The organism is Draconibacterium mangrovi (assembly GCF_010586825.1).
GTDB lineage: Bacteria > Bacteroidota > Bacteroidia > Bacteroidales > Prolixibacteraceae > Draconibacterium > Draconibacterium mangrovi.
This window is the reverse complement of sequence record NZ_JAAAGB010000012.1, coordinates 1-115,343: the sequence shown is the minus strand read 5'-3', so window position 1 is coordinate 115,343 and position 115,343 is coordinate 1. Positions and strand designations below refer to the sequence as shown.

90 protein-coding genes and 1 tRNA gene (1 of these 91 running past the window's edge) are annotated in these 115,343 nt (G+C 42.4%); 40 read left to right on the top strand and 51 right to left on the bottom strand.

All coding sequences use genetic code 11. The annotated features are described in order from the left end of the window. Positions 1–183, bottom strand: the 5' portion of a protein-coding gene (locus tag G4420_RS20990; RefSeq protein ID WP_163325910.1) for a dipeptidase. Its footprint begins 1,038 nt before the window's first position; the window shows 183 of its 1,221 coding nt (coding positions 1–183); its start codon is at positions 181–183; its stop codon lies beyond the left edge, outside the window. A 241-nt stretch (positions 184–424) separates the two neighbouring features. On the opposite strand from G4420_RS20990, the gene G4420_RS20985 reads away from it, so the two are divergent. Both G4420_RS20985 and G4420_RS20980 read left to right on the top strand, forming a co-directional pair. After that, positions 425–1,501, top strand: coding sequence for a DUF3810 domain-containing protein (locus G4420_RS20985; RefSeq protein WP_163325909.1), 1,077 nt, complete (start codon positions 425–427; stop codon positions 1,499–1,501). A 93-nt stretch (positions 1,502–1,594) separates the two neighbouring features. Further along, complete coding sequence (locus G4420_RS20980; RefSeq protein ID WP_163325908.1) at positions 1,595–2,431, top strand: MBL fold metallo-hydrolase; 837 nt, start codon at positions 1,595–1,597, stop codon at positions 2,429–2,431. Positions 2,432–2,493: 62 nt separating this feature from the next. On the opposite strand, the gene rlmN is transcribed toward G4420_RS20980, so the two are convergent. From rlmN to G4420_RS20940, 8 genes are all read right to left on the bottom strand, one after another. Continuing rightward, on the bottom strand, positions 2,494–3,516 hold the full coding sequence (rlmN, locus tag G4420_RS20975; RefSeq protein WP_163325907.1) for a 23S rRNA (adenine(2503)-C(2))-methyltransferase RlmN: 1,023 nt from the start codon (positions 3,514–3,516) through the stop codon (positions 2,494–2,496). Between the two features lie 295 nt (positions 3,517–3,811). Further along, a complete protein-coding gene (locus tag G4420_RS20970; RefSeq protein WP_163325906.1) occupies positions 3,812–5,416 on the bottom strand; it encodes an amidase in 1,605 nt (534 codons plus the stop codon). A 101-nt stretch (positions 5,417–5,517) separates the two neighbouring features. Then, on the bottom strand, positions 5,518–6,501 hold the full coding sequence (locus G4420_RS20965; protein ID WP_163325905.1) for a glycosyltransferase family 9 protein: 984 nt from the start codon (positions 6,499–6,501) through the stop codon (positions 5,518–5,520). Positions 6,502–6,613: 112 nt separating this feature from the next. Next, the gene (gene atpC / locus G4420_RS20960; protein ID WP_045025481.1) at positions 6,614–6,856 is read right to left on the bottom strand and encodes an ATP synthase F1 subunit epsilon; all 243 of its coding nucleotides are present in this window, start codon (positions 6,854–6,856) and stop codon (positions 6,614–6,616) included. Positions 6,857–6,873: 17 nt separating this feature from the next. Continuing rightward, the gene (atpD, locus tag G4420_RS20955; RefSeq protein ID WP_163325904.1) at positions 6,874–8,379 is read right to left on the bottom strand and encodes a F0F1 ATP synthase subunit beta; all 1,506 of its coding nucleotides are present in this window, start codon (positions 8,377–8,379) and stop codon (positions 6,874–6,876) included. Positions 8,380–8,513: 134 nt separating this feature from the next. Continuing rightward, entirely contained in the window at positions 8,514–9,497 is a 984-nt protein-coding gene (locus tag G4420_RS20950; RefSeq protein ID WP_163325903.1) for a polyprenyl synthetase family protein, read from the bottom strand. Beyond that, a complete protein-coding gene (locus tag G4420_RS20945; protein WP_163325902.1) occupies positions 9,497–11,899 on the bottom strand; it encodes an efflux RND transporter permease subunit in 2,403 nt (800 codons plus the stop codon). Before G4420_RS20945 ends, G4420_RS20950 begins: the two co-directional genes overlap by 1 nt. Positions 11,900–11,998: 99 nt before the next feature. Beyond that, positions 11,999–13,357 carry an outer membrane protein assembly factor BamB family protein gene (locus G4420_RS20940; protein WP_163325901.1) on the bottom strand — a complete coding sequence of 453 codons (1,359 nt, stop codon included), beginning with the start codon at positions 13,355–13,357 and terminating at the stop codon, positions 11,999–12,001. 274 nt (positions 13,358–13,631) lie between these two features. Between G4420_RS20940 and G4420_RS20935 the strand changes: the two genes are divergently transcribed. Further along, complete coding sequence (locus G4420_RS20935) at positions 13,632–14,813, top strand: hypothetical protein (protein WP_163325900.1); 1,182 nt, start codon at positions 13,632–13,634, stop codon at positions 14,811–14,813. Between the two features lie 316 nt (positions 14,814–15,129). Here the strand turns inward: G4420_RS20935 and G4420_RS20930 are convergent, their stop codons facing one another. Then, a complete protein-coding gene (locus G4420_RS20930) occupies positions 15,130–15,831 on the bottom strand; it encodes a protein-L-isoaspartate(D-aspartate) O-methyltransferase (RefSeq protein WP_163325899.1) in 702 nt (233 codons plus the stop codon). A gap of 231 nt (positions 15,832–16,062) precedes the next feature. Between G4420_RS20930 and G4420_RS20925 the strand changes: the two genes are divergently transcribed. The 4 genes from G4420_RS20925 to G4420_RS20910 all read left to right on the top strand — a co-directional run bounded on the left by G4420_RS20925 (position 16,063) and on the right by G4420_RS20910 (position 19,067). Further along, positions 16,063–16,659: a YceI family protein gene (locus G4420_RS20925; protein WP_163325898.1), complete on the top strand. Its 597-nt coding sequence runs from the start codon at positions 16,063–16,065 to the stop codon at positions 16,657–16,659. A 50-nt stretch (positions 16,660–16,709) separates the two neighbouring features. Then, complete coding sequence (locus G4420_RS20920; protein ID WP_163325897.1) at positions 16,710–17,873, top strand: porin family protein; 1,164 nt, start codon at positions 16,710–16,712, stop codon at positions 17,871–17,873. Between the two features lie 159 nt (positions 17,874–18,032). Continuing rightward, on the top strand, positions 18,033–18,626 hold the full coding sequence (locus G4420_RS20915; RefSeq protein WP_163325896.1) for a YceI family protein: 594 nt from the start codon (positions 18,033–18,035) through the stop codon (positions 18,624–18,626). Between the two features lie 12 nt (positions 18,627–18,638). Beyond that, positions 18,639–19,067: an RrF2 family transcriptional regulator gene (locus G4420_RS20910; RefSeq protein ID WP_163325895.1), complete on the top strand. Its 429-nt coding sequence runs from the start codon at positions 18,639–18,641 to the stop codon at positions 19,065–19,067. 17 nt (positions 19,068–19,084) lie between these two features. On the opposite strand, the gene G4420_RS20905 is transcribed toward G4420_RS20910, so the two are convergent. Beyond that, entirely contained in the window at positions 19,085–20,482 is a 1,398-nt protein-coding gene (locus G4420_RS20905; RefSeq protein WP_163325894.1) for a PQQ-dependent sugar dehydrogenase, read from the bottom strand. Positions 20,483–20,675: 193 nt separating this feature from the next. Here G4420_RS20905 and G4420_RS20900 point away from each other — a divergent pair, with 193 nt between their 5' ends. From G4420_RS20900 to G4420_RS20875, 6 genes are all read left to right on the top strand, one after another. Further along, positions 20,676–21,455: an SDR family NAD(P)-dependent oxidoreductase gene (locus tag G4420_RS20900; protein ID WP_163325893.1), complete on the top strand. Its 780-nt coding sequence runs from the start codon at positions 20,676–20,678 to the stop codon at positions 21,453–21,455. A gap of 3 nt (positions 21,456–21,458) precedes the next feature. Continuing rightward, the gene (locus tag G4420_RS20895; RefSeq protein ID WP_163325892.1) at positions 21,459–22,565 is read left to right on the top strand and encodes a metallophosphoesterase; all 1,107 of its coding nucleotides are present in this window, start codon (positions 21,459–21,461) and stop codon (positions 22,563–22,565) included. Position 22,566: 1 nt separating this feature from the next. Further along, positions 22,567–23,235 (top strand): NAD-dependent epimerase/dehydratase family protein, encoded by a 669-nt coding sequence (locus G4420_RS20890; RefSeq protein WP_163325891.1) that lies wholly within the window; start codon positions 22,567–22,569, stop codon positions 23,233–23,235. 142 nt (positions 23,236–23,377) lie between these two features. Further along, the gene (locus tag G4420_RS20885; RefSeq protein WP_163325890.1) at positions 23,378–24,658 is read left to right on the top strand and encodes a transglutaminase-like domain-containing protein; all 1,281 of its coding nucleotides are present in this window, start codon (positions 23,378–23,380) and stop codon (positions 24,656–24,658) included. A gap of 15 nt (positions 24,659–24,673) precedes the next feature. Then, positions 24,674–26,599 (top strand): peptide-N-glycosidase F-related protein, encoded by a 1,926-nt coding sequence (locus tag G4420_RS20880; RefSeq protein WP_163325889.1) that lies wholly within the window; start codon positions 24,674–24,676, stop codon positions 26,597–26,599. Positions 26,600–26,813: 214 nt separating this feature from the next. Continuing rightward, a complete protein-coding gene (locus tag G4420_RS20875) occupies positions 26,814–29,183 on the top strand; it encodes a GAF domain-containing protein (RefSeq protein ID WP_163325888.1) in 2,370 nt (789 codons plus the stop codon). 7 nt (positions 29,184–29,190) lie between these two features. On the opposite strand, the gene G4420_RS20870 is transcribed toward G4420_RS20875, so the two are convergent. Continuing rightward, entirely contained in the window at positions 29,191–30,690 is a 1,500-nt protein-coding gene (locus G4420_RS20870; RefSeq protein ID WP_163325887.1) for a DoxX family membrane protein, read from the bottom strand. 17 nt (positions 30,691–30,707) lie between these two features. After that, entirely contained in the window at positions 30,708–33,437 is a 2,730-nt protein-coding gene (locus tag G4420_RS20865; protein ID WP_163325886.1) for a family 78 glycoside hydrolase catalytic domain, read from the bottom strand. A gap of 132 nt (positions 33,438–33,569) precedes the next feature. On the opposite strand from G4420_RS20865, the gene G4420_RS20860 reads away from it, so the two are divergent. From G4420_RS20860 to G4420_RS20840, 5 genes are all read left to right on the top strand, one after another. Next, on the top strand, positions 33,570–34,865 hold the full coding sequence (locus G4420_RS20860; protein ID WP_204273773.1) for a cysteate synthase: 1,296 nt from the start codon (positions 33,570–33,572) through the stop codon (positions 34,863–34,865). 482 nt (positions 34,866–35,347) lie between these two features. Further along, positions 35,348–38,545 (top strand): glycoside hydrolase family 2 TIM barrel-domain containing protein, encoded by a 3,198-nt coding sequence (locus G4420_RS20855; RefSeq protein WP_163325885.1) that lies wholly within the window; start codon positions 35,348–35,350, stop codon positions 38,543–38,545. Between the two features lie 140 nt (positions 38,546–38,685). Next, the gene (locus tag G4420_RS20850) at positions 38,686–39,375 is read left to right on the top strand and encodes a lycopene cyclase domain-containing protein (RefSeq protein ID WP_163325884.1); all 690 of its coding nucleotides are present in this window, start codon (positions 38,686–38,688) and stop codon (positions 39,373–39,375) included. Positions 39,376–39,386: 11 nt separating this feature from the next. Then, positions 39,387–40,625, top strand: coding sequence for a 3-deoxy-D-manno-octulosonic acid transferase (locus G4420_RS20845; RefSeq protein ID WP_163325883.1), 1,239 nt, complete (start codon positions 39,387–39,389; stop codon positions 40,623–40,625). 317 nt (positions 40,626–40,942) lie between these two features. Beyond that, positions 40,943–43,495 carry an adenosylcobalamin-dependent ribonucleoside-diphosphate reductase gene (locus G4420_RS20840; protein ID WP_163325882.1) on the top strand — a complete coding sequence of 851 codons (2,553 nt, stop codon included), beginning with the start codon at positions 40,943–40,945 and terminating at the stop codon, positions 43,493–43,495. Positions 43,496–43,940: 445 nt separating this feature from the next. On the opposite strand, the gene gcvH is transcribed toward G4420_RS20840, so the two are convergent. After that, complete coding sequence (gene gcvH, locus G4420_RS20835; protein ID WP_163325881.1) at positions 43,941–44,321, bottom strand: glycine cleavage system protein GcvH; 381 nt, start codon at positions 44,319–44,321, stop codon at positions 43,941–43,943. Positions 44,322–44,553: 232 nt separating this feature from the next. On the opposite strand from gcvH, the gene tsaE reads away from it, so the two are divergent. The 4 genes from tsaE to G4420_RS20815 all read left to right on the top strand — a co-directional run bounded on the left by tsaE (position 44,554) and on the right by G4420_RS20815 (position 47,986). Continuing rightward, on the top strand, positions 44,554–44,976 hold the full coding sequence (gene tsaE / locus G4420_RS20830) for a tRNA (adenosine(37)-N6)-threonylcarbamoyltransferase complex ATPase subunit type 1 TsaE (RefSeq protein WP_163325880.1): 423 nt from the start codon (positions 44,554–44,556) through the stop codon (positions 44,974–44,976). A 107-nt stretch (positions 44,977–45,083) separates the two neighbouring features. Further along, positions 45,084–46,295, top strand: coding sequence for an alanine dehydrogenase (locus tag G4420_RS20825; protein ID WP_163325879.1), 1,212 nt, complete (start codon positions 45,084–45,086; stop codon positions 46,293–46,295). 16 nt (positions 46,296–46,311) lie between these two features. Next, positions 46,312–47,160 carry a LytR/AlgR family response regulator transcription factor gene (locus G4420_RS20820; RefSeq protein ID WP_163325878.1) on the top strand — a complete coding sequence of 283 codons (849 nt, stop codon included), beginning with the start codon at positions 46,312–46,314 and terminating at the stop codon, positions 47,158–47,160. Between the two features lie 313 nt (positions 47,161–47,473). Then, entirely contained in the window at positions 47,474–47,986 is a 513-nt protein-coding gene (locus G4420_RS20815; protein WP_163325877.1) for a hypothetical protein, read from the top strand. Here G4420_RS20815 and pulA read toward each other — a convergent pair. The 3 genes from pulA to G4420_RS20800 all read right to left on the bottom strand — a co-directional run bounded on the left by pulA (position 47,968) and on the right by G4420_RS20800 (position 51,946). Then, a complete protein-coding gene (pulA, locus tag G4420_RS20810; RefSeq protein ID WP_163325876.1) occupies positions 47,968–49,914 on the bottom strand; it encodes a type I pullulanase in 1,947 nt (648 codons plus the stop codon). The two genes, G4420_RS20815 and pulA, sit on opposite strands and share 19 nt — an antisense overlap. Further along, positions 49,914–50,462, bottom strand: a complete 549-nt coding sequence (locus G4420_RS20805; protein WP_163325875.1) for a hypothetical protein — start codon at positions 50,460–50,462, stop codon at positions 49,914–49,916. Before G4420_RS20805 ends, pulA begins: the two co-directional genes overlap by 1 nt. A 116-nt stretch (positions 50,463–50,578) precedes the next feature. Then, positions 50,579–51,946 carry an aminopeptidase P family protein gene (locus tag G4420_RS20800; protein ID WP_163325874.1) on the bottom strand — a complete coding sequence of 456 codons (1,368 nt, stop codon included), beginning with the start codon at positions 51,944–51,946 and terminating at the stop codon, positions 50,579–50,581. A gap of 210 nt (positions 51,947–52,156) precedes the next feature. On the opposite strand from G4420_RS20800, the gene G4420_RS20795 reads away from it, so the two are divergent. Next, positions 52,157–52,774 (top strand): hypothetical protein, encoded by a 618-nt coding sequence (locus G4420_RS20795; RefSeq protein ID WP_163325873.1) that lies wholly within the window; start codon positions 52,157–52,159, stop codon positions 52,772–52,774. A gap of 63 nt (positions 52,775–52,837) precedes the next feature. Here G4420_RS20795 and G4420_RS20790 read toward each other — a convergent pair whose 3' ends face one another. Next, positions 52,838–54,478 carry a M1 family metallopeptidase gene (locus G4420_RS20790; protein ID WP_163325872.1) on the bottom strand — a complete coding sequence of 547 codons (1,641 nt, stop codon included), beginning with the start codon at positions 54,476–54,478 and terminating at the stop codon, positions 52,838–52,840. A gap of 24 nt (positions 54,479–54,502) precedes the next feature. Further along, entirely contained in the window at positions 54,503–56,359 is a 1,857-nt protein-coding gene (locus tag G4420_RS20785; protein ID WP_163325871.1) for a Xaa-Pro dipeptidyl-peptidase, read from the bottom strand. Positions 56,360–56,633: 274 nt separating this feature from the next. Here G4420_RS20785 and G4420_RS20780 point away from each other — a divergent pair, with 274 nt between their 5' ends. The 3 genes from G4420_RS20780 to G4420_RS20770 all read left to right on the top strand — a co-directional run bounded on the left by G4420_RS20780 (position 56,634) and on the right by G4420_RS20770 (position 59,534). After that, positions 56,634–57,071: a DUF4395 domain-containing protein gene (locus tag G4420_RS20780; protein ID WP_163325870.1), complete on the top strand. Its 438-nt coding sequence runs from the start codon at positions 56,634–56,636 to the stop codon at positions 57,069–57,071. A gap of 197 nt (positions 57,072–57,268) precedes the next feature. Then, positions 57,269–58,573 (top strand): MFS transporter, encoded by a 1,305-nt coding sequence (locus G4420_RS20775; RefSeq protein ID WP_163325869.1) that lies wholly within the window; start codon positions 57,269–57,271, stop codon positions 58,571–58,573. Beyond that, entirely contained in the window at positions 58,566–59,534 is a 969-nt protein-coding gene (locus G4420_RS20770) for a glycoside hydrolase family 130 protein (protein ID WP_163325868.1), read from the top strand. The genes G4420_RS20775 and G4420_RS20770 overlap by 8 nt, the downstream gene beginning before the upstream one ends. Positions 59,535–59,627: 93 nt before the next feature. Here G4420_RS20770 and G4420_RS20765 read toward each other — a convergent pair whose 3' ends face one another. The 5 genes from G4420_RS20765 to G4420_RS20745 form a co-directional block, all read right to left on the bottom strand. After that, positions 59,628–60,005, bottom strand: coding sequence for a hypothetical protein (locus G4420_RS20765; RefSeq protein WP_163325867.1), 378 nt, complete (start codon positions 60,003–60,005; stop codon positions 59,628–59,630). Between the two features lie 132 nt (positions 60,006–60,137). After that, positions 60,138–60,653, bottom strand: coding sequence for an OmpH family outer membrane protein (locus G4420_RS20760; RefSeq protein WP_163325866.1), 516 nt, complete (start codon positions 60,651–60,653; stop codon positions 60,138–60,140). A 395-nt stretch (positions 60,654–61,048) separates the two neighbouring features. Next, positions 61,049–61,759: a LolA-like protein gene (locus tag G4420_RS20755; RefSeq protein ID WP_163325865.1), complete on the bottom strand. Its 711-nt coding sequence runs from the start codon at positions 61,757–61,759 to the stop codon at positions 61,049–61,051. Between the two features lie 82 nt (positions 61,760–61,841). After that, positions 61,842–62,510 carry a ferredoxin--NADP reductase gene (locus G4420_RS20750; RefSeq protein ID WP_163325864.1) on the bottom strand — a complete coding sequence of 223 codons (669 nt, stop codon included), beginning with the start codon at positions 62,508–62,510 and terminating at the stop codon, positions 61,842–61,844. A gap of 44 nt (positions 62,511–62,554) precedes the next feature. Then, entirely contained in the window at positions 62,555–63,655 is a 1,101-nt protein-coding gene (locus G4420_RS20745; protein ID WP_163325863.1) for an Sb-PDE family phosphodiesterase, read from the bottom strand. A 194-nt stretch (positions 63,656–63,849) separates the two neighbouring features. On the opposite strand from G4420_RS20745, the gene G4420_RS20740 reads away from it, so the two are divergent. The 3 genes from G4420_RS20740 to nagB are packed head-to-tail and all read left to right on the top strand — an operon-like array spanning position 63,850 to position 68,170. After that, positions 63,850–65,067, top strand: a complete 1,218-nt coding sequence (locus G4420_RS20740) for an ROK family transcriptional regulator (protein WP_163325862.1) — start codon at positions 63,850–63,852, stop codon at positions 65,065–65,067. A gap of 3 nt (positions 65,068–65,070) precedes the next feature. Beyond that, complete coding sequence (locus tag G4420_RS20735; protein WP_163325861.1) at positions 65,071–67,377, top strand: glucosamine-6-phosphate isomerase; 2,307 nt, start codon at positions 65,071–65,073, stop codon at positions 67,375–67,377. A gap of 13 nt (positions 67,378–67,390) precedes the next feature. After that, the gene (gene nagB, locus G4420_RS20730) at positions 67,391–68,170 is read left to right on the top strand and encodes a glucosamine-6-phosphate deaminase (RefSeq protein ID WP_163325860.1); all 780 of its coding nucleotides are present in this window, start codon (positions 67,391–67,393) and stop codon (positions 68,168–68,170) included. A gap of 281 nt (positions 68,171–68,451) precedes the next feature. On the opposite strand, the gene G4420_RS20725 is transcribed toward nagB, so the two are convergent. The 4 genes from G4420_RS20725 to yidD all read right to left on the bottom strand — a co-directional run bounded on the left by G4420_RS20725 (position 68,452) and on the right by yidD (position 71,235). After that, entirely contained in the window at positions 68,452–69,261 is an 810-nt protein-coding gene (locus G4420_RS20725) for a metal ABC transporter permease (protein WP_198152313.1), read from the bottom strand. Between the two features lies 1 nt (position 69,262). Continuing rightward, entirely contained in the window at positions 69,263–70,009 is a 747-nt protein-coding gene (locus G4420_RS20720) for a metal ABC transporter ATP-binding protein (protein ID WP_163325859.1), read from the bottom strand. Continuing rightward, entirely contained in the window at positions 70,009–70,884 is an 876-nt protein-coding gene (locus tag G4420_RS20715) for a metal ABC transporter solute-binding protein, Zn/Mn family (protein WP_163325858.1), read from the bottom strand. The genes G4420_RS20720 and G4420_RS20715 overlap by 1 nt, the downstream gene beginning before the upstream one ends. A gap of 99 nt (positions 70,885–70,983) precedes the next feature. Next, complete coding sequence (gene yidD, locus G4420_RS20710; protein ID WP_157493510.1) at positions 70,984–71,235, bottom strand: membrane protein insertion efficiency factor YidD; 252 nt, start codon at positions 71,233–71,235, stop codon at positions 70,984–70,986. Positions 71,236–71,444: 209 nt separating this feature from the next. Here yidD and G4420_RS20705 point away from each other — a divergent pair, with 209 nt between their 5' ends. Then, entirely contained in the window at positions 71,445–72,422 is a 978-nt protein-coding gene (locus G4420_RS20705; RefSeq protein WP_045025585.1) for an ROK family protein, read from the top strand. A gap of 88 nt (positions 72,423–72,510) precedes the next feature. Next, a complete protein-coding gene (locus tag G4420_RS20700) occupies positions 72,511–74,439 on the top strand; it encodes a M1 family aminopeptidase (RefSeq protein ID WP_163325857.1) in 1,929 nt (642 codons plus the stop codon). 2 nt (positions 74,440–74,441) lie between these two features. On the opposite strand, the gene G4420_RS20695 is transcribed toward G4420_RS20700, so the two are convergent. Then, positions 74,442–74,846 (bottom strand): OsmC family protein, encoded by a 405-nt coding sequence (locus G4420_RS20695; RefSeq protein WP_163325856.1) that lies wholly within the window; start codon positions 74,844–74,846, stop codon positions 74,442–74,444. Positions 74,847–74,962: 116 nt separating this feature from the next. Between G4420_RS20695 and nikR the strand changes: the two genes are divergently transcribed. Together nikR and G4420_RS20685 are read left to right on the top strand one after the other, a co-directional pair. Then, a complete protein-coding gene (gene nikR, locus G4420_RS20690; protein ID WP_163325855.1) occupies positions 74,963–75,364 on the top strand; it encodes a nickel-responsive transcriptional regulator NikR in 402 nt (133 codons plus the stop codon). Positions 75,365–75,423: 59 nt separating this feature from the next. After that, entirely contained in the window at positions 75,424–77,262 is a 1,839-nt protein-coding gene (locus tag G4420_RS20685) for a TonB-dependent receptor plug domain-containing protein (RefSeq protein ID WP_163325854.1), read from the top strand. Positions 77,263–77,295: 33 nt separating this feature from the next. Here the strand turns inward: G4420_RS20685 and porK (G4420_RS20680) are convergent, their stop codons facing one another. From porK (G4420_RS20680) to topA, 8 genes are all read right to left on the bottom strand, one after another. After that, positions 77,296–78,657 (bottom strand): T9SS ring complex lipoprotein PorK/GldK, encoded by a 1,362-nt coding sequence (porK, locus tag G4420_RS20680; RefSeq protein WP_163325853.1) that lies wholly within the window; start codon positions 78,655–78,657, stop codon positions 77,296–77,298. A gap of 105 nt (positions 78,658–78,762) precedes the next feature. After that, positions 78,763–79,614 (bottom strand): type IX secretion system ring subunit PorN/GldN, encoded by an 852-nt coding sequence (gene porN / locus G4420_RS20675; protein WP_163325852.1) that lies wholly within the window; start codon positions 79,612–79,614, stop codon positions 78,763–78,765. Between the two features lie 6 nt (positions 79,615–79,620). Further along, positions 79,621–81,228 (bottom strand): type IX secretion system motor protein PorM/GldM, encoded by a 1,608-nt coding sequence (gene porM, locus G4420_RS20670; protein ID WP_262888357.1) that lies wholly within the window; start codon positions 81,226–81,228, stop codon positions 79,621–79,623. A gap of 11 nt (positions 81,229–81,239) precedes the next feature. After that, complete coding sequence (gene porL, locus G4420_RS20665) at positions 81,240–82,148, bottom strand: type IX secretion system motor protein PorL/GldL (protein WP_163325850.1); 909 nt, start codon at positions 82,146–82,148, stop codon at positions 81,240–81,242. 30 nt (positions 82,149–82,178) lie between these two features. Beyond that, positions 82,179–83,525, bottom strand: coding sequence for a T9SS ring complex lipoprotein PorK/GldK (gene porK / locus G4420_RS20660; RefSeq protein ID WP_163325849.1), 1,347 nt, complete (start codon positions 83,523–83,525; stop codon positions 82,179–82,181). A gap of 111 nt (positions 83,526–83,636) precedes the next feature. Then, entirely contained in the window at positions 83,637–84,572 is a 936-nt protein-coding gene (locus tag G4420_RS20655; protein WP_262888356.1) for a PorP/SprF family type IX secretion system membrane protein, read from the bottom strand. Positions 84,573–84,689: 117 nt separating this feature from the next. Then, the gene (locus G4420_RS20650) at positions 84,690–85,841 is read right to left on the bottom strand and encodes an arginase family protein (protein WP_163325847.1); all 1,152 of its coding nucleotides are present in this window, start codon (positions 85,839–85,841) and stop codon (positions 84,690–84,692) included. A gap of 52 nt (positions 85,842–85,893) precedes the next feature. Further along, entirely contained in the window at positions 85,894–88,227 is a 2,334-nt protein-coding gene (topA, locus tag G4420_RS20645) for a type I DNA topoisomerase (protein ID WP_163325846.1), read from the bottom strand. Between the two features lie 214 nt (positions 88,228–88,441). Between topA and G4420_RS20640 the strand changes: the two genes are divergently transcribed. Further along, positions 88,442–90,820 (top strand): transglycosylase domain-containing protein, encoded by a 2,379-nt coding sequence (locus G4420_RS20640; protein WP_163325845.1) that lies wholly within the window; start codon positions 88,442–88,444, stop codon positions 90,818–90,820. Between the two features lie 67 nt (positions 90,821–90,887). Here G4420_RS20640 and G4420_RS20635 read toward each other — a convergent pair whose 3' ends face one another. The 4 genes from G4420_RS20635 to ispG form a co-directional block, all read right to left on the bottom strand. After that, a complete protein-coding gene (locus tag G4420_RS20635) occupies positions 90,888–91,397 on the bottom strand; it encodes a hypothetical protein (RefSeq protein ID WP_163325844.1) in 510 nt (169 codons plus the stop codon). Positions 91,398–91,600: 203 nt separating this feature from the next. Further along, positions 91,601–93,691 (bottom strand): M3 family metallopeptidase, encoded by a 2,091-nt coding sequence (locus G4420_RS20630; protein WP_246241720.1) that lies wholly within the window; start codon positions 93,689–93,691, stop codon positions 91,601–91,603. 274 nt (positions 93,692–93,965) lie between these two features. Beyond that, positions 93,966–94,553 (bottom strand): flavin reductase family protein, encoded by a 588-nt coding sequence (locus tag G4420_RS20625; RefSeq protein ID WP_045025603.1) that lies wholly within the window; start codon positions 94,551–94,553, stop codon positions 93,966–93,968. Positions 94,554–94,921: 368 nt separating this feature from the next. Beyond that, positions 94,922–96,781, bottom strand: coding sequence for a (E)-4-hydroxy-3-methylbut-2-enyl-diphosphate synthase (gene ispG / locus G4420_RS20620; protein WP_163325843.1), 1,860 nt, complete (start codon positions 96,779–96,781; stop codon positions 94,922–94,924). Between the two features lie 88 nt (positions 96,782–96,869). On the opposite strand from ispG, the gene gldA reads away from it, so the two are divergent. The 5 genes from gldA (at position 96,870) to G4420_RS20595 (ending at position 101,418) form a co-directional block, all read left to right on the top strand. Continuing rightward, the gene (gldA, locus tag G4420_RS20615; RefSeq protein ID WP_163325842.1) at positions 96,870–97,784 is read left to right on the top strand and encodes a gliding motility-associated ABC transporter ATP-binding subunit GldA; all 915 of its coding nucleotides are present in this window, start codon (positions 96,870–96,872) and stop codon (positions 97,782–97,784) included. Between the two features lie 11 nt (positions 97,785–97,795). Beyond that, positions 97,796–98,803: a glycosyltransferase family 2 protein gene (locus G4420_RS20610; RefSeq protein ID WP_163325841.1), complete on the top strand. Its 1,008-nt coding sequence runs from the start codon at positions 97,796–97,798 to the stop codon at positions 98,801–98,803. Positions 98,804–99,024: 221 nt separating this feature from the next. Then, a complete protein-coding gene (metK, locus tag G4420_RS20605; RefSeq protein WP_163325840.1) occupies positions 99,025–100,278 on the top strand; it encodes a methionine adenosyltransferase in 1,254 nt (417 codons plus the stop codon). Between the two features lie 151 nt (positions 100,279–100,429). Further along, a tRNA-Met gene (locus G4420_RS20600) sits at positions 100,430–100,502 on the top strand. A 118-nt stretch (positions 100,503–100,620) separates the two neighbouring features. After that, on the top strand, positions 100,621–101,418 hold the full coding sequence (locus G4420_RS20595; protein ID WP_163325839.1) for a cation transporter: 798 nt from the start codon (positions 100,621–100,623) through the stop codon (positions 101,416–101,418). 7 nt (positions 101,419–101,425) lie between these two features. Here G4420_RS20595 and G4420_RS20590 read toward each other — a convergent pair whose 3' ends face one another. Together G4420_RS20590 and G4420_RS20585 are read right to left on the bottom strand one after the other, a co-directional pair. Beyond that, complete coding sequence (locus G4420_RS20590) at positions 101,426–102,253, bottom strand: hypothetical protein (RefSeq protein WP_163325838.1); 828 nt, start codon at positions 102,251–102,253, stop codon at positions 101,426–101,428. A 16-nt stretch (positions 102,254–102,269) separates the two neighbouring features. Next, positions 102,270–104,543 (bottom strand): DUF5916 domain-containing protein, encoded by a 2,274-nt coding sequence (locus G4420_RS20585; RefSeq protein WP_163325837.1) that lies wholly within the window; start codon positions 104,541–104,543, stop codon positions 102,270–102,272. Between the two features lie 392 nt (positions 104,544–104,935). Between G4420_RS20585 and G4420_RS20580 the strand changes: the two genes are divergently transcribed. Then, on the top strand, positions 104,936–105,286 hold the full coding sequence (locus tag G4420_RS20580; protein ID WP_163325836.1) for a hypothetical protein: 351 nt from the start codon (positions 104,936–104,938) through the stop codon (positions 105,284–105,286). A gap of 215 nt (positions 105,287–105,501) precedes the next feature. On the opposite strand, the gene efp is transcribed toward G4420_RS20580, so the two are convergent. The 8 genes from efp to G4420_RS23310 form a co-directional block, all read right to left on the bottom strand. Continuing rightward, positions 105,502–106,071, bottom strand: coding sequence for an elongation factor P (efp, locus tag G4420_RS20575; protein WP_163325835.1), 570 nt, complete (start codon positions 106,069–106,071; stop codon positions 105,502–105,504). A gap of 93 nt (positions 106,072–106,164) precedes the next feature. Beyond that, positions 106,165–106,899 carry a DUF3108 domain-containing protein gene (locus tag G4420_RS20570; RefSeq protein ID WP_163325834.1) on the bottom strand — a complete coding sequence of 245 codons (735 nt, stop codon included), beginning with the start codon at positions 106,897–106,899 and terminating at the stop codon, positions 106,165–106,167. Next, the gene (gene tsaB / locus G4420_RS20565) at positions 106,896–107,609 is read right to left on the bottom strand and encodes a tRNA (adenosine(37)-N6)-threonylcarbamoyltransferase complex dimerization subunit type 1 TsaB (protein ID WP_163325833.1); all 714 of its coding nucleotides are present in this window, start codon (positions 107,607–107,609) and stop codon (positions 106,896–106,898) included. The genes G4420_RS20570 and tsaB overlap by 4 nt, the downstream gene beginning before the upstream one ends. Positions 107,610–107,642: 33 nt before the next feature. Continuing rightward, positions 107,643–109,292, bottom strand: coding sequence for a carbamoyltransferase C-terminal domain-containing protein (locus G4420_RS20560; protein ID WP_163325832.1), 1,650 nt, complete (start codon positions 109,290–109,292; stop codon positions 107,643–107,645). After that, positions 109,292–110,287 (bottom strand): DUF6427 family protein, encoded by a 996-nt coding sequence (locus G4420_RS20555; protein ID WP_163325831.1) that lies wholly within the window; start codon positions 110,285–110,287, stop codon positions 109,292–109,294. The genes G4420_RS20560 and G4420_RS20555 overlap by 1 nt, the downstream gene beginning before the upstream one ends. A 96-nt stretch (positions 110,288–110,383) precedes the next feature. Continuing rightward, complete coding sequence (gene purD, locus G4420_RS20550) at positions 110,384–111,652, bottom strand: phosphoribosylamine--glycine ligase (RefSeq protein ID WP_163325830.1); 1,269 nt, start codon at positions 111,650–111,652, stop codon at positions 110,384–110,386. Between the two features lie 156 nt (positions 111,653–111,808). Continuing rightward, positions 111,809–114,886, bottom strand: a complete 3,078-nt coding sequence (locus G4420_RS20545; protein WP_163325829.1) for a glycosyltransferase family 117 protein — start codon at positions 114,884–114,886, stop codon at positions 111,809–111,811. A 203-nt stretch (positions 114,887–115,089) separates the two neighbouring features. Next, the coding region (locus G4420_RS23310) for a hypothetical protein (protein WP_204273772.1) at positions 115,090–115,343 on the bottom strand (254 nt) is incomplete at its 5' end.

Sequence of the window (115,343 nt, the reverse complement as noted above, 5' to 3'; positions counted from 1 at the left end):
TTTGTTTGCTACCCCCACATCCAGACTGCCTTCCAACAGCGCCATTGGCGTATCACAATGTGTATCAATTGTTATTGCACGTTTATGTACTTCCATTGCTTTTCCATCTTTACCTTCACAAAATCCATTTAACCCCGCTAACAGTCCCCCAACCATTAGCAAAAAAGAATATGCCTTAATCATTATAAAATGTTTTTTGATTTTAAACTGAAAGCAATTATAACAAATGTATTTTATAATAGGCTGTATTCTGTCAAAAAGAATTTATATTATAATTAAAAATAAATTTTGGTCAATACTATTCTCTCCAAAGAATCAAAAACCCACCACCTATTTTGCATGTCTAACAGCCACGAGCAAAAGTGAAAGAGACGACTGTCCCGAATATCTTTAAATTTTGTCTTGTATATTTACCCGAAAAAAATTGAGAACAGACAGAAAACACAAATGGCTTATTCATCCGGCTTTGGCAGGAATTGTTTTTGCGCTTACACTTTTCCTGCGCCAGTACCCCAACTTTGTTGAAACCTGGTATGCGCAGCGAATCTATCCATTTATAGCTTCACTACTTTCAACCATTTCTTTTGTTTTTCCTTTTTCGCTTGATGATAGTTTTTACGCGATTTTGATCTTAATGCCTGTAGTTCTGATCGTTCAACTATTTACAAAACGTATAAAATGGAAAGCAGCCGGAAAATTTTTGCTGAATACTGTTGCCACAGTATATATCCTGTTTTATGTGCTTTGGGGATTCAACTATTTTCGCTTGCCATTAACCGAAAGACTCGGAATAAAAGACCGGGAACCCGATACGGAGGAATTTGTGCAATTTATGCAGCAGTACATTACTGAACTAAACCAATTACATTGCGATTTTGACACCGTTGACAAAACTGAAATAGATCGCTTAATTGAAGAATCGTACCATCAACTGGCGCCTGTTTTGAAATTCGGATATCCGATGGGCAAACGCCCCGACAAAACAATCACTTTCAGCGGATTTTATGCAAAATCAGGAATCACCGGTTATTTCGGACCATTTTTTAATGAAGTTCATGTAAACAAAAAGATTCTCCCCATCGAATACCCCTATGTTTTGGCACACGAGAAAGCGCACCAGCTGGGCATAACAAGCGAGGCAGAAGCCAATTTTTACGCGTGGCTGGTTTGTTTAAACAGCTCGTCGCAACAAATCAGGTATTCGGCGAAATTGTTTATTTCATTCCATTTTTTCAGGCAGGCCCGGGGTTTGGAAGATTATAAAGAACTTGTTGCTGAAATCTCGCCGGAAGTGCAGGCCGACATCAACAGAATAAGCGAACACTGGAACAAACTGCGTAATGCAACCATGGACAAAACGGCTTCGAAACTTAACGATGCGTATTTAAAACACAACAATATAAAATCGGGAATAAATGATTATACCGGCGTGGTTGACCATGTTATGAACTTTGCGTTAGATTCAGCTTTTCAACAACGTCATGGTCTTGCAACCCGTTAAATTCATTTACTTTTACAGCCAATAACAAAAGTTGGTAGATCCAATACCGGAAAAACTCCGGTCTTCTGACTTCCAGCTTCCAACTAGTATTTTATGAAGCTAATTCCGATTTCTGCCGGTCATTTTCATTGCGATGGAGGAGCCTTGTTTGGCGCCATACCGAAAGTATTGTGGAACAAAGTCTATCCGTGCAACGACGATAATTTCACCAAGCTAACTTTGCGTTGTCTGCTGGTTGAAACCGGTAAACGCAAAATACTTATCGAAACCGGAATTGGAAACCACTACCCCGAAAAACACCTCAGGAACAATGGCGTTACTTCGGTTGACGAACTGGAAAAATCGTTGGCCGAAAAGGGTTTTTCAGCTGCTGATATTACCGATGTATTTTTCACCCACCTGCATTGGGATCACTGCACCGGAGCCGTTAAAAAAGTTGACGGAAAACTGGAGCTGGTTTTTCAGAATGCCACTTTATGGAGCAGCAAGAAGCAGTGGGAACACGCCAAAATTTCGAACCCACGCGAGCAGGCAGCTTTCCATCGGCCGGTGCTGGATTTTATGATGGAATCGGAAAAATTACAACTGATTGAAGAAGAAGGTGATTTTCTGCCAGGATTTGAGATAAGGTTTTTCGATGGCCACACGCCGGGACAAATGCTGCCCATCCTTCACACCGGGAAACACTCTTTTGTTTATACCTCCGATTTGTTTCCTACTGCCGCCAACATTCCATTGCTGTGGGTTTCGGCATACGATCTCGATCCGGTAAAAGTGATGGAAGAGAAAGGAAAATTTCTGAAAGAAGCTGCCGAAAAAGACTATATCCTGTTTTTTGAACACGACTATTACACGGAATGTGCATCGGTGCAGGATACGGAAAAAGGCGTACAACTTAAGGAGAAATTCAGCTTATCAGAATTGGTTTAAAACAAATTTAGAACTAAGATAGCAGTTTTCTGCGATCATCTGTTAATCAGCGTCATCTGCGTTCAGTTTTTCACCAGTTCTTTGGTAGACAACAAACCGCAGGCAGCATAAATATCCTGCCCACGCGAAGCACGTATTGTGGTTAGAATTCCCTTGTTATTCAGTGCATTTTTAAAACGCTGAATAGTTTCTTCTCCCGGGCTTTTAAGCGGCGTTCCCGGAACGGGGTGAAAACGAATCAGGTTAATTCGGCACTTCAACCCACTGAGTAAGCGGGCCAGTTCATCCACATGTTTCTGTGAATCATTCAAGTCTTCAAACAAAATGTATTCGAACGACACACGGCGCTGACGGCCAAAGTCCCAGCTTTTTATTTCCTCAACCACCTCTTCAACCGGGTAAGCCACCTGAACCGGCATAATTTTCTGTCGCTCTTCGTGGAAAGGTGTGTGCAAACTTACTGCCAGGTGTGCCTCACTCTTTTCAAGGAAAGTCAACATTCCGGGAATGATTCCGATGGTTGAAACAGTTATCCGTCGCGGACTCATGGCAAATCCCCATTCCGATGTCAGGATTTCGAGGCTTTTCAAAACTTCTTCAAGATTATCAAAAGGTTCGCCCATTCCCATGTAAACGATGTTGCTCACCTCCTCTACTTCATCGATACTTTTTATCTGGTTAATAATCTCTCCGGCTGAAAGTTGCCCCTGAAAACCTTGTTTCGCCGTAAAACAAAACAGGCATCCCATTTTACATCCCACCTGCGAACTCACACAAACCGTTTTACGGTCACGCTCAGGAATCATTGCGGTTTCGATAAATTTATTCTGAATTGTCGGGAACAAATATTTCCGCGTACCATCGATACTGGCACTTACTTTAGTATAAGGTGTTAAACCAAATTCAAAGCGTTCGTTCAGCAATTCACGGGCTTTTTTCGAGAGGTTGGTCATCTCCTCAATCGAGCTGATCTGCTTTTTATACAACCAATCTGTGATTTGTTTAGCCGTAAATTTTGGCAGCCCCAGCTCTCCCACCAACTCCTGCAATTCCCCTAATGTTTTCCCGAATAATCGCTCCTTCATACGTGTAACTTTGCTGCAAAGATAACGCAAAAAATTTTGCGAGATTTCTTTCAATGAATTCAGAACCTGTTCAAAATATTTTTGCACCGTTCTTTAGAGCGGTGGTAAAAACAAAAAGAATACCTGAGATTTTTGAGGATTTTTGTAAAATAGAAAGTACAAAAATCCTCAAAAATCAAATTGGCTCAACTACATTGTAACACCGCCTTAAAAGACGGTGCAAAGAATACTAATCGCTAAAGATGATTGCTGATATCTTACGCAGGTTTTAAAACAACAAATGTGAAGAAGAGTTTTATCCCATCAACGATTTTTTGAAATCCGGAGCCTTCCGGTGTTTGGTAACTTGCTCGAAAGCATAGGCAATCTCAAGCAAAACAGGCTCGCTCCAGGCCCGGCCAAAGAATGATAGACCGATCGGCAAACCTTCAACAAATCCCATGGGCACCGAAATATTCGGATAGCCGGATATAGCAGCCGGCGAAGAACTACCACCGGTAAAACTGTCGCCATTTACCCAGTCGATACTCCAGGTTGGACCATTTGTTGGTGCGATTAACGCATCCAGATTATGGGCATCCATCAAGGCATCAATTCCTTCTTTCCCGGCAAAACGTTTCGAATCGGCCAGCGCTTGCAGGTATTCTTCCGAATTCAAATCGCCTTTTGCCTCTGCCTCTTCAAAAATCTCCTGCCCAAACCAGGGCATCTCTTTATCGGCATTGGCCTTGTTAAACTCTATCAGTTCCGCCAGCGATTTTCTTGGCGCAGAAGAATGTTCCTGCAGGTATTTATTCAGGTCCGCTTTAAATTCATAAAGCAGCACTTCGTAAGATGGGTTCCCCCATTTCCGGTTCGTTTCAAATTTCACATCTTCAACCAACTCTGCACCGCTTTTCTGCATCGCCTGAACGGCATTTTTCATTAATTCCTTCACCTTCTCATGCGACGGTACCATTTGGACTGCAATTCCAATTCGTTTTCCTTGTAATCCATTCAATTTCAGAAAAGGAGTATAATCATTGTAAATTTTACCTTGTTTCAAATGTGTTTCCGCGTCATCAGCATCAAACTCAGCCAAAGCCCCCAATAAAATAGCGGCATCAGTAACATTTCGGGCCATGGGTCCGGCTGTATCCTGGCTGTGCGCAATCGGGATAATTCCCTGGCGGCTCCACATACCCAGAGTAGGTTTAATGCCCACTATCCCGTTAATTCCCGACGGACAAACAATAGAGCCATTGGTTTCGGTACCAATACCAATAGTGCAGAGGTTACCCGAAACAGCTGCCCCGGTGCCCGAGCTGGAACCACACGGACTACGATCGAGACAAAACGGATTTCGCACTTGTCCACCACGTCCGCTCCAACCGCTCGATGAATTGTTGGACCGGAAATTTGCCCACTCGCTAAGGTTGGTTTTTCCCAGCAATACCGCTCCGGCTTCGCGCAATTTTTTTACGATAAATGCATCCTTTTCCACCACATTACCCTCCAATGCCAGCGATCCGGCGGTGGTTTGCATTTTATCGCCCGTGTCAATATTATCTTTAATCATCAACGGAATTCCGTGTAAAGGGCCACGAACGTCTCCGTTTTGTCGTTCCTCATCCAGCTTTCTGGCAATATCCAAAGCATCCGGGTTAAGCTCAATTACCGACTTTAAATGCGGATCGACCAACGCGATACGATCAAGGAATTTTTGACAGATACTCTCAGCCGTCAGCTCTCCGGATTCCATTTTTTGCTGAAGCTCCTTTGCCGATGTCTCATTTAAATCAAATGCTGCCAGATCAGCTTCTCCCTGCACAGCAGACTCTTGCACACAAGCAGTTACACCACCTAAAGCCACAACAGAACCACCCAGGGCTGTTGTTTTAAAAAAGGAACGACGTTTCATATATTACAGATTAAGAGATTTTCAGATATGAGTATTGAGACATGAGATTAAAAATACGAATTATATTTGATCGGAATAAAACGAAACAACCTTCCAGTAGTTCAGAAATTAGTGTTGATCCAGTCAACAGCCTTTTCAATATCAATGTCTTCCATACATTTAAAATGCTTTTTAGGGCATTTCTGGTGGCCAAGCTTGGAACAGGGACGGCACCTCAAGTCGTTTACCTGCATTATTTCCGATGACTCGCCGGGCTGGTAGGGTGTCATTCCAAACTCCGGAATGGTGTTTCCCCAAAACGAATAGATATTCTTTTTAAAAGCCGCTGCAATATGCATTAATCCCGTGTCGTTAGTCAACACGAGGCGCGAATCGCGTAATAATGAAGCCGATTGGTTAAGTGATATTTTTCCGGCAAAATTCAGCACATTGCCTTTCGACTGCGAAAGTACCTTTTCACCTTCATCGTATTCATTTTTACCGCCCAGCAAAATTACAGGATATGGAATCTTCTGACAGATCTCGCTGACTTTATGAACGGGTAGTTTTTTAGTAAAATAAGTGCCGGCGATTACAAACGCCACATAACCATTCTGAAAAGACTCGGGCAAATCATTCTGCTTAAACGAAGTTGTTTCATCGATAAAATAATCAAGCCCTTTGTTATCATTTTTTACATCAAAAACCGAAGCCGTTTCCAGGTACCGATCCACGATGTGCACATCGGGCAAGCGGTTCATCTTTAAACGAATCATCAGAAACTTCTCCCAATTGATTTTATTCACCGCAAACGACTGCATTTTTAGGCGGCGTTTTAATTTGTTGCTTCTGAAATTGTTATGAAGATCGATAATATAATCGTAGTTTTCTTTTGCCAATTCGTGAATCAGCATCCCCATATTATCCTCGAGAAAATGAACCTTATCGATATGCGGATTGGAATAAACCAGACAGGCAAACTTCTTTTTGGTAACAAAATGTACCTCTGCATTCTCCACTTGCTGCTTCAAACCACGTACAACCGGCGTTGTAAGAACAATATCGCCAATGGAGCTAAAACGTATTACGAGAAATTTGACCTTCATTTTTTACAAAGTATCTAAGATATCATAATTTTGGAGAACTCGAATTGGTGACACAAAAAATCCCCGCAGAAGATTTCTACGGGGACTCTTTAACTATCTTATCTTTATTGCACTAAGTTGATTCAACCAATACAATAATTTTATTTGCCTTATTTTCAATTACACCTCCGTCAACTTCAAAATGCTGCTCTTCGCCACTTTTTTCTATAATTTTCAGCACACCTTTTTCGAGTGTTGAAATAATTGGCGCATGGTTTTTAAGTATTTCAAAGCCACCTTTGCTTCCCGGAAGTTGAATGAGTTTTACTTCCCCTTCAAAAACTTTTTTATCCGGTGTAATTATTTCTAAATGCATGGTTTTCCTTTCTGATTTTAGTTATCAGCTAACAATTTTTCACCTTTTTCGATGGCCTCCTCAATAGTACCAACAAGGTTAAATGCAGCTTCAGGATATTTGTCTACCTCGCCGTTCATAATCATTCTGAAACCTTTTATGGTATCTTCAATCGAAACCAGTTTTCCTTCCAACCCGGTAAATGCCGAAGCAACAAAGAACGGCTGCGAAAGGAAACGCTGAACACGACGTGCACGGTGAACTACCAACTTGTCTTCTTCCGAAAGTTCGTCCATACCCAGAATGGCGATAATATCCTGCAATTCGGTGTAACGCTGTAGCAACATAATCACATCTTGTGCGCAGCTATAATGCTCATCGCCAACAATTTCAGGAGTAAGAATCCGTGAAGAAGAATCGAGCGGGTCAACCGCAGGATAAATACCCAACTCAGCAATTTTACGACTTAATACCGTTGTTGCATCCAGGTGAGCAAATGTTGTTGCCGGCGCAGGGTCGGTCAAGTCATCAGCAGGCACATAAACCGCCTGTACCGATGTAATCGAACCATTTTTTGTAGACGTAATCCGTTCCTGCATAACCCCCATTTCGGTAGCCAGCGTTGGCTGGTAACCTACTGCCGATGGCATACGACCCAGCAGTGCCGAAGTTTCAGCACCCGCTTGCGTAAAACGGAAAATATTGTCGACGAAGAAAAGAATATCACGACCACTTCCGGCAGAACCGTCGCCATCGCGCAAACTTTCAGCAATTGTTAATCCTGAAAGTGCTACACGGGCACGTGCACCCGGTGGCTCATTCATCTGACCAAATACCATGGCCAGCTTCGATTTTTTCAGTCGCTCCGGATCAACCTTCGAAAGGTCCCAGCTACCTTCTTCCATCGATTTCTTGAATTCTTCACCGTAATCCACGATGTTTGCTTCAATCATCTCGCGAAGCAGGTCGTTTCCTTCACGGGTACGTTCTCCAACACCGGCAAATACCGATAATCCCGAGTGTGCCAGTGCAATGTTGTTGATCAGCTCCTGGATCAATACGGTTTTTCCAACACCGGCACCACCAAACAAACCAATTTTACCACCTTTTGCATAAGGCTCAATCAGGTCGATTACCTTAATACCCGTGTATAAAACTTCGGTTTCAGTGGTTAAATCTTCGTATTTCGGTGGTTCGTTATGAATGTGCAAACCTTCTTTTGGTAATTGCTCCAATCCGTCAACCGAATCGCCTACTACATTCAACAAACGACCCAATGCAATCTCTCCTTTTGGCATGGTAATAGGCTTACCCAAAGCATGTACCGCGGTACCACGTTGCAAGCCATCGGTTGAATCCATTGCTACACAACGAATGGTGTTTTCACCAACGTGTTGCTGACACTCTATTATTAAACTTTCTTTGCCTTCGCGGGGAATTTCCAATGCATCGTAAATAGATGGAAGTTCACTGCCTTCACTATCGAAATTAACATCTACTACAGGTCCGATAACCTGTAATATTTTTCCTATGCTCTGAGCCATATTGGATTAGATTTAAGTCCGGTTTAACCCGTTTTTCGTTAAAATTTTATAGACCCAACAAATTTAGCATTGTTTTGTTTTTATGCAAGATTGGAATTCGCTTTTGTAATTATATTTAACCTGATGAGTGTCCTCTAATGCTTACGTGTAAGCATTTTGTGCGCAAGGTTTCGAAGTGGCTGTTTTACAACATCCTGCACATCCAAATCATCTAAAATACGGATAGCACTGTTAAAAAAGTCATTTACCTTTTCTTCGGCAATGTTTTTTACTCCAATGGATTGATACAATCCGGTAACAGCGGCTATTTTTTCTTTGGGATCAAAGTCCTCTTTTTCGATCCAGCCTATTAGCGCTGTTTTCTCATTTTCTGATGCTTTTGCCAGGGCGTTAATCAGCAGGAAAGTTTTTTTATTGGCCAGAATATCACCACCAATTTGTTTTCCAAAAACGGCCTGATCGCCAAAAGTATCCAACAAATCATCCTGCAACTGGAACGCCAATCCCAGGTTTATGCCAAAATCGTAAAGCTGGTTTGCAAGGTTTTCGGGAGCATTGGCTAAAAGTGCTCCCACCTTTAAACTGCATGCCAACAAAACAGCCGTTTTTAAGCGGATCATTTCCAGGTATTCCGCTTCGGAAACATTCATTCGCTGTTCAAAATCCATATCGAATTGCTGGCCTTCGCAAACTTCTATAGCGGTTTTACTGAATACTTCCAGTACTTCGGGCAGTGTTTCCGAGCGTTGTTCGAGGATATACCGATACGACTGAAAAGCCATTGCATCTCCGGATAAAATAGCTGCATTTTCATTGAACTGCTTATGAACGGTCGGGCGGCTTCTGCGCACATCCGCTTTGTCCATAATATCATCGTGAAGCAGCGTAAAATTGTGGAAGACTTCAATACCAACAGCTGCCGGAATTGCCTGCTCAACAGTTTCGGAAAACATATTGCAGGCCAGCAAAACCAACACCGGACGTAAACGTTTTCCGCCCATATCGAGCGAATATTTTATGGGCGCATACAATTCAACCGGTTGATTACTGAGCAGTTCTTTCGAGCGCTTTTCAATTTCGGCACTCATTCTGTTTTGAAGTTCTTCTACGGTGTACATCAGTTTCCCAGATTTAATTCGTCATCAGGAACAATTTCCAGATCATCGAGTTCAATATCTTCTTCTTCATCGTAAATATGAAGTAGTGGTTCCTTAAAGGCTTCAGTGGTTGTAATGCGCTCAAGTCCCGACAATAACGATGGCAACAATATCAGGTTTGATGTTACGGCAACCAACAATGTTAACGAAACCAGAATTCCCATGGCCTGCGTTCCTCCAAAATTTGAAATGGTAAAAATTCCGAATCCAAAGAACAGCACGACCGAAGTATACAACATACTAACTCCGGTTTCTTTTAATGCAATTACAACCGATTTCCGGATGTCCCAGTTGGTCATATTCAGCTCCTGTCGGTACTTGGCCAAAAAGTGAATCGTATTATCAACCGATATACCAAAGGCGATACTAAATACCAGAATGGTTGACGCCTTTATCGGAATTCCGGTAAATCCCATCACTGCCGCGGTGAAAATAAGCGGAATAATGTTTGGCGTAAGTGATAAAATCACCATTCTCCACGAAGAGAACATAATGGCCATAAATGTGGAAATCAACAAAATAGCCAGCCCCAAACTCGAAAAAAGGTTCTTTAATAAATACTGGTTTCCTTTAAAAGCTATAATACTTGATCCGCTAACGGTTACATCGTATTTATCGGACGTAAAAATCGAGTCGATATCGGCATTAAACTGCGTATACAATTCTTCCATTCGTTTTGTGCCCACGTCTTTAACACGGATGCTGATTCGGGTAATTTGTCGCGTGCTGTCCATAAACGAATGTAACAATCCGGCATTCTCCTCGCCCGTTGCTGCATATTGAAGGATAAAGTTCTTCTCGCGGTTATTGGGCAGACTGTAATAGCGCTCGTGGCCATTGTAAAACGCCTGTTTGGCAAACTTAAGCAGGTTAAGCAAGGAAATTGATGCCGACAGTTCTGGATATTCGGCCAGGCGTTCTTCCAACTGCTCTATTTTTTGGAAAGTGCTTAACTGCATAACACCCTGCGGCTTTTTGGTGTCGACCATAATTTCCAAAGGCATCAGTCCGTTAAAGTTGCTTTCAAAAAATTTCAGATCGACATAAACCGGATCATCTTCCGGGATATCATCGAGCATATAACCCGAACTTTTCATTAGGGTAATTCCGTAAATGCTTACCACAATTATACCGATAGTTGCAAAGTAAACCACCTGCCGGTAATTTTGGGTAATGTGCATTAGTTTACGGATTATCGAAGTCACAAGCTTACTATCGAGGTGGCCAACGTGGCGCGATGATGGCGCTCCGATAAAACTGAATATAATTGGAATAAGCAGCAGCGAAAGAATAAAAAGCCCCAGAATATTCAACGAGGCGATGATACCAAACTGCCGCAAAATATCACTCTTTACAATAATAAAAGTGGCAAATCCCGAAGCCGTGGTAAGGTTGGTTAAAAAGGTAGCGTTACCAATTTTAATGATCACACGTTGCAGCGCCTTTATTTTATTTCCGTGGCTAACGTATTCGTGATGGAATTTATTCAGCATGTAAATACTGTTCGGAATTCCAATAACGATTAACAAAGGCGGAATCATTCCGGATAACAGGGTGATTTTGTAGCCAAACAGCGACAACATTCCCATGGCCCAGATAACCCCAACAATTACAATAAGCACCGGAACAAAAACGGCTTTAAACGAACGGAAGAACAGGAACAGTACCACGATACAAATTAACAGCGCCAGCACACTGAACATGTACAGCTCGCGCTTAATTTTTACCGAGTTTACTACCCTGATGTAAGGCACCCCCGAGTAATGAAGCTTTACATCTTCTTTCTGCTCGAAATTATGGCAAACCTCCTGAATTCCGGCAACCAGGTCTTCGCGCTCCTTGCTTGCCATTTTATCCTTGTTTACCGTAATAGCCAGCAGGTAGGTGTCGGTTTCGTCGTTATAAACCAGTTTACGGTAAAAAGGCAGCCGTTTAAATTCGGCCACATAGGTATCCAATTCCTCCTGACTGGTAATCGTATCAGGAAAGGTATTTACAACTTCAAACCTTTTTTCGTCCTTGTTTTTTTCAAGGTTGTAGGTGTTTGATACTGAAAGCAGATTTTCAACGCCATCCACCGTTTTCAAATCATCACACAGCGATTTCCATGCATTAAAATGATCGAGGCGAAAAAAGTTCGTGTCCTGCACTCCAACAATGATCAGGTTCCCCTCCTGACCAAATATTTTCACAAAATTCTGATAATCTTTATAGGCTTGATCTTTCTTTGGCAACAATGAAGCATACTCATACGACATCTCCACTTTTCGGGCATGATAGCCCAGAAAAATGGTAATAACAGCCAAAACTGAAAGAAAGAGGATTCGATTCCTAAGGATTAGTCTGGATAGTTTAATCCACATGTCTAAATTTCTAAATAAGCGACGAAAGTATACAAATTCCTGAGTTTTGAAAAATGCTTCAATCCAAGGTTAAGCGAATTTAAAACTTTTTAAAATTCATCATTCCATTTCAGAAATGGCGATGAGATTTTTGGCCGTTCTGATCAAAAGGTAACCCTCGGTTATAGCCGGTGTCGACATAACCGTCTGTTCCAGTTTATTCGTTGCTAAAAGTTCATATTCCGGACCCGCTTTTACCGAATACACATTACCGTCGTTATCAACAATATACACTATTCCGTCGGCAGCCACCGGCGATGATGTATAACTGTTCCCTTCACCTACTTTTTCTGAGTACATCTCCTCTCCTGTTTCGGCATTGTAGCAGGTCAGCCGCCCGTTCCAACGTGCGTTGTACAGGTAACCACCATACAACAACATGGTTCCCATGTATGAGCCACCACGTAGTTTTGCCCATTTTACAAATTCATTCGAAGTTGCCCGTTCATCCAGTGTAATGTCGCCCACCGCATTTTTCTGAATGGCATAAACCGGCGAAACCTTGCCGTGGGCGCTGTTAAAATAAATATAATCGTTGCCAATAACCGGCGACGGTACCGGAATATCGCCTCCTCCTGACATTCGCCATATTTCTTCACCGGTTTTAAAATCGTAACCTCCCCGGTGTTTATATCCGTTCACCACCACGATGTCCTTTTCTCCATCCGAATAAATATTTGGAGTTGACCAGCCGGGATATTCGTCGCGATTCTGTTTCCAAAGCTCGTCACCGCTTTTAATATCGTAAGCTGCCACAAACGATTTCTCCTGCACATCGCACTGAATGAGCACAACATTTTTATAGATCAGTGGCGAACTTGAAAATTCCCATTCGGCTTCCTTCACCAAAAAGAAAGACGATTTTAGCACTCCAAAATCTTTCGACCACTGCAGTTTTCCATCCATATCGTAACAGTACAATCCTTCCGATCCGAAAAAAGCCACCACAAATTCTCCGTTTGTGGCCGGCGTACAATTGGCGTGTGACGACATGGGATGACGTTTTTGCTCCGGGATGCCAGTATACGAGGTTTTTTCCCACTCGATCTCTCCAGAATGTTTATTCACACAATACACCCGCCAATAATGAATCGAACTATCGGGCACTGAACCTATCGATCCGTAAATACCGGTTTTTACATCACCCTCATCTTGCTCACTAAGTGCTGTGGTTACAAAAACCTTATCGCCCCAAACAATCGGGCACGAATGCCCCAGGCCGGGAATAGCGGTTTGCCAGGCAATATTTTTATTGGTAGCGGAATCCCACGTTTCAGGCAGGTTGGCATTATCCAGATAGCCGGAAATAGATTTTCCACGATACATACTCCATTGCCTCGACGGATCGATTTGCTGCGCCAACGCCGACAAATAAAAAAATGCTGTAAATAAGGTGAGAAACGATTTGATTTTCAACATGTGAATAGATTTTACTTTTGCTAATTTAATGAAAGTTGACCGTTCTCAAAACACTGATTTCTAATTTTTCCGGCGTGCATTTTAATCTCTCCTAACCATAGAACAATTTATCATTCACAATCGAAAAGAAAATACGTAGTCACTTGTGCATAATCTGCTGAAACCCCTAATAAGCATTTTGGGTATAAAGACATGAAACCAAAATATTGGAAAACAAGTTACCCATTGCTTGCAATTGATGTATTCCATATAAAACCAATCGACAACTAATAACATGCAAAAAACATTGATTTACACCATCGTTTTTTACTTTGCCGGCCTGATATCAACGCTTGCGCAAATACCCGAACCTCAGTGGCAAAAACAATCGGGTGCCAGGGGCTGCGACTTTTATACTGATATTATAGAAGACGCCAACAAAGGTTACGCGGTTACCGGAGCGGTTAAAGTTGCCGGGCACTCCTTTGATTTTCAACTAATTCGTTTTGACGAAAATGGCGACACACTTTGGACGAAAATTATTGGTACCGAAAAAAACGAGATCCCGAAACGTCTTACACAGCTCACCGATAAAAGCTACGTTCTGTTGGGTACTTCATCAGAGGGAGAAACGAAAAGTTGCCATTTGGTGCGGCTGGATGAAAACGGAACAAAATTATGGGAAAAGACATTAGATGCTGAATACCTGTCGGTTGAAGACATTATTTCGCTGCCCGAAAACCGCTTTGCCATTGCCGGCTCGAAAAGCGAAAACCCTGACGATCCGAAAATTTTAATGGCCACACTGAATGAAAATGGCGAGATAACAATGGAACGATTATTTATGACCAACATGTCGGGGTGTGCGCGGGCAATAAAACGACTTCCCGACGGCGATTATGCCCTCGCGGCCCAGGTTAGCGAAATCGGCAAAAATAATTGCGACATTGTTGCCATACGTATTAGTTATCTGGGGAAAGCAAAATGGTATTCGTGGATTAAAACACCCGACCAAAAAGTGTGGCCCGAATGTATTTGCTGCTCTCCCGACAGTGCTTTTATGATTGTTGGCTGGAACGGAAAATGTTTAAGCGACATCAACTCCGCCGATCCCATTTTTGATTACGACCTGGTTTTGAACAAGATCGACGCAAGCGGCGAAATTTTGTGGACCAAAAGTGTCGACCGCGAAGGTTCGGAAGGCGGCAACGCCCTTACAATTCGCCCCGATGGCACTTTTATGGTAGCCGGAATAAAAGCCACATCGTTCCTCGGAAATGTTGGGCCCTGGTTATTAAATATCGATCCGGATGGTAACGAACTAAACGAGAAACTACTAAACCTGCATTTTAACAACGATAACGCATCGCGAATTATAAACAGTTCCGACGGTGGTTTTGTAGTAATCGGCCCGGGATTACAAGAAGAAACCAACACCCGAAGTGATGGCTGGATTATAAAATTTGGTGCTTTGTAGCAACCGGTACCAGAATGCTGGAATTGGGAATGATGAGTAGTTGAATGATGATTAACGAATTAAGATTGCAGAACCAGAAAAGTAAACAGTTTTCAGTCACAGTTTTCAGTTTTACAATTTGGCAATAGAACCATTTAAAAGTAGTATCGTGAATGAGTTATTTAGTGAATGAGGAAGAGAAGTTTGCGTCAAGGGGAGTAAAGTTCTCAGTTTTCAGTCGCAGTTTTCAGTTTTACAATTTATCAGTAGAACAATTTAACAGAAGACACAAAACCAAATGCTTTCTATGTGTCTATTGTGGTTCAGTTCTTCGTATTTAATATTTCTCACCCTGCTCATCAAGCATGGGCACAAAACGCACAGGCAGCACATCTTTCTTTCTCATCTTTCCATTCTTTTTTTGCAGAAGTACCAGCTTTTGGATGTTACCGGATCCAACCGGAATGATCATCCTCCCTCCTTCAGCCAACTGCGCTTGCAAAGGTTCGGGCACATGCGATGGCGAACAGGTAACTATTATAGCATCAAAAGGTGCCTTTTCGGGCCACCCCAAATAACCGTCGCCAACCTTGCTGAATATATTGGTGTATTCCAGCTTCCGAAAAATTTTTGTTGCCGATTTGTTTAACTCCTCAAAAAGTTCGATGGTATAAACCGAATCGCACAATTGGGCTAAAATAGCTGCCTGATAACCCGATCCGGTTCCAATTTCCAAAACACGGTCCGTTCTCTGAAGTTCCAAAACCTCGGTCATATAGGCAACTATGTAGGGTTGCGAAATGGTTTGCCCCTCGTTTATCGGCAAAGGACCATCGGCATAAGCCCATTTCATATACTCGGGTAAAACAAATTCGTGCCGCGGAACTTGTAAAAATGCATCCAAAACCAACTCGTTGCCAATTCCCCGGTTTTTTAACTGCGATTCCACCATTTTCCGGCGCTCATTTAAAAATGCATCGTTTTGCGAACTACATTCCACTGCTGCAATTAAACCAAAAATTAAAATCAAAACCCTCATCACATTATCTATTTACCACAGCTTCAATTTATTAACGAATGGGGTGAATTAAGGTTACTTCAGCACGGACAATCCTGCATGTTTTGAAATGTAAACTAAACATTAAGAAGAGGCTATTTTTTTAGCAAAAATTAACAAATCTGACTTTAGTCATGATTCACGAAATATTTCTTTATTTATATTTGCCCTACTTATTCGATAGGACATATAGTTTTAGTAGTTATGAAAAAAATGAAAACGTACAACAAATTGATTATAAGCCTATTTGCCTTTCTTCTGGCAAGTAACTTATCAGTAGCTCAAGTAAGCTACGAAGAAAATGAGAGCAACAGTAAACTAATGGTTACCGGAACTTCATCGATTCACGACTGGGAAATGGCCATTGAAGATTACGACTGTTTGGTGTCGGCTTCGGCAGATGAAAATCAGCAAATTTCAATCGAATCCATCAAATTTTCGTGTTTAGCTGAGAGCATTACAAGCGATAACAAAATTATGGATAACAAAGCGCACAAAGCGCTCGATTCTGATGACCATCCGAAGATTAGTTTTAGTGCCGACGCAACTGTATCGGCAACAACCAACTCGCTTACCAAAACCAAAGGGAAACTTCAGATTGCAGGTAAGGAAAAAGAAGTTGAGCTTGAGTTTACGGTAGCTGAAGCTAAAGACGATCAGTTTAAAGTTAGCGGAAAGATTTCGGTAAAAATGAGCGATTTTGGCATTGAACCGCCAACTGCAATGATGGGAACGCTAAAAACCGGCGACGAAGTGTTTATTCATTTCGACATTGTTCTCCAAAACATGCAAACCAGCAACGCAAATTAACACCACACCACATATTTTATTGATTTATAACCATTTAAAATTTAATTAGAATGAAAAAGTTAGCATTATTATTAACAGTCTTCATGATTGGATCTGTGGCTTACGGACAATTTGAAAAAGCCAAACTTGATCCTACGACTTTCGAAAATGTGAAAGTTAAAGTTGGAGGCGATTTTGCTATTCAGTTACAGTCACTCGATCATGAAGCTGATGTGGAATTGATCGACCTGAAACATAACTTCAATTTACCAACTGCGAACCTGAGCATTACAACTGATTTGGCTCCGGGTATTCAGCTGTTCATCAACAACTACATGTCGTCGCGTCACCATAACGAGGCCTGGGTTGAAGGTGGATACCTGATCATTGATTACATGCCTTTCCTGAAAGGTAGTGAGAAACTGATGCAATACCTGACTATTAAAGCAGGTGTTATGATGCCGGATTACGGTGATGCACACTATTTCCGCAGTAACAACGGTAATGTAATTAACAACCCGTTTGTGGGTAACTGGATTATGGATGCTTTCACAAGCAACCCTGGAATGGAATTCATGTTCAGAAAAGACGGTTTTATTGCAGTTGCCGGTGTAAACAACGGACGTATGAACTACGGACGTGGTAACGACATTGGCGAAGACCTTGCCTATAACTGGAAACTGGCGTACGACAAAAACATTAACGATGATTTACGCGTTCGTGCTTCATTTTCTGGGTTCCACGCTCCTGACGGACATAGCGGTGCTTACCTTTGGGATGGCGACCGTGCCGGTGCACGTTACTACAACGTAATGCAAACAGCTGCAGCCGAAGGCGACAATTTCCGTTCAGGACGATGGAGCCCTGGTAGTGGACAAACAAAACTGAACAGCTACATGGCTAACGTATTCCTGCAGTACAAAGGACTTGAAGTATTCGGAGTTTACGAAACAATGAATGGCATAAGAAAAGGTGCTGACCAGGATTTTACACAAACAGCAATTCAGGCATTATACCGCATCGGAAGTTTCTACGTTGGAACACGTTATAACCACGTTTCTGATGGTCTTGACTCAGAAGTTAACCGCACCAACATTGGCGGTGGCTGGTTTATGACCGAAAACGTAGTTGTTAAACTTGACTATGTGAATCAAAAATATGATGGACCTGCTCATGGAGATATTGATGGGGGAAAATTTAATGGCATGGTGTTAGAAGCAGCCATTTCATTTTAATTTGGACAGTTAGTACAGAAAAGATGGAATGCCCGGGTTATTGCGGGCATTCCTCAATTTCTTACATGAAACGAACAGATACGAAGGTTACACCCCAATAAATAACCAAAACAAATGAAGCACATACTATAAGCTCTGCAAACAAACCATTCGAATAGTATGAAAAAAACATTGCTGAAATATTACTTTTTATCGCTTTTCCTGACTTTCTCAATCGTTGGGGCTTCGGCCTCGGATAAGCCAAATGGCAAGACGCCTGAAAATTGCAGCAATTTTGTTCTTATCCAGGGCTCGTCAAACATCAACCGTTTCGAATTTATTCATGAAGCGCCCCGCCTGGTAGGCAACGAACAGCAATCCGACCGCCTGACCTGGCAACAGGAGGTTATTGTTCCGGTAAAAGAATTTACAGGCAGTAACCAACACATGCGCAAAGATTTTCTGGAATTGTTAAAAGCCACAGAATATCCTGTTATACAAATTGATATTGAACCCAAAAACGAAAAAGCAATTACCGGTCCTGTCGAAAAAAGGAATCTGAATGCAACAATAACACTTGCCGGGCACACACACGAGTATGTTGTGCCATGCAAAATAAGCGCGTGCGATTCTTCTGAGATACTGATAAAAGGATCGTTAAAAGTCAACTTAACTGATTTTAATATTGAGCCGCCTAAAAAAGTATTAGGAACCATCAAAGTGAATGATGAAGTTTTTATTACATTTGCTTTTAAACAAGAGTTCGAAGAATAAAAACCAAAAACCTTGAAATTTAGCACGAAAACGAGATATGGTGTGCGGGCTATTCTTGAAATAGCTCAGAGCGATCCTGAAATCGGAATCTATCAGAAAGATATTTCTGCTAACCAGAACATTTCGTACAAGTATCTCGACCACATTATAAATTCGCTAAAAGTTGCAGGCCTGGTAAGCAAAGCCGGCGGACGACGCAGTGGCTATATTTTAACCCGCAAACCCGAGGAAATTACCATTTACGATATTCATAATGCATTTGAGCCCGGTATTTGTGTTGTCGATTGTCTGTCGCATAACTACACCTGCAAACGACAGGGTATTTGCGCATCCCAGGGTTTTTGGGGCGAACTGAACAACCAGATCATTAAATACCTGAAAGCAACAACAATTGCCGACCTGATGAACAACCAGGAAAAACTCGATGATATTGTTAGTTAAAGCGAACTATTATCTTCTTACTGTGGAGTTAATTTAATCACAGTTCCCGGATTATTCAGCACCACGTAAATAGCACCCTCCGGCCCAGTTGACACATCGCGAACTCGTCCCTGATTTTTTACAATTACTTCCTCATGAATAACATTATCACCTTCTATTTGAAGTAAACGCACCTCTTCGTATTTTAAAGCGCCAACCAGCAACTTGTTTTTCCACTTACTAAAAAGATCTCCCCGATAAAAATCAAGTCCGCAAACTGCGATAGATGGTCGCCAATATAAATTGGGCTGTTCCATGTCAGGCCGGTGCGTTTCTTCGGTTATAATCGTTCCGTTGTAGTTTTTGCCATAGGTAATGGTTTCCCAACCGTAGTTTTTCCCCGACTCTATCCGGTTCAATTCGTCGCCGCCCAAGGGGCCATGTTCGGTTGTCCAAAGCTCTCCGGTTTCCGGATGTATGGCCATTCCCTGGATGTTTCGGTTTCCCAGCGAAAACAACGATTTCATTGCGCCTTCCTCGTTAACAAATGGATTATCTTCCGGTATACTTCCGTCTTTGTAAATACGATGTACTTTCCCGTTTGGCAGCGTAAAATCCTGCGCCTGGTAACCGGCACCGCGGTCGCCTATGGCAAAAAACAAATGGCCTTGCGGATCGAAAACAATACGACAACCATAGTGGTGGCGTGTGGTTCGGTAGGTATCATGCGGAGCTTCAAACAACACTTCCTCGCTGGTCCAGCTGTTATTTTCAATTTTTCCACGAACAATACGCGTCATTGCAGGTGGCCTGTTTCCATCGTAACCGCTTGTTAATACATGACTGTAGGCAAGATAAACCCAGCCATTTTCTTTAAAGTCGGAATCAACTGCAACATCCATCAAACCACCCTGCCCCTGGTTTAATACTTCTGGCGTATTTTTTACCGGCTCATCAAGCAATATTCCATTCTTCACTATTCGCAGCCTTCCCGGGCGTTCCGTAATTAAAGCTGTATTTCTATCCATAAAATCAATTGCCCACGGAACTTCCAGTCCTTCGGCAAAAATTTCTACATCCATTTTATAATCTATCGTTTCCATTTCTTTGGCAATCGGTGGTTTTTTGGCCCCGACCTTATTCTCCGACTCGCGGATATACGAAATGATGGCATTAATATCTCCATCACTGAGCGTTGCTTCGTATGAGGGCATTCCCAGATGCGGAATTCCAAATTTTATATTTCGGAAGACGTAACCATTCTCGGCACCAAACTGCCAGATTCCGTCAACCAAACTTGTCGCATTTCCGCCACCCAAATTGGCACCATGGCACGAAGCACAGTTTTGACCATACAGCAGTGCGCCATCCTGAGCGTTTACGGTAAGCGATAAAGAGAGAATTAAAATTGTACAAAGTGCGAATGTTGTTTTCATATTTGTCGATTTAGATCTTTTTAAAACCTTAATAAGTTAAGAAAAATCAACCTTTTTTGTTCATTCATATTCAGTAATTTAAATTAACATTTATTAAGACATATTCTTAATATGACCAGGATTTTTCAGACCTTTATCGTTGTTATACAGAAAACTTTAAACGTTCATTAAATAGATAAAAAATAAAAAGCAGATGAAGAATGTTGCATTAATAACCGGTGCCTCTACCGGAATTGGCCGGGAGCTGGCCCACATACATGCCGAAAAAGGCGGCGACCTGGTAATTGTTGCCCGAAGCAAAGACAAGCTGGAAGCACTAAAAAAGGAACTGGAAACTAAACACGGCATAAAGGTTTATGTGATTGCGAAAGATTTAGGTTTGCCCGAATCACCAAAAGAAGTGTACGATGAAATTAAAAAGGCAGGCATCGAAACAGAGATCCTGATTAATAACGCCGGTTTTGGAGGTGTTGGCGTTTTTCACGAACTCGATTACGAACGACACATGGCCATGATTAACCTGAATGTTACTTCGCTAACCGCCATGACCCGCTTATTCCTGCCCGATTTTGTAGCGCGCAACTCCGGGAAAATACTAAACACCTCATCAACGGCCAGTTTAATGCCCGGCCCCTTGCAAGCGGTTTATTTTGCTACAAAAGCTTATGTTACTTCTTTCAGTAATGCCCTTTCAGCAGAGCTTGCCGATACCAATGTTACCGTTACCAACCTGATGCCCGGTGCCACCGAAACCGAATTTGGCGCCTCATCGGGGATGGACAAAACAGCGATGTTCAAAAAAACAGCAAGCGCGCGTAAAGTTGCCGAAGCCGGCTATAACGCGATGCTAAAAGGAAAAATCGACGTAGTGTCGGGATTAACAACAGCACAAAAAATAATGATCTCGGGAATTCCGTTTATGCCGAAAAAGCTTCTTTTAAAAACCGTAAAAAGCATGCAACAACCCAAATAGGCTATGAAACAAATTATTCCCTGGTTAATATTTATTGTTTTTATCGCATTTCTGGTTGGAGCGAATATGTATCTGGCTAAACGATTTTCGTTCTATTTTGAATTGCCAACAACGCGTTACCTTTATATAACTTTTGGTGCCTTAACCGTATTTATGATTGCCGGTATTGCCACAACCACCAATACGCAGGCGGCTTTTGGTAATATAATCTACATTGCGGCATCGATAGTAATGGGCTTTTTACTTTATCTGTTACTTTCGGTTGCAGTTGTCGATCTGGTAAATATTTTTACAAAATCAGTTCCCCGTTTGCTGGGAATCTCCGCCCTTTCGCTGGCTGTTTTTGTTACTGCTGCCGGAATTGTTAACGCACAGTACCGAAGGATTAGCGAAGTAGAAATTCCGATGAAAGGGCTAACGGGCGAAATTAAGGTTGCTCATCTCTCCGATGTTCATATCGGGCATTTCTGGGGGCCAAAAACACTGCAAAAAATAGTAGACAAAACCAACGCCCAACACCCGGATGTGGTATTTATTACCGGCGACCTTTTTGATGGAAAAATCCGCTTAAACAGCAAAAGTCTGGAGCCGTTAAAACAAATGAATGCGCCGGTTTATTTTATCGAAGGAAACCACGATGGTTATTTGGGCGCCAAAGAAGTGAAAGATAATCTGCGTGAATTTGGCGTCACCGTTTTGGAAAACGAGGTGACCCATTTTAACCAGATTCAAATTATTGGTCTTGATCACATGCGGGCTGATAACAGCCAACAGGAAATTCCTGAAAGAAGGAAGCGGCCAAGCATCCGTTCCGTTTTGGACGAACTAAACCTTTTCCCCGGAAAACCAACTGTTTTGCTGCATCACAGCCCCGATGGAATTGAGTTTGCCAATCAACATGGTGTTGACCTATACCTGGCCGGGCACACACACAACGGTCAGTTATTCCCGTTTAATTTTGTTGTGAGCATGGTTTACAAATACAACAAAGGACTGGGCGATTATAAAGGAACCCGCATTTATACCTCGCAGGGAGTGGGCACTTTTGGCCCGCCAATGCGCGTAGGGACCAAAAGCGAAATCGTAATTTTGAAACTAAAACCCGAATAATATGAATGTCATTATTACCGGTGCCACCGGAATGGTAGGAAAAGGTGTTTTACTCGAATGTCTCGATCATGAAGCGGTTGAAAAGGTTTTGGTAATCGGAAGAAATCCGGTTGATATTTCACACCCGAAACTGGAAGAACTCATTCACAACGATTTTTCCAATTTTTCAACGGTAGAAGCCCAACTTGCCGGTTACGACGCCTGTTTCCTGTGTATGGGAATCAGTTCAATGGGAATGAAGGAAAACGATTTCAAAAAGATCACTTATGACTATACGCTTTCGCTGGCAAGGGAATTGTTCCCGCTCAACCCGGAAATGACAATCACTTATGTTTCGGGCGAAGGGACAGATTCCTCAGAAAAAGGCAGAGTAATGTGGGCGCGTGTAAAAGGCCGAACCGAAAACGATTTGATCAAACTGGGATTTAAACAAGCCTTTATGTTTCGCCCGGGATTTATCATTCCCTTGCGCGGAATACAATCAAGAACCAAGGCCTACCAGTTTGTCTACGATTATTTTATGTGGCTGGTACGTTTGTTCAAAGCCGTGGCACCAAACGCTGTGGTAGACACCACGCAGCTGGGAAAAGCAATGATCAACTGCACATTGTATGGCTACAACGCTGTAATTATTAAACCAAAAGACATTATTCAACTGGCTGAGAAATAAAAATCGGCTCATTTTCGCTTCATTTCTGTGATAATATCCTCTTTTTAAAGTAAAAGCAGGATTGGTTTATTTCATTCGTACTAGGTAAATAATTTTTTTTACTAGCTTTACTGCATTATTAAAATATTTTAATAATTATAAAATGAACAAACTTTATCTCATTGGCATTCTACTGCTGTTTACGTGGTCGTGCACAACCAACTACCCCAACGTTCCTCAACAGTATCATTCGCTTTTAGACTCAGCGCTGATTAAAGCCGGCGACAATGCTCCCGAAATGGAAAAAGCTTTGGCAGAATCGGCGAAAGAACAAAAAGAAGGTATGGCATTTCTGATCAGTTACATGCCGGAACGTGATCTTTCCACATTAACGGCCGACTTTCTGCTCGAAAATGTAGATTATACCTACAAAGCCCGCGAGAAATACCGCTGGTGTGCCAAACTCCCGGATTCTGTGTTTTTTAACGAGGTACTTCCATACGCCAACGTTTCGGAGGATCGCGATGTATGGCGAAAAGACTTTTACGAACGTTTTGCCAAGTACGCCGACAATTCAGACAACATGGTTGAGGCAATTATGTCGGTTGCCCGCAATATAAAAGACGAAGTGGATGTGGAATACAACACCAAACGTTCGCGGGTTGATATCAGCCCTTTGCAAGCCATGAAAGAACACATGGCCACATGCACAGGTTTGTCGATTTTGCTTACAGATGCCTACCGCGCTGTTGGAATTCCTTCGCGCCTTGCCGGTACCGCTATGTGGACCAATTATAAAGGAAACCACACCTGGAGCGAAGTCTGGATTGATGGCGAGTGGCAGTTTATTGAATATTATCCTGATACCCTGAATCAATCGTGGTTTGTTGCCGACGCGGGAAAAGCCGATCCCAACAACATGCTGCACTGGATTTACGCTGCGTCGTACAAACCAACCGGAATGCCTTACTATGCAGCAGTTGACGCCCCTTACATTATGCAGGTGGTTGATACGAATAAACTGCCCGAGCAAATGCGGCCACGATTCGAAGAAATGAAAAATGAGGCAACACCTGAACCTTACATTTGGGGTCATAACGTAACACAACGCTACATCGACATTTACCAGGAATCCATAAAAAACAGTAAACTGAATGACGACGAATTGATGGCCAATATCGTTGTTTTTGCTGATGAAGATACTTCTGTAAGTGAATCCCGATTGAGTTGCCGCGTTGACGTTTTTGAAGGCGATAAAAATATCAACTTTGGTTATTCGCCACGAAAAACCGACGATATGAACCAGTTCCTTCAGTTAAAATTGAAGAAGGAATCCAACTACCGGTTTGTGGTTTCCAATCCTGAGAAACAGATCAAACAAGAATTTACTTTAGCTACAGAAAGCGCATCTACACAAGATATTCAACTTATATTAACTAACTAGTTCAGCTAACAATCCATGAAGAAACTAATTGTATTTCTAACGCTACTAATTGCAGCTCAGCACTTGCTGGCACAAACCACAAACGTGGTTACCCACAACAAAGTCCTTATTAATACCGATCAGTCGCAAGGCGTTAAAAGTTTTGTAAAGTGGGGCGAGTTTCCTTCAGCTGACAAAGAAATCAGGAGAATCGTTTTGAACCTGACACTTGCCTATCCGGAAGATCGCGCCATTGCCCACTGGGATTATATGGACCGCGTGAAGATTTTGCGAAAAGGAGGCGTTAACGGCGAAATGATCGACTACGAAATTGGCCGTATGCTAACTCCGTACGGAAGTAATTTTAAAGAAGGCTGGAGTTACACCTGGAGTATTGATGTTAGCGACTTTCAGGCTTTTTTGCGCGACAGTGTAGAGATTGAATACATTCACTCGGGTTACGAATCTCCTGATTTGGGTTGGGATTTAACCCTTGATTTCGACATTACTTTTGGCCCGCAGGTAGCCGATTTTATTTCTGTTGAAAAAATGTGGGACGGCAATTTTCGATACGGCGACCCGGAAGATCCTATCGAAAAACAGCTTTCGCCCAAAACGGTTACTACCGCAGAAAATGCCGATTTTGCCCGTTTTCGTATTCAGCATACCGGACACGGAATGGACGAGCCTAGCGGTTGCAGCGAATTTTGCAGCCGTTGGCGCGAGTTAAAGTTCGACGGAGAAGTGGTGGATCACCGCAACATGTGGAAAGACTGTGGCAATAATCCGCTGTATCCGCAGGGCGGAACATGGATTTTCGACCGTGCTTACTGGTGCCCCGGCGATTTACAGGTACCCGATGTGGTTGATATTCCCCTGACAAAAGGAAGCCACGAACTCGACCTCGATATGGAACCGTTTACGGCCGTTAACAAAGATCAACCCCGAGAGCAAATCACTTCGTACCTGTTCCAATATGCCGCACCAAATAACGAAAACGATGTGGCCATTGAAGAGATTATTGCACCAAACCGGAAAGACAATTACAACCGTTTTAATCCTCGCGGTTTCAGTCCGCTCATAAAAATACGAAACCCGGGTAGCCGCGATTTAAAAAAGCTCAAGATCATTTATTCAACAAAAGGATTTGAAGAGAAAACCTATCAATGGAAGGGAAACCTTGGTTTTTATGAAGCTGCTATTATTTCACTTCCGGGAGAAATTGATATGAAGGAAGGTTTAAATACCTTTTCGGTAATTCTGGAAGAACCCAATGGCAAAGAAGACGAATGGGACGGCGATAACAATATGAATGTTGAATTTGAAAGCATTCCGACAATCCCGTCGAAATTTGTGGTAGAATTTATGACCAACAACAAACCCGAAGACAACTGGGTACATGTTGTTAACAGCAGCTACGACACTGTTTATTCCAAAACACCGGAAATGCTCGATTCGGCCACAACTTACATCGATACTCTTGAATTGGAAGAAGGCAACTATTTCCTGAATTTGGTTGATACTGCGGGCGAAGGACTGGAGTTTTGGTTTCTGGCCGATGCCGGTTACGGGCGTTTGCGCTTAAAAGACACCGAAGGAAACCTCATTCATTTATTTGAAAGCGACTGCGGAAACGGACAGTTTTATGCCTTTAAAACCGACAACGATTTTAAGGTAGACACCACAATTTCACACCTGTCGGTAAATATTTACCCACGCATGGTAAAAGATTACGCCACCATTTATACCACCACCAACAAACCATCAACACTAAAAGTGCGCATTACAAAAGATGGCGAATACGTTGAAACACATGAGTACACCAACATTAAAGATGCTCAAACCGGTGTTGACCTGCGGCATTTGCAGGATGGACGTTATGTGATGGAGATATATGTTGATGGTGAACACAAAATGAACAGGCGTTTTAACAAGGTTCCACAAAGCGGCTTCAGAAATTAACGATCTGAAAAATTTATTCGCGCAAAACTTGTCGCATTCAGCGCTGGGAAACAGGCAATTGGAGTATTATTCCGATTGCCTGTTTTTTTATTGCCGTATTTTTGCTCCGTAAACCAACATGAAATTGCAGGCAACAGAACCTTCACAAGTAGTAAAACGTTATTCTTCTCGAAAGCATTTAGAACAATATATTCATCCTACTCAAATCAACCCGATGAAAACAGAAAAACAGATTAATTGCCCATTCTCTCAACTCCCCTTTCGTTCAGTACTTAGTTTTGAACTACTTATAAAGGATATCGAGCGAATCGGATTGATGACCAATCACCCGATGAAAGATCTGGCAAAAAGCACGCTAAATGCTTTGAACAGGGTTCCTGAGCTAAAAAAGCCAATACGCAACACCACCCTGCTTGATGAAAACAAGGATCTGGTGAATCAATTGATGGCGTTTGTTATAAATCCGTTGCGCCACCAAAACAGTATGGAAGCCTGTACTGCACCGTTTGGGCAAGAACCATTTTTTGCCACCGAGTTAATGAATAACAGCCTTAGTTGTTCACATAAATTACTTGAAATTGCCAAAGGGGGCGAGCAGGATCTTTCACTGATTTCTAAATTGTATCAAGCTTATCTGTTGATACTCGAGAAATTTTACAACTATAAAATCGACGTCGATCTTCCTTTCACTTATCGGCTTACCGACACAAAAGAAGGCTACATTAAGTACATCCGAAAACAAGTAACAACCGATTATGTACAAGTACGTGAATTAAAAAAGCACATAAAACTTTCATTGGAAGACATTACCAAACTGCTGGATAACACCGAGGATCTGGAGTTGTGGAACGAGATAATTCCCTTGGAGAATTTTGAATTTTCGGGCTTGATTCATTTCAACCTGATTGATATTACGCAGGATTTTGTGATTTCGCAACTGAAAACCGATTTGCTTGACAAAAAAACCATTGAAACAAACGAAGGTTTTGAAGTGCTGCAAAAACGGATGCGTGCCTTGTTCGACAATCCAAAGTTAAAATTTGGAATGGCAGTGGCGCCCGATGAAGATGCAAACATGAATCTGAACCTCATTTGGGATACCATTATTCCCCGTTCGCAGCTAAAATGCGATCAGTATCTGGGCACAATCTATGAACAGGCGTTCAGAGAAAACCGCATCATCAACACACCCGATCTTACAAAATTACCACAGGATGTTGTTATTCAGAATTTGCTGGATGCGGGCATCAGAAGCCTGGCAATTGTTCCGCTGTTTATCGACAAAACTCCGGTTGGAATGCTGGAGTTTGCCTGTACAAAACCAAACAGCATAAGTATGATGCAAGTAAAGCGACTTTACGATGTATTCCCCACTTTTGCGCTGGCCCTGAAACGATCGAAAGAAGAATGGAACGACAAAATCAGAGCGGTTATACAGGATCAGTTCACGGCTATTCACCCCACTGTTGAGTGGCGTTTTCGCGAAGCGGTTGGTCACTTTCTTTCTGAAAATAAGAACGGTGGGAAAACGGCGGTTGAATCGATTGTTTTCAACGATGTGGTACCTATTTACGGCGCTTCCGATGTACGTGGTTCGTCACTCGAACGCAACCTGGCTATCCGGGCCGACCTCTCGGAGCAACTAAAACATGCACGTGAAATTCTGGACTATGCCCGCCAAATAAAGGAAATGCCATTGCTTGATGATCTCTGTTTTAACATCCAACAAAATATCGACACGGTGCAAAATGGACTAAAAGCTGGGGATGAAGTTGTTCTTATTGAATTTCTGACAAAAGAAGTTGATCCGTTTTTACGCTTGCTGAAAGAACGTTTTTCAGAACTTGAAGAACCGGTAACAGACTATTTTAATTCGCTTGACCCGCACCTGAATGTAGTGTACAAAAAGCGGAAAGAATTTGAGGAAAGCCTTACGCTGATTAACCAAGAGGTTAGTGAAATAATTGAAACCGAGCAGGTGAAAGCTCAGAAAGTTTTTCCGCATTATTTTGAAAAATACCGTACCGATGGCATTGAATACAACGCTTATATTGGTCAGTCGCTGGTAAAAGGATTAGCGTATAACGACATTTATTTGAAGAATATTCGCTTGTGGCAACTGCTTGTAAAAGTTAAAATTGCGCGTAGGATAACATTGCTGCAACCCCGGCTGGCAACAAAACTTGATGTTACACAACTTATCCTGGTTCATTCCAATCCGCTGAGTATTGCTTTCAGGCAGGACGAGAAAAAGTTTGACGTGGCAGGTGCCTACAACATACGTTACGAGATTACCAAAAAACGCATTGATAAAGCGCGGATTAAAGGCTCCAAAGAAAGGGTAACCCAACCGGGAAAAATTGCTGTTATTTACTCGCATGCCGATGAAATAAGAGATTACAAAAAGTACATCGACTACATGATCGCAAAGGGCTTACTAACCAACAACATTGAAGATGTGGAACTGGAAGACTTGGCAGGAGCATCGGGATTACGGGCACTGCGCGTTGAAGTTAATCTCAGCGACTTAACACCAAACCAAATAGAAAACTCAGAAATTGCCCAAGTTGTAAGCGGAAATTAAAAAAAGTTTAGCCATACCATTTTCGGGTGCGCCCTTGCAGATTATTCAACGTATCGATGGTGATGTTTACATCGTTTACCACCTGAAAATCGAACATGCCCACACAAATAAAATCGGCACCGTTTTTAAAAGCCCAGTTAAATCCATCCTCAGGCTGAATGGCACCGGCGGCCAATACTTTAAAGCCCATTACCGGAACTGTGGCGCTGCTAACAAAGTCAACCGTTTTATCAGGATACAAACAAAACAGGTTATCGTGAAACCGGTTGTGATCGGTATATTTCTTACCATCCACTTCAAACGGAAAACGGTTCTCGCGCGGGTGTGCCGACCAGTAATTGTCGTGGTGCATGGTTTTCATGTAATAATCCGGGATAATCCCCTGCTCCTCACAGGCAATCAGTGAATCAACCGTATGTGAAGCCAACCCGGCAGTATAGCCCTGCTCACGGATATGATTTAGCATCAGATCGATTTTATCCAGTTTGTTGTCGCGCACCAGCCAGTCGCACCAGTTCCCCTGAACCTGAATAATATCCACACCAAAATCGATGGCTTTATTAATATTTACCACGTAGTCGTTGTTATCAGCATCGGGGTGCACCTGCGTAATCACCTTAATTTTGCTTCCTGTCAACTTCTTATACTTCTGCATAGTGGCATTTGTAGGAAACCCGATATTAATGGTATTAATTCCGGCTTCCTCGGCCAACATCAGTGTTTCAAAGATCTTCTTTTCGGTATTGTAAGCTCGGAAAAGCGAAGGCACATAATGCAAATCACGCGAATGTGCCCAACCGCCAATCAGATTTCCACCGGCTACCAAACGGCTTATTTCGTGCGGCCCGATTTTGCCTTTCGGCAATTCCCCTTTTAATTCTTTTATATCAGCACCGCCAACTTTTATTGTAGCCCCCGAAAGTGTGTCGACACCAAATTTTTGTGTTTCGTTAAAAGCTCCAAATCCCAAAACACCCAGAGCAGGAATCGTTGCCAGGTTTTTTAAAGCTTCTCTTCGGGATTTTACTCCGGTCGGTTCTTCACCCCCTTCTCTTTTCTTCGGGAAAATCAGCAATGCATACAAGCCCCAGCCTTTTTCTTTCAGAACCAACAAAACAAGCAAAGCCAGTGCTTCAATCACATTCTTGTTTACGATGTACAGACTTCCTTCGGTATTGGCCAGCAACGAACCACCAAATGGCGGATGCGCAAAGTAATACAGCAACAGTAAAACAATGCCCGAAGCCGCAGAAACACGAATGGCCAAACCAAGCGTGAGCCCCAGTCCGATAAGAATTAAAGCAGCAATATTGAGCGGATCTGCCACACTCATAATAGCATCAGAACCTCCCATCCATTGATAAAAACCCGACAATGGCCCTGTTGAGCTGGATAAATATCCGGCAGCACTCCAGTTTCCATCAGCGAGTTTTGCTACTCCTTCGTACAAAAAGTGCCAGCCAATGGCAATTCTAAAAATTGTAATGATGAGTTTTTTCCAGTTCATAAGGCGATTTTATTTTACTAATTGCTAAAATTATAAGTACCCGACCCAACTTCCAGTACCAGTTCGTTTTGGGCTTGCGATATCACCTTCACATCAGCATTAGTGCCTAGCGTTTCTCCGTCGGCAACAAAATCCGCCGCCGGCAAAATCACTGTCGCGGTGCATCCAACCGGAACCGTAATATCAACATTCAATTTCCCCTCCTTCTGCTCCCATTTTATTCCGGCCATTCCGTAAGGTGTTTTGTTGTAATATTTGGCAAAATCCATTTCATCAACCGGCTGCGGATGAAAAATAATATGTCGATAACCAGGATCTTTTTCATCGGCCTGCATACCTGCCAACTGACGATACAACCAAACCAAACCACCGCCAAACATCGGGTGATTGTGTGAACCACCGGTATCCCAATGCTCCCAACTGGTAGTAGCTCCAAGTGTTAACCAACGCCCGTACCCGGGCTCCTCTTTTTTATTCATAGCTTCGTAAGCCAGGTCATGCATACCATTTTCTGTTAGCACTTCAAAGAAAAACTGCGTACCAAATATTCCGGTATCCAAATGCCCCTTGTTCTTTTTTATGTTTTTCTTCAGCGCCTTTATCACACGTTCATATTCACCTTCGGGAACACCCATTTTCAACGCAAAAATATTGGCTCCCGAGTTTCCGTATGTTCCTTTTTCCTCATCGTAAAACCTCTGGTGAAATGCTTTTTTTGTGGCTTCTGCCAGCTTATTATACTTTTTTGCTTCTTTTCTCTTTCCCAATACTTCAGCAGTTTTTGCTGTAATATCAGCACAGCGCCAGAAATAAAAAGTATGCACCAGGCTATCAGCAGGAAGGTCGCCCGGAGTAACCCATTCGCCCAGATTAAACCACTTCAAAACATCGCCGTTAAGGCCAACTCGTTGCGAGTTCATTATTCCTTCATCATCCACCCAGGTTTGCATGTAGCGCACATATTCTTTCATTGGCTCATAAGCTTCTTCCAGCATATCCACCGCGCCGTAATGCACATAAAACTCCCAAGGCATAATATTTACTGCTGCTCCCCAGGCCACACCGCCGCCACAACCGGGTTGCCACGGCGCGCCATTCGGCACGTATCCGGTTTCAACATTTTGAGCGCCGATAATATCCTGGATCCATTTGTAGTAAAAGTTTTGTGCATCGAAATTATGCATCACGGTAACACACGCCACCTGGCCATCGCCTGTGTATGGCGAGCGTTCGCGGTGCGGGCAGTCGCTGGCGATTCCTCCGTGCATATTATCGGTCTGGCTGCGTTTCCAAATCTCATTCACTTCATTAAAAAGCGGATTTGATGTTTCGAAATCGGCCGATTCTTCGATGTAGGTATTTATCGCCTCAGCACATATATTTTCGGGTTCCAGCACACCCGGCCAGTTTACAATTTCCACTTCGCGGAAAACAAACCAGTTAAAACGGGCTGCATAATTTTCTTTGCCAACGCCTTTAAAAATGTACGAATTATCGCCCGAGAAGGTATTCGACAAGTATTTGATCTCCACTTTATACCCCTCAGGGCCTTCCACATTTTTCAGCCGCACCCAGCCCGAAATTTCAACACCAAAATCAACTTTATAATTCCCGTTGTACATCTTCTCTATCCTTATGGGCTGAAGCGTTTCATAAACTTTGTCAGGGTGAGCGGTATGTGCCGTCAACTTGCCTTCAGGAGCTTTTCTTAAAACAGCACTTTCCCATGCCGAGTCGTTAAAACCCGGCGAGCACCAACCGTTTTGTTCCAAACGCGCATCGTAATGTTCGCCGTAATAAACCATATCCATTAATATCGGGCTTTTGGCTACCTTCCAGCTTTCATCACTTATAATAACCTCCTCGGTACCGTCGGCGTAAGTAACATGAACCTGCAACAACAAACGCGGCGAACCATACCCCAATGCCCAATGTTTGGCCGGATTATAAAACCCGTTTCCAAGAATCGCCCCAAAAGCGTTTGCGCCGGAAACCAGTTGATCCGAAATATCATAAGCCAGGTACATCACTTTGTATTCCCTGAAACTATCGTCAAGCGGAATATACTGTTGAGTTAGTCCTGGGCGCTTTCCGTAGTTAGTTTGATTGGGAACCAGCACATCGTCTCCAACTTTCTCACCATTCAGATAAAGTTCGAAATAACCCAGTCCGGTAACGTAAGCCACAGCTTTCTTCACCTGTTTTGTGGCCTTAAATTCTTTGCGAAACAGTGGCGCCGGCGGAGGTAACTGTTCCGGCAAATCTACAGCCGGTGAGTTCGGTTTTGGCAGAGCTTCTTCGCCTTGCCAGGGTACGCCTATCCATTTTGCCTGCCAGTCATTTTCTTCCAACAAACCCATGTGCCAGCTTGCAGGCTCGCTCCATTCCGAAACCTCATCGTTTTTATCCCACACGCGCACCTGCCACCAGCAATTCTGGCGGGAAACCAGTTTCTGACCATCGTATTTAACGCGCGTAGATGCTTCACTTTTCACCTTGCCGCTATCCCACAAGTCGGCATTTCCAAGCTTCTCGTTTGAAGTGGCCACCCGAATCTGAAAGGCCGTTTGAACCTGTCCTCTTTCGCTTTCATCGGCTACATTTATCCATGCCAAACGCGGCTGAGGCACATCTACAACTGCAGGGTTATTAAGGTATTCGCAAGTAAGTTGTGTTGGATAAATCTTTGCTTCAGATACAAAAGTGAAACAGCAAAGAAGATTCAGAAACAGGAATAGTTTTTTCACAGTATTAGGTTTTGTTGAATTGCTTAAAGTTACCAATAAGTTTATTATTCAGACTTTAAGAATTAACATTTTTCGCTTGTTTTATGTCTGCATTTTCTACATTTGTCCTTCTTAAAATAAAACAGACGTAGAATGAGCAAAGATTTTTCGCCCACAAAATACATCCTGAAATCGTTTAAAACAGGCAAGGAGTTTAAAGATGAAGGCTGGATGCTGGATGCTCCGGGTGAGGCCGAACCAACGTTAATTCGTGCAATTTACGATAAAAAACAGATTGACGTAAAAGACGATTCGTGGGGCTTGTACAAATTTGCCGACTGGTTACCAATTGGCAGAATGCTGGAAGGTTCGTCGGCTCCGGTGACTTACAAAAGCGAGGGTTTGGCAAAAGAACTGGGGCTCGAAAATCTTTGGATCACCTTTAGCGGCTACTGGCCCGAAAAAGGCACAAACATGAAAACGGCTTCGTTTAAAGAAACCGAAGCTTACTCGGTTTGCGGCCGAATGACCGAAGATATGAAACAAACCCTGGTGGTGGCTTCGGCTGGAAATACTTCGCGTGCGTTTGCAAGAGTTTGTTCTGAAAACAATATTCCACTGCTAATCTGTGTTCCCGAAGATAATATCGGTGCACTTTGGTTCGACGCCCCGATTAACGATTGCGTAAAACTGATTTGCAGCAAATCGGGCAGTGATTATTTCGATGCCATTCACCTGTCGAACATCGTTGCAGGGATGGAAGGTTTTGTTGCTGAAGGAGGTGCAAAAAACGTTGCCCGCCGCGACGGAATGGCAACTACAATGCTTTCGGCAACTACAACCATTGGAGAAATTCCTGATTACTATTTTCAGGCCATTGGTAGCGGAACCGGAGCAATTGCAGCCTGGGAAGCTAACCTGCGTTTGATAGAAGACGGACGATTCGGCAGCAAAAAAATGAAACTGATGGTTTCGCAAAACACGCCGTTTACACCTATTCACGATGCCTGGAAAGCGGACTCACGTGCCATGCTATCGTTGGATGATAACCTGGCCCGCGAGCAGGTGGAAGCAATTGTTGCCAAAGTTTTATCGAACCGTAAACCTCCATACCCAATTGCCGGAGGATTATTTGACGCGATGAAAGATGCTGGCGGCGAAGTATTGCTGGCATCGAACGAACAAGCTGCCCATGCGGGCGAATTATTCCTGAAAACCGAAGGTAATGATATTCATCCGGCATCGGCTATTGCAACTGCTACTTTAATTGAAGCAGCTAAAGACGGTACGGTAAAAAAGGACGACCTGATAATGCTTAATATTACAGGTGGCGGCGAAGAAAAATTCAAAGCCGAAAATGAGCTGTTCTATTTAAAACCTAAAATCGTTTTCGACATCAATCCGAACGAAGAAGAGGTAAAACAAAAAGTGGAAAAGCTTTTTTCGTAACTGAGCACAAAATATCGATTGACAATATAAAAACAAACCCGTATATGATCAGTATACGGGTTTTTCTATTGTTGTATGGAAATGGGATATATCAAAATATTCCCAAGAAATAGACTTTTAACTACTTAGCAGATTCTGAAAATTGCAGCAGAGATCGCTTTCGTTTGAAAAATAGCAAACTAAAAAATATTCTTTTTTGTTATCGGCCGGATACAAGTCAGATTTAATATTAGCCCATCAGTCTTAACAAACAACTGGTTTGAATCAAATCAAGAAAGGGTGAAGAGGTTTGATAACCAATAATCCAAACAATAAAATACATACAAATAATCCCCGACGAGATATCTGCACTCTTCAATTAGTGCTTAATTCTGAGTTTTCCCGTTTTGTTATATTTTTTTGCCTGTTTTGTTATAGCGAGAAATAGGTGCAAATATTAAATTTGTCGTCACTTTAAGTAGAAAACATTTAATTCCACGACTATGATAAGAAGATCTTTTTTGACTTTTACTTTCTTTTCAATCGCACTAATTGCGTTGGTTTCGTGTACCAATTACACCGACTACTCCAATGTACCGTACGATGAACCCAATCCAAAACCCTGGGAAGATCCGGGTATCTACCAGGTAAACAAAGCTGAGCCACATGCCCACTTTATTCCTTTTACTTCTGTTGAACAAGCCCGTACCGAAGATAAATGGCAATCGCCACTACTAAAATCATTGAACGGAACATGGCAGTTTCACCTGGCACAAAATCCGTCGGAACGCCCGTTCTGGTTTTTCAAAAATGATTTTGACACCCGCGAATGGAACGAAATTCAGGTGCCTGCCAACTGGGAAGTTGTTGGTTTTGATTACCCGATTTACACCAACGTAAAATACCCGCACGCTCAAACTCCTCCGCTAATTCAGGAGCATTACAATCCGGTAGGATCGTACAAACGTACTTTCGAAGTTCCTGCCGAATGGGATGGCAGCGAAATCATTGCACATTTTGGTGCAGTTTCGTCGAATATGAATCTCTGGGTTAACGAACAATACGTAGGTTACAGCGAAGACAGCAAAACACCTGCAGAGTTCAACATTACCAAATATTTGGTTCCGGGCGAAAACACCATGGCTGTTGAGGTTTTCCGCTGGAGCGATGCTTCGTATCTGGAAGATCAGGATTTCTGGCGTTTAAGCGGAATCACCCGCGACGCGTACCTTATTGCTCGTGGCCAACAGGCTTTAAAAGATTTCCGTGTTGGCTCATCGCTTGATGACACCTATACAAACGGATTGTTCTCACTGGATGTGGAACTGGCCAACAGCGGAAATTTAACCGTTGAAGCTGTTCTTTCTGAAAACGGAAATGTTGTAAAAGAATTCTCGGAAACTACCGACGGAACCTCGGTGAATTTTGAAGCTGAAATTCCAAATGTAAAACAGTGGTCGGCTGAAATTCCAAATCTCTACGAACTCGTAATTACCCTGAAAAACGGAGAAGACGTTGTTGAAGTCATTCGTCAGGATGTTGGATTCCGCCGTATTGAGATTATCGATGCAACCCTTCGTGTGAACGGAAAATACGTTTACATTAAAGGAGCGAACCTGCACGAACATAACGACAAAACCGGTCACGTTCAGGATAAAGAAACCATGTTGCTGGATATTAAAACCATGAAGGAGAATAACCTGAATGCCGTTCGCACATCGCACTACCCGCAACCGGAATTGTGGTACGAGCTGTGTAATAAATACGGTTTGTACATTGTTGACGAAGCCAATATCGAATCGCACGGAATGGGTTACGGCGCCGAATCGCTGGCCAAAAACGAAGCCTGGAAAGCAGCTCATTTGTACCGTACAAAAAATATGTTTGAACGCGATAAAAACCAACCTTGTGTGGTAATCTGGAGTTTGGGTAACGAAGCCGGAAACGGCGTAAACTTTATGGCTACATACGATTTCCTGAAATCAGTTGACAACACGCGTCCTGTACAATACGAGCAGGCACACGGCGGAGCAAATACCGATATCAACTGCCCAATGTACATGCGCATGGACGGCATGGAACGTTTTGCCAAGGAAAAAGCCGACAAACCACTTATCCAGTGCGAATACGCGCACGCTATGGGTAACAGCGTTGGTAACCTGCAAGATTACTGGGATTTGATTGAAAAATACGATGTGCTGCAAGGTGGATTCATCTGGGACTGGGTTGACCAGGGCTTGTGGACTACCAATGAAGCCGGCGAAGGATTCTGGGCTTACGGTGGCGACTTTGGTCCCGATACAGTTCCTTCTGATGGCAACTTCTGTAACAACGGGTTGGTTGATCCTGACCGTGCAGTAAAACCACATCTTTTAGAAGTGAAGAAAGTGTACCAGCATATTGGTTTCGATGCGGTTGATTTGAAAAAAGGAATTATCTCGATCGAGAACAAATATGTATTTATGAATCTGTCGGCTTTCGACTTTGTTTGGGAAGTTACCGCCGACGGAAAATTAGTTGACAGCGGCGACCTCGGAAGCATTGATTTAGCTCCGGGGGAAAGCAAAAAGGTTACTATCGGTTTTGATGTAAAACCTGAGGCCGGTGTTGAATATTTCCTGAATGTTCATGCAAAACTGAAAGAAGACTGGAGCCTTGTAAAAGCCGGTTGGATTTTAGCCGAAGAGCAATTTGAAATTCCGTTCGTTGTGCCAATAACACTAGAATACAAAATTCCTCAAATGCCGGATGTAAACGTGGAAGAAACAGTCGACGCAGCAACCGTGTCGGGCGAAGGCTTCTCGGTAACTTTCGATAAAAAAGCCGGTATTATTTCAAGCCTCAAAAAGGGTGAGACTGAAACGTTGATTAGCGGCCCGATTCCAAATTTCTGGCGTGCTCCAATCGACAACGACTTTGGTAACAACCTGTACAACCGAAGCCGCGTTTGGCGTAAAGCCGGTGAAAACCGCGAGGTGGCTGATGTGGCAGTAAAAGCGTTAAGCAAGAACACTGTGGAGGTGGTTTTCAACTTTGATCTTGTAAACGAGGACAAAGAAAAAATTGCTTCGTACAAATCGATTTACACGGTTTATGGCACAGGAGATATCGTTGTTGAAAACAACTTTAAAATGACAAAAGACGAATTGCCGGAAATCGTACGTATGGGTATGAACCTGGTAATGCCACGCAAATTCGATCAGATGAGCTGGTTTGGCCGTGGTCCGCAGGAATCGTACTGGGACAGAAAAACAGGTGCTTTTGTTGGTTTGTACAGCGGTAGCGTTGCCGATCAGTATTGGGCATATCTTCGTCCACAGGAAAACGGCAACAAAACCGATGTTCGCTGGGTAACTATTACCGACGAAGCCGGAAACGGTCTGTTATTCGCGGGAATGCCGCTATTGGAAGTTAGTGCACACCACAACATTATGGAAGATTTTGAAAGTGTTGAGCGTACCGATGGCCGACAGGTTCCGGGCGTTGAAGTGATCAACCGCCACATTAACGATGTAAAACCACGCGACCTGACTTCGGTTAATATCGATTACAAACAAATGGGTGTTGGTGGCGACGACAGCTGGGGTGCCTGGACACACGACGAGTACCGTCTTACCGACAAAGAATACAGCTATGCGTTTAAAATAAGCTTTATTTCGCTCGAAGAAGACCCTGCTAAAAAAGCAAAAGCAAAATACTAGACAAGGACTTTAAGTTCTGATAAAAGGCGCTGCGAACTAATCGTTGCGCCTTTCTTTTTTAAACTCCGGATGCTATAAAAAATCATTTCCAAAATCCCTTTTTTAAACAAATCCAATACCTTTGCTCAAAATTCAGAAAAATGGAAATTCAAAAACTATCGTATCTGCTGTTACTGCTGATCTTCCTGGTAATTCCGGTGGCTCTCAGCTTTCAGAAAAAGGTGCGGTTTGTTTTCAGGCTAAAGTATATTTTGCCTGCCGCAATTTTTGCCGGAGCCATTTTTGTAATGTGGGATCTCCGGTTTATGCAAATGAGAATCTGGACGTTTAATCCCGATTACCTTTCCGGAATCGAGTTGCTTCGATTGCCGGTTGAGGAGTGGCTGGCATTTTTAATCATTCCCCTATCATCCATTTATATTTACGAGTGGCTGAAAGTCCGTTTCGAGGATTTCGAAAAGCCCAATGATTTTGTGATAATCAGCCTTGTGCTTTTGCTCGCAACAGGAGTTTTGGCCTACATTTTCCGTACCCGGATGTTTAGCTTCTTTACATTCTTCCTTTCGGCAATTTACCTGGGTTACACCGTTTTTCGTAACCGTTTCAGAAAATATTACACCAAATTCTACCTTGCACTGGCCATCTCATTAATACCCTTTTTAATTGTCTCGGCAATTTTAAATTCGCTTCCGGCAATCGTGTACGATTCGGCCCACACCATGGGATTAGCTATTTTTGGCGTACCGGTTGAAAAGATTGGTTACCTGTTTTTACTATTACTCATCAACGTAACGATCTACGAATATTTAAGCAACCGGAAACACTATTAATTCAGAAAACGATGAGCTTATTTTACAACCTTGGAATTTTATTTTACGGACTTTTCATCCGTGTTGCGGCTTTATTTAACGAGAAGGCAAAACTGTTTGTTGCCGGGCGTAAAAACTGGACAAAGAAGCTCGGTTCGGCTATCAACAAAGATGCCTCATACATATGGTTTCATTGCGCATCGCTGGGCGAGTTTGAGCAAGGCCGGCCGGTATTGGAAGAAATAAAAAAGCAATACCCGCAATACAAGATCGTACTCACTTTCTTTTCGCCTTCGGGTTACGAAATCCGAAAGAATTATGAAGGTGCCGATATCGTTGCCTATTTACCCATGGATACCAAAAAGAATGCACAGGAGTTTATCAGCATGGTCCGCCCTGAAAAAGTATTTTTTGTGAAATACGAATTCTGGTACAATTACATTGCCGAACTCAAAAACCAGCAAATTCCGCTTTATATTATCTCAGCCATTTTCAGAGAAAACCAGCAGTTTTTTAAATCAACACCCTGGGGAAAGTGGTACCGGAAAATGCTGCACAGCTTCGAACATATCTTTATACAGAACGACACTTCGGCACAATTGCTTGAACAGGCCGGCATCAAACATTATACTGTTTCAGGTGATACCCGTTTCGATCGGGTGGCCGAAATTGCCCGCGGTGCAAAAAAGTTCGAAATTGTGGAAAAATTCAAAGGCAAAAATGTAACCCTGATTGCCGGAAGCACCTGGAAGCCCGATGAAGAGCTGCTTGCAGCGTTTATTAACAACAGCAGCGATGTGAAGTTTATAATCGCTCCACACGAGGTTGCACCCGCAAATATCAACAGAATTCAGGAATTGTTAAAAAAACCGGCCATTTGCTTCAGCAAAGCCGATATTTCCGATATCAACAGCTACGATGTGTTAATAATTGATTCCATCGGCATTTTATCGTCGTTGTATCAGTACGGAAACATAGCGTACATAGGCGGTGGCTTTGGCGTGGGCATTCATAATATTCTGGAAGCAGCTACTTTTAAATTGCCAATTTTATTCGGACCGAACTATTTAAAGTTTAAAGAAGCTGTTGACCTGGTTAACGAAAAAGGAGCCTTCCCTATCCAAAATTTTACTGAATTGGAAGCCACGCTGAGTAAGCTTTTGAATGACAACAACAACCTGAAAAATGCCTCTGAAATCTGCAAAAAATATGTAGAAAAAAATGTGGGCTCAACAACACTTATCATAAATAAAGTTTTTAACAAAAAGTGAAAAACTGCACGCTTTTTGTTAGCAAATTATTCTTCGAAAAATTGAATTTTTACAAGTAATATTCTGTTAACAAAAATCTTCATCAGCTAATAATAATTTTCAGTTTTGGTAAACTTTTCTTAACTATCAAATATATAACATACTGTATTACTGAATCATAACAAATTGAAGTTGATAACTTTTAATTAATTAGGGCTCAGAAAAATTCCAAATATTTGTTTTCTGTTCTATATTGCATTACACAATTTTGTTGTGATTGACATCTAAAGAAATCGAATATACATTCTTATAACTTTTAATACACTTACAGAAAAAAAATGGCAGTAAACGAAGTATCTGTAAAAGCCCCGGCGGGCAAAAAAATTTACTCTCAGGAAGAAGCAGTAAAAGCCTCGCTAGAGTACTTCAGAGGAGACGATTTGGCAGCAAGAGTTTGGGTGAATAAGTACGCCCTTAAAGATTCGTTCGGAAATATTTTTGAGCTAACACCGGACGATATGCACAAACGACTTGCAAAAGAAATCGCACGCATTGAAGAACGTTACCCTAACCCATTAACCGAAGATGAAATCTACAGCGTCCTTAAAGATTTCAAATACATTGTTCCGCAGGGAGGACCAATGACGGGTATTGGAAACGACTACCAAATTGCATCACTATCCAACTGTTTTGTGGTTGGCAACGACGGTAACTCGGATTCGTATGGTGGAATTATGAAAATTGACCAGGAACAGGTGCAATTGATGAAACGCCGCGGAGGTGTAGGACACGACCTGTCGCACATTCGCCCAAAAGGTTCTCCGGTAAAGAACTCGGCATTAACTTCAACCGGTATTGTTCCGTTTATGGAACGCTACTCCAACTCAACACGCGAAGTAGCCCAGGACGGACGCCGTGGTGCGCTTATGCTTTCGGTATCGATTAAACATCCCGACTCGGAAAGTTTTATCGACGCCAAAATGGAACAGGGCAAAGTAACCGGCGCCAACGTATCGGTAAAAATCCAGGATGATTTTATGCAGGCTGTTGAATCGGGAACTCCTTACACTCAGCAATACCCGATCAACGGAAAAGCGCAGTACACCAAAAACACCGATGCCGGTAAAATCTGGAAAAAGATTGTAAAAAATGCCTGGAAATCAGCCGAACCGGGAATTCTTTTCTGGGATACCATTATTAAAGAATCGGTGCCTGATTGTTACGCCGACCTGGGCTACCGCACGGTTTCTACCAACCCTTGTGGAGAAATTCCGTTATGCCCATACGATAGCTGCCGCCTGTTAGCCATCAACTTGTATTCATACGTTGAAAATCCATTTACCAAAGAAGCGAAGTTCAATTTCGAATTGTTTAAAGAACACATCCATTACGCACAGCGCATTATGGACGACATTATCGATCTTGAGCTGGAAAAAATTGATGCCATTTTAGAAAAAGTTGAGGAAGATCCGGAAGCTGAAGAAATTAAATTTACAGAAAGAAACCTTTGGGAAAGTATTCGTCGGAAAGCAAAAGAAGGCCGCCGTACAGGTATTGGGATTACTGCTGAAGGCGACATGCTGGCTGCATTAGGATTACGTTATGGAAGCGATAATGCAACTGATTTCTCGGAAGAAATTCATAAAACAATTGCCATTGAAGCTTATCGTTCGTCGGTATACCTGGCAAAAGACCGTGGAGCGTTTACCATATACGATGCCGAGCGCGAAAAGAACAATCCGCTTATCAACCGTCTTAAAGATGCGGACGCAGCGCTTTACGAAAAAATGGTAAAATACGGCCGTAGAAACATTGCGCTGTTAACCATTGCTCCAACCGGAACAACCAGCCTGATGACACAAACAACATCAGGTATCGAACCGGTTTTTCTTCCGGTATACAAACGCCGTCGCAAAGTAAATCCAAACGACAAAAATGTTCGTGTTGATTTTATTGACGAAGTTGGCGACTCATGGGAAGAGTACACCGTTTTCCACCACCACTTTAAAACATGGATGAAAGCGAATGGTTACGATACCTCTGTTGAATATCCACAGGAAGAGCTGGATAAAATGGTAGTAGAATCGCCTTATTACAAAGCTACATCGAATGATGTTGACTGGCTGAATAAAGTGCGTATGCAGGGAAGAATCCAGAAATGGGTTGACCACTCGATTTCGGTTACCATCAACCTGCCTGCCGATGTAAAAGAAGAACTGGTTGGCGACTTGTATTTCGAAGCATGGAAAAGCGGTTGTAAAGGTGTTACCGTTTATCGCGACGGCTCACGCTCGGGTGTGCTTATTTCGAACGACGACAACAAGAAAAAAACAGAAGACGGCTCATTCCCACTGAAACGTCCTGAAAAACTGGAAGCCGACGTTGTACGTTTCCAAAACAACAAAGAGAAGTGGATTGCTTTTATCGGTTTAACGGATGGCAAACCATACGAGATTTTCACCGGTTTGCACGACGACGAAGACGGAATTCTGCTGCCTCGCTCGGTAACAAAAGGTTACATTATTAAAAGCTGGGAAGGCGAAGATTCGCGTTACGATTTCCAATACGCGAACAAACGTGGCTACAAAACCACTATTGAAGGATTGTCGCACAAATTCAACCCGGTATACTGGAACTACGCCAAGTTAATTTCAGGAACCTTGCGCCACGGAATGCCAATTCATAAAATTGTTGAACTGGTAACCAGTCTGCAACTGGACAACGAAACCATTAACTCGTGGAAAGCAGGTGTGGCACGTGCACTAAAGAAATACATTCCGGACGGAACAATTGCCGATGATGCAAAATGCGGCGAATGTGGATCTGACGATGTAGTGTACCAGGAAGGCTGTTTAACCTGCCTCTCTTGCGGATGCTCGAAATGCGGATAATACCAATTGTTTTCAGCATGAGCCTTAAGCGAAAGGCTGAAATTACAATGGCTAATGCCGATTGAAAAGTTTAATTTGAATTCACATCGGTATAATTAATTCGATAAACAATATAAAGAGCCGGGATCATTTTGATTCCGGCTTTTTTGTGCATTTCAACAAGCTAACATCGGTTGATGAAATGAAGAAATATACTATTTACAGTCTTTCATCCTATAATGAAAGTGTATAACTAAATTCTTACCAGCTTTCATCGGTTGATGAAAGGCTAAACAAAACCCAAAAGAAGCTTTCATCGAATTATGGCGGACAGAATTAAATCTTAGGAATGGTTCCATATTTCAATGACAAGCTGCCTGAATGTGACAGATGGGTTTCATCAAACAATGGCACAAAAAAATGCCCCACCGAAAACGATGAGGCATTTACGTATGCTGTAAATCTCTTAAGCTTCAATCATTGCTTTGTAAGCGTCAGCATCCATCAGGTCATCCAACTCCGATGCATCAGCAATATTCACTTTAATCATCCATCCTTTTCCGTAAGGATCTTTGTTTACCAATTCAGGGTCATCGGCCAGGTCTTCGTTAAACTCGGCAACTTCACCTCCAACCGGCATAAACAGGTCAGAAACGGTTTTCACTGCCTCAACTGTACCAAAAGTTTCACCTTTATCCAGTGTTTCACCTTCAGTTTCAATTTCAACAAACACAACATCACCCAGTTCTCCCTGAGCAAAATCGGTAACACCTACAACAGCTACATCTCCCTCAACGCGTACCCATTCGTGGTCTTGCGTATATTTCAAATCAGCTGGAATATTCATATTTTTAGTTTTAAATTATTTAAATCGAACCGGTTGAAAGCCGCCCTTTAAATCTATCGCTTTGCAAATTTGCCGGGTGCATTTCACTTCAACATATTTGCCAAAATTAAAACATTTTAATTAAAAACAACCCCCTTATACCCATGCATTTCCCTGATTTTTATCGCATTTTATTTCATGGGCTGCAAAATATGTGGTGCTTTTTGTATAATTGCAAAAATTGTTGGAAGAAATGTATTCAAAAAAGATCAATTCGCTCGACGAGCTTGAAGTAGCTGCAAAGGAGTTAATTACAGCATTTAGTACCGACCGCGTTTTTGCATTTTACGGCAAAATGGGTGCGGGCAAAACAACTTTCATTCAGTCGGTTTGCCGTGCATTGGGATCGGACGACAACGTTACCAGTCCTACTTTTGCGCTGATAAACGAATACAGCACTGCCGACTTTGATTCAATTTACCATTTCGATTTTTACCGGATAAAAGATATCGAGGAAGCTTACGACCTGGGTTACGAAGATTACATTTACAGCGGAAACTACTGCCTGATTGAATGGCCGGAGATGATCGAACCGCTTCTGCCCGAAAAAATGGTGGAGGTAAAAATTGAAGTCCAGGACGACAATACCCGCCTGATTACCGCGCAGGAAATATAGCCTGCCAACACTGCTTTCTACTTCCCGGTTAATTTTCTTTGAAAACTCCCCTTTTGCTTGTAAATTGGTGCTGTTGATTTCGTCAGATAAATTCATTAAGTTCAATTATGGAAAAAGCAAGAGAAAAGGTATCGATACCAAAAACCATGCTTCTGCCCAAAGAAGAGATGTTGGAGGTAAAAAAGAAGGGCCAGAAAATAAAGATTGGCGTTCCTTCCGATCTGTCGAAAGTTGAATACCGGGTACCTTTATCGCCGCAAGCCGTTGATTTACTGGTTTCGTACGGGCACGAAATTCTTATTGAACGCAACGCCGGAAAAGCGGCCAGCTACAGCAACGAGGATTATCAAAAAGCCGGTGCTACCATTGTTGATACCAAAGAAGAAACCTTTCAGTGCGACATAATTTTACGCATTGCACCTTTTGATTGCGACGAGATCGATGCATTGCGCGGCAACCAGTTTATCATTTCAAACATGCAGATTCAGGCTCATTGCAATGAATCCATCCAGAAATTGATGCAAAAAAAGGTAACCACCATTGCTTTTGAATACCTTGAAAACGAAGAGGGCTTTCTTCCTTTCGTTCATCAAATGAGCCAGATTGCAGGAGTTACTTCCATTACCATAGCCAGCGAATACCTGAGTAATTCGCGCAACGGGAAAGGCGTTTTGTTTGGCGAAGTTACCGGCGTTACACCCGCCGAACTGGTGATTATAGGTACTAGCACAGCTGCCGAATATGCAGCGCGTGCAGCACTCGGACTGGGTATTTTTGTGAAGGTTTTTGATACTTCGGTTTACGAACTCAGTAAACTGGAAGAGAAACTTGGACGACGTATTTTTACTTCGGTATTTTATCCCAAAGTGTTACGCAAAGCCCTTATTTCGGCCGATGCCGTTATTGGAGCAACAGCTTTTAATACTCCACCTAAATTTAAAGTTTCGGAGAGCCTTGTAAAACAAATGAAAGAAGGATCGGTAATTATCGATTTGAACGTAAGCCAGGGGGGCTGTTTCGAAACTTCGAAGTGCACCGATTTTAACAACCCAACATACACCAAACACGGAGTTGTGCACTACTGTGTTCCCAACACTCCGGCCATGGTAGCCCGAACGGCTTCCATTTCGCTGAGTAATATTCTAATTCCGATTTTACTGGCCATTGGAGATAACGGCGGAGTTGAAAACTACATAAAAGTATCGAAGGGATTCCGGAAAGGCGTGTACATCTACCACGGCATTCTCACCAATCACGATGTGGGCCGCATGTTCAATATCCCCGCAAAAGACATTGATTTATTACTGGCAGTTTTTTAATCAAGAATAAGTTCCAATGCTGAACTCACTTAACAAAAAGTATCCGTTTAACGACAACCTAAAGGTAAATGCACGCTCCATATCGTCCGTGAGCCTGGGTATTTTTTTATTTCTGCTGTTCTTTCAGCCCTTCGAAATTCAAAACCCCGATTTTAATAACCGCCTCATTATCCTTGCAACATTTGGCGCAATAACGCTGGTTTTACTCAGCATTTTTCGGGTGGTTATTCCTTCCATCTTCATCACGGCATTTTCCGAGGAGCGCTGGACCATTTTAAAAGAGATCATCATCGATCTTCTTTTTGTGATTTGCAACTCCGTTGCCTTTGCATTTTTTGCTCGCTACGTAGGCCAAATCCCTATGACCTTTCCAATTGTCATCAATATCGTCATCATTTCAATAACAGCGGCGGTGGTTGTGGTGCTTACCAACCAGTTTTATCTGCTGAAAAAGAAAGTGCAGAAGCTGGAACCTAGCCCGGAGCAAAACGGCAAAAAGGAATCGAAAGAACCGCCGAAAGAAATTGAGTTTGAATCGGAAAACAAAACAGAATATTTTACGCTTTTTCTCGAGCAGTTGATACTGATAAAATCAGCGAACAATTACATTGAAGTGATTTATAAACAAAACGACGAGATCAAGAAAAAGCTGATTCGGAACACCATGAAAACCACGGAAAATCTACTTAAAAATTATCCGGAGATCATTCGTTGTCATCGCTCGTGTATGGTAAATAAAAACTACATTAAAAAAGTATCGCGTGGCTCCGATGGTTTGGAACTTAATCTCTTCGATTACCCACAGGTAATTCACGTTTCCAGACAATATGTGCTTCAATTAAAAGAAGCGCTAAAAACATCCTGATCCAATTTTTTCTGCCCCTGCTTTCCTTAAAGGAGTCGAAATCTCTTCTAAATCACTTTCCAACACTGAAAAGTGGGATTAACGTCTCTTATCCCGGATAAATGACAAAAATCCCAAATTCATGCAAATCATCACTTTTATAGGCTATAAATCCCAAAAACTTTTTTTTCGAACAAATTGGCCGTTAATTTGAAAAATGAAAACAATGTAAAATTTATTGTCATGAAACGAGCGTGATTAATCACATCCCCTAAAGATGATGATTAAGAGGCGAGTTACATATGATACCTTTTAAATAAACGATTTTAATCATATGAAAATATTACTGATTTATCCGGAAAAAGAGAACAATTCAAAGGGATTCGAGGCCTTCTTTCAGAAGCTTTTTAGCAAGACAACAGAAGATCCGCTGGAGCTGATTGAAATTTCTATTCAATTGCCAATTACCTGGGAAAGGAAATTGCGCGATCTGAACCAGCAGAAGTTAAACACCAAGGATTTGGCGTGGGCCGATTATGTCATTATAAAAGCCGACCCAAGACAACGAACTTCAACGATAAAACTGATTGAAAAATGCAAAAGTGCCGGAAAGAAGATCATAGCAGAAGGAGCATTATTCGATTCTCAGCCTGCCGATTTTGACAATGTAGATCACTTGATTTTGAACCAGGCAACATTTGATCCTTTTGTGCGCGATATGGAAGCCAATACTACCCAACGGATTTACAGTACTGAATTCAGAAAAGAAAAATTACGCAAAACAGCGTATTCATTACTTGGTTTTTCGGATTACCTCTCGCGAAACATTCACCCGTTTTCGGCGTGAACAAGTATTTTTAGCGAAACAGGTTCTACCACAACAGTGTCATCAACAAGTTCTATCCCCTCCTCGTTTATGCTGTTGGCATCGGCTACAACTTTGTACCGGCCTTCGGGTAAGGGGAATTCAACTTCGTCCTCGTTACCGTTAAAAATGAGGAATATTTTTGACCAGTTGTCGCCGGCCTGTTTTCCATCCAGGCAATAGGAAACAACCCCGATTTTATACTCGGCGCAAAAATTCAGATCTTTTCTGATTGCTTCGGCAGAGGACATCCGAAATGCCGGATGATCCTTCCGTAGCTGAATCAGTTTCCGGAAATATTCAAAAACATCGATGTACTCATTTTTACGGCTCCAGTCGATCTGGTTCACCGAATCGGACGATTTATAGGAGTTTCCGTTACCACCTTTTGTACGGCAAAAATCAACACCGGCATGCAAAAGCGGCACACCTTGCGAGGTTAACACCAGCGCTCCGGCAAGTTTTACCCGTTTGCGTAATTCCTCATCACTTGCTTTTGGTAAGCACTGTTTCAGCTTGTCCCAAAGCGTGTAATTATCGTGGCACGACACGTAGTTGATACACTGATCGGGTTCGGCAGCCCACGCAGTCTCTACCGTGTCGATGTATCCGTAATTTACCTGCGGATGATAAACTGCCGCAGTAATTCCAAACTTAATAGCCTCCTCGCGCAGGTTAAGCCCGCTAACAAATCCTTTCGACTTTTTATCGCCGTGGTTTCCTTTTAGGGCATCACGAAAATCGTCGTTAAAGCTGGCAATTCTTCTCATTGCCGAAGTGTTCTTCTTCACTGCCCGTTTCGATTCGGGCATAGGACTTTGATCGGCCGCCCAGCCTTCGCCATAAAGAAACAAGCCGCGGTCAATCTTATCCAGCGACTTTCGGATTTCCTGCATGGTTTTCAAATCGTGAATTCCCATCAAATCGAAACGAAAACCATCAACATGAAATTCCTCTACCCAATATTTGAGCGAATCAATAATGTATTTACGCACCATTTCGCGCTCCGAAGCCAGCTCATTGCCACACCCCGACGCATTTGAGAACGAACCATCCTCTTTCTGGCGGTAAAAATACCCCGGAACAATTTGGTTAAAAACCGACTCTTTAGCGTAGTAAGTATGGTTAAAAACCACATCCAGAATCACGCCAATTCCATTGGCATGCAGGGCTTTTACCAACTCTTTAAATTCTACAATACGTTTGCGCCCATCGTAAGGATCAGTTGCATACGAACCTTCCAGCGCATTATAGTGCATGGGATCGTAACCCCAGTTATATTTTTCAAGTGGTTTTTCTTCGTCAACCGTTACATAATCGTTCACCGGTAACAAATGCACATGCGTAACTCCCAGCTCCTTTAAATGATCGATACCGGTTTTTACACCTTCCGGCGAACGTGTTCCTTCTTCAGTAAATCCCAGAAATTTCCCTTTGTTTTCAATGCCTGAATTTTCGGCAATGGAGAAATCCCGCACATGCGTTTCGTAAATCACGGCATCGGTAAAACTGCTGTAGCGCGGTCCATTATCATAAACCCACTCTTCAGGATTTGTGGTGTTCGGATTATAAATCATTCCGCGCAAGCCGTTGGCCCCAACACAACGGGCATAAATTCCGGCAACCTCATCCAGCCATTCGCCATCGTTTACTCTGAAAGTATAGAATTTACCTTCATAATCGCCGGTAAGAATTGTTCCCCAGGTGCCGTTCTCTTTCTTCTGCAGGTTAGTTTTATAGTAGGCTTCACCGCGCACGCCATCTTTGTAGAGGCGCAATTCCACCATTTGAGCTGTTGGTGCCCAGATTTTTATCGTCGTCTTTTCGGGCGACCAAAACACTCCCAGATCCTTACCCGAATAACCGGGGTAAGTTGAAAAATCGATATGGTTAAATTTCCAGTTTCGCATTAAAATTTAACTAATGTTTTTCGTAAAAAAACCGCTTTGCTCCCCAACCTCTTTCCTTTCACATCTTTCAGATAGATCTTAGTCTTTGGATATTTCTTTAATGATTTATCGTGCGAGTAAAACCGATTCAAATCAATAGTTAACTGATGCGATTTTCCGCCCTCAAGATAAAGTGGATAAAAGCTGTAATTATCCATTCCTTTGAGTTTAAACTTTCGTTTGATCCAAAAGTTATCGAACACCAAAAGCGGCTTATCCAAATCGATAGCTGTTGAGCCGGTGTTCTTTACGGTAAGAATTAAATTATCGGGATAGAAATTTGCATCCTTCTCCAGTTTGATACTTAGCTGCTTAAGTTGCAAAAATGGCCTGCGCTCCTTTTTCGATTTCTTGCCAAAAGAACGGCTACTCACAATAAAAGCTACGGTAATAGCAGCCAGAAAAAGAAATACCCATAGCAGTTTATGCCCTTCGGGGCCTACCTCGTTTTGGGCAAAAAGCCACAACGAATTCAATAATAAAACCGCAAGAATACTTCCCTTCTTCATTGTTGCTAATTTGAGGCAAAAGTAAAGTTTTTATTGATTTAAGATCGCTGATGCTTACAGGTTTCAATACAATACGTTCTATACTTAACATGAAACCCATAAGCATCAGTATTTTATCATCGAAGTGCTTCTACCTCTTCAAGCGTTTTTGGCTTTGGTTTGCCGAGTAGCTGTACACCGCTTTCGGTCATTACAAAGTCCTCTTCATTACGTATTCCTCCAAAATTTCGGTAGCTGTCAACTTTTTCCCAGTTGATAAAATCGTTGAATTTGCACTGCCCGCGCCACAGATCGATTAACTCCGGAATAAAGTAAATTCCGGGTTCGATGGTAAACACATGTCCGGCTTTCAGCGGTTTTGCCAAGCGAAGCGATTTCAACCCAAACTGTGTACTTTTTGGCTGGCCGTCGTAACCTACCCAAACTTCACCAAGATCTTCCATATCATGTACATCCATTCCCATCATGTGCCCGGTTCCGCAGGGGAAAAACAAAGCGTGTGCACCGGCCTCAAAAGCATCCATGACATTTCCTTTTGTAAAGCCCATTGATTTTAGCCCGTCGAAGATGGTTGTAGCGGCTGCAATATGCGCTTTTTTATAGGGTTTGTTCAACTCAAGTGCGCTGATGGCAGCTTCGTGTCCGGCCAGTGAAATTTCGTAGATATCTTTTTGCTCGGGTGTAAATTTTTTGCTCACCGGAAAAGTACTTGACAAATCGCCCGAATAGCACAATTCGTTTTCGTAACCGGCATCAACTAAAAACAAGTCACCTTCATTTATGGTGTTACCATGAAAATGATTGTGCAAGGTTTGCCCTTTTTTAGTGGCAATTATCGGGAACGCAATGTTTCCACCGGCTGCCAGTGCAACTTTATGGATTTCGGCAGCTACCTGTGCTTCCGTCATTCCCGGACGAGCAAACTTCATGGCTGCAATGTGCATATCAACCGATACGTTAACCGCCTGATGCAGCTGTTCGATCTCTTCTTGTGATTTTATCTCACGCTGGCTAACAACGGCTTTTACCAACTCCAACGAGTACGTGTTGGCTACATCTTTTGGCGCCACATCAATCAGCTCGAGCAACTTTATTTTATTCTCGGGGCGGTAAAGCGGCAGAAAATGAATCTTCTTGCTTTTCTCCACCACCGATGCCAATTCTTTCATGGGAAAAACCGTTGACACACCACATTGGGCGACACGATCAGCAATGGAAGGCTGTGGCCCCATCCAAACAATATCATCAATGGTGTAATCATTTCCGAAAATAATCTCCCTGTCGTTATCGATATCGATTACCGCAGCCAAACCCGGATGCTGAATTCCAAAATAATACAAAAAGGTGCTGTCTTGCCTGAAATGATAGGTATTATCAGCATAATTCATCGATGATTCGTCGTTTCCAAACAACAAAATCAATCCTTCCCCAACTTTCTCCTTTAGAACTTTTCTTCGTTCGATGTAAATCTCTTTCTGAAACATTTAAGCAATTTTTTTATGAGCATGTGAATGTAATAAATTCTCAAATTCACACTATGACAAATGTTCGCATTGCTTTCACAATGAGTAGAGGAAAAGTATTTTGTGCGATACTTATGGTATTTTTTGAATGAGACAGGTGTTGCAACAATAAAATTAATAAACCACGCAACCTTTGGTTAGCATTGCCCATCTGATTACTAAACAAAGAGAATGAGAGCTAACTACTTTTTCCTGTTATGTTTGTTAATGGTGGCTTTTGTTTCGTGTAGTAACGGTTCAGATGATGAACTGGAAATGCCGGAACGCAGTTATACCAAGTTAATTGAACGAAATTCGGATAACACTTTTGAAGCCGAGCTGATCACAAAAGCTGAATCGTACTATCCTCCGCGCGAAAATGTTGTTGCTGCCACCGAATGGTCGGGAATGGAAGTGCCGGAGACAGATTATTGGTATTACAACCATTTTGATGGTGTGTTGATTCCTTATTGCATAACCACAGAAGCCATTGATTATTACACGACATTAATTGACGATTTCAACGCTAACAAAGAGGATGTTTTCTTTATTACAGCCGAGTTGACCTATTCAGCCAATGTTAGCTTTCACGATGCATACACATCTCCGGATAAAAATTCAATGGGAGAAACGTTAGATCCTCAAAGTTTTGAATCCGTTTATGTGGTAAAACTTGATTTATACTGGATGGATTATTGCGGACCACTATGCGCGATGTGGATTGAAAAACAACGAATTGCTGTTTTTAATGAATCGGGCGATTTACTGGAAATTTTTATGGACGGAACAATATCAGTTCCAGTCTCCTAACCAATTCGAATATAAAAAGAGCCTTACTTGTCTGAAAAGATCAATGTAAGGCTCTTTTGCTTTTTATAGATTTACCACCTGAAAACCGGCTACATAAAAATCTTTATCTATTTCTACTTTTTTTACTTTCTCATCAGAGTCGAAATATTGCCAGCGCCTGGAAGGATTTAACCAATGAGGCTCTCCGTTAATGTATACTTTCAGTGGCAATTTAAAATTGTCGACACAATTTGTCCACCTATACTGTAATTCACCATCAATCATCGCGTATTCAAAAGTTGGGATTCGGGTATCGCGCAAATACTGGTTAAAAAAGCCTTGCAATTCCAACCCGGTGTGCTGCATTAAATAGCCTTCAATTTGCTCTGCTTTTACCGTTTGATGATAGAACTCTTCATTTAAACCGCGTAGTATACTGCGCCATTTTTCATCGTCGTTCACAACTTGTCGCAGCGTATGCAACATATTGGCTCCTTTGGGGTACATATCGCCCGATCCCGGGTAATTTACGCCATAAACCCCAACAATGGGTCGGTCGTTTAGAATTCCCAGTCGGCTACCCCGGATATATTCCGAGCCGGCATTTTTGCCCCAGTGGTATTCCACAAACAGATTTTCTGAGTAATTGGTAAAACTTTCGTGTATCCACATATCAGCCTCATCCCAGTTGGTAATGTTATTGGCAAACCACTCGTGTCCCGACTCGTGAATAATAATAAAATCGAATTTAAAACCCCAGCCCGAATAACTGATATCGCGGTTGCCAAAGCCATTACGATAACCATTTCCGTAAGTCACCGAACTTTGGTGCTCCATACCCGGATATGGCACTTCCACCAATTTATAACCATCTTCATAAAACGGATACGGCCCAAACCAGTGCTCAAAGGCTTCCAGCATCATTGGCGCCTGTTTAAAATGCTCTTTTGCCTGTTCCAGGTTTTGTTTCAACACCCAGTAATCGCAATCCAAATCGCCCTTTTCGCCTTTAAAAACTTCGTGCCAATGGGCATAATTTCCAATGTTAATGTTTACACCGTAGTTGTTTATCGGGTTGTTTACAAACCAGTGAGCCGTTTTTGTGCCGTCGGCGTTTTGTTCCACACCGCGTAAACGGCCGTTCGATACATCCATTAAATGATCGGGAAACGTGACGCTTATCAGCATACTGTCAGGTTCATCGTAAGGATGATCTTTACATGGCCACCACAAACTTCCACCATCGCCCTGGTTCGTATTTACAATAAAATCGTTGCCATTTTCATCTTTCTTCCAGCTAATTCCGCCATCCCACGGAGGTCTTTTACTTATCTTAGGCTTCCCGGAATATTCAACCAGCAGCTCGTTAACTTCATTCGGATTTTGTTGTTTTTCCAATCTTACAAACCAGGCATTTCCATCTCGTGTATAATCGAGCGCCCTGCCATTTTGTGTAATTCGCGAGATCTTCATTGGTGGCTGCAGATCGATCTGCATCACCTGATTCGATTCTAAAACCTTGTATTGAATCAGGTTGCTGCCGGAAATTGTACTGTCAGTAGGATCGACCTTCACATCCAGATGATAATAAGTAAGATCCCACCAAACTCTTTCGGGTGTTATGCTGCCACGTAACGAATCCTGGCGTGTAAAATTTGTTTTTTGTGCAGCTACATTCAATACAAAAACAAGCATCACCACTGCTATAAATAATCGCTGTTTCATTCAACTAATATTTTGAAACTCGTTTTATTGAATGGCTTTATTGTAAGCTTCTGTTCCTCCAACTACCGGAATTTCAATGCTTGTTCCGTTCAAATCAACCGTTAATTCTGTTCCGGGTTTTGGCCGAAGTGTAAAATCGCGGTCGCTAGAAAAGATCATTAGCCCGATTTGTTGTCCAGCTTTAATCACCTGGTCATCGGGCTGGAGCTCGAAAGTCATTTCGTAAAACCTACCCGGTTTTAGCGGTTCACTTTCGCGTAATGATTTATAATTCTGAAGATCGGCCCAGCCGCGGGTAATAAGATTATCGGTAATTTTTGGTTTGCGCCACTGTGAATTATTCCAGGGCAACGAAACCAGGTAAACCGAAAGGTTAACTGCCGGTTTGCTACTGGCCGCTTTTATCGTAATTTTTGGTTTCCCCGAGATATGAATGTCTTCTTTCAATACCGGACTAACATATATTAATCGGTGCTCGGTAATTTCGGCCTGTGCCAACGCTTCGCTCGAAAATGAATAGTTGTCGACCAATGTTTCTTCTGCGTGTTTCGTTGGTTTATCTATAACAAGGGCACCTTTCTCCGGTGCTCCCGACGTTAGGAAGAAAGTTACCGTTTTTGCATCCGGATTTGGATAATCGGCGTAAGAAGTTGGATGATCGTGATCAGCGTCTTCGCGCACAATCCAGGCTTTTGGATCATTATCCACACCATTTTCAATTCCAAATAAAAAGCGTGTAAACCAGCGGTTCATCATACTAAGAGGTGGCGGTCCACCGTGACCATCCTGGTGGTAATAAATCTGGCAGGGAATCCCTTTTGCTTTGGAAGCTTCGTAAATGCGCAAACTATGCTCAGGCACCACATTCCAATCGTTAAAACCGTGCGACATCAGCATTGCTGCATGCATCGGCCCCATATCATTCAGGTAATCGCGGCCAGCCCAAAAATCATTGTAGTCGCCGGTAATCCTATCCTGACCATTTTTCATTTCAGTATCGCGAACGTGTTCACGTGCATAGGCTCTTTTATCGAGGTCGCCGCTGTGGATAAAATCAAAAAGCACATCCACGTCCTCGCCAAGATAACCACCGGGAGAGCGAACCAAACCATTTGAGCGGTAATAATGATAATACGAAGTATTTGGTGCAATCGGAATAATAGCTTCCAGTCCTTCAACACCGGTTGTTGCAGCCGCTAAAGGCAAAGTCCCTTCGTACGAAGTTCCTGTCATTCCCACTTTGCCGGTGCACCAGTAAGCCTCAACTTCTTCATTTCCACGACGAGTTTTGTAACCTTTTGCCCGTCTGCAAAGCCAATCGATTACCGCTTTTGGAGCCAGCGATTCATTGTCGCCACCAACCGTTGGAGAACCGTCAGACAATCCGGTTCCCGGAGACGATGAATGCACAACAACAAAACCACGGGGAACCCAGGTATTTATCTCAGCTTTTGAAATAATCGGTCGTTCTCCACGACGCTGAATTTCGGGCGGGTGTACATGTTGTTTGGGTTGCTCGCCAAGCTCCTGATGAACATCCCAGAAAAATTCGGGATTATTACCAGCCGTACCTGCGAAATACGGGCTCGAGTTATAAACTACCGGTAGTTTTAATCCTTCGCTTTCGGTTTGCCGTGGACGTGTAACATCAACGTGCATGCGGTCTAAAAGGCCATCGCCATCCGAATCAAATTCGGTTTCCACCCACAGATCTTCGCGAATCCAGTAGGCCGGATCTTCAAACGCTTTTACAATTTGTGCCTCCCCATCTTTAAAAACAGGTTTTGCCGGCTCGTTTTGTTGTGCACTACTATTAAGAGCACACAACTGAATAAGCATCAAACAGACAACACTTAAACTCAGGTTTTTTCTAATCTTCATTCGTTCAAAAAATTTTTACGCAGTCGGTCAATGGCAATACAAAAATCAGCCCCGGACTGCTTTTGTTACAGTTTTTTATGATCTATATCCCCAAAAAACAGGGGTGACAAGCTTATTTTTTTTGAAAAGCTAAATATAGCCACACTCAACTTTTATATGATGACGAATGACAGACTTTGTTAATTATTTGTAAGGAATTAAAGCGTAAATCATCCTTTTTGCAATTAAAAGAGCTTTTTGTATTTTATTTGTATCAATTATTAACACGACAGCTATGAGACAATTGGTTTGCCCCATATCGAAAGATGTGGTGGATGAAAAAATTACCCGCATAAACGCACTGATTGGTATTTTACTGATAGTAACAGCTTTTGTAATGGATTCGTCAATCTTTTTGATTGTGCTGATGGCCGACTTTTTTATGCGTGCTTTTACGCAGGTAAAGCTCAGCCCGATTAGCTATGTTAGCTATTGTTTGTCGAATGCATTGAATTTAAAAGAGAAGCCAATAGCAAAAGCACCAAAGATTTTTGCTGCCCGATTGGGTTTTGTAATGTCGCTAATAATTGTCGGTTTGTTCTTGGCGCAACTAAACACGGCCGCCATTGTTATAGCCGGCATGCTGGTATTTTTTGCATCGCTTGAGTTTGCCATTGGCATTTGTTTAGGCTGCATTTTATACACCTATCTCGTACTACCATTTTATAAATAATTCTACTTAATACAATTTTTCAGTTTTTAGGCTTCTGTTCGTTGACGGAGGCCTTTTTTATTATAAGTCGCGCCAAAGCTGCCCATCAATACTTGAATTAGAATTGTTCGCGCGAACTTTTAAACTGTGTTTAACAAGTTTGCAAAAAATAAAAACACTATTTTTCCGGCTTTAATCTTTAACGACTAAAACCATCAATGATAAAAGCAACAAACAAAGTTGCCAGTCCGGCAATGTGGGTTCCAACGGCATATTTTGCTATGGGGTTACCCTTTATGGTGCTAGCGCAGTCAACGGCTATCATGTATAAAAATATGGGGATCTCGGATTCCAAGATCGCCTTCTGGACCTCGCTGATTATGCTTCCGTGGACCTTAAAACCACTATGGAGCCCGGTTTTGGAAATGTTTAAATCGAAGAAGTTTTTTGTTGTTACCAGTCAGTTTATTACTGCAATAACTTTTGCTCTGATTGCCTTTGCACTTCCGCTACCCAACTTTTTTGCCTATACCATTGCACTGCTTGGCGTTATTGGTTTTAGCGGCGCCACCAACGATATTGCCACCGACGGTGTTTACCTCAGTGTACTTTCATCAAAAGATCAGGCACGATACATTGGCTGGCAGGGAGCGTCGTACAATGTGGGGAAGTTTTTGGCCTATGGAGGGTTTGTCACCATTGCCGGAATTCTTGAAAAACAAATGGGTGTGGTAAATGCCTGGGTAGCCGTGATGCTTGGAATTGGAGGTGTAATGGCATTGGTAGGTCTTTATCACTCGCGCATGTTGCCGGGAGGAGAAGCATCAACATCAGAAGTACAAAGCCTGAAAGAAGGATTTGACACACTTTTGGATGTACTCAGAACATTTTTTCAGAAAAAACATATTTACTGGTACATTGCTTTTATAGTGTTGTACCGTTTTGCCGAAGGGTTTGCCATAAAAATTGCGCCACTGTTTTTTAAAGCTGCCGTTGCCGATGGCGGATTGGGATTATCTACTACCGAAATTGGCGTTGTATACGGCACTTTTGGAACCGGAGCATTTGTTGCCGGATCGTTACTGGCCGGTTATTTTATTGCACGCCGCGGCCTGAAAAGGGCTTTGCTTATATTGGTCAGCACTTTTAATATTCCCTTTTTGGTGTATGCTTTGCTGGCCCATTACCAGCCATCGAGCCTTTACCTGGTAGGTGCTGCAGTGGTTTTTGAGTATTTTGGCTATGGTTTTGGTTTTGTGGGACTGATGCTTTTTATGATGCAACAGGTAGCCCCCGGAAAATACAAAATGGCACATTACGCTTTTGCCACCGGAATTATGAATCTTGGTTTTATGGTGCCATCGATGTTGAGTGGTTATTTTAGCGACTGGCTGGGCTACAAATTATTTTTTGCCTGGGTTTTGGTGGCTACAATCCCCATATTTATTGCTGCACGATTCGTTCCTTTCGGACACCCCGATAATGTTGATGAAGAAACAATAGAAACAGATAAAAATGACTAAAAAAGTAAACATCCCTTTTGAAGAACGCCCGCAAGGTTGCACCGACGTAATGTGGCGTTATTCGCAAAATCCGGTAATTGGCCGGTATGCAATTCCAACATCAAACAGTATTTTCAACAGTGCTGTTGTTCCTTTTGAAGATGGTTTTGCCGGCGTTTTTCGCTGCGACAACAAAGCTGTTCAGATGAACATTTTTGCCGGTTTTAGTAAGGACGGAATCAATTGGGACATCAATCATGAACCCATTGAAATGGTTGCCGGAAACACGGATATGATCGAATCGGATTACAAGTACGATCCACGTGTTACCTGGATTGAAGACCGCTACTGGGTAACCTGGTGCAACGGCTACCACGGACCAACAATCGGAATTGCCTATACTTTTGATTTCAAAACCTTTCACCAGTGCGAAAACGCCTTTTTACCTTTTAACCGGAATGGTGTGCTTTTCCCTGAAAAAATTAATGGAAAGTATGCCATGTTAAGTCGCCCAAGCGATAATGGTCATACACCTTTTGGTGATATCTACATTAGCTATAGCCCGGATATGAAATACTGGGGCGAACACCGATGTGTAATGAAAGTTACTCCGTTTGAGCTGAGTGCCTGGCAGTGTACAAAAATTGGCGCCGGATCGGTTCCGATTAAAACGGAAGAAGGCTGGCTGGAATTCTACCATGGTGTAATCAACACCTGTAACGGATTTCGTTACTCAATGGGAGCTGCCATTCTCGATCTGGAAGATCCATCAAAAGTGCTGTACCGCACACAGCCTTATTTGCTGGCTCCTGCAGCGCCTTACGAACTGGCCGGCGATGTTCCGAATGTTGTGTTCCCTTGCGCCGCACTTAGCGACGGTGAAAAAATTGCCGTTTATTACGGTGCTGCCGATACAGTTGTAGGAATGGCTTTTGCTTACCAGCAAGAACTCATTGATTTTATTAAGGAGAATTCCATCTAAAACGAAGTTCACGCAAAGACGCGAAGGTTTCGCAAAGCACATTGAGAAAAATAATGAAACATGATGATGCTCTCACTAAGAGTGAGGGCATCACTATTTTCGGGGATCACCTTCAATACGTTTTTCTTGTATAAAATATACCTTGCTGGAATCAGGCACCGCAACCGGCATATTCCAGTAATTTCCCGAAGGTTTTACAACCGGCATATTATCACCCAAAGCCATAAATAGGTCTGTTTTTGATTTCAAATAGGAATTATCGATCGGGTTTTCTGTGTTATCATCAAACAACGATTGAGGTAATTTGTCCTCCAATTTTAATTGGGGTGAAATTGTTAAATAATCAGGTTGCTGCTGTTTCTGAAAATCATCAAATTCAATACGCGGAAGCGGTTTTATGGCGTACTCATTTTGACTGAATGAAGAAAAACCCAAACAACAAAAGAACATCAAAATAACGATTGTCTTCATAACTTTAATTTTGTTATAGCAAGTTAATAAAGAGCATTTTATTTCGCTAAGCAATTGAGGTTTTTAACATTTGCAGCACTTCATCCTTCACACATACTTTCCAAAAGTATTTTTGTGCAAAAATCTGATACTTTACTCTCCTCTTATCGCCTTCAAAACCAAAGGTGTTAAATCCTCGCTTTCGGGCGAGATATAAGCCACGTTTCCGGCACTAACATCGAGTACATAGGTAAAGTTTTGTGCCCCGGCAATGTTGCTGATTTCCTGGTTAATTTGTTTGTAAATAGGCTGAATAAGCTCCATGTTGCGGTTTTGCAACTGTTGCTGTGCGGTTTGGTTGTAGGTCTGTATTTTTTGCGATTGCTCCAAAATTTCGTTTTGCCGCGTTTGTTTTACAAAATCAGAATAGGTAGCGCTTTCGGCTTCAAACTTTTCTATTGCAGCCTCATGCTCTGCAATCATTTCCTCGTAAATCTCCTGCATGTCTTTTGATTCCTTTTCTATAACCGTTTGAAGACTATCAAGCATTGGGTGTTTTTGCACCAGCTCCTGGATATTTACATGACCGATTTTCAGAGGATTTTGTGCGTTTGTAAGCGTGGCAACACAAAGAATTACCACAGCAGTTAAGAGAAACTTTATTTTCATAGTTTATAATTTAAGATTTTGAGCAAAGATGATTGAATTATTGCCCTAATACAGCTAAAAGAAGTTAAACCTGTTTGCCCCAATAGTTAACAAACCAAAAGAGTTGAAGCCGATTCTTAAATTATGTTTCTAATCTTAAAAATTGTGTAATAAAGAAAGTTCTTGAAGTTGACTATCCCTGTACCAGAGCCAGGTGGCATCACGCCAACATCATTTCAGCAAAATGGCTGCAACCAAATTTTCTTTATTTCACCCCTCTGTCATCCGTCAGCTGAAGAATGACATCTCCCCTCAATGAGGGAGAAAAAGCGAAACCCCATGGCAAAGCCAGGGGGAATTATTAGACATAAAAAAGGGCGGAAAACCGCCCTTCAATATTTTATTTGTGGAAAATCTTAATTTGCAGGTTTTTCGAATAGAGCATCGTCAATAGGCTCATCCAATTTTATTTCTTCCATTACAACCGACTGTTTACCCATTGGCATTTCAATCTCAATTTTGTTGGCCATTTTAATACCATTCAAATCTTTATATTCTACCATTCTGGTTACAATATCCATGGTTTGACCCATAGCTTCTGCTCTCGATTCCACTTTCGAAACCAAATAATCGTTGGCATTGATATAATAGGTTTGAACAACTCCATCCTTATCGGTAAGTTTCAGTTTGTATGCTTCAGCGCCATCAACATCAACTTTGCCCAGCATTTCAATGTCGCTCCCTTTTGCTTTGTAGTTGTACAGTGCACCTTCCATATCGGCCTGGCTCATTGCTTGTTTTAACTGGTCGCCTTCCAGATCCTGAGCACCGGCGCCCATCATCGGGTTAATCATCCATCCATGTTCACCATCGTAAGCGCTGGTGGTTTTTTGTCCCATCATTTCCATATCGACACGGAACTTATTGGGTTTTTTTACTTTTATTTCCATGGGCATTTCCATACCCATTACGTTAACTTTTGCTTTTACATTGAATGTTTTTACATCGGCCATTTTCTCCAAACCATTGGCTTTGTAGTAACTATCCAATACCTCGTCGAGTGATTGTGCTTGTGTGCTTATTAATGCAAAAAGCATTAAGGCGGCTAATAAAAAGGTACGTTTCATTTTGATTATGTTTTATAAAATTAAGTGCTAACAATTAATACCACTAAAGTACAAATTATTACAATCGGATTCAAAAGGGGTATTAAAAATAAATTTCGGCAATTATATTGGCATAATCCACACCTCTTTCAATCAACATATCGCGCACTTCCACAACCATTAACGCCTTTCCGCAGAGGTAAAATTTTACATCGGGTAAATCGGTCAGTCCCTCCAGATAATTGGTAACTCTTCCGGGAAAAACATCGCACGATTGTTCCTGCGAGCAGCAACGAACATAGTTTTTTCCTAACGACCATTCCAGCTCATCTTCGAAATAAAACTGGTTTAAATGCCTCACTCCGTGAATAAGTGTTTTATTCTCAGAAATTCCCGAGCGGTACATGGCATAAAAAGGAGCAATTCCGGTTCCGGTGGCAATCCACCAGGCCGGCTCGCCGGTTCCCAAAAAACTACCATAGGGTTCCGACACATACAAAATATCTCCCGGAATCATGGCTGCCATCTTGGGGGTTAAAAAACCATCGTCTTTAATGTTGAACAGGATTCGGATCTCATCCTCCTGGTTGCCGCTGCAAATGCTGTAAATACGCGGTGCGTGATCGGTGTCGACTCCGATTTTTACCACTTGCCCGGGCAAAAAATCCGAATTCCGTTTAAAAGATATCACATGCACTCCGGGCGATATCTCTTCGTTATTGGTTATTACCTGCTTTACTAATGGTGCTTCTTTTTTTGCTCTTGCTGACATTATATTCAAATAGAAAAACTAAAGCATCGTAACAAAGCATTTGGCTAATTGTTTCGGAAAGTGAATGTTACCACAAGCGGATCATCAACTCCGGTAAGCATATTATTTACCCGGTAATAAACATCCAGGTTGTTGGCATTTGCCACTTCATCCGAATTGCCGCTTAAACTCAGTGCCGAAACATGATGCGCTTTCAATGTAATCGTTTCCGGAGCATCGAAACCCACACCGGGCTGAACCAGCTCCAGTTCGTAATCTAAATCCGAATTATTGGAGATTTTTACCACTCTCGATTCTTTGTTTCTAAGTTTTATCGGCTTGGTATCGTATTGTAACGACCCGAAAAAAAGCGGCTCCAGGTATTCAGAACGGCCGACAATTGTATTGTCAAAATAAACAGCAGTTCGTCCGTCGAACAAAGCTTCTTTAATTCCACCAATAGTACGGCTTTTTGCAAAAACAAGGGTAAGCGGGCGGTGTCCGTCGTTAACATCCATTGGCCCGTGCACATCGGAATTTCCCAGCATGGTTAGTTTTTTTTCGTTCGCCCATGCCAGAGCTTCCGGGCAAAACTCCCAGTTATAAACTTCAATTCCGTGCAACATATCATTCTCAAAAAAATAGGAATGTTCGTCCCACCACAATACCGAATCGGGTTGCTGTGCATCCCAGCACGGGTGATTCCACATAAGAAATGCACCCTGGTCGCGTGCCTCTTTTACAGCATCCTGCACATCATCCAGTTCCAGTAAATTGGCATTTTTTATAAACAATGCATTTAAGTGTCCCGGCGGCATACTGCGCGTAATCTCTGCTCCTTTAATCAGTAAAATTTCTGACTGATCGGCCAATGGTTTTGCCAAATCGTACGAACGGTTGTGATCGGCCACCACATCAATCGAATGCGGTCGATATTCGATGTGATCGGTAATTGAAATGGCATCCAGCCCCTCGTTCCAAGCTTCTTCAATACGAACGGTTGGCCATACAGTACCATCAGAAAATACGGTGTGCATGTGCAAATCGCACTTTAGTGTTTGATAACCACTAATATTCGGAATGTTAATTATTCGTCGTGCCTGTGCAAAAAGTACCCCGCTGCCAACAACTAGCAATACAATTATAAACCCAAATTTTTTCATCATGCCGGAAGATTTTATGTAAATGTATCCGATTATAAATATCATCGAAAGTAATTAACATTAAAATATTATCATATTAATTTTTTATGAATTGTAAATGAATGGTTAAATTTAGGAGAATTAACACATTCTTTTTAATTTTTTTAAAAAGAAGCTTGTTTCATATTTAAAATATTCTGATTTTTGCACCAACAGTTATGGAAAAACTATTTAAAACCACAGGAAATCAAAGTCAGGCAGTTGAACAAAAAAAGATTGCCCAGAAAAAACAGATTCTTCGTTCAATCTATTTCAACGGGCCACTTTCAAATTCCGACCTTGCCCGCCAAATAAAATTAAGTACACCAAAAATAAACAGCTTATTACTCGAGCTTATTGAAGACCAACTGGTAACCGAATTAGGACGTGGCGACTCAAGTGGAGGACGGCGCCCCAATATATACGGGCTTGTTGAAAACGGTTTTTATGTAGTTGGAATAACCATAAATGTGGCCCGTACAATTATTTCCATTTTCAACAGCTGTAACCAGGAGGTTAGCGGCCCGCATTATTTCCCCATAAAAATGTCGTCGGACATTAACATTTTTAACCAGGTAAATGCCGAGCTGGAAAAGGTTATTCAGGACAGTAACATTGACCGTGAAAAAATTCTGGTGGCCGGACTTGAATTACCGGGTTTGATCAACCAAAAAGAAGGCATTAACCAAACCTATTTCCCGGAAGAAAAAGACCTTTTTTCGAAACTGCAGAATATATTCGGAATACCGGTTTTTATTAGCCACGATGCCAAATTACGCACCTTTGCCGAACAGTATTTTGGACTGGCAAAAGGCAAGAAGAACGTGTTGATGCTGCAAGCCGACTGGGGATTGGGACTGGGTATAATTATTAATGGAAAATTGTACACCGGAAAATCAGGTTACTCGGGCGAATTTGGTCACCTGCCACTGGCCGATAACGGTGTACTTTGTGTGTGCGGAAAGCAGGGCTGTTTGGAAACCATTGTTTCGGCCAACGCCATTGCACGCCAGGCCCGCGAAGGAATTGAGCAAGGCCATTCGTCGCTGATAAAAGAATTGGTAAAAGACGATTTAAACAAAATAGATATCTCAACAGTTATTCAGGCTGCCAACTCCGGCGACCAGTTTGCCATTTCGCTTTTCTCGGAAGTAGGAAAATGGCTGGGACGAGGAATGGCTTACCTGATTCAGATTTTTAATCCTGAGTTGATCATTATTGGTGGACAAGTTGCCGTGGCAAGTCAGTTTATTCTGGCCCCCATACAACAGGCCATTCATACATTTAGTAACCGCGACATAAGCAACGAAACCCAAATTCAGTTTTCGGAACTGGGAACCAAAGCCGGAACGATGGGAGCAGCAGCTTATGCGCTGGAAAGAATATCAAAAAAATAAAATATGACAGTCAATTTTACAAAGGTTGAAGAAGCATTTTTCGAAGAAACAAAGTCAAAGAAAATTTCGACCAGAATTCCGTATATCACCACTGAAAGTTTCCCAAAGCTGGGGCTGCTTTCGGCATTAAGCTTTTTAGAGTGGGCAAGTAAAAACCCTAAGGGTGTAGCCTGTTTACCAACCGGGAAAACGGCGCAGTATTTTCTGGATTTCACCCATCTTTTGCTTGATAACTGGAATAACAAGAAAGGAAAAGACTTTTTGGAGAAATATGGTTTGGCCGATGTAAAAAAGCCTGATCTGAGCGAACTCTCTTTTGTACAAATGGGCGAGTTTTTCCCCATTAACCCGGAGCAACACAACAGCCTTTACAACTACGCACAAAAACAATACATTGAAGGTTTAGGCTTTAAAAAAGTAAATGCCCTGCTCATTAATTCCGAAGACATTAAACTGGCAGAAGGCAAACATTATTCCGAGATTTTCCCGGATTATAAAATCGATCTGTCGTTGCGTTACCGCGAAGCAAAAACACACCAGGAGCAATTGCAACAGGAATCGATTTTTAATATCGATAACTGGTGTACAGCTTACGAAAATAAGATTCGAGAAAAAGGTGGAATTGGTTTCTTCCTCAGTGGTATTGGCCCCGATGGATTGATCGCATTCAATACACGCGGATCTGATCATTTTTCATCAACACGTTTAACCGAAACAAACTTTGAAACGCAAGCCATAACGGCTGCCGATTTGGGTGGAATTGAAGTATCGAAAAACCGCCTGGTTATTACCATCGGTTTGGGTACACTTACTTTTAATCCGGATAACAAAGCAATTGTTTACGCCGCCGGTGAAGCCATTGCCGACACCATCAAAGCGTCGTTGGAAAAAGAACCTTCAGTAACGTATCCGGCAACAGCACTGCAAAAACTAAAAAATGCCCGTTTTTACCTTACTGATGGCGCAGCGGTGACGCTGGAAGATAGTATCGAGTATTTCTATACTGGTACACTGTGGAACCACCAAAAAACTGAACGCGCAGTTATTGAACTCTGTAAAAAGATAAACAAGTTCGGCTCGAAATTGGATTTGGAAGACCTGAAAGCCGACAAATACTGTAGTATGATTCCTGGTCTGAATGAAAACACGGTTCAGTCGGTTATCGATTCAATTTTGGAGAAACTGCAAAAAGGAATGCAAAAAGAGGTGAACCAGGTGTATTATCACACCGGCCCGCACCACGACGATATTATGCTTGGCATTATGCCATCAACCAACCGCCAGTCACGCGATGCAAGCAATGAGCTCCATTTTTCGGTAGCAACTTCGGGATTTACAGCGGTAACAAATACCTTTTTGTACAATGTGCTGGTTGATACCAAAGACCTGATCAACCAGGGCAAAATTGAAATGATCAATTTCCCCGACTTTTTTAAAGACGGGCACAAATACAAGTGGGACAAAGACATTTACCACTACCTCGACAACATTGCAGCGCAGGATGAAGAAGAAAAACGCCGTGGAGTTTGCCACCGTGTAGTACGTGCGCTGGTTTTAATCTGGGGAATTAAAAACGAAGAAGAACTTCGTGAAACGATATTCGAGGTACTCTCCAGTCTGAGAAATACTTACGATGGCGGAAAAAATCCTCCTAAAATTCAGAAGCTGAAAGGAATGATCCGCGAGTTTGAAGAGGAACTGGTTTGGGCACACTACGGCATTATGGTGAAAAATGTTCACCACCTGCGTTTGGGCTTTTACTCGGGCGAATCGAACTACGATAAAGACATTCTTCCGATTCTGGAGGACTTCCGCAAATACAAGCCAACAGTTATTAGTTTGGCAATGGATCCACAGGGAAGCGGCCCCGATACGCACTACAAAGTACTGATGGCTATTGCAAAAGCTGTTGAAGACTGGAGCAAGGAAGAAGACCTGAGCAAGCTGAGAATTGTTGGTTACCGTAATGTGTGGTTTAAATACAACCCGTGGGATGTTGAAGTGATCGTTCCGGTTTCGTTGAACTCGCTGGCAACACTGGATAAATCATTCTCGGAATGTTACATTACGCAGGTAAATGCATCGTTCCCGAGTTACCAGCTGGATGGAAAATTCAGCGACCTGACACAACGTGTTTGGTTCGATCAGCACAAACAAATACAACTGCTGTTGGGTAAAAACTTCTTTTACCAAAACGAATCGCCGCTGTTACGCGCTACTCACGGAGTAATTTACCACCGCGAATTAACAGTTGAGCAATTCCTTGAAGAAGCCCAGAAACTGGGAAAAGCAACGGAAAATATACTTTAAAAACCAGAATATAATGAAGTTAGTAATTCATAATAACTACGATGGATTAAGCATTTGGGCTGCCAACCATATTGCCGAAAGAATTTGTGATTTTGAGCCATCGGCAGAAAAACCATTTGTACTGGGTTTACCAACCGGATCAACACCGCTGGGAACCTACAAAGCACTGATCGACTTGTACAAACAAGGAAAAGTAACGTTTAAAAACGTGGTTACTTTTAACATGGACGAATACGTGGGCATTGCCGAAGATCATCCGGAAAGCTACCACAGTTTTATGTTCGAAAACTTTTTCAATCACATCGATATTCCAAAAGAAAACATCAATATTCTTGACGGAAACGCCAAGGACTTAGATGCTGAATGCGAACGTTACGAAGCCAAAATAGAATCGTACGGAGGTATTGAATTGTTTATGGGCGGAATGGGCGCCGATGGTCACCTAGCATTTAATATTCCGGGGTCGTCGATTCAGTCGCGCACGCGTTTGGTTGATTTGAACTACGACACGATTGTGGCCAACTCGCGTTTCTTCGATAACGATTTAAAACAGGTCCCAAAACAAGCCTTAACAGTTGGTGTGCAAACAGTACTCGACTCGAAAGAAGTATTGGTTTTGGTGAACGGCTACAAAAAAGCCCGCGCACTGCAAAATGTAGTGGAAAACGGAATTAACCACATGTGGACATTGTCGGCGTTGCAAATGCACCCGAATGGCATTATTGTTTGCGACGAAGATGCCACAATGGAACTAAAAGTAGGTACGGTAAAGTATTTTAAAGAATCAGTTTAATACCAACCGGATCCCGACAAAATAAAACTGCCCGCCTGATGATTCAGAGCGGGCAGTTGCTTTATATTTTTTCTGTGGATAGTTTCCAAAATTCAATTACTCACTTGCAGATCTTTTTCTGACGGGCTTAATAACCACCTCCTGTTCGCACTGCGGGCAAATATAAATTTCGCATCCGATGCAGGCAAAACAATTACTGCACGAGCGCGGAACATCAAGATTCGAGAACTGAAAATTACAGTTTGAACAGGTGTATATTTTCTCCTTTTTCGGCGCAAACATTACACAAACGTTTTAACCAAACGAAGTATTCCGAAAATAATAACCAGCGTAAAAATGATAGCGGCTCCCGAAGGAATATTCAGAAAATAGGAAATAAACAAACCGGCGATTGTACCCACAAAAGCAAATAACGACGAATACACCAGCAGGCGTTTAAAATCGTTGGTGAATAAATTGGCTGTTGCCTGCGGTATGGTCAGCAACGACAAAATAAGAATGATACCCACTACCCTGATATTCAACACAACGGTTAGTGCAATGAGCACCATAATGAGGTAATTAAACAAAGCCACCGGTAAACCTGCTGTGCGTGCAAACTCTTCGTCGAAAGCGATGTAAAGGATTTTACGCAGAAATACGGCAAAGAATAGTACAATTACCGAGTTCAGCATAAACATCCACCAAAGCTCGGAAGTAGTTACCGTAAGAATATTCCCGAACAGGTAGCTCATCAGGTTTGGTGTATATCCGGGTGTAAGGAAAACAAAAATAATTCCCAGCGCCATTCCCAGCGACCACCAAATGGCAATGGAAGAATCTTCCCTTATTTCGGCTACTTTGGTAAAAAACTGAATGCCCAAAGCCGATAAAACAGCAAAAAGCACGGCACCCAGCAAGGGATTAAAGCCGAGGAAAAATGCCAAGCCGATTCCGCCAAACGAAGCGTGTGTTATTCCGCCACTTATAAACACAATGCGCCGCGAAACGATGTAAGCCCCAATAATTCCGCACGAGATACTGGCAAACACAGCAGCCAAAAAGGCTTTCTGAAAAAAATCGTATGAAAATAATTCTATTATCGCGTTCATATTAATGATGATGGTGCTTTAAAACGGTATGCGGAATTTCGCCATGCGAGATGATTTGAATCGGGCAATTATAATTGGCCAGCTGCTCTTGCGAAATTACGTTACTCGGATGATAATGCAGGTACTTATTTACACAGGCAATAGATTTTACGCAGCTCGTTATGGTACCCACATCGTGCGAAACCAAAAGTATGGCAAGCTCTTCATTTAACTTCTCCAACTTTTCGTAAAGTTCGCCTTCAAAACGGTTATCCACAAAAGTATCCGGCTCGTCAAGGATGAGCAATTTAGGATCGCTTAACAAAGCACGGCATAAAAACACACGTTGCATTTGCCCGCCCGACAATTCGCCAATGGCTTTGTTCCGAATACCGGCAACACCCATTTCTTCCAGCAATGCTTCCGCTTTATCTTTTGCAATACTCTTGGCATTTTGGCGATTTTGCATAATACCACCCGAAAGTACCACATCAAAAACAGTGATCGGGAATTTCCGGTCGATATCTCGTACCTGTGGCAAGTAGCCAATTGGTTTTTTCCGGCCGCTCATTTCTTTCGAGAAATGAATTTTCCCCGATTCCGGTCTCTTTAACCCCAAAATGGCTTTTAACAAGGTAGTTTTGCCTCCACCGTTAGGGCCGATTACACCCAGAAAATCGTTCTCCCGAATTTCGAGATCGACATTTTCCAGCACCGGCACCTTATCGTAGGCCACCGTCAGATTTTCTATTTTAATTAACGGATCCATTAAAAATTATCGATCAGAATTTGAGTCATAGTTCTCAGGTTTTCTTCCCACTCAGGTTTAAGCGGTGCTACCTGAATGATTTTACCTCCAATTTCATCGGCAAAAACGCGGGCATGTTCCCGGTCAAACTCACTTTGAATATAAATAACTTTTATGCCTTCTGACTTGGCAATGTCAACAACTTCGCGCAAGTGTTGAGGCGTTGGCTCTTTTCCGCCGGTTTCAAGCGAGTACTGCTCTAATCCATATTCGCGGGCATAGTACGAAAGGCTCGGGTGAAAAACGATAAATTTTCGTCCGGCGTAATCTTTCAACTGATTTTTAAGATCGATATGAAGCTGATCACATTCTTTCACAAAACGCATGTAGTTGGCATTGTAATCACCTGCCTTTTCGGGTTTTAACGCCGAAAGTTCATCGAGAATAACTTTTGCCATTTGTTTTACCATAACCGGCGACAGCCACACGTGCGGATCAACACCATCAATATGCACATGGTCGCCGTGTTGCTCCATTTTGTCGGCAATCAAATCCAGTCCTTCCGAAATATTTACCACCTTCATTTTGGTATTGGCCTGCTTAATTTTATCGGCCCACGAATGTTCGAAACCAATGTAACCAATCCGAAACCAAACAGCCGAACGCGAAATATCTTTCAACTGAGAAGGCAAAAGTGTATAGGCTGCCGGGCTCGATCCGGGCGGTATAAGCAGGTTTATTTCAAAATCATCGCCCGCAATTTTCTCTACAAACGTTTTTTGTGGTAAAATACTCACAGTAACAACGTCGGCCGCGGTACTTTTATCTGATTTCTTTTGGTTCCCGCACGATGCAAACAAAGTAGCCACAACCAATAAAAGGATTATTCTCTTCATCAATGTATTTTTTAGTGTCTCATTTTAACAATGTTCCACAAATTTAGTTTTATGTTATGGAATAAATAAATTGAACTCAGCTAAATGCTTTTTAACCCGCTATTCTTTTGGCGGAACGGGATCGTAACCATGCGTTCCCCATGGGTGGCATTTTGAAAGTCGCCTGACAGTAAGCACAAATCCTTTAAACGGACCATGGATTTTTATGGCTTTTACTGCATACTCCGAACATGTGGGAACGTGCCGGCACGATGCCGGAGTAAGTGGCGATATTCCGTATTTGTAAATATAAATCGGAATTAAAAGTATCCACCCCAAAAACTTCAGAATTGCTTTACCAATTGTTTTCATAATTATTAAGAAACAAAGGTAAGATTAAAATTCATCGTTGATTGGCGTTCTGAAATTCAGATTCATCTTAAAAAACGTTAAAGCTTAATTGAATTCAAAATAAATAGCCATAAACCGATGTCCGGCTCCCTTCCAATTGCATAATATTTTTAATTTTGCTAACACACAGAAAATGCAGATAAAATCTAAATTAATAAGCTTAATAAAAAATGAAAAAAGTAGCAATTGGAGTTGATATTGGCGGAACAAATACTGCCATTGGCGTAGTTGACGCGGAAGGACACGTGATGGTTAAAGACAATATTTCTACACCATCGCATGGCGATATCGACCAATACATCTCAGATTTGGCAGCAGCCATTAAAGAACTGATCAAATCAGTAAAGTTATTGAATGAGAATTTAGAAGTAGTTGGAATAGGAATTGGCGCTCCAAATGGTAATTACTACAGCGGAACAATTGAATATGCTCCAAACTTATCGTTTAAAGGAGTGGTTCGTTTAGTTGAATTACTTCGTGCACACTTCCCTGAAATGGAAGCACTTGCACTTACAAACGATGCAAATGCAGCAGCCATTGGCGAAATGATTTACGGTGGTGCCAAAGACATGAAAAACTTTGTAATGTTCACCCTTGGTACCGGTGTTGGTAGTGGTATTGTTGTAAATGGCGACCTGGTATACGGAAATGATGGTTTTGCCGGAGAATGTGGTCACACCACACTTATTCCTGGCGGACGTTTGTGCGGATGTACAGCGCTGGGCCACTTAGAGGCTTATTGCTCGGCTCCAGGGATGAAACGTACTGCTTTTGAATTGATGGTTCAGTACAACGCAACCGACAGTATTCTGGCCGATAAATCGTTTAACGAGCTGGACTCGAAAATGATTTACGACGCTGCTGAAAAAGGCGACAAAATTGCTTTGGAAGTATTTGAAAAAACAGGTGCATGGTTAGGACAAGGTTTGGCTGACACCGTTCACCACCTAAGCCCTGAAGCAGTATTCCTGTTTGGCGGACCAACTGCTGCCGGTGATTACATTTTTAAACCAACTAAAAAGCACATGGAAAAACACTTGCTTCCTATCTTTAAAGATAAAATCAAGATTCTTCCATCGGAATTGAAGCCTGGTGATGCAGCTATTGTTGGAGCCAGCGCCCTGGCCTGGAAAGAGCTTGAAAAATAAAAAGTATATCCTTATAAAATCAAAAGCGGACCATTATGGTTCGCTTTTTTTTGCTTTAAATCTTCATTCGGAATTGTATCTTTAAGCAATGATACGATTCGTCCACATCCTTCTCTTTCTTTACATTTCCGTCAATGTTATGGCCCAGGAAAATGAACTGTTCATCTCAGACAAATTAGCATTGGAAGAAAGCCGGAATTTTGTGCTAAAATCGAATTTTATCGAGAGCCAGAATAACAGCCTTACCGACTTTATCTATCAGCGGATGGAATGGCAGGTCGATCCGGCGGTTCGTTACATTTCCGGGGAAGTTACCACCCACTTTAAGAGCCAAACGGGCTTACTGAACACGATTGAATTTGATCTTTCAGATTCCTTAACTGTCGATTCGGTTCTAATCAGAAATAAAACCGTCACGTTCACCCATCAGAATAATAAACTTGAAGTTGATCTGCCTGAATCTCTTTTGCCCGATCAGCTTGATTCTGTTTCGGTTTTTTACCAAGGAGTTCCCACAACATCAGGCTTCGGTTCTTTTGAAACCAGTTTTCACGGCAGTGAATTTACACCGGTTTTATGGACTCTTTCGGAACCTTACGGTGCTTTGGAATGGTGGCCTTGCAAGCAGTCGCTGGCCGATAAAATCGACTCGATTGATGTGATTGTTACCACACCAGTAAAGTATAAAACAGCAAGTAACGGCATATTGGTTTCCGAGCAATTGAGCGACACCACCAGAACCATGCACTGGGAACATCGTTTTCCGATTGCAACATATTTGGTTGCGATTGCCGTAACTGATTATGAACGCTATTCAGATTACCTGGAAACGGAAAATGGCGACTCCATTGAAATACTGAATTATGTTTACCCTGAGGATCTTGAAGATGCCAAAAGTAAAACTCCGGTAACTGCCGAAATTATGCAATTGTACCAAAACCTTGTTGGAGATTATCCTTTTGCGGCCGAAAAATATGGCCACGCACAGTTTGGCTGGGGCGGCGGAATGGAGCATCAAACCATGAGTTTTATGGGGAATTTTGGCTTCGGATTAATTGCACACGAGCTGGCCCATCAGTGGTTTGGCGATTACATAACGCCGGGCTCGTGGCAGGATATATGGCTAAACGAAGGATTTGCTACCTACTTAACCGGACTTTCGTACGAAAATATTGAAACCGATTGGTGGCCGGTGTGGAAACAAGTGTATTCCGACCAGGTAAAACAGCAGCCCGATGGCTCAGTTTATGTTGCCGATACCACATCAGTGGCACGCATTTTTAGCAGTCGCTTATCGTATGCAAAAGGAGGTTATTTACTACACATGCTGCGTTGGGTAATTGGTGATGATACCTTTTTTCAGGGTCTGAAAAACTATTTCAACGATCCGGCAGTTGCCAATGGTTTTGCGCATTCAGAGGACGTAATACAACACTTTGAACAAGTTGCCGATACCAGCCTGACTGAGTTTTTTAACGACTGGCACTATGGCGAAGGTTATCCGGTTTATTCCGCCAGTTTTAAACCGGGTGACGGAGGAAAAACCTTGATAACGCTGAGTCAAACTACAACGCATCAATCGGTAGATTTTTTCGAAATGCCGGTACCGGTGCGTTTATACACTGCCGGTCGCACCGATTCGCTCGATGTAAGACTGAATCACACCAGCAACCAACAACAATTTATCGTCGACACCGAGTTCCATGTTGCTGAAATGGTGATTGATCCTGATCTCTGGCTAATATCGGAAACTCAGGAGATTGTTGGTATTCCGGCAGAAACCAATACCCAAACCATAGAAATCTTCCCCAATCCGGCTACCACTGAAATCAGCTTACGATTTTCTTCGTCGATGGAAATCACTGGCATCCGTATTTTTGATATGAATGGTGCGGAAGTAAAACATTTCACCATAAATCCGAATAAAATAAATATCACCGTCCTCGTTCCCGGAATATATCTGCTAAAAGCCGAACTGGCTGACAGAACTTTTCAAGGCCGTTTTATCAAACACTGAAGCTACCAGTTGAACTTGATGGTTTGAACCAGATCAGGATGCAAACTTAAGGGAACCGGACTAACGCCGGCGACACTTTCAACCAGCTGCTTTTCTTCGTCGGTATAGTTTTTTGCCGGAAAAGTAAACTCCACAACCACCTCGGCTACACGTCGCGGATCGGAAGCCATTATTTTCGTTACATCAACCTGAGTTCCCTCAATATAAATTCCGTTATCGCGGGCTTTTATTCCCATAATGGTCATTATACAACTTCCCAAAGCCGTTGCCAGCAGGTCGGTTGGCGAGAAATATTCTCCTTTTCCACGATTATCAGTCGGCGCATCAGTTATCACTTTGTTACCCGATTGCAGGTGCTCATTTTCGGTGCGTAATTCGCCCAGGTAAATGGTTTTTATCGTTGTCATACCCTATCAATTTATTTGGTTTAAAGATAAAGCATTTTGAACAATCCGGATTTTACTACCGCAGATTCATTCTATTTTCATACATTCGTGTTACGAATATTGAAATTAGTATTACCATGGCCGTTTCCAGGTTTGGCGTTTCGTTGGATGAAGAACTCCTTGAAGCTCTCGACAAGTATGTTGAGGACAATGCTTTTGCCAACCGTTCGCGCGCTATCCGTCACCTAATCGAAAAGAATTTAGTGGAGGAAAAGTGGAAATGTGATAACATTGTGGCCGGTGCAGTTATCATTGTTTTCAATCACGAGAAAAAGGATATACTAAAGAAATCGGCCGAGATTCAATACGAACACAAGGAGTTTATTCTTTCGTCGCAGGGCTTTTATTTAAACGAGATGAATTACATGGAAATTATTGCTGTTAAAGGCCCTTCGCGAAAACTAACAGAAATTTCAGAGCAACTCATCAGCCTGAAAGGGATACAGCACGGAAAATTGGTAATGAGTAAAGCCGAATAATTTTTTTTGGCCAAATAGTAACACGATTAAATTAATACGTAACACAATAAACTTAAATAATGCGAATATTTATCTTCAGTTTTTTCATCATTCTCTTCGTTCAAGGAATTGCCAGTGCACAAATGCGCTTTGAAACCAACGACACCATAACAATTAACGAAGTGGTGGTTACCGGAACGCAGGTACAGGTAAACCGCAACAATGTTCCAATGGCGGTTTCAGTTGTTAACCGCACGCAAATTGAGGAAAGTGATGAGTCGGCACTACTGCCTATTTTAAATGGCCGGGTGCCGGGTTTGTTTGTTACCGAGCGTGGAGTTACCGGTTTTGGTGTTGCAGCCGGATCAGCAGGGCAGATTTCAATTCGCGGAATTGGCGGCAGTCCAACCACCGGCGTTTTAATGCTCATCGACGGGCACCCGCAGTTTATGGGGATTATGGGGCATCCTCTTCCCGATTCATACGTAGCCTCGGATGTTGAACGCGTGGAGGTAATTCGTGGACCTGCGTCGATTCTGTACGGATCGAATGCTATGGGAGGTGTAATCAACATTATCACAAAAAAACAGGATACCGAAGGTGTTAATGGCAATGCCCGCATTTCGTACGGATCGTACAACACGCAGAAATACATGGGATCAGTGGGTTTCAAAAAGGATAAGTTTAGCGTATTTATTTCAGGAAATCATGACCAGACTGATGGCCACCGCCCCAATTCTGATTTCAAAATAACCAACGGATACCTGAAGCTGGGTTACCAGATCAGCGAGCATTTTGATGCTGCTGCGGATTTTAGTGTGGCAGCTTTTGATGCATCTGATCCCGGTCCTGACACCCTGAATGCTTCGGCGGGAGAAACAATAGATATTTTGCGTGGTTACGGATCGTTTTCGTTGCGAAATAACTTTGAAAAAGCATCAGGAGCACTGAAGCTTTTCTACAATTTTGGGGAACACGAAGTCACTGATGGTTTTCATTCCAACGACCATAACTACGGATTAAATCTGTACGAAACCTTTCAGTTTTTTGAGGGAAACAAGCTTACCGCCGGAATTGACTTGATGAATTATGGGGGGGATGCTGGAAATACTTTTGCGATGGGTGGAAAGGGTCTGACCTTTGCTGACACTACCATTACCGAACTTGGTGCCTACCTGTTTTCACAACAAAACATTGGCGAAAAACTGATCATCAACGCTGGTCTTCGTTACCATAACCACAGCGAATATGGTTCGGTATGGATTCCATCGCTTGGGTTTGCCCATTCATTCTCGCCTTCTACCACATGGAAAGGAACCATTTCAAAAGGCTTTAGAAGCCCTACAATGCGCGAACTGTTTATGTGGGGCCCCAATCCCAATCTCGACCCGGAATCGATCTGGAATTACGAAACAAGCGTAATGCAAACCTTTTTCAATGGTACGATGCGAACTGAACTTACCGCCTTTTTGATTAAAGGCGATAACCTGATTGTTAATACAGGTCAGCCAAACGGTTATCAGAATACCGGAGAGGTTTCGAATAAAGGAATCGAATTCTCGCTGGATGCAACACCAACAAAAGCACTGACATTGAATGCAACATACAGTTATACCAACATGAAAAATCCGGTTTATGCTACGCCGGAACATCACCTGTTCCTAAATGCATCATACCGCATAAAGAAACTGCTGCTGGTAGCCAATATACAACATGTGTCGGGTTTGGATAACGACCCAACGCCGGTTACCAACCAGGAAAGCTACACATTGGTGAATGTAAAGGCAAGCTACAACCTTACAAAAAATGTAAAACTATATGTTAGCGGAGAAAATCTGTTGAGTACGGATTATGCGGTAAACCGCAATTATACCATGCCTGAAATTACCGTATTCGGCGGATTGAGTTTGATGTTCTGAAAAGAGAATTAGAGAAATACCTGAGAAGTAAGTTTATTCCTGGATACTGCGACGGCCGCCCAAATCATCGCGGAAAGAGGTTCTTACGCATCGGAATCCGACATATGATTTTGCGGTGTCCTGATACTCAAAAGTACGCGTACCCGACTGTATGAAATAGGCAATGTCTTTCCACGATCCTCCCCGAACAACCTTTCGTTTCATTACGGCCGGGTCATCGGGACGTGCATTGTACTGAATTTCCGGATTATAATCATCGATAGCATCGTAGCCGGCTTCAAAAAAAGCGGTAGAGGTCCACTCGGCAACATTACCGGCCATATCGTAAACGCCGTAAGGATTAGGATCGAATAAACCCACTTTCATGGCTGTTGTGGTAGTTGGACTATCGGCAACATAATTTCCGCGCAAGGGCTTAAAATTGGCTACAAAACACCCACTAACACTTCGTGTATAATAACTCCCCCACGGGTACATGGTGTTGTGCATACCACCACGCGCTGCAATCTCCCACTCACTTTCTGTTGGCAGGCGGTATTCGTGTGCCGGCGCTTCATCAGAACGGGTAAAGGCAAAATCCTGCAATTTATTACGCCAGTTACAGAAAGCCCGCGCCTGATCCCATGTTACTCCAACAACCGGATAATCATCAAATCCAATGTGTGAAAAATATTTGATTGTAAAAGGCTCATTGTAAGTGTAAGCAAAATCTCTGATCCAACACAGCGTGTCGGGATAAACCGGCACGGATTCGTGCATCAAAAATGAACTACGGTTTTGAATGGGAACTACCTCGCCATCTGAATTTACAACAGAACCTTCATAACGTTGCGTTTCGTAATTATAGGCATTGCTACGTTTTGCGGCTTGTTTATAGTCAATCCAATAATATTCGTATACCAGTTTACGGGTATCAATTTCCTTCTTGTAATTAAAACGTTCGTATTCCGGGAGATACAATTCATCCATGGCCATTTGATACTCCGGATCGTCCCATTCAATTCGCTCTTCCCAGTTTATTTCCGGCTCTTCCAGCGGGGCACCGTATTTATCTTCTGTTATCAGGAAATCGGTATAGGTTTGTCCAAGAAGTTCGCGTGCTTTTTTATCGCGTACCCAATATACAAACTGCCGGTATTCATCATTTGTAATTTCGGTATCGTCGATCCAAAAAGCTTCTGTTGATACCGTTCGGCTTTGTGTTACGGCATATAGCTGATCATCGTTTGGCCCAAGGTTGTAGGCACCTCTTGGCACATAAACCATTCCGTGAGGTGTTGGCTCAAACCATTTTTCACTTGTTCCTTTACCTAATTTAAGGTATTTGTTGCTTTCGTTCCTGCACGAGGCAAGAAAAAGCGCCAGTATGAACAAGTATGTTATGGTTTTTCTCATCAATCGATATTCGATGCTACATTTCTAAACGCCTTATTGATTTTAAAATTGTTTCAAAAAAAAGCCTTATGACAACATAAGGCTTTTTTTATGCTGGTTAGCGCATTAATATTCCCAAAGATCTTGTTCGTAATTAAAAATCTCGTCTTCAATTCGTTTTGATTCCAACATCGCATCTTTTCCTACCAGGTAGGAACTGATTTCGCGGTTGTTGTAAATATTCGACTCCTGCACGATATAACTGTTAAACATACGTTTTACGAACAGGTCGTCGAAAGATTGCTGACGTGCTTCGTTGTATGGATTTTGAACCACGTTGGTAGCCAGCAATGGGCGCGCTTCAGGATAATAAATCCAGAATATTTTTTGCCGCTGTGGCTGTCCTGAAGTATCGCCTTCGCGCATATATTCGCGAATTGGGCAAATACCAAGAATACGTACGTTTAAGGTAGATGTTTGTTTATCAAAATACCACTGTTCTTTAACCATGTACTGCTTGATCTCGGTTGGGCGAATTTCGCCCTGAACCTGAACTTGTGTCCGTTCACCTGTATCAAAGTCAATTTTCTCCTCGGTTCTAGCTTCCGCACCAAATCTTGCTTTAACCTGTGCAAAGCTCATCGGAATTTTAAAATCATCATCGGCCTGCGCGTCATACGGAGTAATCTGACCACTTTCGATACCCTTAAGCAATAACGAGATCAGGTTTGTACGATCGGCAATGGGTATTGTTGGATAATACAGCGGAATATTCATTTTTTCACGCAAATCGATAACACGCCAAAGTGTCTTCTGCCAGAAAACATCTGCCTCGCGAACCGGAACCAACGGCATTGGTTTTTTCTCGTAAATATCGTTTTGCTTATAGGCTCCGTTTACAATTTGGGCATCAGCACCTTTATGCATAATGCCTAGCGCAAAAACAACTATTCCTATATAAACAACTATCTTCTTCATAACTACCTATTTTATTTTGAATGATATTGGGTCGAGATCCCTTGTAGTTCCATCATCTCCTAAAGCCTTAATATCTCCTATATAAACTATACTATTTACATTTACATTCTTCAGCGCATTTTTTTGTTCTGCTGTAAAACGATTCGAATTGGCAGGATAACGATTGGTGTACCCACCGCTTGTGGTTTCCATTGTAAACTGAGTAACTTTGTAACCAAATTCAAAATCGAAATCTTCAAGCACCGCCAAAACGCCATCCTGAATCTGTAAAACTTCTTTACGAATATCGCCACCCGACTGTCCATTAATTTGTGCTACGGGATCGGGAACACGTTTCACGCGCCAATCGGTAGTACCTATCAAACGTCGGCTTCCGTTAATTGTTGCGTAAACACTTACTTTAGTATTACGCCCCATTTCATCAAGGTCAGTTGGTACTACTATATATGTATCACCTCGTTTGGTAACCTTTCCGTTGGTCATTTGAACTTCAAGATCTTCATTCGGGATGGCTCCTCCACCCACATCAAACGGGTTATCCAGACCTTTGTAAAACACGTTCATTTTGGTGGCCGACATTGTTACTGTTGGCTCTGACACCTGATATTCCTGCTCAAAAGGATAATTTTTATAATTTCCTCCCGGCATTTTGTATCTAATTAAACCGTCCCAGGTAAATTTACCTGCCTGGCTGGTATTCCCGATATAGGTTGCCTTGCCATCTTTAACTTCAACCTCTTTACCATTTATCATGATAATTGGTTGCTGTGTAGTATCTTCTGCGGCAAGGAAAACTTCAGCTTTATATTCGTCGCCCATCAGAACTACATTCGAATTGGCAATAACGCGGGCTTTCAAACGGTTAAACTTAAATGAGCCTTCATCAATTTCAGCATACAAATATTTTGCTACCGATGCTTCAGAGTTTTTCGCGTCGATCTGAATTTTAGACAGCAAGGTCATTACCGCAATTAAAGGCTTATCTTCAAAGTGCTCCGATTCCCATGTTTTGTAGTTGCCTTCTCCTTTCGAACCTTTCTCGGGGTCTGAAGTTTTAAGCTCGCTCATAATCAACTCGCGAAGTTCGCTGTCATCCTCGTTCACCAATGAAGAAAGAAACTCACGATATTCGATAATGGCGTTTTTAAGATCGTTTGCTCTTTTCTGGGTGATCAGTAATTCCGACGGGCCATTCATGTCATCTTTCTTGGCAACTTCAACAACCGATCCGTCTACTTTTGTATGATAATAACCTTCTTCATACATCGGGTTATCTTCATTTACCGGCTTCTCGCCGGAGTAAGCAACAACTTCGTCTTTTAATGCCGCAACGTAGTTTATCATTTCTTCCGATCTACTTTTTAGCTGATCAGCTTTATCTTTCCATTCCTGAACTTTGGTTGGATTTTCGATATAAGCTTGATCAAACGAAGAATAGATCTGCGCATTCTGCATGTCCACTGCCTCGAGCGTTTGCAGTAAACTACTGTCTACCACACGAAACGCTTCAAGTACCTCAGCCGCAACGTTAAGAGCTAACATTGCGGTAAGTACAATGTACATCAGATTTATCATTTTTTGCCTCGGTGTTTCCGGACAATACTTTGCACCCATACGCTAGGACTTTATTTTTTATAGCTCATTGCACCCAACATGTTGCCGTAAATGGTATTTAAGGCTTCAAGATTTTTGTTGAGTGATTCAGCATTTTCTTTATACTTTTTCAATTCATCAACCGAAGAGGTCAGGATGCTGTTCATTTCAGCTAGATCCTGGTTAAACCTCTGATTGGCTTTGAATTGATCCTGAGTATCTTTAAGTTGGTTTTCGAAATTGCTGTTCAGGCTATCTAAATTTTTATTCAGTCTTTCCAAGTTCCCTGAATATTGTTTTGAACTACTTCCAATATTCTCCAATTCACCCGATATAATCTCTGATGATTTTTGATAAACGGCAGAAAGATTTTTTCCGGTTTGAGTAAGCTGACTTGCTGCAACAGAATAGGAATCAACTAAGGTACTCACTGAACTGTTAATCGATTCGTTTGCCTTGTTGTTAATTTGGGCAAAAGAGTTCATCGATTCTGAAGCCGATCCCAGGTTTTTAACATACATATCGGTGGCAAGTGTAGCCGAAGATATGTCGCTTATTCCCTTGGCAGTATTACTTAATTCTGCTAATCCTTTTCCAACACGGTCCATCAGTTCCGGTGTAAGCTCCGAGCTGCCAAAAAGTGTTTCCAAACCATTACTTTTGTTGCTGGTTCTCAACTCTTTTACTTCCTCAAGCTCGTAGTCTTCATTTAATTCCGGATATACCTTATCCCATTCAGGAATACTGATTGGAGGCTCAAATGCTGAGAGGAAAAATATAAATGCCTCTGTAAGCAAACCTACGGTTAATAACTCGCTGGAGCCTTTCCAGTGTTCAAGTTTGAACAAGGCACCAACCATAACGACTGCTGCCCCCCATCCATAAACATACCCCATGAATGTTTTCCAGCGCTTAGTTTTAAATAGTTCTCCCAGATTCATATCGTTTGGTATAAAGTTTTGTTTTAAATACTAAAATTCTTCGCCAAAAGTAGAGCGAACGCATCGGAAACCTACGTATGATTTAGTCGTATCCTGATATTCGTAATTACGTGCAGAAACCTGCACAAACTGCGAGATATCTTTCCACGAACCACCTCTTATCACTTTACGCTTCATCACAGCCGGATCATCCTTGCGGGCATTGTATGTAAAGGTAGGGTTTAAATCACTAAAGTAATTGTAACCGGCTTCGTCATACGCAGTGCTTGTCCACTCTGCAACGTTACCGGCCATATCGTATAATCCGTACTCATTCGGATCGTAACTTCCTACTTTTATTGTTGCAATTGAGCCATCTTCAACATAATTTCCGCGAAGTGGCTTAAAGTTGGCCAGGAATACCCCTTTTTCGTCGCGGGTATAATAACCTCCCCAAGGATACATCGAGAAGTCTTTACCACCACGGGCAGCATATTCCCACTCTACTTCGGTTGGTAAACGGTAAGCCATCAATGTTGGTTCCCCTTTTTCCGACAAGTAATCCGTCTGAATTTTAGTACGCCAGTTACAGAATGCATTTACCTGCTTCCAGGTAACACCTACAACAGGATATTCATCAAATCCCGGATGCCAGAAATAGCGTGTTGCCAACGGCTCGTTGTACGAATAGGTAAAGTCTCTGATCCAGCAAAGTGTATCAGGATAAACATGCACCTGATCCTGCATCATAAACGAAGAACGGTTCTCGATTGGAACAAGATCGCCTTCCTCGTTGTAAACATTACCTTCGTAACGTTGTGTTTCGTAGTTATAACTGTTACTTCTTTTGGCTGCCTGATCCAGGTCAACCCACCAATATTCGTAAATCAGTTTACGGGTATCTATTTCCTTTTTGCCAAAGAAACGCTCGTTTTCAGGCAAGTAAAGATCTTCCATTGCCATTTGCATATCAGGGTCTTCCCAGTCAATCTTTTCATTCCAGTTGATCTGTGGAGGATCGATAATATTCCCTTTTCTGTCTTCGGTAATCATAAATTCAGGATACTGGTCGCCTAACATTCGACGAGCCATCGATTCCTTTACCCATTCTACAAACTGACGATATTCGTTATTGGTTATTTCGGTGTCGTCCATCCAAAATGGTTCTTGCGATACCGTCTTTGTTGGTACACCTGCCCTACTTGCGTCCTCATCGCTAGGCCCGATATTGAAACTTCCTCTGCGAACGTATACCATTCCCAGGGGTTGGGTTTCTTTAAATCGCTGCCTTCTTTCTACTCCTGTCAGCTCTCCGTTTCCTCTCCCGCCACCACCAAAGCAGCCGGCAAAACTAAGTGCAATCAAGAATAAGGTTGCAATAGAAAGTAGTTTTTTCATAATGTGTCTTTTATACTTTACGAGCTCTGATTAGTCGTTAAAAATAAGTAGAAACAATGAAATAATAAAATATTAAATACCGTTCCTTTTCTTATTTACACTAAACATATTTTACAAAAATCTAATACTCTTATACTTTTGGTTACGATTTCTCTCTAAATCAAGAGAATAACTTACAAATACTTCGTGCGAACCAAAACCACTACGACTCATTGCCGATGTGGTAAAATCAAACGAATACCCGATTCGCATTCCATTAAACAGTTCCATCCCAAGAAGCAGGGCCACCGCATCCTGGTGACGATATGAAAGACCGCCCCAAAATTTGTCGTTATAAACTATATTCGCATTTATATCAAACTCCACAGATGCTAAATCTGTCTTCACTAAAAACGACGGCCACAATTCAAACAACGGATCTGCAAGTTTAATATTGTACCCGCCCATTAAATAATAATGTCTCACTAAAAAATCAACGGCAACTTCATCATATTTTACAGCGCCCTGATTAAGGTGCGTTGCTGAAAAACCTGCATAATAATTGCTGGTATAAAGAAAAGCTCCAAATCCAACATCAAAAGCTATTTGACTCGCTTCGCCCTGCGGAATCGAAGGATCTGTTTCGGCCGGCGTATAAACATCACCTTCGGGAATTACCCATTCACCGTTTACACTATAATTAAAAAGTCCCGGCGACAAGCCCAACCCCAGGATTCCGATAGATGTAGTCACTCTATGCGCCAAACTCAATGTCACCCAAGTATTATCATAAAATCCTAACTTGTCACTTAAAACGCTAATTCCAATTCCTTCTGTCCTATCAAACGCATTTACTGCAGCATCGGCACTAAAAACAAGCACCTTACTACTCCCCGACCACTGATATCTATTAATCATTAAACCGGTTATAGCATCCCCGGTCCCGGCAAATCCGGGATTTACACCTAACTTATAATACATATTATTGGTGTATTGTGGATCTAATTGACCGTAAGTAACTAGTGTAACCGACATTATGATGAATAAAAAAGATACAGCCTTTCTCATACTTCTCTTTTCATAGGGCAATTTAGCCTTTTCTCTGCTGTAGCAAAGAAACAATTTTTAGTTGTTTGTAACAATCAACTGTTAACAAGGTATGCAAAGAACGTTTATTAGAAGCTATTATTTTACTATTTCGTCGGTTTTTTGAACATATTTCAACCAAAGCTCAGGTATTTCGTTACTACTGGCCACCTCGTAATCTTTTTCTGAACAGGCAAAATATCTGGTTTCATTGTTTATTGCCTGCACCTGCACCCACCATTGCCCGGTATTGTCGTTTTTGTAAAATACAAGCGGCGCTGAAAGTTCGGGTATTTCCACACTAAACGTGGAAAACCCATCGCCTTGTTCCGGTTTCCGTTTATCTCTGATAAGGTAGCCCTGTACAAAATACCAAACCAGTTGTGCCGCCAGGTTTAACGACAATTCTCCCGGCTCCTCGCCAATATTCAACCCGAACAAGCCAAATACTTTTAAACGGTTACTTGCTCCGGCATACTTCATTAACTGGCAAGCCTCGTCGGCATACAAACCATTCGGAAGATTCAGACTGTTGGGTGCTTCCGACGACTTTAACGCCGCCATATCGAAAGTCAAAAAGTCGCTGTTTCGAAGAACAGGCTCAGCGTCACTAATATTATCACGAAGTTTCCCTAAACGTAAATGTGCTCCAATACCTTTAGTTTTCTCGAAATAAATATCAGGTACATAATGACTTTGATAAGCCAGCAAATTAAACTGAAAAATATCGGGAAGGGCTTTAAAAACCTGCGACAAGTAGTTTGTAGAACTTAGTGATTCTACACCTTTTTTCACATCCAAAAAGGCATCGATGGCACTAAACGAGAAAAAGGGATTCGACCGGAAAGCCTGGCAAACACCGTAACTGTAATCCTGGCTGCCGCCAAATACAATGGTTACAATATCCAGTTCACTCAAATAATCCACCACATCGCGCAGTGCCAGGTAATTCCCTTTGTGGCTGGTTGAAGCTTTAAGGTTGCCCAGATCGATAATGTTGAGTTTCCCAACTCCGGCCAAGCCGTAAAATGCTTTACGCAATTTATCGGGTGTTGCTGTTCGTTTAAAATCATCGTGCTCGCTGTTAAACGGAACGCCAACAATGGCCAACTCAATGTTTGTCAAACGGCCTTCCTGCAATTTAACTGTATTCTTTTCAATGGTAGCACCCATAGAATATTTCCAGGCGAAAGGCACATCATCGACATACTGCGAAAAATCAACCGCATCGAAATAGGGAGACAAATTCATTTTTTTGCTTTTAAAAATAAAGGCAAATGATCAAATCACCTGCCTTTATTCTTTATTTTTTTCTACCGCGTCGGCTTTTAGGTTCCGGAGCCGCCTCGATGATCTTCATACAATCCTCGAAAGTTAACTCCTCGGCCTTAGTCGTTTTTGGTATTTTGTAATTTTTCTTGCCATGTTTAATATATGGGCCCCATCTGCCGTTAAGCACCTGAAGTTCTGCATCTTCATCAAATATCTTAACAACAGCATTACGGTCTTTTTCACGCTTGGCTTCAATCAGTTCAATCGCTCTGTCTAGTTGAACAGAATACGGATCGTCTTCTTTTCCGAGCGAAACAAATTTATTGTCGTGACGCACATACGGACCAAAACGACCGATGGCAACAGTTACCTTTTTGCTTTCGTACTCGCCCAATTCGCGTGGAAGTTTAAACAGCTCGAGTGCTTCTTCGAGGGTAATTGTTTCGATATGCTGCCCGGTTCGTAAGCTCGAAAACTGTGGTTTTTCAGCTCCTTCTTCCTGCGATACTTCACCCAACTGTGCCAACGGCCCAAAACGGCCAATCTTAACCGACACCTCTTTACCTGTTTTCGGGTCGATACCCAAAATACGTTCTCCTTTCGAGCGCTCCGCATTTTCAAGGGCGTGTTCCACTTTGCCATGAAACGGCTGATAAAACTTATCAATCATTTCATTCCAAACCATCTTCCCGTCGGCAATATCATCAAATTCCTTTTCAACATTTGCGGTGAAGTTGTAGTCCATGATCTCATCGAAATTGTCCATCAGAAAATCATTAACAACAATACCTATATCGGTTGGGAACAGTTTATTTTTTTCAGCTCCGGTGATTTCGGTCTTCTCTTCCTGCTTGATTTTTCCGTCTTCAAGGGTAAGAACAGTAAAGTTCCGTTCCACACCCGGACGCTCTTCTTTTACAACATAATTTCTGTTTTGAACCGTTGTAATGGTTGGCGCATAAGTTGACGGACGACCAATTCCCAGCTCTTCCAAACGTTTAACCAGCGACGCTTCCGTATATCGTGGAGGACGTTGTGAAAACCGTTGTGTTGAAACCACAGAAGTCATCTCAAGCGACTCGTTAACATGCACCGGTGGAATTAAAGTCTGGCCATTTGCGTTGGCATTTTCATCGTCGGTCGATTCAATATATACTTTCAGGAAACCATCAAAAACAATTACCTCGCCGGTTGCCTGGAATTTCTCCGTTGCGTTCGACACATCGATGGTTACATTGGTTCGTTCCAAAATAGCATCGGCCATTTGCGAAGCGATAGTACGTTTCCAGATCAATTCATACAAACGCTGCTCCTGCGACGATCCTGCTACCGTTTGGTTTTCCATGTAGGTAGGACGAATGGCCTCGTGAGCCTCCTGTGCTCCTTTCGATTTCGTCTTGAATTTCCTGATCTTCACATAATTTTCGCCATGAAGTTCAGTGATCTTTTGTTTCGAAGTATTTAATGCCAGGCCCGACAGGTTCACCGAGTCGGTACGCATGTAGGTAATCTTACCACTTTCGTACAAACGCTGTGCAACTGCCATGGTTTGCGATACGGAAAATCCCAGTTTTCTACTGGCTTCCTGCTGTAATGTTGAGGTAGTAAATGGTTGTGCCGGCGATCTTTTCCCCGGTTTTTTCACCACATCGCTAACTTTAAACTCTGCTGATTTGCACTTTTCGAGGAAAGCGTTAGCCTCATCGCGGGTTGTAAAACGTTTTGAAAGTTCTGCTTTTAATTCGGTGGTATTTCCACTTTCATCGGGCACCAGAAAGTATCCGTTTACACGAAACCATGTTTCTGTTTTAAAATCGCGAATCTCGCGTTCGCGTTCAACAATTAAACGAACTGCTACCGACTGCACACGACCGGCACTTAACGATGGTTTTACTTTTTTCCACAAAACCGGCGATACCTCGAAACCCACAATACGGTCTAACACACGACGGGCTTGCTGTGCATTTACCAAATGCTCGTCGATATCACGTGGATTTTTAACGGCACGAGTAATGGCATCTTTGGTAATTTCGTGAAAAACAATTCGTTTTATTTTATCATCTTTCAGCTTCAGCACCTCTTTCAGGTGCCAGGCAATAGCCTCTCCCTCTCGGTCTTCATCGGAAGCGAGCCAAACCGTTTCGGCCTCCTTCGCTAACTTTTTCAGTTCTGTTACTATCTTCTTCTTATCCGAAGAAACTTTGTATCTGGGCTGATAATTATTCTCAATATCAATCCCGAAGTCCTTCTTTTCCAAGTCTCTAACGTGCCCCATACTTGAGGTTACCACGTAGTCTTTTCCAAGAAATCCTTCAATTGTTTTCGCCTTTGCAGGGGACTCGACTATAACCAGGTTTTTGTGCATATACTTTCTAATCCGTTCTAAAAATTCTGCAAATTAAAGAAAATGATGGGCTAAGTTCAAAATTTAATGAGCTATTTTTTTATTTTCTATTTAATTGAAAATGACGATTTTATTTTTTAAAAAATAAAATATTCTCCAATTTCAAGGCGTTATTTAGGTGGTTCCCATAACAGAATCGTATATATTTGTTGCCACATTAAAATGAGCGAAATTCATGAGCGAAACAAAAAAAAGCTTTAAAAAATACATCCTGATTTTCTGGTCGATCGTTGCACTGGGGATCGTTTCCGTTTTTCTTCTTTTCTTTCTGATAGCCAAGGGAAAGCTGGGTTTTATGCCCAGTTTTGAGGAGCTGGAAAACCCACAAAATATCCTGGCATCGGAAATCTATTTTGCAGACGGCCCGACCATTGATAAATATTTCAACCAGGAGAACCGTACTTACGTAAATTTCGAAAATTTACCACCACACTTAATAAATGCCTTGGTTGCCACAGAAGATGTTCGTTTTTACGATCATTCGGGAATTGATTTTCGTGGACTAATTCGCGTATTTAAAGGAATTGTTACCGGCGACACCAGTTCAGGAGGTGGAAGTACCTTAAGTCAGCAGTTGGCAAAAATGCTTTTCCCGCGCGATGGTTTTTCCAGTAGCACCGAACTGGTTATGCGAAAGTTTAAAGAATGGGTAATTGCCGTAAAACTGGAGCGCAGTTATACTAAAGAAGAGATTATTTTAATGTACCTGAACAAGTACGACTACCTGAATAACGCGGTGGGTATTCGTTCGGCAGCCGATGTTTATTTTAATACACAGCCCGATTCGCTTAAACTACACCAGGCAGCCATGCTGGTTGGTATGGCCAAAAACTCATCGCTTTTTAATCCGGTTCGCCGCCCCGAAATCGTGCTGCAACGCCGGAATGTTGTATTGAGCCAGATGGAAAAATATGGTTACATCACTCCCGAACTTGCCGATTCGGCCAAAAAACTGCCGCTTGATCTGGAATATAAAAAAGTGGATTACAAACTTGGGCCAGCACCGTATTTCCGCGAATACCTTCGCCTTACACTTACCGCTAAAAAACCGGAGCGCGAAAACTATGCTTCGTGGCAGGAACAAAAATATATTGAAGACCTGGATGAGTGGGAAAACAATCCGCTGTTTGGCTGGTGTAATAAAAATACCAAACCCAATGGCGAACCTTACGATATTTATGCCGACGGTTTAAAAATATACACCACGCTCGACTCGCGCATGCAAAAATATGCGGTTGAAGCCGTTGAACGACATTTGCGTTACGATCTGCAACCCCTATTCGATGAAAGTTTGTCGGATTTAAGCAATCCGCCCTTTGCCAATAACATGAGCAGAACTGAGGTGGACGACCTGCTAAACCGTGAAATCAGAAAAAGCGAACGCTACCGTTTAATGAATCAGGCAGGAAAAAGCTTTAATGAAATAAAGAAGGAATTTAACAAGCCCGTTGAAATGAACGTTTTTAAGTGGGGTGGTGCAGTGGATACTTTGATGACTCCGATGGATTCAATTAAATATTACCTGAAATTTTTCCGCTCGTCGTTTATGGCCATGGATACCGAATCGGGGAAAGTAAAAGCCTACGTTGGAGGCCCCAACTACCAGCATTTTATGTACGACATGGTAAAAGGCGGAAAACGCCAGATCGGATCTACTGTTAAGCCATTTTTGTATACACTGGCCATGCAAAACGGGCTTACACCATGTACAAAAGTTCCATATGTTAGTCAACAGTTTATTCAGTGGGACGGCAGTATTTATGAGCCTAAAGATTCGGATGTTGACGAAGAAATGGATGGCAAAATGGTATCCTTAAAATGGGGACTGGCCAACTCGAAAAACCGTATTTCAGCATGGGTACTAAAACAATACAATCCGCAGGCAGTGGTCGATGTAATGAAACACATGGGTATTTACAGCCCCATTGATCCGGTAAACTCAATGTTCCTTGGTGTTTCGGATGTTACACTTTACGAAATGGTTGGTGCTTTCAACACCTTCACGAACCTGGGCGTGTTTATCAAGCCTTATTTTGTTACTAAGATTGAAGACCGCCATGGCAACGTTATCGCACGTTTCGTTCCCGAGCGCCACGAGGCCATCGACGAACAAACTGCATACCTGATGCTAAACTTATTGCAAGGAGTAATCGACGAAGGAACCGGAATTCGTTTACGCTTTTCAAACCTGTTTCGCGACAGGGTAACCACCGACTATGGAAGTTTTAGTATGCCAATTGCCGGGAAAACTGGAACAACACAGAACCACTCCGATGGTTGGTTTATTGGCACAACACCAAAACTTACCGCAGGTGTTTGGACCGGTGCCGATTTAAGAAGTATACACTTTAGGACGATCGCATCTGGTCAGGGTGCAAATATGGCGCTGCCAATTTGGGGTTACTTTTACAAGAAAGTTTTGGCCGACGAATCGATCGGTTACAAAGAAGAGGAGATGGAATTTAAACGACCAGCCGGTTTTAACATTAACCTCGATTGCGATGATTTGGAGAAAAAGAACACGAATCCGGAAGAATTCGACGACTTCTTCTAGAAAGATATCTAGTCATGCTCTCACTCATAGTGAGGGTATGACTATACACTAACTAACTTTTTACATTTCAGTTACCTTTTTCAATACTTAACAGGTATTCACTTTTCGGAGCATAATTAAAAATCAATTGATCTCCCTCGGCACAACGCTCGAACAGCTCTTTATCAACGTTGAAATTAATACCATCAACAACGAACTCAAACTTTTCAGTATAAGCCTTAGACATATTGCTGCCCAGTGCAGAGGCATGATAAATAGTTGACTTTGATTTGTTCATCAAGGTTTTTATCACCTGAACTTTTTCATTAAATTGCAAATCACGATAGTATTTATTACATATCAGAAAGTTAAGGAGCACTGAAGAACTCAACGTTCCTATTGTAATTAAACCTGCCATTTTAAGATTCAATTCATCAGGATTCGTATCAAAGAATAACTCGTATATCGTTACTCCAATAATTGTTGCAAGAACAAATACCAGTAATGATAAAATCAATCCCATTTTACATTGATCTCTCAAACTCTTTCTGTCGGTTTTTGTAAGGCCCCGGTGCATTTGTTTGTTTTTGGCTTTCATTGTTTGTACTGGTTAATGATATGCGTAAATATATAAATTTCAAATCTTTATCATAACTATAATTTTCTGCTACTGAGCACAACTACCACTAATAGCCGTTCAGGAATGTTTCCATAAAAAAAATGGCACCTCAGAACGAGATGCCATTTTCAATATTGTTTCGTGATAGCCTCACTCCGAGTGAGACCATAACGTTTAAAAGCTTACAATAATCCGCTGCGTTTTAGCAGTGCATCAACCTTTGGCTCCTGACCGCGGAAACGTTTGTAGAGCGTCATAGGATGCTCAGTTCCACCTTTTTCCAAAATATTTTCGCGGAACGAAGCAGCCACATCTTTGTTAAAGAGGCCTTTTTCTTTGAATACGCTAAATGCATCGGCATCCAGCACTTCGGCCCATTTGTAACCGTAATATCCGGCGGCATAACCTCCGGCAAACAAGTGCCCGAATTGTGTACTCATACAAACACCGTCGATTGAAGGGAAGATCTGCACTTTCTTCCACGCACTTTCTTCAAAATCCTTCACATCGCCTTCAAAAGGTTTTTCCAGCGTATGCCAGGCCATATCCAAATAACCAAAACTCAACTGGCGAACTGACAGGTAACCTGCAAGGTAATTTTGCGAATCAACAATTTTTTGTACCAGCTCAGCCGGGATAGGTTCACCGGTTTCGTAATGTTTTGCAAAACGATCCAAGAAGTCTTTTTCAACTGCCCAGTTTTCCATTATTTGCGATGGAAGCTCAACAAAGTCGCGGTAAACATTGGTTCCCGATAGGCTTGAATAGGTTGATTTTGCCAGCATTCCGTGCAGCGCGTGGCCAAATTCGTGCATAAATGTTTCCACCTCGTTAAAGGTTAACAAAGCCGGCTTGCTTGAAGTTGGGCGGGTAAAGTTCATTACAATGGTTACGTGCGGGCGCGAATCAACACCATTCTCCATCCACTGACCTTTAAAGTCGTTCATCCAGGCACCACCACGTTTTCCGGGGCGCGGGTGAAAATCGGTATAAAATACGGAAAGGAAAGTGCCATCGGCATCAAATACTTCGTAGGCTGTAACCTCTGCGTTGTATACCGGAATATCTTTATTCTCTTTAAACGTTACGCCAAAAAGTTCGGTTGCCAGGCCAAAAACGCCGTCAACAACGCTACTTAACTCAAAGTATGGTTTCAGCATTTCGTCGTTCAGATCGAATTTTTCCACCTTCAGTTTTTCGCTGTAGTAGCTCCAGTCCCAGGGCATTAAATCGCCTTCAAAACCATTCTTGCGGGCATACGCTTCAATCTCAGCTTTTTCCTCTTTTGCCACTTTGTACGATGCCTCATACAAATCGTTAAGCAAACCGTAAACGCCATCGGCATTCATTGCCATTCGGCGCTCTAAAACGTAATCGGCATAGTTTTTATACCCCAGTAGCTTAGCCATTTCCAGGCGTAACTCCACAATACGTTTTACATTTTCCTGGTTATCCAGCTCATCTCCTTTAAACGATTTCGAGCCGTACGCCATATACAATTCTTTGCGCAAATCGCGGTTATCGGCATATTGCAGAACGGGCAGGTAACTTGGCATCGAAATATCGAAAGTCCAACCTTCCTGATCTTTTGCTTTAGCCTTTCCGGCAGCTGCTTCCAAAGCGCCTTCCGGTAACCCAGCCAGCTTGCTTTTGTCGGTAATGTTTAACTCGTACTTATTGGTTTCTTTTAGTACGTTCTCGCCAAAATCGAGGCTTAACTTCGACAACTCGGTGCTGTACTCGCGAAACTTTTCTTTATCGGTGTCCGACAAATTGGCTCCGCTACGCACAAAACCAATGTAGTTATTCTCCAGAAGCGTTTGTTGCTCGGTGGTTAAATCCAGCTCGTCTTTTTTGTTATACACGGCTTTAACGCGCTCAAAAAGTACCGGATCTAACGAAATATCGTTCTGAAAAGCTGTAAGCATTGGCGAAACCTCTTGCGCAATGCTCTGCAATTCGTCGTTGGTTTCCGAACTCAGCAGGTTAAAAAATACACCCGATGTACGTGTTAACAAACGACCTACTTCGTCTAATGCAACGATGGTGTTTTCGAATGTTGGTGCCTCCGGATTATTTTTTATTTTCTCTACGTCGGCCTTGCCTTGTTTTATTCCTTCCTCGAAAGCCGGCATAAAATGCTCGTTTTTGATTTTATCGAAAGGTGCCGCATTGTGCGGTGTATTAAAATCTTCGAGTAATGGATTTGTTTGTGCTGTTACCATTCCTAAATTCATTAAAAAGATTGATGCTAATAAATAGATACTCTTCATTTTTCTCACAATTAAATATTATTCTGACTAGTCTTCAGAAAGTTTAAAGGATTACAAAAAAAGAGCGGAAATTGTTTAAAAAGAATGATTTATTTCATTTAGAGAGCGTACGACAAGCTTCCGTTTTTTATCAAAATCCTGCTTATACTTCACCCGTATTACTATCGGAAAACCTTATTTCTTTAACAACAGTTTTCTCATTCAATAAGGTTAATAAGGTTTTGTTCCTGACACATTCGTTACTACTAAGGTTTTTCTCAGAATAAGGTTTATTTTACTTATTTCGTTTCTTTTTCGTTTTTTTCTTCTCAACCGACCAGCCAAACTTGCCAATACGTTTTCCCATGCCGAAATAGTGGCCATGACTGTAAACCAAAGGATTTGCCTTGGAGAAACTGAAAGCCTGTTCTTCATTCATATAAGTATCGTCGACTGAAACGCTTACCACCTCGGAAATAAACATGTGGTGCGAACCCAGCTCAACAATATCTTTTACGCGGCACTCGATGTTTACCGGCGACTCCTCGATAATGGGTGCTTTAACCATTTTTGCAGGCGCTGGAGTCAGGTTCATTTCTTTCCATTTGTTGTACTTACGGCCCGATCGGCAACCACACCAGTCGGTTGCTTTTGCCAGCTTTTCGGTGGTAAGGTTGATAACAAATTCGCCGGTGCGTTTGATAATATCGTACGAATGGCGCCCCGGACGAACCGAAATATAACACATTGGCGGATCGCTGTTAATGGTGCCAGTCCAGGCAATGGTTATAATGTTGTATTCTTCAGGATTTTCGCCACAACTTACCATTACTGCAGGCAGGGGATAAACAATTGTTCCGGGTTTCCAGTACGTTCGTGCCATATTCTTTGTTTTTCTAGTTCTATTCAAAGATAGGAAATACAGGGCTTTTGCAATACTCTCCCCTCATTTTCATTGATCGTACTGAGTACGATGCTCCACCCACAGGGTTTTCTTCAATCGTACTGAGTACGATGCTTCACCAACAGGATTTTCTCAATTCGTATTGAGTACGATACTCCACCAATAGAGTTTTCTCCATTTGTACTGAGTACGATGCTTCACCAACGGAGTTTTCTCCATTCGTACTGAGTACGATGCTTCACCAACAGAGTTTTCTTCAATCGTACTTAGTACGATACCAATGGAAACAAAAAAGGATCCGACCTCTAAAAAGATCGGATCCTTCTCCGTACTATGCTGTGTAATTGTTAATCTTCAGGATCTTTCCAGTCGCCGTTTTCACGAATCAGCTGCTCAAGTTCTTCCACCGCATTTTCGTATGGAATGTGGCGTTTTATAGGCTTCAAACCCTTATACAGGTTTACCTTGTTATTACCGGCTCCAACAAAACCGTAATCCACATCGCCCATCTCGCCGGGACCGTTTACCACGCAGCCCATAATACCAATTTTCAAATGGTCGAGATGTTTAAAATGTGCTTTTACGGCACGGGTTGTTTCCTGCAGGTTAAACAGGGTTCGTCCGCAACCGGGGCACGATACAAATTCGGTTTTGGTAACACGCATACGGCTGGCCTGCAGTATTCCAAAACTCAAGTCTTTCAACTCGGTGAAAGTAATATTTTCGTTATCGTTCGACAGGCAAATTCCATCGCCATAACCATCAATCAGCAAACCCCCAAGGTCGGCCGCAGCTGTTATCTGAAGATCATCCAAACGACTTTCGTTGTATCGGCGGTAAAGTACAACCGGCACTTTCCAAATGTGGGTTTCAAGCGACATAAAGAACGCTCTCAATTCGGCCATCGGGTTGGCGTTGTAGCTTTCAAGAATCAATACTGTTTTCCGGGTCTGCTTCAATTTCATGATGATCTCCGGATGCATATCCATAAAACGGTCGAATTCCGCTTTGTTGGTGCGAATAAATTTCATTCGGCCCCAGCGTGTACTTTCAAACAAGTACTCCTCAAGCGTAATTACCGGATATTCTTCGCCTTGTATGTCGAGTATTTTGTTTCCCGAAAGAAAATAATCAGGAACCAGTTTCCCGCGGATCGGAATCATTTCGCGCAAACTTCTGTCGCCCAAATCGGCAATCACCACCGGAAGTTCTTTTCCTCCCATATTCAGTACCGGGCGGGTATCGCGACGCTCGTATTCAAACGGGTTGGTTTGTGCGATCATTGGTGCCGAAATCGGCTCGTGATTCTGGTAACGTTTAAAATGATTTACCAGTTTCAGGGCCACCGGAATTTCGTTTCTCGGCGCTTCGGTTAACGAAATGCGCACGGTGTCGCCAATTCCATCGCTCAACAAAGCTCCCACTCCAACGGCCGATTTTATACGTCCGTCTTCGCCTTCGCCGGCCTCGGTAACGCCCAAATGAATTGGGAATTTCATATTCTCGAGGCGCATTTTAAAGTTCAGCAAACGAACGGTGTAAACCATTACGCGTGTATTGCTCGATTTTATCGACACCACTACGTTGTTAAAATCTTCCTTCTTACAAATGCGTAGAAATTCCATCACCGATTCGGCAATTCCGGCCGGAGTATCGCCATAGCGGCTCATTACCCTGTCGGAAAGCGATCCGTGATTGGCACCAATTCGTAATGCTGTTTTTGTATCTTTCAGCATCTGAATAAAAGGCACAAACTGCTTTTCAATTATATCAAGCTCTTTTTTGTACTCTTCGTCGGTGTAAATTTTATTTTTGAATTGCGCTCGTTTGTCGTAGAAATTTCCCGGATTGATACGCACTTTCGATACGTACTGAGCAGCAACTTCTGCCAGTTTCGGATTGAAATGTATATCAGCAATTAAAGGTGTGTTGTATCCTCTGTCGACCAATTCCTTCTTGATAACCTTAAGGCTTTCCGCATCCGACATGCCTTTTACGGTTACCCGAACATAGTCGGCTCCGGCCTTTACCACACGAATTACCTGTTCAACGGTAGCTTCGGTATCCGTAGTATTGGTATCGGTCATTGTTTGAATCCGGATAGGCTGACTACTACCAACGGGAACTCCTCCAATGTTCACTTCTATTGTTTCTTGACGTTGATAGCGGGTTAAATCTTTAATATAGTTGAAATTACGATCCTTCATCAATTAATCTGTTAAGCTGAACTGCAAATTTAAAGTAATGCTTCTAAAATAAAAAGAATCCTCTATTTTTGTTTTGCATTCTTTAATTATGATTGTTGAAACAAGGAATATCACAAAATTGTTTGGGAAACAGAAAGCACTCGATTCGATTAGTTTTACTGTAAACAAAGGCGAACTGGTTGGTTTTCTGGGGCCTAACGGAGCCGGAAAATCTACTACCATGAAAATTATTACCGGTTATCTTCCGCAAGATGATGGTGATATTTTGATCGACGGGGAGAAAGTTTCGGGGCAAAACCTCGAATATAAAAAGCAAATTGGCTATTTACCCGAGCATAATCCGCTTTACACCGACCTTTATGTGAAGGAATTTCTGGAGATAACAGCCGGTTTTTACCACCTGAAAAATAAAAAACAACGTATTGCCGAAATGATCGAGCTTACCGGGTTGGGAATCGAGCAGCACAAAAAGATACGTGCCCTGTCGAAAGGTTACCGCCAGCGTGTGGGATTGGCACAGGCCTTAATTCACGATCCGTCGATATTGATTCTGGATGAGCCAACAACCGGTCTCGACCCTAACCAGCTGGAAGAAATCAGGACATTGATCCGAGAGATCAGTAAAGAGAAAACCGTAATTCTGTCGTCGCACATTATGCAGGAGGTGGAAGCCGTATGCAATCGCGTGCTGATAATCAACAAGGGAAAAATTGTTGCCGATGGCGATATCAAGGATGTAAAAGCCGGAATCAATATTCAAAATCAAGTTGTAATTGCAGGTTTTAAAGAAAATGTTTCGGAAGAGCAGCTTTTACAAATCCCCGGCGTTAACAGCCTTACGCAAAACGAACTGGGCTGGGAAATTGAAGCCGGAGCTGAAGCCGACATCCGACAGAACATTTTTCAGTTCGCCGTTACCAATAAACTCACGCTACTTACCCTTTTTGAAAAACAACAAAACCTGGAGAACGTTTTCCATCAACTCACCCGTAATCAAACCTGAGAATTTTAGTAATGAGTAGTGAGACAAAACCTGAGCTTTCAGTTGTACTCCCCTTTTTTAATGCTGAAAAAACATTAAAAACAGCTATAAAAAGCATTTTGGATCAAACTTTTCGGGATTTTGAATTACTGCTGATCAATAATAACTCCACCGATGCAAGTCTGCAAATTGCCAAAACACTCTCCCAAGCCGATCGGCGCATTCATATTTTAAACGAAAGCAAAACTGGTGTTGCCAATGCTATGAACTGCGGATTAAAAAACGCCCGTGGCCGGTTCATTGCCCGCATGGATGCCGATGATGTTGCCCATCCTGAAAAACTGCAGAAACAATACAACTACCTCGAAAATAATCCGTCAATTGATTTTTTGGGCTGCGAAGTTGAATATGTTCCGCACATTGCCGAAAATAAAGGGTTTCGACGATTTGTTGATTGGGCAAACTCGTTTCATACACCGGAGGAAATTGAGCTGAAACAGTTTATTGAGATTCCGGTGATTAACCCGACCATCTTTTTTCGTCGCGAGTTATTTGAAAAATATGGTGGCTGTCGCGACGGTAATTTCCCCGAAGACTACGAAATGCAACTGCGTTACCTCAGCCACGGAGCAAGATTGGCCAAACTACCGGAAAAGCTGTTGGAGTGGCACGACTACTCCACCCGCTTAACCCGCACCGACGAGCGTTATTCCACCGAAGCTTTTTTCCAAACCAAAGCCTTTTATTTTAAAAAGTGGTCGGAGCAACACAATCCGTTTCACCCCAATATCTGGATTTGGGGAGCCGGGAGAAAAACCCGCCAGCGAAGCGCTTTCCTGCAAGAGCATGGGCTGAATATCGAGGGTTATATCGACATTAAAAAAACAAAACCCGACGCCCTATTCTACCAAGACCTTCCCCAACCCGGACAGTTGTTTATTGTGTCGATGGTAACCAATACCGGCGCCGGAGAAAAAATCGGGGCCTTTTTACAGGAACGGAATTATGTGGAAGGGAAAGATTTTTTGTTGATGGGCTAACTTCGTACAATTCCTTATTAAGAACAATTTTAAACAAGTTCTTTTTTATTCAAAATAAACCTATTACATTTGTCCCCGCTACGTGGAAAGATTTGAGATTGATTGCAACCACATGAAAAAAACGCTAAAACAATCGCATTTTTCAATATCAATCGAATATCCCGCAGTTTTAAAATTTAGTATTTAATGTACTGATTAACTTCAGTTTAAAAAGGGATTTTATGAATTATTTATTTACAAGCGAATCAGTATCGGAAGGCCACCCGGATAAGGTAGCCGACCAGATTTCAGATGCATTACTCGACCAGATTCTGGCTTTTGATTCGAACTCGAAAGTAGCCATTGAAACACTGGTTACAACCGGACAAGTTGTTGTTGCCGGCGAGGTAAAATCGCAGGCTTATGTTGATGTGCAGGAAATTACCCGAAACGTAATTAACCAAATTGGCTACACCAAAGCGGCCTACCGTTTTGATGGCGATTCGTGTGGTGTTTTAACCGCCATTCACGAACAAAGTGACGACATTAACCGTGGTGTTGATCGCGAAGAAAAAACCGAACAAGGCGCAGGCGACCAGGGAATGATGTTTGGATATGCCTGTAAAGACACTGAAAATTATATGCCGTTAACGCTCGATCTGTCGCACAAAATTTTGCAGGAGCTTGCCGTTATCCGCCGCGAAGGTAAGGTGATGACTTATTTGCGTCCCGACTCAAAATCGCAGGTAACGGTTGAATACAACGACTCGAACGAGCCGGTGAAAGTGCATACCATTGTGGTATCGACACAACACGATGAGTTTGATGCCGACGAACCTATGCTGGCAAAGATTAAGGATGATGTGATCAACATTCTTATTCCACGCGTAAAAGGTCAATTGTCGGAAGAAGTGCAGGCTTTGTTTGGCAACGACATTATTTACCACGTTAACCCAACAGGTAAATTTGTTATTGGCGGCCCACACGGCGATACCGGATTAACCGGACGAAAAATTATCGTTGACACATACGGTGGTCGCGGAGCCCACGGTGGTGGTGCTTTCTCGGGAAAAGATCCGTCGAAAGTTGACCGCTCGGCTGCTTATGCCTCGCGCCATATTGCTAAAAACCTGGTAGCAGCAGGTGTTGCCGACGAGATTCTTGTTCAGCTTGCCTATGCCATTGGTGTTGCCCAGCCGGTGGGTGTTTTTGTAAATACCTACGGCCGTTCGAACGTTGGTATTACCGACGGAGAAATTGCGGAAAAAGTAAAAGCTATTTTCGATCTTCGCCCGGCGGCTATTGAAGAACGACTGAAACTGCGTAACCCGATTTATTTGGAGTCGGCTGCTTATGGACACATGGGCCGCGAGCCAAAAACCATTACAAAAACTTTCGAGTCGCCATACAGTGGCAAGGTTACCTTAGAGTTAGAACTATTCACCTGGGAAAAACTCGACTTTGTTGACACGATTAAAGAGACTTTCGGACTCTAGTTCCGAGGGGTTGTTTAATATACGCCGAAAGGACGGTACTTGTGCCGTCCTTTTTTTATTCATTTTTTTTGAGAGAAGTTGCAGTTTAAAAAAAAGGTATTATATTTGCACCCGCGTTCAAGAAGACATTTCAAAAGAAATAAAGATATATTGCGGGATGGAGCAGTTGGTAGCTCGTTGGGCTCATAACCCAAAGGTCGTAGGTTCGAGTCCTGCTCCCGCTACTTAGAAGCCGGTTTTACCGGCTTTTTTTATGCCCAAAATTTTATTGAAATACGCTGCTGTTTGAATAATTACACTTTAATTTGTTACTTAGGTAAACGAAAAACTGTTCAACGCGTCATGATTAAATCAGAATACCATATTGCAAAAATGGACTGTCCTTCCGAAGAGAATATGATTCGGATGAAACTGGATGGAATTCAAGCCATAAAAAAGCTGGAGTTCGACATTGAAAGCCGGAACCTTACGGTTTTTCACTCCGAAGAAAATGAGGAAATTCTCTCGCGGTTGGAATCACTGAATTTTGGCGCAAGACTATCGGACAGCTACGCGGTGGATGAAAACGATTTTGCACCGGAAAGTTCAGAGGTGCAGTCGAAGCTGCTTTGGACAGTACTTTTAATCAATTTTGGCTTTTTCATTATTGAAATGACAACCGGGCTCATCTCCCGATCGATGGGATTGGTAGCCGACTCACTGGACATGCTTGCCGATTCGTTTGTTTACGGGCTCAGTCTTTGGGCCGTTGGTTCAACAGTTATGCGAAAGAAGAAAGTTGCACGCCTAAGTGGTTACTTTCAGCTTACACTTGCTTTGTTGGGTATTATTGAAGTGGTGAGGCGCTTTATACAATTTGAAGCCATGCCCGATTACCGAATGATGATCGGCATTTCGATTCTGGCGCTAATTGCCAACGCCGTTTGTTTACTGTTGCTTCAGAAATCGAAAAGTAAGGAAGCACATATGAAAGCAAGTATGATTTTTACCTCGAACGATGTGATTATTAACAGCGGCGTGATTTTGGCCGGTGTACTGGTATTGGTAACGCAATCGAAATATCCCGATTTAATTATCGGCTCAATCGTATTTCTGATTGTTGTAAGAGGTGCGATACGGATACTAAAATTGGGCAAATAATCCCAGTTTATTTTACCACATAATCAATTAAATCCCACAGCTCTACACGATCGATGATCCTTGCTTCGTTTGTTTTTTTCATCATTTCGTTAAAATCCTCTTCAGGATGTATCGCTTTAAACGATTCAGCAAAACTAAGTTCGAGAACGTAGGAATAATCCGAAAAAGTATTCATTGTAACAAACTGATACGGTCTGCTGGCTCCACGCGGAAATATCACCTCCCAAAGTCCCCAGCCAACAGTTTTCCCCGAGCGTATCGACTCCTCGTGAATCGGCATCCAAACCTCTTTCTCCAGCGCTTCATATTCCGAACCTTTTCCGGGTTCCACTTTCATATAATTCACCTGAATGTAATGAGCCGGATCAGCAAAAGGAATGGACGGAATGGCCGCCACACCCTTATACAACTCCGACCGAACAATTTCGCGGGTCTTGTTGGTGCGATCAAGTATTTCGTTTAAACCCATATTAGGATGAACCTTTGCAGGAATTTCAGCATTCCAGGGATTTTCCAGTGTTTCCGGATCGTTATAAGTGGTAATTGCCACATAATTGTAACTGTTTGCCGCACCTGTAAATTCAACCGCATATAAAGTCCAGCTAACAATTATCCCCTGGTTTATTCTTTCCTGATGCATGGGTTTCCATATTTTCTGCTCCACCTCGAGGTATTTCAGGTGATTTTCAGGTTTCACCTTAAAGTACTCAACCACCACATACACCTGATCAGCAGACTTTGCCGGTGCCGATGCACAAACAAACAGACTACAGAAAACAACTGCCGAAACAAATAATTTAAGCCGGGCGTAACGTGATAATTGTTTATTTTTCATGGAAGTATGCTTTTTGTTAAAGATTAATCCAGTACGACATTTTTAAAATCAGTCCCCTGTTCTTAGAAACCATTCCATCGGGCAAAAAGTTCTCGGTGTAAACAAGGAATAAATCGGAAACGGGAGCAAACCGCCATTGTAACCTCGAGTTGATGTTAACATTATCGGCCTGTTCGTTATATTGAATAAAATTGGTCCAGAAGATTTTCTCGGTGAATGTCAGATCAATTCGAGGCCCTACCAGCCAAAACGCTCCACTTGGGTAGGGATCAGGCAAGTCTATTTTGTTATAGGTGTAATTCATTGCCAAACTAAAAATGGGCTTGATCCGGTAACGAAAAGTTCCCGATACATTTGTTGCATTTCCATTGTAAAAACCTCCATATCCCGCGCGGATATCGAATGAAAAATCCTTTCTGAGATTTGAAGAATAACTGGCATTTATCCCATTCCAGGTATATTCAGTACCCGCTGGCAAAGGTTCCGTTCCCTCCTCAAATTGCCAGGTTGGATCAAATTCTTCAAACAATTTTACGTAAGTATTTTGCCACTCAACATTTATTCGGCTGGAATTCAAAAAGTTTATACCGTAACCCGTTTCCATTTCTTTGTCGGTAAATTCCCAATTCGTGTCGAGGTAGTAATTCGACCTGAAACTTGGGCCGTGTGTACTAATTGTTTTGCTCTCGGGGTAAAAATTGTAGCGCACAAAAGGGCCAAAGGTAAAATAGCCGGTACGCGGGAAGAAACCCATTTCGGCATTAAAGTTTTCGGCAACATACTCATGCGTCCAGAATGCCATAATTTTTCGGGTGTTATATCGAACACTTGTTCCGTGCGCCCAGTGTTTTGAGGTATGAACAGGATCATCAGAATTAAAATAGTAGAAACTGCCATCCCATTTATCATCGGCCGACATTAAGTTGTATTGCAAGCCATAAACGCGGTTGTACTCGTTTTGTGTTCCGAACTCAAATCCGTCATCCTTATCTTTCGAGAAATTAATGCCCTGTTTCATGGCAACGATAGCCGATATATTGGATCGCCCGAAAACCTGTTTTCTAAACGTCGCAACGGTATAATTATAAGCCGGTGTATCATCAAAGCCATCATTCATCTGGTGTTTGGTTTGGGCATTTAATAACCCCACGCGCAGTCCATCTCCCACCTGGCCGCTTAAACGTGCTCCAAAAATCATAGGCGACAACAAACCAATACGGCGTGAAAAAAACACCTGCGACTGGCGGAACCCAAAATCGCTGAAAAGGTCGCTGTTTTCGATAAAGAACTGGCGCCGCTCAGGATAAAACAGCTCGAAACGCGTTACATTGGTTTGCTGACGGTCGACTTCAACTGTTGAGAAATCGGGATTTAAAGTCAGGTCGAGATTTAAAGAAGTTGACAAGGCCACTTTCCCGTCGAAACCTGCATTCCAGTCCCAGCCAATATTATTATTTAAGGAAAGATCTTTCTGAGTAGCAGAACCCGAAACATAAGGAATAATACTAATGTTGGAGCCGGCTTCAGGCGGTGTACCGTCCCATTTCAGCTCTCCTGAATACGTTAATGATGTTGGCTGGTATTGCCTTTTCACCGTGGTCCAGGTAGAGCGTTCGTTTCTTTTCAAATCATTTCTTACAAACTGTATATTCCAGTTGCTGATATCATCGGCGTACCGAATCGATTTAAACGGAATTTTTATTTCTGCGGTCCATCCCTCTTCCGTTTTTTTTGTTTTCGAATACCACACGTTATCCCACGAATCGGAAACAGCCATAAAACCGCCGCCGCCACCGGTAACTACACCTTCCATTTGTACCCCCAAAGGTGTAATGGTAAAAGCATAACCATTTGTAAGGTCGTCGAAAGGATCGATAACCAACATTAAATAGTCGTTGTTTCGTTCCTGGTAATCCCTTCGCAACGACTCCACAATGTAATTTCCCGGCAACTCGTCGAAACAGGTTACCCCCACATACAGGTTATTATCGTCGTAAAGTATACTGGCTTCGGTTTTCGAAAATGCCGTTGTGTCGTCCATCGGGTACTGCCTGTGAAAATCCTTTGCTTTGTCTGCTGTTTGCCACACCGCTTCATCAAGTATCCCGTCAATGGTAATATTCGCTTCGGTTTTTGTGATTTCAAGGGTCTTCTCCGGAATCCGTTTTCCCTTTGTTCGTGAAATTAGTGATAGTTCAAATCGGTCTTGTGCACTTCCTTCGAAAATCGAGATCATCCCCAATAATAGAATAAGCAATCCGCCTAATCCATAGGTCTTAGTTCGGTTCATTTGGTTTTTTTAGATAGGAAGCTGTTAGGTTACTTCCTGTTTATTTTCAAAAAATTTAGTTTCGGCTTAACCGCTACACATTTATATATACTTATATAAATGAACATAGGAGTTAGATTACCAAAATATCAGAAGGTTTAATTAAATCATAATTGAAACGACGAATAAAAGATTCAACGGGATGAATCGTCTCATTCAAGAGTCGTAAGCAAGCGAGTTGCCAATTTTTATAGTCTGAAATATCAGTCATTTACGCCAAATCTGTATCAATCCATTCCCTTACAAACCGAATAAAATACCAATCCGTCGATAAAATCGCCCGGTTCTTCTATTTCATTTTAACAGCTGCAGTTTGGCACTTAGATTTGAATCAAATTAAAAAAGCAATCGACATGAAAACAAAAATTAAACAAGTTACAGCAGCAACATTAATCGTTCTTTCTTTAATGGTAATCGGAATAAATGCATCGGCAACAAAACTTACGGGTTGCAGAATCGTTGAATCATCGCTTGAGTTAGAAGACTGGATGACCGATGAAACATTTTGGAGCACCGCAAGTGTATTTGTACAGGTAACTGATGACAATTTGGTAATTGAAGACTGGATGACCAGTGAAAATACCTGGTTGGTGGTTGAAAAAGCAATTGAACCAGAATTGGCACTTGAAAGCTGGATGATCGATACAGAAAACTGGAATGTGGATGAGCCAGCACTGGCATTGGAGGTGCTAACGAAAAAGTAGTATACATAATAAAAGTATTCCGGCCTATTACCGGCCGGAACACTCTCCCTAACCAAACAGGGTTTACTATGAAAAAAATTGCCTACAAAGCCTTTGCCGTGTAGCTCTTGTTATACGAGTTAAGCTGGCATAAAGTTGTCGCTCTCCTTTCATTTAAAACGAAAAAGCGGGCACTGGAAATCCAGAGCCCGCTTTTTTATTTAGCGTAAATTTGTTTACTGTTTTACACGCTCGCTGTACGAACGGTCGGCAGTACTTACACGAATTACATCGCCTTCGTTAATAAACATTGGCACCATTACCTCAGCACCTGTTTCAACAGTTGCCGGTTTTAAGGCTGTTGAGCTGGCAGTATTACCTTTTTCGCCTACAATTGTTTGAGTTACAGTCAACTCAACTTTGTCGGGCATTTCTGCTGTTAAAGGCAATTCTTCTTCGGCATGAAACTGAATTTCAATTAGCTGTCCCTCTTTCATCAGGTCGTTGTTTTCGACCATCGAATCAGGAATGGAAATCTGCTCGTAAGTTTCAGTATTCATTACATTTAATCCCATCTCATCGCGATACAGGAACTGGTACTGACGACGCTCAACACGAACATCATCAACTTTAACACCTGAGTTAAATGTATTTTCAATTACCCTTCCGGTTTTTACATTTTTAAGTTTTGTACGTACGAAAGCGGGACCTTTTCCCGGTTTTACGTGAAGGAATGATACAATGGTGTAAATATCACCTTTGAACAAAAAGCACATTCCGTTTTTAAAATCTGCTGTAGAAGCCATGATAAATTAATTTCTTTTTATATGCGGTGCAAAAATAATTAAATCCGTTAAAAATCAAGCATTTCTAAACGCTTTTACTCAAAAACCGAAAATCTACTTTAAACTTTGTTCTACGCCATTAATTTTATAATGTTTTATAACGGCCTTAAGCGAACCTACCTGCATGTCGAATTCAATGTAAACCGGCACCTTTTCATCTTTTGCCAGGTAAAACCGCACTCCGTCCGATTTTTCAAGCACTTTTCCTTTCTGTACCGTTGGTGTTAACACATGGCAATCCACCGTTCCAACATCGGTTTTTACCTTTTCGTCGCGCAAATACTGTATCGATATATCCGATATTTTATCAGCATTAATAGTAGGATAAACAACTGCATCGCCGGGTTGAAGATTCTCGAATGGATTTTTGTGCACAAAATAAAAGAACACCGAAACCAGATCGAGCAAATCATTAGGAACGGCACGCCATCCACTGCGGCTGCTGTTTATCGAATCAACATCGTGGTAAAAAAACGTCTCTGTGTAACGGCGGTAGTTTCCTTCTTTTACATTTCGGATTGTTTTTACCGGAAGGCGCGTTTCTGCATCCACATAGGTTTCGTAAATATCATAAACGCCATAAAGTTTATTGGCCAAACCTGTTGTTTTTCCCATTACGTGGTAATGAATGGCGGGCCGGTTGTTAAAAACCGTATCACTGATCGTCATTTCGGCTTCGCCACCTTTTACGAAACTAAATTTCAGGTTAAACTTTATTGAAATATCCTCGGCACTTGTTGTTTGAGTTGCCAGGAAGAAAACGATCAGTATGGAGAATAACTTGTTCATTTTAATACTTTGTTTTTTGGAATGGTTGCAACAAAATCCTTTAAATAAAAAGGCTCGAAATAAGCAACGTCTTCAAATTCATTTTTGTTGTACTTAATTTCTGCCAGATTTTGCATAAATCGTGCCGTTGTTTTGTCGGGCCCGTTAAACAAGGCATTTGCGTGCGTTATTTTTTCGCGGCATTTATCGGCACCATTACCAAAAAACAATATTTCTTTTGTTTGAAGATGATCTGTAAATGAGTTTTCATCAATAATTTCAGCAGTAATTTCGCTTATTGCCTTTCCTCCTTTTTCGAAAAGAGCAGTGTACACTTCCATACGGCGGGCGTCAATCATCGGGCAAAACAACAGCTCTTCACCATCAGCAGCGTTGTAAAATTCGCCGGCATTTTCGGCCACGTAATGCCCCATTGCTTCTATCGAACCAATACCAATAAGCGGTTTACCCAATCCGTAACACAGCCCTTTTGCCACCGAAACACCAATACGTAAGCCGGTGTACGAACCAGGCCCTTTACTTACAGCCACCGCATCAATATTATGGATATCGAAATTGTTCTCGTTAAAAAGCTCTTCAATAAAAACGGTAAGCAATTTCGAGTGATTTAATCCCTCGGTACTCTCCTTTTGGTAAAGTGTTCTACCGTTTTCTGCCAGCGTAACCGAACAAACTTCGGTTGATGTTTCGATATTTAGAATAATTGCCATTTGAATCCTTTTAACAATTTAATGCAAAAATAGTTAAAGCCCGAGAAACTTTCCGTTTAAGACCAAACCATCGAGTTGCATTTTTTTTGCCGATTGCAATGCATCCTCTTCGGTATGAACGATGGGTTCGCCACCTGCATTAAACGAGGTATTTATGAGTGCTTTTATGTCGTGCTTTTCATCCAGTTGTTTCAGCAAGGCAAACAAAAACGGGTTATCCAATTCTTCTGAAATACTTTGAAAACGGGCAGTTCCGTCGGCATGAATAGCTCCGGCTATTTCCTGTTGTTTTTCGGGAAGAACAGCAAAATCAAGCAGCATAAATTTCGACAACGGATGAACCTCCTGCAGGCCGGTAAAGTATTTTACATTTTTTTCCAAAGCCACCGGTGCCAACGGACGATACCATTCGCGGCCTTTTTTCTCCATGCTCAGTTTTTTCGACAATTCTTTCGATCCGGCAAAAGCTAAAATACTGCGGTTGCCCAAAGCACGCGGCCCGGCTTCGCCAAAGTTATTGCAAATCCCAATCAGCTTTTTAGCAGCCAGTTGTTCGGCTACTTCGTTTATGGTTTCTTCCGAGAAATCGGCTTTATAATTTTCAATTCCCCAATTGTTTAAATAAGCTGAATGAACCTCAACGTTCCCGTGTTTTTCCCACTCGGCAAAAGCAGCAGCTCCCAAAGCTAATCCGGAGTCTTCGGTACACGGCGGGATAAAAACCTGCCTGAACATTCCGCTGTTTACAATACGGGTGTTGGCTACAATATTTAAAGCCGATCCGCCGGTATAGTACAAATTTTCAGCGCCGGTTTTTTGCTGCAACATTTGCAGCCTTTTCAATATTTCCTGAACGAAAAGTTCCTGCAGCGTAGCAGCTACATCCTGAATAAAGGGATTTTTCTGATTAAACGATTTCAGATCGACTCCCCAGTCCTTTTTGGCAGCCTCGAAAAACACCGAAGTTCTGCCCCAAATATCCTGGAAGAAATTGTTACTTTTCAGCCAGTCGCCCAACTCGAGGCGGTAGTTTCCAAGGCCTGAAAATCCCATAAATTTCCCGGGAACGGCATTTTGTTCGGGCAGCTTTGCCCCGATTATAGCAAACACCAGCGCATTGGCATTAAACAGGGTTGAGTAGGGTTTTAAATCCCAGTGATATTCGAGCCACTCCAACTGATTATTCTTGTATACTGCAGCCGAAAAATTGCTTAAACTGGCACCGCCATCAAAATGAACGAGCAGGCTGTTATTCTGCAGGTTTCCGTAAAATGGCAGGCACGAGAACATATGCGCCAACTCGTGGTTCAACACCCACGCTTCTTTTTCTTCGCCAAACCACCAGCATTTTCCTTTTTCCAGGCCAGTGGATAATTCGTGGTTTAACGGCGCTTCAAAACGCACTTCGCCACTTTGCAGCAAAAAGGTGCGCCCCACCACATTATCAACAAAAACAAGGTCGTAATTTTTGCCCAGCAGTTTTTTTCCTTTTAAAATCGATTTCAGATGAATATGAAGCGAATTATCTCGTTTGCGGCGCGAAATCCTTTCCTGCTGCAGGAACCACTCCACTTTCCCGTTTTGCATGAAGGCCATATTATGGTCATGCACATAAAACGGATGTTCATAATCAGACCGATCCTGAATACCATAAATCGCTAGAGTTGGTTTGTTCCTGTTCATTAGAATAAATCGAAGGAGAACTGCATGGAAACAACAATAAGCAATAAAAGAATAAAAAGTAACTCGCTCCAGAAGCGGCTTTTCATAAACACAAAATAGTTAGCAATGAGAAAGGTAACGGGAATTGCGGTAATAACCAGCATTTCCTGCGAGGTTACCGGGTTTAAGGCAAATCCTGCCAGCGAAAAGATAAAGATCCAGAAAAAGACAGTGAAGTATTTTCGCGAGCTGATCTTTTTCGTATCGTATTGCCCAAACATTCCAATACTTCCGGCAACAGTATATAAGATTAGCGCTACCAGGTATACCTGTAAGGGAATATTTGAGCGGAAATGATTAACGGGCGTAACAATACTTTCTTTCATCATATTCAGTACCTCGGGCAAGCTGTCGGTTAACACAGCATAAGCTGCGGCGAAAGCAAATGGAAGCACAAATCCCAGGAGCAAGGTGGTAAATTCGCGCCACCCTACTTCGCGCCCCAGCAAGGCTATTCCTACAATAAAAGCAGGTACCAGAACTGTAACATCCAGGTAAAAGAGTGCTCCCACCCCCAGCAAAAAACCAACATCGAAGGTAGAAGCGTAGGCTTTTTTCGTTTCAAAAATGCCAAACAGCCGGTAAACGGCAAGCAGCATAAATAAAGCGCCAAAATAAACCGGGTGTAAAGTATGCATCGGCACAAAACCACCTACAATAACCACAAACAGCAAAGCAGGCAGTTTACTTTTGATGCGGATGAACATGTACCGGTCGTTTACCAATTGCATGGTGTAGGCCAGCAATATGGCCATAACGATTCCGATAATAACCTGCACCAGCGGTTTGTCGTCAACCAGTTGATAAATGAAATTAAAAAGTATGTTCTGATCTTCGCCAGGAAAATAGTTATAAGCAAACGGGTGCTGCAAACTCTTTATCCATAGTGCAATTGTTACCAAAGGCACCAGGAACAAACTTACAGAACTGTTTAACTTTAACTTTTGTAATATCATGCCATTTTGCTTCTCAACAATTCAGGGTTTCCGGGACTCCGGACTTTGGTCCTCTCTTAAAAACGACCAAAGTCCGGGATCCTTTTTCAGAAATGATTACAGATCGAATCCCAGGTCTTTACGGTAATATTTCCCTTCGAATTCGATATGTGCGGCGTTTTTAAATGAAGTGGCCAGTGCATCGTTCATATCCGTTCCGTACGAACTTACCGAAATCACACGGCCTCCGGCTGTAACCACATCGTCGCCTGCCTGTTTTGTTCCTGCATGAAAAACAAGACTGTCAGTTACCTTTTCAGTTCCGGTAATTACTTTTCCTTTTTCGTAATCTCCCGGATATCCACCTGAAACCAGCATTACAGTAACGGCAGCACGCTCGTCGAATTCAATCTCTTTTTCGCCAAGTGTTCCGGTGGCAGCTCCGTCGAGCAGCTCAACAAAATCGGATTTTACACGCAACATAACCGCTTCGGTCTCCGGGTCGCCCATACGAACATTGTACTCAATTACATACGGCTCGTTGTTTACATTTATCAGTCCGAAAAAGATAAATCCACAGTAGTCGATTCCATCTTTCGCCAAACCTGAAACCGTAGGAGCAATGATCCTTTGCTCCACTTTTTCCATGAATACGGCATCAACAAACGGTACCGGTGTAATGGCACCCATTCCGCCTGTATTTAAGCCGGTGTCGCCTTCGCCAATTCGTTTATAATCTTTTGCTTCAGGAAGAATTTTATAGTCTTTTCCATCGGTAAGAACAAATACCGAAACTTCCACACCACTCAAAAATTCCTCGATTACCACTTTGCTGCTGGCCTCGCCAAACTGCCCGTCGAGCATTTCATTCAGTGAGCTTTGTGCCTCTTCCAGCGAGTCGATGATCAGCACCCCTTTACCGGCAGCCAAACCATCAGCTTTAAGCACATACGGCGATTTCATGGTAGTCAGGAATTCAACTCCTTTTTCCAGATTATCGGCAGTTACCGTAAAATATTTTGCAGTAGGAATGTCGTGACGAGCCATAAAAGCTTTGGCAAAGTCCTTACTTCCTTCCAGTTCGGCACCGGCTTTTTTCGGGCCAACAACTTTTACCGATGCCAGTTCAGGATCAGCAGCAAAAAAATCGTGCAATCCTTCAACCAAAGGCACTTCCGGGCCCACTAACATCAGGTCGATGTTGTTTTCGAGCACTAGTGTTTTTATTTTCTGAAAATCAGAAACACCTGCATCCAGGTTGGTTCCCAATTCAGATGTACCGGCATTTCCCGGTGCAAAAAACAAATTATCTACTTTTTCGCTTTGTTTAATTTTCCATCCCAAAGCGTGCTCTCTTCCTCCCGAGCCTACAATCAAAATATTCATCAGTATGTTGCTTTTAATTTTTTACTATTTATACCGATTTAATATCGAAATGAGCCTTTAGTTCGCAAACTCCTAAAGTCTCTTTCGTTTATTATCGGCATTAATCATTGTAATCTCAACGTATCGCTTAAAGCTCACGTTGAAATACAATTGGTATTACATGTTGCCATATCGTTCGAAATAGCTTTGCAGGCTTCCGCCAATTTGTTCTGCCAGTTCGCTGTTACCCGCACTTGCTGCTGTACGTTGCAGCTGCTGCAAATAGAACAGTTTGCGCTGAATCTCTTCAACAATACCAGCCATATATTTAGGCTGTAACGAAAAATAATAATTCAGCTCGTCGTTGAATACGCCATATGCGGTTTCAATCATTTCAAGACCTTTATCTTTTGCACCGGCCTTGATATAACCGTCGGCCAGTTCCAGGGCAAAATATTCGTAAGGAATAATGCTGTTTGGCAACAACTCGTTGCACCGGTCGATAACTGCAATGGCCGAATCTTTTTTACCTTCCTCAACCAATGCCGATGCCAGTCGGTTAAAACTGTTCCGGATGTTGGTCATCATGCGGGTATTCGTTTCGTCGAGATATACATTAGGATCGTTCATGTTACCCCACTCGAAGTTGTTCATCAGGTTATCGTACATCGCAGATGTATTCACCCGGCCAAACTGCAATTGCTGCGGATTACTCTGGGTTTTTATCGGAACCAAACGGTAGGCAAAACCTTCCACCTGGAAATAATCACTAAGATTCAGGTATTTGCTGCGGCCAACGGTAATCGACCAGTAGATAGGTCGTTCCCAGTTGTTGGTTGCCAGCATATCGAGCACCATCATTTCATCTTTCGATAACATACTTTTGCCCGACAAATCGATAACGATCTCGTCAACAATTTTGTCGTAATCTTCCGGAGCAACCACTTTATTTCTGATCACAGCTTCCTTATCCACCTTAAAGTGAAGTTTCTTTTTCGGAAGATAAGCTGCATTGTCGGCCTGCTGCAGTTTGGTAGCCGGGTCATCATTGGCAATCCAATCAATGCCCTGCTTTAATCCAACAAAATCACGCTTGAAGCGTGGATCATCAACAATGTAAACCGCATCGCGGGTTCCCAACAGATACTGATCGGGCTTTAACGTAAAATCGATTGGCTCCGAATCGTAAGCTTGTCGGCGCATCTGATCGATATACCAATCGGTTTGCAGATAACTTAAGTTACACACACGGACGTCGGTCCGAACACCTTCCACCTCCTGGTTGTACCACAGCGGAAAGGTATCGTTATCGCCATTGGTGAAGATCACCGCATTGGGCTGGCATGTTTTCAGGTAATTGGCACCAAAATCGCGGGCAGTATAACGTCCCGAACGATCGTGGTCATCCCAGTTTTGGGCTCCCATAATTCCGGGAACCAGAATCAGCGTTACCAGTCCGGCAATTCCTCCGGCAAGCGTTTCAGGAATGTATTTTTTCAATGTTTCGGAAATGGCCAGCACTCCCAAACCAATCCAGATTGCAAAGGCGTAGAACGAACCGGCATACGCATAATCGCGTTCGCGCGGCTGGTGCGGATACTGGTTCAGATAAATTACAATGGCCAAACCGGTTAATACAAACAACAGGAATACCACCCAAAGTCCTTTCCGGCCTTCTTTACCACGGTTATACTGGAAAAATATACCCAGTATTCCGAGCAGTAAGGGCAGGAAGAAATAGGTGTTTCGGGCTTTGTTATTGGCCAGTTCTGCAGGTAAATTATCCTGATTGCCCAAACGTGCTTCATCAAGAAATTTTATACCACTCAACCAGTTTCCGTAGAGTATATCTCCGTGTCCCTGAATGTCGTTTTGGCGCCCTACAAAGTTCCACATAAAGTAGCGCCAGTACATATGATTTACCTGGTAACGAAAGAAAAACCGCAGGTTCTCGCCCATGGTTGGTTTTACAATGGTTTCCACCTCGCCACGTTCGTTGCGGAACTGAATACGTGTACCTTTTATTTGTGCCCACTGCTGATAATCCTGCTCGTGTTGTGGATCCATATTGCTCCACATACGTGGGAAAACGGTGGTAAATCTCTCGTCGTAATTCGGATTAAAACGATGGTAAGTAATTTCATATCTTCCGTCGACCTGCGAATAAACCGGACTTCCTTCGGTAAAACGATCGCCCACCTTGTAAGGCGAATTGTAATACTGTCCGCTAAACAACGGACGCGATCCGTATTGTTCGCGGTTAAGGTAGCCCAACAGCGAGAAAGTATCGTTCGGACTATTCTGATCCATTGGCGGCTGAGCCGATGAACGAATAATAATTATGGCAAACGATGAGTAACCGATAAGAATTACGGCAACACCCAGCAACACGGTGTTCCAAACCACTTTTTGTTTTTTGTGCGTGTAGTAAATTCCAAAAGCTATGGCAGCAATTACCAGCACAACATAAAAGAAAACGCCTGAGTGATAAGGCAAACCAAAGCCGTTAACAAACATCAGTTCGAACCACGATGCAATGGTTACAAATCCCGGAATAATACCGTACATTATCGCTCCCAGCAACACCACAGAAGCCACCAAAGCCCAGATAATGCCGTTGCGGGTTACTTCATATTTTCTGAAATAATAAACAAAAACAATGGCCGGAATTGCCAGCAGGTTCAGCAAGTGAACCCCAATTGACAGGCCAATTACATAAGCAATAAATATCAGCCAGCGGTTGGCATATTTTTCGTCGGCAACGTTTTCCCATTTTAAAATGGCCCAGAATACCACTGCCGTTAACAACGACGAGCTGGCGTAAACTTCGCCTTCAACAGCCGAAAACCAAAAGGTATCGGAGAATGTGTAAGCCAGCGCTCCCACCAAACCGGCTGCGCAAATTGAGATGGTTTGCCCCAGTGAAATCTCTTCGGCTTTTACCATTATCTTTTTTGCCAGATGGGTGATGGTCCAAAACAGGAACATAATGGTTCCGGCACTGGCCAGTGCTGAAAGCACATTTACCATTTTTGCGGCGCCTTCAGGGCCTGCAAATAGCGTGAAGAAGCGGCCAACGATCATAAAAATCGGTGCCCCCGGCGGGTGACCTACTTCAAATTTAAAAGCTGTTGTAATAAATTCGCCACAGTCCCAAAAACTTACAGTGGGTTCAATGGTCATTAAATAAACAATGGCTGCAATTAAAAAACTAACCCAGCCAAAGACGATATTAAACAATCTGTATTGCTTCATTTTCAAGTGATTTCTGAAAGCGTAAATGTTCGAAATTTTTAATAGTTGCGAAGATAAGGCTTTTGCTGAAAACTCAGAGAACAGTACATTAGAATTAAATCTTATTAACGTGAAATGTAGCCAACAACTATAGGCCAACAAGTGCAGAAGGGGGCATTTTTTTGCAAATTCATTACCTTTTGTAATTAGAAGCGGGCATTTTTTCAAAAATATATGGTCTTCTGTATGCGGAAGGGGCCATTTTTGTGTAAAAGTACTGCCTTCTGTATGCGGAAGAGGGCATTTTTGTGTAAAAGTACTGCCTTCTGTATGCGGAAGGGGTCATTTTTGTTTAAAAGTATTGCCTTCTGCATGCGGAAGAGGGCATTTTTGTTTAAAAGCACTGCCTTCTGTATGCGGAAGGGGCCATTTTTGTGTAAAAGTATTGCCTTCTGTATGCAGAAGGGGCCATTTTTGT

What these genes read in the sequence shown, in the direction of transcription:
- G4420_RS20780 (WP_163325870.1), top strand. Translation starts at nt 56,634, where the DNA reads ATGAGACAATTGGTTTGCCCCATATCGAAAGATGTGGTGGATGAAAAA.
- rlmN (WP_163325907.1), bottom strand. Translation starts at nt 3,516, where the DNA reads ATGAAGGAGCGATTATTCGGGAAAACATTAGGGGAATTGCAGGAGTTG.
- G4420_RS20760 (WP_163325866.1), bottom strand. Translation starts at nt 60,653, where the DNA reads ATGAAAATAAAGTTTCTCTTAACTGCTGTGGTAATTCTTTGTGTTGCC.
- G4420_RS20610 (WP_163325841.1), top strand. Translation starts at nt 97,796, where the DNA reads ATGAGTAGTGAGACAAAACCTGAGCTTTCAGTTGTACTCCCCTTTTTT.
- porK (WP_163325853.1), bottom strand. Translation starts at nt 78,657, where the DNA reads ATGAGAAAAACCATAACATACTTGTTCATACTGGCGCTTTTTCTTGCC.
- G4420_RS20795 (WP_163325873.1), top strand. Translation starts at nt 52,157, where the DNA reads ATGAGAGCTAACTACTTTTTCCTGTTATGTTTGTTAATGGTGGCTTTT.
- G4420_RS20555 (WP_163325831.1), bottom strand. Translation starts at nt 110,287, where the DNA reads ATGATATTACAAAAGTTAAAGTTAAACAGTTCTGTAAGTTTGTTCCTG.
- nikR (WP_163325855.1), top strand. Translation starts at nt 74,963, where the DNA reads ATGGCCGTTTCCAGGTTTGGCGTTTCGTTGGATGAAGAACTCCTTGAA.
- G4420_RS20820 (WP_163325878.1), top strand. Translation starts at nt 46,312, where the DNA reads ATGCTGAACTCACTTAACAAAAAGTATCCGTTTAACGACAACCTAAAG.
- gldA (WP_163325842.1), top strand. Translation starts at nt 96,870, where the DNA reads ATGATTGTTGAAACAAGGAATATCACAAAATTGTTTGGGAAACAGAAA.
- G4420_RS20875 (WP_163325888.1), top strand. Translation starts at nt 26,814, where the DNA reads ATGAAAACAGAAAAACAGATTAATTGCCCATTCTCTCAACTCCCCTTT.
- pulA (WP_163325876.1), bottom strand. Translation starts at nt 49,914, where the DNA reads ATGCGAAACTGGAAATTTAACCATATCGATTTTTCAACTTACCCCGGT.
- G4420_RS20905 (WP_163325894.1), bottom strand. Translation starts at nt 20,482, where the DNA reads ATGAAAACAACATTCGCACTTTGTACAATTTTAATTCTCTCTTTATCG.
- efp (WP_163325835.1), bottom strand. Translation starts at nt 106,071, where the DNA reads ATGGCTTCTACAGCAGATTTTAAAAACGGAATGTGCTTTTTGTTCAAA.
- G4420_RS20895 (WP_163325892.1), top strand. Translation starts at nt 21,459, where the DNA reads ATGAAACAAATTATTCCCTGGTTAATATTTATTGTTTTTATCGCATTT.
- yidD (WP_157493510.1), bottom strand. Translation starts at nt 71,235, where the DNA reads ATGAAAACAATTGGTAAAGCAATTCTGAAGTTTTTGGGGTGGATACTT.
- G4420_RS20725 (WP_198152313.1), bottom strand. Translation starts at nt 69,261, where the DNA reads ATGAACGCGATAATAGAATTATTTTCATACGATTTTTTTCAGAAAGCC.
- G4420_RS20640 (WP_163325845.1), top strand. Translation starts at nt 88,442, where the DNA reads ATGAGCGAAACAAAAAAAAGCTTTAAAAAATACATCCTGATTTTCTGG.
- G4420_RS20625 (WP_045025603.1), bottom strand. Translation starts at nt 94,553, where the DNA reads ATGGCACGAACGTACTGGAAACCCGGAACAATTGTTTATCCCCTGCCT.
- G4420_RS20630 (WP_246241720.1), bottom strand. Translation starts at nt 93,691, where the DNA reads ATGAAGAGTATCTATTTATTAGCATCAATCTTTTTAATGAATTTAGGA.
- G4420_RS20585 (WP_163325837.1), bottom strand. Translation starts at nt 104,543, where the DNA reads ATGAACCGAACTAAGACCTATGGATTAGGCGGATTGCTTATTCTATTA.
- G4420_RS20815 (WP_163325877.1), top strand. Translation starts at nt 47,474, where the DNA reads ATGAAAATATTACTGATTTATCCGGAAAAAGAGAACAATTCAAAGGGA.
- G4420_RS20750 (WP_163325864.1), bottom strand. Translation starts at nt 62,510, where the DNA reads ATGTCAGCAAGAGCAAAAAAAGAAGCACCATTAGTAAAGCAGGTAATA.
- G4420_RS20965 (WP_163325905.1), bottom strand. Translation starts at nt 6,501, where the DNA reads ATGAAGGTCAAATTTCTCGTAATACGTTTTAGCTCCATTGGCGATATT.
- G4420_RS20885 (WP_163325890.1), top strand. Translation starts at nt 23,378, where the DNA reads ATGAACAAACTTTATCTCATTGGCATTCTACTGCTGTTTACGTGGTCG.
- atpD (WP_163325904.1), bottom strand. Translation starts at nt 8,379, where the DNA reads ATGGCTCAGAGCATAGGAAAAATATTACAGGTTATCGGACCTGTAGTA.
- G4420_RS20880 (WP_163325889.1), top strand. Translation starts at nt 24,674, where the DNA reads ATGAAGAAACTAATTGTATTTCTAACGCTACTAATTGCAGCTCAGCAC.
- G4420_RS20945 (WP_163325902.1), bottom strand. Translation starts at nt 11,899, where the DNA reads ATGTGGATTAAACTATCCAGACTAATCCTTAGGAATCGAATCCTCTTT.
- G4420_RS20695 (WP_163325856.1), bottom strand. Translation starts at nt 74,846, where the DNA reads ATGACAACGATAAAAACCATTTACCTGGGCGAATTACGCACCGAAAAT.
- G4420_RS20845 (WP_163325883.1), top strand. Translation starts at nt 39,387, where the DNA reads ATGAGCTTATTTTACAACCTTGGAATTTTATTTTACGGACTTTTCATC.
- G4420_RS20705 (WP_045025585.1), top strand. Translation starts at nt 71,445, where the DNA reads ATGAAAAAAGTAGCAATTGGAGTTGATATTGGCGGAACAAATACTGCC.
- G4420_RS20940 (WP_163325901.1), bottom strand. Translation starts at nt 13,357, where the DNA reads ATGTTGAAAATCAAATCGTTTCTCACCTTATTTACAGCATTTTTTTAT.
- ispG (WP_163325843.1), bottom strand. Translation starts at nt 96,781, where the DNA reads ATGAAGGATCGTAATTTCAACTATATTAAAGATTTAACCCGCTATCAA.
- G4420_RS20980 (WP_163325908.1), top strand. Translation starts at nt 1,595, where the DNA reads ATGAAGCTAATTCCGATTTCTGCCGGTCATTTTCATTGCGATGGAGGA.
- G4420_RS20755 (WP_163325865.1), bottom strand. Translation starts at nt 61,759, where the DNA reads ATGAAACGTACCTTTTTATTAGCCGCCTTAATGCTTTTTGCATTAATA.
- G4420_RS20765 (WP_163325867.1), bottom strand. Translation starts at nt 60,005, where the DNA reads ATGAAGACAATCGTTATTTTGATGTTCTTTTGTTGTTTGGGTTTTTCT.
- G4420_RS20570 (WP_163325834.1), bottom strand. Translation starts at nt 106,899, where the DNA reads ATGAACAAGTTATTCTCCATACTGATCGTTTTCTTCCTGGCAACTCAA.
- G4420_RS20650 (WP_163325847.1), bottom strand. Translation starts at nt 85,841, where the DNA reads ATGAATTTGTCTCCCTATTTCGATGCGGTTGATTTTTCGCAGTATGTC.
- tsaB (WP_163325833.1), bottom strand. Translation starts at nt 107,609, where the DNA reads ATGGCAATTATTCTAAATATCGAAACATCAACCGAAGTTTGTTCGGTT.
- G4420_RS20545 (WP_163325829.1), bottom strand. Translation starts at nt 114,886, where the DNA reads ATGAAGCAATACAGATTGTTTAATATCGTCTTTGGCTGGGTTAGTTTT.
- G4420_RS20715 (WP_163325858.1), bottom strand. Translation starts at nt 70,884, where the DNA reads ATGAAGAGAATAATCCTTTTATTGGTTGTGGCTACTTTGTTTGCATCG.
- G4420_RS20855 (WP_163325885.1), top strand. Translation starts at nt 35,348, where the DNA reads ATGATAAGAAGATCTTTTTTGACTTTTACTTTCTTTTCAATCGCACTA.
- G4420_RS20785 (WP_163325871.1), bottom strand. Translation starts at nt 56,359, where the DNA reads ATGAAGATTAGAAAAAACCTGAGTTTAAGTGTTGTCTGTTTGATGCTT.
- G4420_RS20735 (WP_163325861.1), top strand. Translation starts at nt 65,071, where the DNA reads ATGACAGTCAATTTTACAAAGGTTGAAGAAGCATTTTTCGAAGAAACA.
- topA (WP_163325846.1), bottom strand. Translation starts at nt 88,227, where the DNA reads ATGCACAAAAACCTGGTTATAGTCGAGTCCCCTGCAAAGGCGAAAACA.
- G4420_RS20920 (WP_163325897.1), top strand. Translation starts at nt 16,710, where the DNA reads ATGAAAAAGTTAGCATTATTATTAACAGTCTTCATGATTGGATCTGTG.
- G4420_RS20800 (WP_163325874.1), bottom strand. Translation starts at nt 51,946, where the DNA reads ATGTTTCAGAAAGAGATTTACATCGAACGAAGAAAAGTTCTAAAGGAG.
- G4420_RS20970 (WP_163325906.1), bottom strand. Translation starts at nt 5,416, where the DNA reads ATGAAACGTCGTTCCTTTTTTAAAACAACAGCCCTGGGTGGTTCTGTT.
- G4420_RS20925 (WP_163325898.1), top strand. Translation starts at nt 16,063, where the DNA reads ATGAAAACGTACAACAAATTGATTATAAGCCTATTTGCCTTTCTTCTG.
- purD (WP_163325830.1), bottom strand. Translation starts at nt 111,652, where the DNA reads ATGAATATTTTGATTGTAGGCTCGGGAGGAAGAGAGCACGCTTTGGGA.
- G4420_RS20790 (WP_163325872.1), bottom strand. Translation starts at nt 54,478, where the DNA reads ATGAAACAGCGATTATTTATAGCAGTGGTGATGCTTGTTTTTGTATTG.
- G4420_RS20870 (WP_163325887.1), bottom strand. Translation starts at nt 30,690, where the DNA reads ATGAACTGGAAAAAACTCATCATTACAATTTTTAGAATTGCCATTGGC.
- G4420_RS20890 (WP_163325891.1), top strand. Translation starts at nt 22,567, where the DNA reads ATGAATGTCATTATTACCGGTGCCACCGGAATGGTAGGAAAAGGTGTT.
- G4420_RS20580 (WP_163325836.1), top strand. Translation starts at nt 104,936, where the DNA reads ATGAAAACAAAAATTAAACAAGTTACAGCAGCAACATTAATCGTTCTT.
- metK (WP_163325840.1), top strand. Translation starts at nt 99,025, where the DNA reads ATGAATTATTTATTTACAAGCGAATCAGTATCGGAAGGCCACCCGGAT.
- G4420_RS20635 (WP_163325844.1), bottom strand. Translation starts at nt 91,397, where the DNA reads ATGAAAGCCAAAAACAAACAAATGCACCGGGGCCTTACAAAAACCGAC.
- G4420_RS20595 (WP_163325839.1), top strand. Translation starts at nt 100,621, where the DNA reads ATGATTAAATCAGAATACCATATTGCAAAAATGGACTGTCCTTCCGAA.
- G4420_RS20900 (WP_163325893.1), top strand. Translation starts at nt 20,676, where the DNA reads ATGAAGAATGTTGCATTAATAACCGGTGCCTCTACCGGAATTGGCCGG.
- G4420_RS20950 (WP_163325903.1), bottom strand. Translation starts at nt 9,497, where the DNA reads ATGTACACCGTAGAAGAACTTCAAAACAGAATGAGTGCCGAAATTGAA.
- G4420_RS20685 (WP_163325854.1), top strand. Translation starts at nt 75,424, where the DNA reads ATGCGAATATTTATCTTCAGTTTTTTCATCATTCTCTTCGTTCAAGGA.
- G4420_RS20860 (WP_204273773.1), top strand. Translation starts at nt 33,570, where the DNA reads ATGAGCAAAGATTTTTCGCCCACAAAATACATCCTGAAATCGTTTAAA.
- G4420_RS20775 (WP_163325869.1), top strand. Translation starts at nt 57,269, where the DNA reads ATGATAAAAGCAACAAACAAAGTTGCCAGTCCGGCAATGTGGGTTCCA.
- G4420_RS20700 (WP_163325857.1), top strand. Translation starts at nt 72,511, where the DNA reads ATGATACGATTCGTCCACATCCTTCTCTTTCTTTACATTTCCGTCAAT.
- G4420_RS20560 (WP_163325832.1), bottom strand. Translation starts at nt 109,292, where the DNA reads ATGAACAGGAACAAACCAACTCTAGCGATTTATGGTATTCAGGATCGG.
- porM (WP_262888357.1), bottom strand. Translation starts at nt 81,228, where the DNA reads ATGGGTGCAAAGTATTGTCCGGAAACACCGAGGCAAAAAATGATAAAT.
- porL (WP_163325850.1), bottom strand. Translation starts at nt 82,148, where the DNA reads ATGAATCTGGGAGAACTATTTAAAACTAAGCGCTGGAAAACATTCATG.
- gcvH (WP_163325881.1), bottom strand. Translation starts at nt 44,321, where the DNA reads ATGAATATTCCAGCTGATTTGAAATATACGCAAGACCACGAATGGGTA.
- tsaE (WP_163325880.1), top strand. Translation starts at nt 44,554, where the DNA reads ATGTATTCAAAAAAGATCAATTCGCTCGACGAGCTTGAAGTAGCTGCA.
- G4420_RS20850 (WP_163325884.1), top strand. Translation starts at nt 38,686, where the DNA reads ATGGAAATTCAAAAACTATCGTATCTGCTGTTACTGCTGATCTTCCTG.
- G4420_RS20805 (WP_163325875.1), bottom strand. Translation starts at nt 50,462, where the DNA reads ATGAAGAAGGGAAGTATTCTTGCGGTTTTATTATTGAATTCGTTGTGG.
- porK (WP_163325849.1), bottom strand. Translation starts at nt 83,525, where the DNA reads ATGAAAAAACTACTTTCTATTGCAACCTTATTCTTGATTGCACTTAGT.
- G4420_RS20935 (WP_163325900.1), top strand. Translation starts at nt 13,632, where the DNA reads ATGCAAAAAACATTGATTTACACCATCGTTTTTTACTTTGCCGGCCTG.
- G4420_RS20840 (WP_163325882.1), top strand. Translation starts at nt 40,943, where the DNA reads ATGGCAGTAAACGAAGTATCTGTAAAAGCCCCGGCGGGCAAAAAAATT.
- atpC (WP_045025481.1), bottom strand. Translation starts at nt 6,856, where the DNA reads ATGCATTTAGAAATAATTACACCGGATAAAAAAGTTTTTGAAGGGGAA.
- G4420_RS20770 (WP_163325868.1), top strand. Translation starts at nt 58,566, where the DNA reads ATGACTAAAAAAGTAAACATCCCTTTTGAAGAACGCCCGCAAGGTTGC.
- G4420_RS20915 (WP_163325896.1), top strand. Translation starts at nt 18,033, where the DNA reads ATGAAAAAAACATTGCTGAAATATTACTTTTTATCGCTTTTCCTGACT.
- porN (WP_163325852.1), bottom strand. Translation starts at nt 79,614, where the DNA reads ATGAAGAAGATAGTTGTTTATATAGGAATAGTTGTTTTTGCGCTAGGC.
- G4420_RS20590 (WP_163325838.1), bottom strand. Translation starts at nt 102,253, where the DNA reads ATGAAAAATAAACAATTATCACGTTACGCCCGGCTTAAATTATTTGTT.
- G4420_RS20930 (WP_163325899.1), bottom strand. Translation starts at nt 15,831, where the DNA reads ATGAGGGTTTTGATTTTAATTTTTGGTTTAATTGCAGCAGTGGAATGT.
- G4420_RS20745 (WP_163325863.1), bottom strand. Translation starts at nt 63,655, where the DNA reads ATGATGAAAAAATTTGGGTTTATAATTGTATTGCTAGTTGTTGGCAGC.
- G4420_RS20740 (WP_163325862.1), top strand. Translation starts at nt 63,850, where the DNA reads ATGGAAAAACTATTTAAAACCACAGGAAATCAAAGTCAGGCAGTTGAA.
- G4420_RS20655 (WP_262888356.1), bottom strand. Translation starts at nt 84,572, where the DNA reads ATGAGAAAGGCTGTATCTTTTTTATTCATCATAATGTCGGTTACACTA.
- G4420_RS20825 (WP_163325879.1), top strand. Translation starts at nt 45,084, where the DNA reads ATGGAAAAAGCAAGAGAAAAGGTATCGATACCAAAAACCATGCTTCTG.
- nagB (WP_163325860.1), top strand. Translation starts at nt 67,391, where the DNA reads ATGAAGTTAGTAATTCATAATAACTACGATGGATTAAGCATTTGGGCT.
- G4420_RS20720 (WP_163325859.1), bottom strand. Translation starts at nt 70,009, where the DNA reads ATGGATCCGTTAATTAAAATAGAAAATCTGACGGTGGCCTACGATAAG.